This window comes from Massilia litorea (assembly GCF_015101885.1).
GTDB lineage: Bacteria > Pseudomonadota > Gammaproteobacteria > Burkholderiales > Burkholderiaceae_D > Telluria > Telluria litorea.
Map to the genome: position 1 here is coordinate 3583160 of NZ_CP062941.1, position 112884 is coordinate 3696043.

Genomic DNA, 112884 nt, shown 5'->3' on the forward strand with positions numbered 1-112884 from the left:
TACAGCTACAAGGAGGCGACGCTGAACCCGACCAATCCGCGCGACCGCGTGGTGGAGTGGGAGGCCGACGTCGTGCGTAACCTGCGCGATCATCCCGACCTGAAGGAAGTGGTGGGCGAGCGCGCGACGCCGACCGGTCAATCGCTGTTCCTCGCGCGGCCGATCCGGATCAGGGACGCCCAGTGCCTGGCCTGCCATAGCGTGCCATCCGCCGCGCCAACGTCCATGCGCGCCCTGTATGGCGACGCCAATGGATTTGGCTGGAAACTCGGCGAAACAGTCGGGAGCCAGATCGTGTCGGTGCCGCTGGCTGTGCCCATGGCGCAGGCTGACCGCGTGTTCAATGTGATCATGACAGGGATGGTGGCGACCTTCGCCGGACTGCTGCTGGTCGTCAATCTGGTCATCTATCGCTTTATCCTGCGCCCCATGCGCAGGATCACCCGGATCGCCGACGCAGTCAGCGCGGGGAAGGCGGAGGTGGAACCGTTCGACATCCGGGGCAACGACGACATCGCGGTGCTCGGCAACGCCTTCAACCGCATGCGCCGCAGCCTTGAAAAAGCCATGGCGATGCTGGGCTGAGCGGGGACAGGATGGCACACGACGTCTTTCTCAGTCACTCGCACTTCGACAAGGTATTCGCCGACGCGATTTGCCACAGCCTGGAAGCGCACGGCATCCGATGCTGGGTGGCGCCGCGCGATATCCGGCCCAGCGAGGACTGGGCCGAAGCCATCATCGACGCCCTCGATACGGCGCGCGTGCTGGTGCTGGTGTTTTCGTCGAATTCGAACAGCTCTCCGCAGGTGCGCCGGGAAGTCGAGCGGGCCGTGAACAAGGGCCTGCATATACTTCCGCTGCGTATCGAGGACGTGCCCCTGTCCAAGAGCCTGGAATATTTCATCAGCACCCAGCACTGGCTCGACGCGATCGATGGTGAGTTCGGCTTCCATCTGGGTCAGTTGCGCGACTGCCTGTCCGTGCTTCTCGGGCGTCCGCCAACGGGGCCGGACACGTCGGCGGACCTGACGTCCGCTGCGCCAAGGCCACCGCAGCGCCCGCCGGCGCCCGTGCCGGCTACCGCCGCCATCGACAGCGCCGTGCTCGAAAGGATCGAGGGCCACCTGGCCAGGCTGATCGGTCCGATTGCGAAGGTGCTGGTGCGGCGCATGGCGCCCGCGGCGGCCGGGCCGGCGGAACTCATTGCCAGGCTGGCCGATGAAATCGACGATGCGGCTGAGCGCAAGTCCTTCATCGTGCGCTGCCAGGGCAGATATGAGTGAGCGCAGGCGCTGCGTCAGCACATCTGCGGGTCGGGCGCCACGGCAAGCAGGGGGAATGCAGATGCGCGAATTTCATTCGGCCGGAGCGGGCGGCGGTGCGCCTGCGCTGCTCGGCGAACCCGGCGTTGTGCGCGTCCAGAAGCGTGCCATGCGCGTCATGGTCCGTTTCGCCACGCAGCCGGAAACGATCCACACCCGCGAGGGCCCGGTCCGCGCCCGCGCCGGCGACGCCGTCGTGAGCGCGCCGACCGGCGAGCAGTGGCCGATCGAGCGCGCAGCCTTCGAGCAGCGTTACCGGCCGGCGGGCCCGCCTGGCGCCTACTACAGCGTGCCGCGCCCATCGCTGGCAGTCCGGATGACCGATCCGTTCGCGGTCGTGCTTGGCGACGGGGTGTCGCGCCTGTCCGGCCAGCCGGGCGACTGGCTCCTCGACTATGGCGACGGCCACTTCGGTATCGTCGGTGCCGAGATCTTTGCCGCGACCTACACCATGCTCGACTAGGGATTTATGGCATTTCATCAGCGTATCCAGGCACTGCTGCTCCTCGGCGTGCGCTTTCCTGCGGCGGCTGAACTGCCGGCCGTGGCTCCGCCAGCGGCCATCGCCGACCTGGTGAGCGCGATCGCGCCTGCGCAGGAAGCCAGCAACAACCGTGCGATCAGGTCCGGCAACCGCTATCGCAGCGCATTCTGGGGGCTGTATCTGCTGAGCGCCATGGCGGTGCTGTGCGCCGTGATGCCCCTGGCCCTCGGCTGGGACAACGGACGGCATGCCATGCATGCCTGGGCACCGTACTGGGCGGTGCTGGAAGTGGTCCTGATTGCCGTGCTGGGATTGCTGTATCGGCGCGGGCACCGCCAGGACTGGCAAGGACAGTGGCTGGCCAGCCGCACCGAGGCCGAACTGGCACGCTACCTGCCGCTGGTGGCGCCGCTGGCCGTCCCTGCGCATGCAGGCACCTCGCCCAGCTGGTATGCCCGGCTGGGAGCAGGCGCGCTGCATGTTTCCGACAGCCCGGCGATCAACGCATTGTGCGCCCGCCACGAGCCCGCCGTCGCCGCCACGCTGCGCGGCGCATGGTCGAGTCCCGCTTTTGTCGGGCAGTACGTGGACTGGGCCGTCGCCCAGTTCGACGCCCAGCGCGGTTACCACGACCACCTGGCGCTACGCAGCGAGGCCCTGATGCACCGCGTTCACAAGATCAATGCCTGCCTGTTCGTCCTGACGCTGGGGGGCGCGCTTGCCCACCTCGCCGTCCATTCGATGTGGCTGTCCTTCGTCACCATCTTCTTCCCCTCGCTCGGGGCGTCGCTGCATGGCGCGCTGGCGCAGACCGAGTCCTACCGCCTGGCCGCGACGGCGCGCCGGCTCTCCGCCGAGCTGGGGCAGCGCAGGGCGGCCATCATGGCCGCCCATGCCGAAGGCGACGAGGCCAGGGTACGCGCGGGCATCGAGGGCGGCTTGGGCCTGATTCTCGGTGAGCACCGCGACTGGCATATGCTCGTGCGTCCGCACCATCTGCCGCTGGGCTGAAGCCCCGGGTATGCTGCCAGGCGGCCTTACCGGGTATCCTCATCGGTCCGTTCAGCGGACTGGCGCGACATCGATCCAGTCTGCTGGGCCGACGCCAGCCGGACCGGCGCGTGCACCGCGTTCTGGCGCAGGACCGAATGCGGCTGGGTGCCCGGGCGCGCAATCGATGGCCGTCTCGTTCCCGGCGCCAGGTCGCTGGGCCGGTTCAGGCCCGTGGCCACCACCGTCACGCGCATTGCGTCGCCCAGCGTGTCGTCGAAGACCGCGCCGAACTTGATGATGGCGTCCTCGTTGGTCTGGGCGCAGATCGTGTTCATCACGAGCTTGGTTTCACGCAGCATCAAGGTTTCCTCGGAAGCGGCGATGTTGACCAGCACCCCGCGCGCGGCGCGCAGGTTGGCGCCGTCGAGCAGCGGACAGGCGATGGCCTCTTCGGCCGCCCTGGCGGCGCGGTCGTCGCCGGCGTGCTGGGCAGTGCCCATCATTGCCATGCCGGTCTGGCGCATCACCGTGCGGACGTCCTCGAAATCGACGTTGATCATCCCCGGCACGGCGATGATGTCCGCGATGCCGGTCACTGCCTTGCTGAGCACCTCGTCGGCGGCGGCGAAGGCCTGTTTTTGCGTGACGTCCTCACCCAGCACTTCCTCGAGCCGGCTGTTGAGGACGATGATGAGCGAGTCGACGCAGCGTGCCAGCGCCGCGATGCCTTCCTCGGCCACGCGCATGCGCCGCGGGCCTTCGAATTCGAAGGGCTTCGACACGACGGCGACGGTCAGGATGCCCAGCTCGCGCGCCACTTCGGCGACCACGGGAGCGGCGCCGGTGCCGGTGCCGCCGCCCATGCCGGCGGTGATGAAGACCATGTCGGCGCCCTTGAGCGCCTCGGCGATATGGTTGCGTTCGCGGGTGGCGCTTTCGCGTCCGACCATCGGGTCGCTGCCGGCGCCCAGGCCGCTCTCGCCGAGCTGGATGCGTTGTTCGGTGCGGGTATTCGACAGGGCTTGCGCGTCCGTATTCGCGCAAATGAATTCGAAGGTGGACAGTCCGGAGGATGCCATATGGTTGACGGCGTTACCGCCGGCACCGCCGACACCGATGATTTTGATGACCGTCGCCGGGGTGGGAATTATAGATTCGGACAAGGAAGACTCCGTTTGAAGAAATAGCGTTCGGCCGGCCGCGCACCTGCCGCGCACCAGCTGCGGCACGAGGTGACGCATGCCGAGCCCGTTAGACTACTTGCTGAGGCGCGCACGATAAAGCCTGTAAACGATTCAATCGAAACCATTTGTAAGAGCCCGTGCAATCATCGCGAAAGGCTGGCAGGCCAGCGGGGCAACCGCATTGCTTGACAATTCGATCATCCCTGACCACAATCGAACGACCGTTCGGTTTTCCTTCTTAAAGGGTCGCCATGACAAGTTCGACCGCAGTCGCCCACCGCATCTGCCCCTTCTGCGAGGCCAGTTGCGGCCTCGAACTGGACCTGGAGGAGGGCCGCGTCGTCCGCATTCGCGGCGACCGGAATGACGTGTTCTCGAAGGGCTTCCTCTGCCCCAAGGCCATCGGCCTGAAGGACCTGCACGACGACCCCGACCGCTTGCGCCTGCCCCTCATCAAGCGCGACGGCAAGTTCGTCGAAGCCAGCTGGATGGAGGCCTATGCGGAAATCGAGCGGCGCCTGCCGCCCATCATCGCGGCGGGAGGACCGGACGCGGTGGCGACCGTGCTGGGCAACCCGGTCTCGCACAAGATGAGCCTGATGCTCTACTTCCCGCGCCTGGCCAGGGCGCTCGGCACCCGCAACATGTTCTCGGCGTCGAGCGTGGACCAGGTGCCGAAGATGCTGTCCGTCGGTCTGATGTTCGGCAGCTGGCTGTCGGTTCCCGTCCCCGATATCGAACGTTGCGACTTCCTGCTGATCCTCGGCGCCAACCCGATGGTATCGAACGGCAGCCTGTGGACCGTGCCGGACTTCCGCGGCAAGGCCAAAGCACTGCGCGCGCGCGGCGGCAGGATGGTCGTGGTGGACCCGCGCCGCACCGAGACCGCCGAGGTAGCCGATGCACACCATTTCATACGTCCCGGCGCCGATGTCTTCTTCCTGCTCGGCATGGTTCAGGCGCTGTTCGAGGAAGGGCTGGTGCGGCCGGGCCGGCTGGCCGCGCACTGCAACGGGTTCGAGGAACTTGCCGCGGCGGTGCGGGACTACGTGCCCGAACGCGTTGCCGCGCGCTGCGGCATCGATGCCGCCACCATCCGCGGCCTGGCCCGTACGCTCGCCGCCACGCCGCGCGCCGCCATCTACGGCCGCATCGGCACCTGCACCCAGCAGTTCGGCACCCTGTGCTCCTGGCTGATCGATGTGATCAATGTCCTGACCGGCCACCTGGACGAGGAGGGCGGCGCCATGTTTCCCAAGGCCGCGGCATTTGCCGCCAACACGCGCGGCAAGCCGGGCGCCGGTCGCGGGGTCGTCAGCGGCCGCCATCGCTCGCGAGTGTCGGGTGCCGTCGAGGTGGCGGGCGAGCTGCCGATCACCTGCCTGGCCGAGGAAATCGATACACCCGGCCCTGGACAGGTCAAGGCGCTGATTGCGATCGCCGGCAATCCGGTGCTGTCAAGCCCCAACGGCCCGCGCCTGGCCGCCGCACTGGACGGGCTCGAGTTCATGGTCAGCCTCGACATCTACCTCAACGAAACCTCGCGCCACGCCGACGTGATCCTGCCCGGACCGTCACCGCTGGAGGACGCGCACTACGACGTCAGCTTCACCCAGTTCTCGCACCGGAATCACGCGCGCTACAGCCCGCCGGTGCTCCCGCGCCAGCCCGGCCAGCCCGACGAGTGGGAAAGCCTGCTGCGCATCGCCGCGATCGCGCAGGGGCAGGGCGCGAGTACCGACATCGAGGCGCTCGACGCCGCCGCGCTGGAACAGGAGCTCGACAAGTTGTTCGGTCCGGCCGCCGCGCAGGTGATGGCGGCGCTGGCCCCGCAGCGCGGGCCGGAGCGCCTGCTCGACCTGGCCCTGCGCACCGGCCCTTACGGCGACGGGTTCGGCCGTATGCCCGCCGGCCTCACACTGGACAAGATCAGGCAGGCGCCGTCCGGTATCGACCTGGGACCGATGACGCAGCGCATCCCGGAAGCCTTGCGCACGCCGTCCGGCAAGATCGAGCTGGCCCCGCCGATGCTGCTCGATGACCTGGCGCGCGTGGCGGCGGACCTCGCGGCGCCCGCACCGGATCTCGTGATCGTCGGCCGGCGCCAGCTGCGCTCCAACAACAGCTGGATGCACAACCTCCCGGCGCTGGCCAAGGGCGCCTACCGCTGCACGGCGCTGGTTCATCCGGTCGACGCCGCCCGGCTCGGCCTGTTTGACGGCGGCATGGCGCAACTGCGGAACGGCGAGCGCCGCATCGACGTCCAGGTGGAAGTGAGCGACGAGATGATGCCCGGCGTGGTCAGCCTGCCCCATGGCTGGGGCCATGACCTGGCCGGCACCCGGCTCGGCGTGGCGGCCGGGCGGCCCGGTGTCAACCTGAACGCGCTGCTCGACGAAAACCTGCGCGACCCCTTGTCGGGTAACGCAGTCCTGTCGGGCGTGGCAGTAGAGATGGCGCCGCTCTGAGGCGCCATCTGCCGGAACCGAATCAGGCCCGCGCTAGTACCACGGCCGGCTGCCTGCCGAGCACGAGAAAACCGAAGGCCGTCGCCAGCACGTACATGCTGGCGGAGTAGATCGCCGCCGGTACCATCAGCTTGAAGTCGCCCAGCACCGATACCGCGACAAAAATCGCCAGCGTCGAGTTGTGGATGCCGATTTCGTAGCCGATCGCGATCGCATTCGGCTTGTCCAGCCCCATGAGGCGCGGCACGTAGTAACCCAGTCCGAGGCTGATTGCGTTGAAGGCAATGACGGCCAGTCCGATCGAGGCGAACGAAGCGGTCAGCGAGGTCCACTCCTTGGCCATGGCGATCAGTGCCAGCGCGGCCAGGACCACTATCGAAAAAGCCTTCATGGGTTTTTCCGAGCGCGCGGCAAACGCCGGCGCCCGGCTTTTCACGAACATGCCGATCACCACCGGCACCAGCACGATGCCGATCACCTCGATCACTTTACCGGTTTGCATGGGCACGACCTGGCCGGTCCTGGCGAAGGTATTGATCGCAAAGTTGCCGATCAGGGGCAGGCTGACGATCGACAGCACCGTATTAATGGCCGTCAGCGAAATATTCATTGCGACGTTGCCGCCGAAAAGATGGCTGTACAGGTTTGCCGATACGCCGCCCGGTGAGGCCGCGAGCAGCATCAGGCCGACGGCGTACACCGGTGACACGTCCAGCGCCACGATCAGGCCGTAGCAGACTGCAGGCAGCACCAATGCCTGCAGCACGAGTGCCAGCACCACCGGTTTGGGATGGCCGAGCAGGCGGCGAAAGTCGGCAAGGGTGAGCGACAGGCCCAGTCCGAACATGATCAGGGCGAGTGCGCCGATCAGCAGGGTCGGTAACAGCGTGATAAAACTGCTCATTCATGTCTCCTTGTTGTTGGTATGGGAAAGAACAAATCACACGAACCAGTAGAGCGAGCGAGCCGGCCCGTCCCTCGGCCCGCCATCGGGGACGCAGGCGGGGTGAGGGAAGGGCCGTCGCGCGCGCCCGGGTCAGGACGGGTTAGGTCAGGTAGCTGTCGTCGACGCGGTCGAGCTTGCGTAGCAGCGCAGGCCAGGCGAAGGCTCCGCCCATTCCCGAGGTCTGGGCCCTGAGCGCTTCGGCGGCGCTGCCCAGGATCTCGGGTGCGATCATTCCCAGTTCGGCGCCGCCCGATTGTGCGGCCAGCTGGATCTGGCACGTGCTTTCGAAGGTGTACATCGACAGGAAGGCATCGGGGATGCTGGCGCCGACCGTCAGCAAGCCGTGGTTGCGCAACATGAGGAAATTGGCCATGCCCAGGTCGTCCTGCAGGCGCGGCTTTTCGGCATCGTGCAGCGCGACGCCTTCGTAGTCGTGATACGCGAGCGAGGCGAGAACGAACATCGATTGCTGGGATATCGGCAACACGCCATTGCGCTGGGCGCTGACGCCCACCCCGGCGCGGGTATGGGTATGAATCACGCATTGCGCGTCGTCGCGCACGGCGTGGATGGCGCTGTGGATGACGAAACCGGCGCGGTTGACCGGCAAGGGCGACTCGGAAAGCTTGTTGCCGTCCTGGTCGACCTTGATCAGGGACGATGCGGTGATCTCGTCGAACATCATTCCGTAGGGGTTGATCAGGAAGTGGTGCTCGGGCCCGGGCACCCGGGCACTGATATGCGTGAAGATCAGGTCGCTCCAGCCGTACATCGCAACGAGCCGGTAACAGGCGGCCAGATCGCATCGCAGTTGCCACTCGTCGGCGCTGACCTGGTCTTTAAGAGAAGGGATATGCATGCGGGTTTCTCCGGTGATGTGGGTTCAGGCCGATTGTTCGGCAGGCGTATCCGTCTTATAAATACTGCGGCGCGGCTTGGCGAATACGCGGCGCAGCATCGGCTCGAATTCGGAGAGCGGCAGTGTTTCCGCCTGCCTGTCGAATGCCGGCGCGTCGTACAGGTCGCAGAATTCGGCCGTGTAGTCGTAAAACTGGTGGCCCGCGAACTGGTCGCGCATCTCGCGGTTCAAGCCCAGGTGATGGAAAAAATAATAGCCCTGGAATACGCCGTGGTTCTGCACCATCCAGTGATTGGCGTCGGTCACAAAAGGTTTCAGGATGGCCGCCGCGATATCGGGGTGATTGAAGCTGCCCAGTGTGTCCCCGATATCGTGCAGCAGTGCGCAGACCACGTATTCCTCGTCCCGCCCATCCCGCAAGGCCCGGGTCGCGGTTTGCAGCGAGTGCGTATAGCGGTCGACCGGAAAGCCGCCGTAGTCGCCCTCGAGGATCTTCAGGTGGGCCATGATGCGGTCGGGCAGGGCTTTTGTATAGGGCACGAATTCCTGGCCGATCAGCTGCCAGTCTTCCCGGGTACTGTCCTTCATGTTGCTGAAACTTGCGCGCAAGTTCATGGTTGTCGTCTCCTGTTTCTTGTTCTGGAAAGAACCGCTGTGGTTCTCTACCGATGGTATGACAGGTAGCGCTTTGAGGTTGTAATTTTTTTATTCACGGGCGCCACGAATGCTGCGGCGTCTGGCCCGGCACCAGCACCGTACGCTTCCCATCCTCGCCGGGGGCGGACAAGATATCGCCCTCCATGCTCTCCAGTAGCCGGCACGCGTGTCCATAGCCAATGCGCAGGTGCCGCTGAACCAGCGAAATCGACGCACGCTGGCTACGTATCACGAGCGATCGGGCGGCGCCATACAGCGGATCGCGCAACGCTTCCTTTCCTTGCCCCGGCGCCTCCGGATCGGCAGCTTGATCCGGCAGCGCATCGTCGGCGCCGGTGCCTTGCCGCGCAAGTTCGGCTGCGTCGAACTGTCCGAAGGCAAAGATGTCGACTTCGAATGCGCCGTCTTCCAGGGCACTTTCGGATCCGATCGACATCGTGATCGCGGCGCGTGGATGGACCCGGGCACGGACCAGATGGATCGCTTCCTTGATTTCGCTGCCGCCTATCGTTGTCGAGGCAGCGCGGATGCCGACGCAGACGCCATGCGCGGCGCGCAGACCCGGGCCTCGGGAATCGGCCTGCCTGATCGCCTCCAGGGCCGCAAGCGAGGCACGCGTGCCGCCCGTAGCGTGTCCGCATCCGAAACGAACTGCAGCCCCGCGCGAAGTTCCCAGGATGTGGCTGACGTCGTCCCAGTCGCAACCGACCGGCTGGTCCTGTCCGTCGCGTCTCAGTATTGTCCGGAGCAGGCGGCTCACTAGCTGCCGGCGCCGTCCCCGCGTCACGGCCACCACGGCATCGAAGGCGGCCTCGAGTTCGCCCCGGTGCGTTTCGTCCGGCGCGACCGGCCCGTCCTCGATCTCGACGACGGCAAGGCGCAGCGCGCCGCCGGTGTGCCGCCTTGCGATGCGTACCGCCTGCGCGCTTGCCGCAGCGTACGCAAAGGGGCCAGCGGCGATCACCAGGATCGGGGTGCCGCTGCGTGCCGGCGCCTGCACGGGGATCATCTCCGGCGCGGCGGCATGGCCATCGGCGCCGACCTCGTGGAGTTCGACGAAGCTGCCTGCAAACGGTCCGTTCCCCTTCATACGGATGACGGATGCAGGAGCGCTTCGAGTGAGCAGTGCGCGAGGAAACAGTCCGCCATTGCACGCGACACGCGGGCGTGCTCGTCCTCCACCCTGGCGACCGCTTGAGCCAGCAAATTGCGCGCCGCGTCGGTACCGATGTCGAAGGTCTGGTGGACGTGGAGATTCGTTTCTCCGAGATCGTGAATCCGATCCGGCGGTTCCGGATCGGTCTTCAGGATGCTCCTTTCGAGCGTCCGGCCGTCGGCCGACACACGGCCCGGGCAGTAGTCCGAGCGGAATACCTGGTACCACTCGCTTTTCGGATGAAGGTGCGCACGCATTCGCTGCCGCAGCTGCTTGTCCTCGATGACGGTCAGCGTGTTGCGCGACATGTGCCACAACCGGCCCACGATCGATCCCTGCGCTTTGCCGAGGTCCGCAAACGCGTCGTCCACCGCTTCGGCCTGCCCGGCGACCGGGCGCGGTCCTGCCGCGAACCCGGCAGCCTTCCCGAACAGCGGTTCGTCGGCGAACACGGTCCTTGTCCCCCGGAGACGCCAGGCCATGCGGTCCATGTCGACGTACAGCAGGTAGTACGATGGCCAGTGCCATCTTGTCTTGTCGGGACTCGCGAGCAGCGCGAGGATGAACTGGTGGAGGTCCCGTACTTCGCGGAGTATCTCGTCTGGCGCTGTGTGCATCATCGTCCTGGTCGGGAATGAGTCGATCGAATTCAGTCCGGGGATTCGCCACGCAGGCGCGGCCCCCAAAGAAAGCGGGGCAGCGACAGGCGCAATTCGTCGTCGGTCTGGTCAGGGACCCCGCGCAGGTCGAGCACCCATTCGCGTACCACGCTGCCGGAGACGATCTCGAGATGGATTTCGTCGTCGGTGAACGTGTGGGGCGGGTAGCCGGTGCGCCGTATGGGTCCACGGGTACCCCGGAGCATCCCGCTGAACCAGGTTGCCGCCAGCGGCGTATCGGGCCGGCCGAACAGCTGCGCGAGCAGGTCCTCCACCGGCGCCTTGAGTTCGGTGAGATACAGTACGCGGCCGCTGTCCCGTTCCGCCACCTCCCAGGTGGCGCGGTAACCGTTGGAGCATCCTGGCCAGGGGCGAAAGCGGGGGCGGGGCGACAGCGACGCCAGCCAGTCGTTGAGCGGGAAGGACTGGAGCGAATAGACCGTGCCGTCGAGGTGCAGGTGCTCCGCGAAATCGTAGCTCATCGGGCGCCCTCCGGCCCCCAGGCCAGCCCGGCCAGTGTCCGCAGCAGTTCCGCGTCGGCGGGGGTGATGCCTTCGTGCCCTGCGGCCGCCTCGGTCACGCGCCTTGCATCCAGCCTGTCCCCGGCGTCGCGCAGGTCCGCGCCGGCCGGGCGCACTCCCTGCCGGAGCAGGAAGACGAGCATGTCGGCGCGCTCTGCCACCAGGTCGGACTCGTCCGAGTAAAGATCGTGCGGCCGCGAAGCGAGCGCGGTACGGAACGCGAGGCTGCCTGCGGCCTGCAGGTCGGCGCCGGCGGCAAGCAGCATCCGGACGGTGGTGGCATCCAGCGAGGCGACACCGGCAAGCAGTGCCGCGCCACCGTCGGCATGCACGTTCGCGCCATGCCCCAGCAGCCAGGCAACTGCCTCTTGCGCCATGTTCCTGGCGGCGGCCGCGAGGGCGCGGGCGCCGTCGGCGCGGATGTCGGCCCCTTGGGCCAGCAGGAAGTCGAGCATGCCTGTGTTGTCGGCGGCAGCGGCGGCCGGCAGCGCCACCGTGAGCATGTCGGCGCACGCCAGGCCGCCTTCCAGCAACCGAAGCAGGATGTTCTGGTAGTCGTGGTTGGTGCGCCCGGGCGCGAGATGGCCCGATTCAGGCAGGAAACGGCTGTGCACGCCCTGGGCGGGCGTCAGGATCGCTGCGTGGCCATCGGCCCGCGGGTCGGCGCCGTGCGCGAGCGCCAGTGCGACGCCTTCGGGATCGGCGTGGCGGCACGCCATCTCCAGGTACCGGTTCCAGAACGCGGCGCGCCAGTCGTCTGCGCGTGTGCCGTCGTGGCCGAAGGTTTCGCGCAGGCCCGCGAGGCGGCCCGCGATGAAGGCGCCGAGCCAGGCATCGGATGCGGCGACCGGCAGGGCCGGGCCGTTGTCGCTAACCGCGGCGGCGACCGCCTCTGGCCAGGGCGCGTCGAGTTCGTCGATCTGCTCTTTCAGGAGGCCGACGGCGAGCCGGAAGTCGAAATCGAATGCGGAGCCGCATGCCAGCACGGCCGCCAGCTTCAGGCAGGGCGCCAATGCGCTGGTGCCGAGAAAAGACAGCATGGCATCCTCGTAGCGCGGAACGTTGTGGAACGGCGCCATCTGGCTGCGCTCGAGCAGTTCGTGCCAGTTGCCACGAATGTCGTCGAGCGTGCTGCAGTGTTCGAGGGGCAGGTACCAGCGGAGATCGGACATGTTGTCGGGTCCTGGAAAGGGATGGCGCGGCCGCCACAGGCAGCGGCCACTGAAACGGGAACATGATAGGCCGGCGTGGCGACAACGGATGTCGCAGCACGGCCGGCGCGCGGGAACTCATGGTTCGCGGCCTCGATCGATGATGGGGTATTTCATTATTATTGCCTACCTGAAACAAAATGTCATCGTATCAATTCGCCGCGCGCCGCCGTGCCGCAACGGTTGCAGCCCGTGCGGCAGGGCAGGCCGCCAGCCTGGCAGGGATTCTTCCCGGGGCGGCTCAGGCGGATGCGGAGCAGCGTGACAGGAAAGCGCCGAACAGTTCGCGCAGCAAGGGGATGCGGTGGTTCAGGCGATGGTCGCCCTGCACCAGGTGCAGGGTACAGCCGCGCAGGCGTGCGTAGCGGATCGCGTGCTCGCAGGGGATGAGGTCGTCGTCCCAGCCGTGCACGATCTCCGCATGGGTGGCCAGCAGGGCCGGGGCCTGGGTCGGATAATCCGGCATGTACACGGCGGGGGCGAGCAGGAACACGCCGTGCGCGTCGAGCCAGGCCGACGCTTCCGCGGCCACCCAACCGCCCATGCTCGATCCCACCAGCAGCAGCGGCCGGTCGAGGACGCTGCAGGCCTTTCTCAACTGTTCCAGCCGCAGTGCCGGATCGGCGGTGTGCGTGTAATCGAGGCTGGCGACGTCCCAGCCCTGCTGCCATGCCACCGCCGCCAGTGCCGCGATCTTGGCGCCGGCCGGCCCGCTTTCCTTCCCGTGCACGAAGTGGATCAATCCCTTGTTCATCGGCGTGCGCGCGCTCACAGGCAGGCGATCAGCGAGGCCAGGATGTTGCCGTGGCCGACCGTGTGCAGGCGCGCGTCGCGCGTGCTGTCGGTACGCGGGTCGTAGTAGCCGACGATATGCAGGCGCACATCCCTGGCGGTCTGCCTGCCGTCGGCGGCGGTGTCGATGTAGCCGGCGGTGTGGTGCCGTGCATCGGTCAGTGTCTGTCTTGTCATGTCGGGCTCCGTGCCGTTGATCGGGTGGCCAGTGTAGCGACGGGGGGCGACAGGCGACGTCGCAGCGCGCCTGCGACGGTCCTTGTCGCGCCACGCCGGCAGACTGTCGAGCTGGGAGGCAGACTACATTTCTTATTGGAAATATTTTTGCTAAGATGGCAGTTTGAACACACGCACGGCCGCCAACCGGCTGCCTGATCGCACATGCCTGCACTGATCCAACACATCGACGCGATCGCGCGCACGCAAGGGCGGGGCGCCCGCGACGTCGAATCCCTGCGTTTCGCTGCCCCGGCGCTTGCCCATGCGACGGTCGAGGCCGCGCATGTCGAGGCCGCGCATCTCGAGGCGGCTTTGCGGGCGCGCCGGGCGGAGCTGTCCTGATGGCGACCAACCAGCAATCGCTGCTGCGCCAGTGGCACATGCTGCGCATGGTGCCGCGGGCGCCGCTCAAAGTGTCGGCCAGGGACCTGTGCGAGCGCCTGTGCGCGGCCGGCTTCGAGGTCGCCAAGCGCACGGTCGAGCGCGACCTGAAGGAACTGTCCGAGGTGTTTCCGATCGTGGTCGACAGCCGTGACAAACCCTATGGCTGGAGCTGGCTGCGCGAAGCATCGAGCTTCGACCTGCCCGGGCTGAGCCTGCCCGAAGCGCTGACGCTGGCCCTGGTCGAGCAGCACCTGCAACACCACCTGCCGCCGAGCGCGGTCGATGCGCTGCGCCCGCACTTCCAGTCGGCCGCCCGCACGCTGTCGGCGGTGGACGACGCCTCGCCCCCGCGGGCCTGGCTGAACAAGGTGCGCAGCGTGCCACCCCAGCAGCCCTTGCTGCCGCCGCGCATGGACGACGAATGCCAGCGCCTCGTGTACCTCGCCCTGATGCAGGACCGCCAGCTCAGGCTCCACTATCGCAAGCGGGATGCGGACGTGGCGACGGTGTATCCCGCGGTGCACCCGCTGGCCGTGGTGCAGCGCGGCGGCCTGGTCTACCTGGTGTGCATGTTCGGTCACTACGACGATGTCCGTACCCTGGCGCTGCACCGGGTGCAGCAGGCCGAGGTGTCGTACGAAGCGGGGCGCCGCAAGCCCGGTTTCGACATCGACGCCTACATCGCATCCGGGCAGTTCGGGGTGATCGCGGGTGCGCCGATCACGCTGCGCGCGGTGTTCAGCCGGGCTGCCGGCGAACACCTGTTCGAAACGCCGCTCAGCGCCGACCAGGTGCTGACCGCCGACGACGCCGGATGCCTGCACCTGGCGGCCACGGTACCGAATACCCGATCGCTGGTGTGGTGGCTGCTCGGCTTCGGGGACGGGGTGGTGATCCAGGAGCCAACGAGCCTGCGCGAGGAACTGGCCGGCATTGCGCGGCGCATGACGGCGGCCTATGCCTGAACCAGCGGAAAACCGCGCCGACCGTGATCTACGACAGCCGGGTGGCGGGAGCGCTGGCATGGTTCGTCGCCGCCTGGGCCGGCCAACGGCCTGTCCCCGCTGGCTTGCGCTTTCCCTGCATGGCGGCCAAGGAGGATCCGGGGGCGGCGCGGCGCAAGCTGCGCAATCCTCGGCCAGGCCCGGGCGGGTTTCCGCTGCTGGGTGCGCGGCCACGTGCGCACGCAAAATGGAACCTGCGCGCAAGCTGGATCCTCCGGGCGGTCCTGGAAGCGAATCCCGGCACCGTCTTCGGCTCGGGCACGGCCGCGAGCCGCCGCCTCGAGGCCGCACTCTTCATGTGGGGCTACGATCTTACGCCGTCCACGGCAGCCGGCGCCGCGCCCCTGGCGCTGCGGGCAGCCTGTCCGCGCCTGGCCTGAAACCGTCCATCTGGCCGAGCGTTTTGCGGGGGGCGATTTCGTGAAAGCGAACCGGCATTTCATGGCTTGCGTGCTGTCGCCTGGTTTGCTATAGTGCGTCTCCTGCTTTTGCAGCGCAGGAAAACTCAACGACATCAGTTGCTTGAGTTGGCAACTTCCGAGAAATTGGATGCGCTGTAGAAAACGATGAGTTGACGACGAACGCGAAACACTGCATAATCTCGCTTCTCTGCTGCTGACAAACAAAACGATTTGTCGACAAGTAGCAAGCAGTACCGAACAAGTTCTTTAACAATTAACAGTCGATAAGTGTGGGCGTTTGATGAAGGTGCCAAGAGCTTCGGTTCTTGATTACTTAAATTATCAAATGTTCACAAAAAAGAAATACGTTGTCTCAGCAATGAGATGACGGTCAGTATTTTGAGTGAGCGACCCGCTAGCAATAGCGGTGACAGAAATGTCAACAAACAGAGATTGAACTGAAGAGTTTGATCCTGGCTCAGATTGAACGCTGGCGGCATGCTTTACACATGCAAGTCGAACGGCAGCACGGGGGCAACCCTGGTGGCGAGTGGCGAACGGGTGAGTAATATATCGGAACGTACCCAAGAGTGGGGGATAACGTAGCGAAAGTTACGCTAATACCGCATACGATCTAAGGATGAAAGTGGGGGATCGCAAGACCTCATGCTCCTGGAGCGGCCGATATCTGATTAGCTAGTTGGTGAGGTAAAGGCTCACCAAGGCCACGATCAGTAGCTGGTCTGAGAGGACGACCAGCCACACTGGAACTGAGACACGGTCCAGACTCCTACGGGAGGCAGCAGTGGGGAATTTTGGACAATGGGCGCAAGCCTGATCCAGCAATGCCGCGTGAGTGAAGAAGGCCTTCGGGTTGTAAAGCTCTTTTGTCAGGGAAGAAACGGTAGGGGCTAATATCCTTTGCTAATGACGGTACCTGAAGAATAAGCACCGGCTAACTACGTGCCAGCAGCCGCGGTAATACGTAGGGTGCAAGCGTTAATCGGAATTACTGGGCGTAAAGCGTGCGCAGGCGGTTTTGTAAGTCTGTCGTGAAAGCCCCGGGCTCAACCTGGGAATTGCGATGGAGACTGCAAGGCTTGAATCTGGCAGAGGGGGGTAGAATTCCACGTGTAGCAGTGAAATGCGTAGAGATGTGGAGGAACACCGATGGCGAAGGCAGCCCCCTGGGTCAAGATTGACGCTCATGCACGAAAGCGTGGGGAGCAAACAGGATTAGATACCCTGGTAGTCCACGCCCTAAACGATGTCTACTAGTTGTCGGGTTTTAATTAACTTGGTAACGCAGCTAACGCGTGAAGTAGACCGCCTGGGGAGTACGGTCGCAAGATTAAAACTCAAAGGAATTGACGGGGACCCGCACAAGCGGTGGATGATGTGGATTAATTCGATGCAACGCGAAAAACCTTACCTACCCTTGACATGTCAGGAAGCTTGGAGAGATCTGAGCGTGCCCGAAAGGGAACCTGAACACAGGTGCTGCATGGCTGTCGTCAGCTCGTGTCGTGAGATGTTGGGTTAAGTCCCGCAACGAGCGCAACCCTTGTCATTAGTTGCTACATTCAGTTGAGCACTCTAATGAGACTGCCGGTGACAAACCGGAGGAAGGTGGGGATGACGTCAAGTCCTCATGGCCCTTATGGGTAGGGCTTCACACGTCATACAATGGTACATACAGAGGGCCGCCAACCCGCGAGGGGGAGCTAATCCCAGAAAGTGTATCGTAGTCCGGATCGCAGTCTGCAACTCGACTGCGTGAAGTTGGAATCGCTAGTAATCGCGGATCAGCATGTCGCGGTGAATACGTTCCCGGGTCTTGTACACACCGCCCGTCACACCATGGGAGCGGGTTTTACCAGAAGTAGGTAGCTTAACCGCAAGGAGGGCGCTTACCACGGTAGGATTCGTGACTGGGGTGAAGTCGTAACAAGGTAGCCGTATCGGAAGGTGCGGCTGGATCACCTCCTTTCTAGAGTAGCACCGGGTCTTGAACCCAGTCACCAAACGCTCACACTTATCGACTGTTGAACAAAGAACACAGTTTCGGGGCTGTAGCTCAGCTGGTTAGAGCACCGTGTTGATAACGCGGGGGTCGTTGGTTCGAGTCCAACCAGCCCTACCAGGTTATTGGCAAACCCAATAAGGGGGATTAGCTCAGCTGGGAGAGCACCTGCTTTGCAAGCAGGGGGTCGTCGGTTCGATCCCGTCATCCTCCACCAAAAGCTCAAACGTAAGTCGTTAGATTTAGGTTTGATCTTTTCGAGATCACTGTTGTTCTGTTCTTTAACAATCTGGAAGAAGTAAAGTTTTTTTAAGCGTGCACGTAAAAATGCACACTTAGGGTAGTAGTAAGAATCAACAAACATGCAACAAGCTGTACTCCTTGAACTATAGCGCTCCCTGGTGAGTAACCAGGGGCTAACGTTATAGGGACAAGCGAATAAGTGCACATGGTGGATGCCTTGGCGATTACAGGCGATGAAGGACGTAGTAGCTTGCGATAAGCTGCGGGGAGTGAGCAAACACACTTTGATCCGCAGATTTCCGAATGGGGAAACCCGACCTTTTAGGTCATTGCATGCTGAATACATAGGTATGCAAAGCGAACGCGGCGAACTGAAACATCTAAGTAGCTGCAGGAAAAGAAATCAACCGAGATTCCCAAAGTAGTGGCGAGCGAAATGGGAAGAGCCTGTACGTGATAGTCGGACTGATAGTGGAACAACCTGGAAATGTTGGCCATAGCGGGTGATAGCCCCGTACACGAAATCAGACCGGTGGTACTAAGCGTACGACAAGTAGGGCGGGACACGAGAAATCCTGTCTGAACATGGGGGGACCATCCTCCAAGGCTAAATACTCGTAATCGACCGATAGTGAACCAGTACCGTGAGGGAAAGGCGAAAAGAACCCCGGGAGGGGAGTGAAATAGATCCTGAAACCGTGTGCATACAAACAGTCGGAGCGGACTTGTTCCGTGACGGCGTACCTTTTGTATAATGGGTCAGCGACTTACATTCAGTGGCGAGGTTAACCGAATAGGGGAGCCGTAGAGAAATCGAGTCCGAACAGGGCGACAGTCGCTGGGTGTAGACCCGAAACCAAGTGATCTACCCATGGCCAGGATGAAGGTGCGGTAACACGCCCTGGAGGTCCGAACCCACTAATGTTGAAAAATTAGGGGATGAGCTGTGGGTAGGGGTGAAAGGCTAAACAAACTTGGAAATAGCTGGTTCTCTCCGAAAACTATTTAGGTAGTGCCTCAAGTATCACCATCGGGGGTAGAGCACTGTTATGGCTAGGGGGTCATTGCGACTTACCAAACCATTGCAAACTCCGAATACCGATGAGTGCGAGCTTGGGAGACAGACGTCGGGTGCTAACGTCCGGCGTCAAGAGGGAAACAACCCAGACCGCCAGCTAAGGTCCCAAAGATTGGCTAAGTGGAAAACGAAGTGGGAAGGCTAAAACAGTCAGGATGTTGGCTTAGAAGCAGCCACCATTTAAAGAAAGCGTAATAGCTCACTGATCGAGTCGTCCTGCGCGGAAGATGTAACGGGGCTAAGCCAGTCACCGAAGCTGCGGATATGTCTTTGACATATGGTAGGAGAGCGTTCTGTAAGCCTGCGAAGGTGTCTTGTGAAGGATGCTGGAGGTATCAGAAGTGCGAATGCTGACATGAGTAGCGATAATGGGGGTGAAAAGCCTCCACGCCGTAAGCCCAAGGTTTCCTGTTCAACGTTCATCGGAGCAGGGTGAGTCGGCCCCTAAGGCGAGGCAGAGATGCGTAGCTGATGGGAAGCAGGTTAATATTCCTGCACCGTCGTATGATGCGATGGGGGGACGGATCGCGGAAGGTTGTCTGACTGTTGGAATAGTCAGTTTCTGCCTCATAGAAGGCGCTTAGGCAAATCCGGGCGCGGAATTCAAGGGGGTGGGACGAGCGGCCTTGTGCTGCGAAGCAATCGGAAGTGGTTCCAAGAAAAGCCTCTAAGCTTCAGTCATACGAGACCGTACCGCAAACCGACACAGGTGGGCGAGATGAGTATTCTAAGGCGCTTGAGAGAACTCGGGAGAAGGAACTCGGCAAATTGGTACCGTAACTTCGGGAAAAGGTACGCCCCGGTAGCTTGACCACTTTACTGTGGAAGGGTGAAAGGGTTGCAATAAACTGGTGGCTGCGACTGTTTAATAAAAACACAGCACTCTGCAAACACGAAAGTGGACGTATAGGGTGTGACGCCTGCCCGGTGCTGGAAGATTAAATGATGGGGTGCAAGCTCTTGATTGAAGTCCCAGTAAACGGCGGCCGTAACTATAACGGTCCTAAGGTAGCGAAATTCCTTGTCGGGTAAGTTCCGACCTGCACGAATGGCGTAACGATGGCCACACTGTCTCCTCCCGAGACTCAGCGAAGTTGAAATGTTTGTGATGATGCAATCTACCCGCGGCTAGACGGAAAGACCCCATGAACCTTTACTGTAGCTTTGCATTGGACTTTGAACCAATCTGTGTAGGATAGGTGGGAGGCTTTGAAGCGGGGACGCCAGTTCTCGTGGAGCCATCCTTGAAATACCACCCTGGTTTGTTTGAGGTTCTAACCTTGGTCCGTTATCCGGATCGGGGACAGTGCATGGTAGGCAGTTTGACTGGGGCGGTCTCCTCCTAAAGTGTAACGGAGGAGTTCGAAGGTACGCTAGGTACGGTCGGACATCGTGCTAATAGTGCAATGGCATAAGCGTGCTTAACTGCGAGACCGACAAGTCGAGCAGGTACGAAAGTAGGACATAGTGATCCGGTGGTTCTGTATGGAAGGGCCATCGCTCAACGGATAAAAGGTACTCTGGGGATAACAGGCTGATTCCTCCCAAGAGTTCATATCGACGGGGGAGTTTGGCACCTCGATGTCGGCTCATCACATCCTGGGGCTGTAGCCGGTCCCAAGGGTATGGCTGTTCGCCATTTAAAGTGGTACGTGAGCTGGGTTTAAAACGTCGTGAGACAGTTTGGTCCCTATCTGCCGTGGGCGTTGGAAATTTGAAGGGGGCTGCTCCTAGTACGAGAGGACCGGAGTGGACGAACCTCTGGTGTACCGGTTGTCACGCCAGTGGCATTGCCGGGTAGCTAAGTTCGGAAGAGATAACCGCTGAAAGCATCTAAGCGGGAAACTTGCCTTGAGATGAGATTTCCCGGAGCCTTGAGCTCCTTGAAGGGTCGTTCGAGACCAGGACGTTGATAGGCTGGGTGTGGAAGTGCAGTAATGCATTAAGCTAACCAGTACTAATTGCCCGTACGGCTTGTCCCTATAACCTTAGCAGGTATAGTTCAATCGATTACAGTGTGCTGTTTGTTGATCACACTACCCAAACTTTACTTCCTCCAGATTCCGGGCCGCAGTTCACTGAACTGCGCTTCGTACAAGTCATGCCTGATGACCATAGCAAGTCGGTCCCACCCCTTCCCATCCCGAACAGGACCGTGAAACGACTTTGCGCCGATGATAGTGCTGCAACCAGTGTGAAAGTAGGTTATCGTCAGGCTAGTTATAAAGAAAAAACCCGCTCAGTGATCTGAGCGGGTTTTTTTTCGTCTGTCGTATGGAAACCGCCGCAGGCTCGGGTCCAATACAATCCTGATCGCTCCAGCAACCTTCCTTGCTCCCGGCGGTCGAACGATCGCAGGACACCAGGTTTTCGGAGACAAGCCATGCATCGTTTCCACCCGCAGACAATACCGGGCGCGGCCGCAGCCACGGCAGGCGAGCGCCGGCTGTTTTACCGGCACCGGCTGCCGATCCGCATCATGCACTGGATTAACGTCGTCAGCTTTTTCCTGATGCTGATGAGCGGGCTCGGCATCTTCAACGCCCATCCGCGTCTGTACTGGGGCAAGGCTTCCGACTTCGACGCTCCTCTGCTGTCGATCACTGCCCGGCCTGGCCCCGATGGCGAACCGCAGGGCGTCACACGGATCGGTAAGCGCGTCTTCAATACGGACGGCGTACTGGGGGCGTCGCACGTCGCGGGCGAGGCGCAACCGAGCGAGCGCGCGTTCCCCTCCTGGGCCACGATCCCGGGTCCGCAATACCTGGCGACGGCGCGCAACTGGCACCTCTTCTTCGCCTGGATATTCGTGCTCAACGGGATTGCGTACGTGGGATACACGGTCTTCAGCGGCCACCTGCGGCGTGACCTGGTGCCGAGCAAAACCGAGCTGCGCGGGATCGGCGGCTCGCTCAAGGACCACCTGCTGTTTCGCCATCCGGCCGGCGAGGCCGCCAAACGCTACAACGTGCTGCAGAACCTGACTTACCTTGGCGTGATATTCGTGCTGCTGCCGCTGATCGTGCTGGCCGGCCTCGGCATGTCGCCGCGGCTCGACGCCCTGTTCGGCGGCTGGGTCGACCTCCTCGGCGGGCGGCAGTCGGCGCGCACGCTGCATTTCCTGGCGGCGTGCTTGCTGCTCGCCTTTGTCGTCGTGCACGTGTTCGAGGTGATCGTGACCGGGCTGTGGAACAACCTGCGCTCGATGATCACGGGCTATTACCGTTTGCCGGAGGAGGAACACGCAGGCGAGCGCAAGGGGAGGGCGCCATGATCATGCCTGCGCGGCGGCGCTTCCTGCGGCTGGCCGCCGGCGCGGCGCTGCCGGGCGTTCTAGCCGGCTGCGATCGCCTGGCAGGCAATGACGAATTGAACGGCATGCTGCGCAAGGCCCAGTTCCTGAGCCAGCGCGCCCAGGCGCTGCTGACCGGGGTGGACGCCATGGCGCAGGAATTTACCGAAGACGACATCGCCGACGTGTTCCGCAGTAACGGCACCGCGATGCCCGACAGCGGCCTGTACCGGCAACTGCTGGCCGACGGGTTCGCCAGTTGGCGGCTGCGGGTCGGCGGGCTGGTCGCGCACCCGGCGCAATACAGCCTGGCCGACCTGCGGGGGATGCCGTCGCGCACGCAGATCACGCGCCATGACTGCGTCGAGGGCTGGAGCGTGATAGGGAAGTGGACCGGTGTCCCGCTGCGGCAGCTGCTGTTGCGCGCGGGGCCGCTGCCGGCGGCGCGCTACGTCGTGTTTCATTGCGCCGACCCGATGGATGGCTCGGATCTGCAGGCGCCCGGGTCGACCTATTACGAAAGCATCGACCTGGTCGAGGCCGGCCATCCGCAGACGATCCTCGCCTATGGGCTCAACGACGAGCCGCTGCCGGTGAAGAATGGGGCGCCGCTGCGGCTGCGCGTCGAGCGCCAGCTCGGCTACAAGCAGGCCAAGTACCTGATGCGAATCGATGTGGTGGAGCGGCTGGACCAGGTCCGCGGCGGCAAGGGCGGCTATTGGGAAGACCGCGGGTACGAGTGGTACGCGGGAATCTAGCCATCGCTTCCTGGCGCGTTGCTGCGGCCGGGTCAGTTCGAACATTCATGGGCCGGTCGAGGAATGCATGGACTACTTCACCAAGAAATGTAACTAACCAACGAGGAAATTCAAGCCAACAAAAAAACCGGACGCTAACGAAACCGGGAAAAATAGCAATCATGCAACCAGGCCACCAGGAATGAGGAGGGTCGAACCGCGGCAAGTCCGTTCGCTTACAATGGAGTCCAGCAAACTGACGGGTCAACGATGCAAAGAATCGATATCGAAACATTGGTGGGTCTGGCCGAAGCATCGGCTACGGTAACGATGCCCTGCAGCTGCAACAAGGAATCGCTCGCAGCATGGCGTGCATTGCCGCTGACGCTGGAAGCCGTACGCCTGGAGGAGGTGGGCTTCCTGTTCGACGATCCCTACGACGAACCGACGTTTGCGGAGTACCACCCGGCCGGGACACGCTACGAGAGCGCAACTGCCCCGATCGCCATGCGCTTCTATCCGTACAACCGCTGCGCCGTCGTACGCTGCCTGGACTGTCACCGGCACTACCTGCGGTATAACGAGGCTGGCGGCTATTTCACCGAAATCCGGATTCGCGCCTTGCGGCCCGAGCTGATCGTGGATGCACCGGAAAACTGAAGCAGTCCAGGCTGGATGCGCAACCCGAAGCGGCAGACCGGCTTGGATCAGGGCCGCTTCAACTGCCCGATGACGCTCGCCACCTTGGTGGTAATGACATCGACCGCCGGGCCATTCGCGCCGTGCGGCAAAATGACGTCGGCATGGCGCTTGGTCGGCTCGATGAACTGCTTGTGCATCGGGCGTACCGTTTCCAGATACTGGTTGACGATGCTCTCCACCGTGCGCCCGCGCTCGTTGATATCCCTTTGCATGCGGCGGATGAAGCGCACGTCCGGGGCGGTGTCGACAAAGATCTTCAGCGACATCATGTTGCGCAGGTCCGCGTCATACAAGGCGAACAGGCCTTCGATCACGATGACCGGGGCCGGCTTGACCGGGATGGTTTTGTTGGAGCGGTTGTCGATCGTGAAGTCGTACTCCGGCATCTCGATCGCCTCGCCATTGCGCAGGGCCTGGACGTGCTGGACCAACAGGGGCCAGTCGAAGGCCTGGGGATGGTCGTAGTTCTGCCTGCGGCGCACTTCCGGGGTGAGGTCGGATTGGTCGCGGTAGTAATCGTCCTGCATCACCACCGAGACCACATCAGCGCCGAAGGAAGCCAGCACTTGCTGGGACACCGTGGACTTGCCGCTGCCGCTGCCGCCGGCGACACCAATCACAAACGGTTGGAAGGAAATCTCATTCATCCCCGAATGATACCGGAGCGGCGGCCGAACCGACAGGGCCGCCTGGTCCAAATGCAGTGTTCGGCAGCGGCTTGGGCTTTCGGCAACGAAGTTTGCGGGCGGGCTCCGGGCAGCCGACGACCCCTGCCTTGCCCCGGGGCTAACACGGCTGCAGGACGCCCCTTGGCGACGTTATAATTAACCCATCATTCCCTCCCGCATCAACCTGCCAGGAAAGCGAGCGTCCCACCCCATGCACTATGCCCTCGCTCCCCGTACCTTTCTCTTCAGTCACTATTTCTACACCGGCCTGCGCATCGCCACCGGCATCGTCGGCCTGACTTTCATCACCTACGCGATCGCCGACCTCCCGACCGCCATCGCCGTGGCCATGGGCGCCCTGTGCACCAGCCTGATGGACATGCCCAGTCCCCTGCGCCACAAGTTCAACGAAATGATGGCCGGCGTGCTGCTGTGCTCGGTGGTGGCGCTGCTGGTCAGCCTGTCGTCGCAGGTGGAGTGGCTGCTGTTCACCGTCATCGTGCTGGTGTCCTTCCTGTCCAGCATGATGGTGGTCTACGGCAGGAAGGCGATGCCGCTGCAGTTCGCGGCGCTGTTCGTGATGATGCTGTCGAGCGAGGCGCCGTCCACGCCGCTGCAGGCGCTGCGCCATGGCGCGCTGTTTTTCGCCGGCGGTGCCGCCTACATGGCGTACGCGATGGCCGTCGTGTGGATATTGCAGCGCCGCCTCAAGCAGCAGGTGCTGGCCGAGGCACTGTACGAACTGGCGGTGTACACGAATATGAAGGCGGCCTGCTACGACGTCACCAAGAGCCTGCCCCAACAGATGGAAAAGCTGGTCCGCGAGCAAAGCGTGCTGGCCGAGCGGCAACAGGCCTCGCGCGACCTGATCCTGCGCGGCAAGCCGGCGCCCGACGAGGCGATCCTGGTGCAGGTCCATTACGCCATGTTCGACCTGTACGAACTGGTCCTGTCGACGCACACCGATTACGCCATCCTGCGCCAGCATTTCGCGAGCGGCCCCATCTTGCCGTTGCTGGGCGACCTGATCGGCAAGGCGGCGCGCGACATCGAGGCGGTGGCGTATGCGATGACGCGCAACGAGCCCTCGCGCGCCACGACCGATTACCGGGACGAACTGCGCGCGCTCGACGCCGTGCTGCAGGACTTGCCGTCGGGGGAGGGCGAAGATTTCGATGCGCAGGCGGCGCTGCGGGCGACCGTCAACAAGATCCGCGACGTGATCGACATGATCGCGCGGCTGCACGCCGCCAGCCAGGCGCGCGCATCGTCCGAGCGGGCACTGCCCCTGGTGCCCCATACAGACATGACGCCTTTCCTCACCCAGCAGCGCTACAACATCGGCATCCTGCTGGCCAACCTGCGCTGGGGCTCGCCGGTGTTCCGCTTCGCGCTGCGGGTGGCGATGGCGATTTCGGTCGGGCTCGTGTCCTCGCGCTGGCTGCCATGGAGCTCGCATGGCTACTGGACCGCGCTGACGATCGCCGTGATCCTCAAACCCAGCTTCAGCCTGACCAAGCAGCGCCGCGCCGACCGCCTGATCGGCACGCTGATCGGCTGCATGATTACCGCCGTGATCCTGCATTTCGTGCACACGCCGGCGATCTTGATCGGTTTCCTGTTCGTCGCCACCGCCGCGGCGCCGGCCTTCCTCTCCATTAAATACCGCTACACGGCGGTCGCCGCCAGCGTGCAGGCGCTGTTGCTGATCGGCCTGACGGTGCCGCATGGCGGCAGCGGCATCAGCGAGCGCCTGCTGGACACGCTGCTCGGCACCGTGATCGCCACCTTCTTCAGCTACGTGCTGCCGAGCTGGGAGTACCAGAACCTGCCGCGGCTGGTCGACGCGGTGCTCGACGCCAACCGCAAATACCTCGATGCGGCCGCCGACCTGCTCCTGAAGCGCACCGCCGACGATGCCCACTACCGCGTCAGCCGCAAGCGCTTCATGGACAGCCTCGCCACGCTCAGCGCCGCTTTGGGGCGCATGCTGGACGAACCGGCGGACAAGCAGCGCGCCCCGGACGAACTCAACCGTTTTACGGTACAGAACTACCTGCTGGTCGCCCACATGGCCGCGCTGCGCCTGCTGTTGCAGCGCTATGCCGAGAAGCTGCCGTCGGCCGAGGTCGAAGCCGCGCTCGAGCGCATGTTCGCCAAGGTCAGCGCCAGCCTGGGCGCGGCGCCGGTGGCCGCGCCGGCGTCGCCGGAAGGGCGCACCACCTGGATCGCCGAGTGGCCGGGCTGGGCGCCCCTGCAGCGCCGCCTGCGGCTGCTGCAACAGGATGCTGCGCAAGTGGCGCTCAGCAAGGCTGCGATCGGCGACGTCCTGGCGCGGAACTGAGCCCGGGGCCAGGTTTGCCTGGGTCGAATTTGCTTAGGATGAACGGCTGAAACCACGGATAATGCTGGATTCGTCGTTTTCAGCACCCCAGGAATTCTCTATGGAAATCAAAGTCAACTTTCTCGACAAACTGCGCCTCGAAGCCAGGTTTGACGACTTCACGGTGATCGCCGACCAGCCGATCCGCTACAAGGGCGACGGCTCGGCGCCGGGCCCCTTCGATTATTTCCTGGCCTCGTCGGCCTTGTGCGCGGCCTATTTCGTCAAGTTGTACTGCAATACCCGGAATATCCCGACCGAAAACATCCGCCTCTCGCAGAACAATATCGTCGACCCGGAAAACCGCTACGCGCAGATCTTCAAGATCCAGGTCGAGCTGCCGGCGGATATCTCGGACAAGGACCGCCAGGGCATCCTGCGCTCGATCGAGCGCTGCACCGTGAAGAAAGTGGTGCAGGAAGGGCCGCAATTCGTGATCGAGGAAGTGGCCAACCTGGACGCCGATGCGCAGGCCTTGCTGACCTTGTCGCCCGATGCCGAAGCGCGCACCTATATTCCCGGCAAGGACCTGCCGCTGGAGCAGACCATTGCGAACATGTCGGGCAAGCTGGCCAGCTGGGGCATCAAGATCGAGATCGCTTCCTGGCGCAATATCGTCCCGAATGTCTGGTCGCTGCACATCCGCGACGCGCATTCGCCGATGTGTTTTACGAACGGCAAAGGGGCGACCAAGGAAAGCGCGCTGGCTTCGGCCCTGGGCGAATATATCGAGCGCCTGAACTGCAATCACTTCTATGCGGGCGCCTTCTGGGGCGAAGACATCGCCAGGGCGGACTTCGTCCATTATCCGAGCGAGCGCTGGTTCAAGCCCGGCCGCAAGGATGCGGTCCCAGGCGGAATTCTCGATGATTACACCCGCGGCATCTACGATCCGGACGGCGAACTGCGTGGCTCGCACCTGTTCGACACCAATTCCGGCAATGTGGAGCGCGGCATCGTTTCTCTGCCTTATGTGCGTCATTCGGACGGCGAAACGGTGTATTTCCCGGTCAGCCTGATCGAAAACCTGTATGCCAGCAATGGCATGAGTGCCGGGAATACGCTGGCCGAAGCGCAGGTGCAATGCCTGTCCGAGATTTTCGAACGGGCGGTGAAACGCGAAATCCTGGAAGGCGAACTCGCCTTGCCGGACGTGCCCCAGGAAGTGCTGGCGAAATACCCCGGCATCCTGGCCGGCATCGCGGGCCTGGAAGAGCAGGGCTTCCCGGTGCTGGTCAAGGACGCCTCGCTGGGCGGCCAGTATCCGGTCATGTGCGTTACCCTGATGAACCCGCGCACCGGCGGCGTCTTCGCCTCCTTCGGCGCGCACCCGAGCTTCGAAGTGGCGCTGGAACGCAGCCTCACGGAATTGCTGCAGGGGCGCAGTTTCGAAGGCCTGAACGATCTGCCCCAGCCGACCTTTGCCAGCGAAGCCGTCACCGAGCCCTATAACTTCGTCGAGCACTTCATCGATTCCAGCGGCGTGGTGTCGTGGCGCTTCTTCAGCGCGAAATCGGACTACGATTTCGTCGAATGGGATTTCTCGGGCGAGGGCAAGGACTCGAACGTGCAGGAAGCCGCGACCCTGCTCGGCATTCTCGCGGACATGGGCAAGGAGGTCTACACGGCCGTGTATGACGAGCTGGGGGCCGTCGCCTGCCGCATCCTGGTGCCCGGCTACTCGGAAATCTACCCGGTCGAAGACCTCATCTGGGATAACACGAATAAAGCCTTGCTGTTCCGCGAAGACATCCTGAACCTGCATCGCCTGGATGACGACGCCCTCGAGGCGCTGCTCGAGCGCCTGGAAAACAACGAGCTGGACGAATACTCCGACATCGCCAGCCTGATCGGCATCGAGTTCGACGAAAACACGGACTGGGGCCAATTGACCGTGCTCGAACTGCGGCTGCTGATCAACCTCGCCCTGAACGAGTTCGAGGCAGCCCACGACCTGGTCGGCGCCTTCCTGCAGTACAACGACAACAGCCTGGAGCGCAAGCTGTTCTACCAGGCGCTGAACGTGGTGCTGGAAGTGGTGCTCGACGACGAGCTGGAGCTGAGCGATTACGTGGCCAATTTCCGCCGCATGTATGGCGATGCCCGCATGGATGCGGCCCTGGGCTCGGTGGACGGCAGCGTGCGCTTCTTCGGGCTGACGCCGACGAGCATGAAGCTGGAGGGGCTGGACAGGCATCATCGCCTGATCGACAGCTACAAGAAACTCCACAAGGCGCGGGCCGCCGCCGCCGCCGCGTCCTCCGCGGCGGGCGCAGTGTCGATGCGAGCCTAGTCCTCGCTGCGACAGACGGACCGAAGCCCCTGATTTTTCAGGGGCTTTTTTTGTCCGAAGCCACTCGCGGCTTCAAGGCGCACTGTCCCGGGGCGAAGCCAGGCACCATGACGGTGCGTGCGAGCACGGTGAACGCACATCGGGTGGATTGGATGCGCCGTCAGCGCGCACTATCGCATGGCACCGTTATTGCTTGATGGAAATCAACCATTTTATGTCGACTCCATCATGTTCAAGAACCTCAGCATCAAACTGCGTCTCGTCCTGCTCACCGCCATCCTGAGCGCCGTGGCGATGGTCGTGGGGGCGGTCGGTCTCGCCAACCAGAGTGCCGCCAATGCCGCCCTGGGTACGGTCTACAACGATCGTGTCGTGGTCCTTGCCCAACTCGGCAATATCCTCTCCTTGATGCAACAAAACCAGAACGCCCTGGCGCGCGCCGTACTGGCGGGCGAGGCGGATGCCGACGCGACGGTTGCCGAGGTCGAGGGCCGGATCAGGCAGATTTCCGCGATCTGGTCCGACTACAAGGCAACTTACCTGACCGATGAGGAAAAGGTCCTGGCCCAGGTGTTCATCGACAGCCGGACCGTTTTCGTCGAGCAGGGCTTGAAGCCGACCCTGGCGGCCTTGCGCGGGCATGAGGTCGATGGGGCGAAAGAGCTGGTGAAAGGCAGCTTGAACCCGCTGTTCCTGCCGGCCCAGAAAAACATGCAGGCACTGATCCAGTTGCAGCTGGACGTCGCGAAACACGAATATGACCTGGCACTGGAGCGCTATGCGCGTGCGCGAACGCTGTCGATCGTGCTGACCGCGGCCGGCGTGCTCGTCGGTTCGGCCATCGCCTGGCTCCTGATCCGGGGCCTCAGCCGTTCCATCGGTGAAGCGCTGCGGCTGGCGCGCAGCGTCGCCGCCGGCGACCTGACCCAGTCGGTCCGTGTCGAGTCGAATGACGAGATCGGCCAGTTGCTGGGCGCCCTGCAGAAGATGAACGCCAGCCTCTCTAGCATCGTGACCCAGGTGCGCGCCGGAACCGATACGATCGCCACCGCCTCGCAGCAGATCGCGGCCGGGAACCAGGACCTGTCGGCGCGGACCGAGCAGCAGGCAAGTTCGCTCGAGGAAACGGCAGCATCGATGGAAGAGCTGGCCTCGACGGTGAAGAACAACGCCGACAATGCGCGCCAGGCGAACACCCTTGCCGTGGCGGCTTCCAGCGTGGCCGAGCGCGGCGGGCAGGTCATCGGCAAGGTGGTCGGCACGATGGTGGAGATCAATGACGCTTCGCGCAAGATCGCCGACATCACGAGCGTCATCGACGGCATCGCTTTCCAGACCAACATCCTTGCCCTGAACGCGGCCGTGGAAGCGGCGCGCGCCGGGGAACATGGGCGCGGCTTTGCGGTCGTTGCGTCGGAAGTGCGCAACCTGGCGCAGCGCTCCGCTGCCGCGGCGAAGGAAATCAAGGCGCTGATCGAGGACTCGGTGCAGCGCGCCCATGCCGGCGGCGAACTCGTCGAGCAGGCCGGGACGACGATGCGCGACATCGTCACCAGCGTGCAGCGCGTCACCGACATCATGGGCGAGATCAGCTCGGCCAGTACCGAGCAGACCGCCGGTATCGAACAGATCAACGCAGCCGTCATGCAGATGGACCAGGTCACCCAGCAAAACGCCGCCCTGGTCGAAGAAGCCGCAGCAGCGGCCGAAGCGATGCAGGATCAGGCCGTAGGCCTTGCCCAGGCAGTGAGCGTGTTTCGCACCGGCCAGGTGCTGGCGGGTGCGCCGGCCGTGGCGCGCCGGCTGGCGCTGACTCCTGCTGAGGGATGAGCATGCCGCCGTGCTCCTTGTGAGGCCGACAGTGATAAACTCCGGCCCTTACATCGACGTTTCAGAAGCCATGACGAACAAAAAACAGCCTCCAGCGAGCAAACCCGAGCGCGCGCCCGCCGGGCGGCCAGACAATCCCTTCATCGACGCCGGGTTTTACGACCGGGTCCGCGACTACACCGAGCGCGACGCCACCTTCTCGAAGGAACTGAAAGCGATCGCCGACCGCGGCCCGGGCAAACAAAGCACGGACGCGCGCTTCGCGCCATCGCTGGAACTGTTGCGCGGCGTGGTCAAAAAGGGCGTGTCGCTCGATGACATGCTCGGGCGCATCGTGCTCGGCACCGAATCCGGCCTGTGGGAGCCGTGGCTGGCTGCGTTCGGGATCGAATTGAGGGGCGTCAGCTACGACAAGGCCGGCCCGCGCAATGCCCGCCTGGCGCTGGACATCAGCCTGGGCGCCAAGGCAAATCCCCTGTTCGCCAACGCCGGCATGCGCAACTGGCGCAGCCTGGTGGCGGAAGACTGCGCCCAGCTGCAGGTCGAGAAGCCGACCGAGCAGGCGCCGGCGAAGGCGTATGCAATTTTCTTTCTGGACGCGGCGGAGTAGTCTCCGTCGACGCGCCCGGTGTCGCGCCCGGACCAGAATGCTCACCCTGTCGGACATAGGGGGCGGCACCGGCGGCGCCGGCGGGGGCGACCAGGGCATCGCTGCTGATCACTTTCGACACCAATTCGGCGGCCCTGACGGGCCAGGCGCGACGCGCGCTCGACGTGGTCGGCGAAGCGCTGCAGTCGCCCAAGCTGGCCGATTTCCGCTTTTCGATCCAGGGCCACGCCGACCCGCGCGGGAATCCGGAAAAGAACCTGCAGCTGTCCCAGCTGCGGGCCGAATCGGTGCGCCGATACCTGGTGAGCCACAAACACATCCAGGATGGACGGCTCGAGGCCATCGGCAAGGGCGACACCGAGCTGATGAATCGCGCCAATCCGGTCGCGCCGGAAAACCGGCGGGTGACCATCGTCAATCTCGCGCGGCAACAATAGGATGCAGGGCGCAGCATGGCGGGTTCCGAGTGAGGGAGAGTCGGGCCGCGCCCAACCAGGTCTCGGCACCTGTTGGTCCAGGTACGACACTTCGGCTTTGGCGGCGGCCTGCTCGCCTCGCCGCGTGCCTGGCACGCTCCATGCAAGGTGAGTGGTGAGCGCGACGACGAGCTCATTCCCATTCACCACATCGAGGAGCACGATCATGAAAACCTTAGTCATCCAGGACCTGGCAATCACGCGCGCAAGCGCGGGCGAGGGCAGCAGTGCCGCGCGTTCGCTGACGCGCGAGGAAATGCAGCGCGTGCAGGGCGGCCGGGCCATTTCCGTGCTGGTCGATGGCCGGCCCGGCGGGGTCGTCGACGATTTTCAACTCGACATGGCCATCTTCAAGGGCGATATCGGTGTCAGGGTCGTCTGAGCCGGGGTGCCTGCGCGCCGGCGCCGCCCTCGCTGGCGCGCCCGCCCGGCGGACGCGTCAGCTGCCTGGCGCCCGCACCTGGCATGTAATGGAACAAATCCCACGCATCGAAGTCCCATACATGGAAAGCGGCGACATTGTATTTGGCGGTTCCGCCTGCTAAAACAATAAGAATGGTGCCGCAAAGCGGGCGCGGTCTCGTCTCACTGCGCCAAATAAACACGCAGCGCGGGTGCTGTTGCTTCGCTGCGCGGAACGAAACGAGCTCGAGGAGAACCCATGGCTGGCATTGTGCGCATCGACGATGAGGTCATCGACACCGACTACTTCATCCGAACATTGAAACTCACCGGACAGTTCGAAGGGCTGGTCGAGCAACTGGTGCGCGAGAAGCTGACTGTGCTGGCGGCCAGGAAGCAGGTAGCGCCCTTGCCTCCCGAAGAGATCCAGGAACGTGCCGACCAGTTCCGCCGCATCCAGGGCCTGCACCGGGCAGCCGACATGAACCACTATCTCGACGCGCTCGGCATCAGCCTGGACGAGTTCGAAGACTTCGTCACCGACGGCCTTTACCACGAAAGAATGATGGCGCAGGTGTGCAGCGACGCGGCCGTCGAACAGTATTTCAAGCTCAATTCTCCCCGGTTCGACAGCGTCGAGATCAGCCATATCGTGCTCGATTCGGAAGGCAAGGCGAGGGAAATGATGTCCGCCCTGACGGACGATCCCGACAGCTTTGCCGAGATGGTGGCCGAATATTCGGTCGGTGAGGCGCGCGAGAACGGCGGAGTGATCGGCAAGGTCTTGCGCGGTTCGCTCAGGCCTGACCTCGAGGCCCGCGTCTTCAATGCTGCGGCCGGTGAGCTGCTGGGACCGTTTCCGTCGGCGGACCGCACGCTCTGGGAAATCTACGTGGTGAACGCAAAGCATCCCGCCGTCCTCGACCAGGAAACCGCGGTCGAGGTACGCCGCCTGCTGCGCGAGGAATGGCTGGCGGCGCGGGCACAGGAGCACATCATTGAAGCCTGTCCGGCGCGCTGAGGTGCCGGCCACGCTCCCCGCCTGAGACGCAGCTCGCCCGGCGGGTCCGGTAGGGGAGAACATGGAAGCATCAACGCAACAACGCCAGGAATCGAGCGAGTTCCTTGCGTCTGTCGAAATCCTGTCCGCATTCGCGCCAGACGAACTGGAACAGCTCGCAAGCGCGGTCGAGACGCGCTCGTATGCCTTTGGCGACAGCATCTGCAGCGCCGGCGATTCCGCCGACGGCCTGTATGTCATCAAGTCCGGATCGGTGCGCGTGTTCGCCGAGGAGCATGGCAAGGAAATCAGCATGGGGGTACGCAAGGCTGGCGAAGTCTTCGCCGAGGTCGCCATGCTGCGTCCCACCAGGCATGAACTGTCTGCCCGGGCCGCGCTGAAGACCCAGCTGTGGTTCATCCCGCGCGCCGCCTTCGAGCCTTTGCTTGCCCGGAATGCGGCTTCGCTGGAGTTCATCAACAACTATGTGGCGATCAGCTCGGCGGGCGGCCTGGTCGCGCGCCTGTTCGACCTGCGCGGCAAGGTGGACAAGCCTGAGCTCGAAGAATTCGTGCGCAGCGTCGGCGTCAAGCGCGTCGGCGCCGGCAAGGAAATCCTCAAACAGAATGCGCGCGACGACCGTCGCCTCTATGTCGTGCGCCAGGGTCAGGTACGCGTCGTGGTCCACGATGCCGACGACGAATATGTGCTGGCCACGCTGGGGGCGGGCGAGATTTTCGGCGAGAAGGCCTGCCTGATGCGACAGGAACAGCCGGCTTCGGTGCTGGCGGCGAGCGAGGCCGTGCTACTCGTGATCCCGGAAAAGGCGGCCCATTTCATCCTCGAACGCAACGCGAAGTTCCGCGAAGTGATCGAGGAACGGGTGCGCTTTTTTGAACGCGAACTGCAGCGCCAGAAACGGCTGGCCGAACGGCGCAAACGTCCCGTCGTGCTCGACCTCGCTTCACAGGCGAAGGCGGGCGAGAAAATCATCAAGCGCTTCGCCCTGGTAGAGCAGGCCGAAGAGATGGATTGCGGCGCCGCTTGCCTGGCGATGCTCTGCCGCCACTATGGCATCAACATGACGCTCGGCAAACTGCGCGAACTGGCGAACGTCACCACGCAGGGCGCGACGCTCGACAGCCTGGCCCGCGCCGGCGAAGCCCTGGGATTCGGGGCGCGCGGGGTCCAATGCACCTTCGACGCGCTGCTCGGCTTCGAGCTGCCCTTCATCGTGCACTGGGAGGGCTACCACTACGTCATCGTCTACGGCGTTGCGCCCGACCAGGTCTGGGTCGCGGACCCGGCGGTGGGTTTCCGCAAGATGAAGGTCGAGGAGTTCGAACGCGGGTGGAGCGGGACCTGCCTCGTGTTCACGCCGGGCCAGGACCTGGTGAAACTGGAGACGGCGCGCTCGCCCTGGCTACGCTTCGTCAGCTATCTGCAGCCGTATAAAAAAATCCTGGTGCAATTGTTCCTGGCCACCTTCGTGATCCAGATGCTGGGCATCGTGCCGCCGATGATCATCCAGAACATCCTCGACGGCGTGCTCGTGCACCAGAACATCGGCCTGCTGCACTTGCTGATCCTGGGGCTGGTCATTTCCACCGTGTTCAGCCAGGTCATGTCGACGCTGCGCGCCTACCTGTCGAACTACATGGTGCGCAACCTCGATTTTTCGATGATGGCGCAGTTCTTCAAGCACACGATGTCCTTGCCGTATTCCTTCTTCGCCAAGCGCAAGACGGGCGACATCCTCGCGCGCTTCTCGGAAAACCAGACGATCCGCGCCTTTCTCACCGAGTCGACGGTGACGACGCTGCTGAACCTGCTGATGGTGTTTATCTATTTTACGATCCTGTTCCTCTACAACGTGAAGCTGACCCTGCTGCTGATCGGCTTCGTGATTCCCATCATCGCGCTGACCGTACTGGTGACCCCGCGCATCAAGGACTATGCGCGCGAGGTGTTCAACGCCTCGACCGACGCCCAGTCCTTCCTGATGGAAGCGCTGGGCGGCATCGAAACGGTGAAGGGGATGGGCAGCGAACGGCCGGTGCGCCTGAAATGGGAGCGGAAATACGTCAAGGCGCTGGAAATGCAGTACCGCGCCCAGTCCTTCAACATCCTGGTCGGGCTCGCCAGCCAGGTCTTGAACTCGGCCACCACGATCGTCATCCTCTGGGCCGGCGCCAGCCTGGTGCTGGCGCGCGAGCTGACCATCGGCCAATTGATGGCCTTCAATGCCCTGATGGGCAGCGTGCTGGGACCGCTGATGGGCCTGGTCGGCCTGTGGAGCCGGATGGCGGACGCCACCGTCGCCATGGAGCGCCTCGGGGACGTGCTCGACATCGAGCCGGAGCAGAAGCCGGGCGACCTCGCCTCGCGGGTGGTACTGCCCGACCTGCAGGGCGAGCTGAAACTCGAGCGCATGTATTTCCGCTACGGCGGCGAGGACACCCCCTGGGTGCTGGAAGACATCAGCATCGACATCAAGCCCGGCGAGCTGGTGGCGATCGTCGGGCGCAGCGGCTCGGGCAAGACGACGCTGGCGAAACTGCTGGTCGGCTTTTATCCACCAACCGACGGGAAAATCGTCGTCGACGGTTACGAGATGAGCGCGATCGACAAGGATTATTACCGGGCCCAGGTCGGCTATGTCATGCAGAGCAATCTACTGTTTTCCGGGACCATCGCCGAGAACATCGCCAGCGGCGACGACAGCCCGGACCGGCGCCGCATCGAGGAAGTGGCGAAGATGGCGGACGCGCACGCCTTCATCAGCAAGATGCCGCTCGGTTACGAGCAGGTGGTGGGCGAGCGCGGCGTCGGCCTCTCGGGCGGCCAGGTGCAGCGGCTGTGCATTGCGCGCGCGCTGTACCACGATCCACGCCTGCTGGTCTTCGATGAAGCGACCTCGGCGCTCGACACCCAGTCCGAGAGCAATATCATGGCCAACATGGAAGCGATCCTGGCGGGCCGCACGGCCGTCATCATCGCCCACCGGCTCAGCACGATCATGCGGGCGGATAAAATCGTGGTGCTGTACGAAGGCAAGATCGTCGAGCAGGGGCGCCATGAGGAGCTGCTGGCGCGGCGCGGCATGTATTACGAACTGGTACAGAAGCAATTGGGGGCAGCATGAAGCTGTATAACCCCGGTGGCGAGCGCGGCTCGGCGATGTCGTATGCCGGCCTGCTGGAAAAGATCGAGATCATGCGCTCGACCCTGCGCTGGGCCACCCGCATCGAGCGTCCCGATGTCGAGAAACTGCTGCGCCAGGCGAATACCTTGCGCGACGAAGTCATGGGGCTGTCGCACAAGGAGCGCTTCGTGCAGGCACTGGGCGGCGAACGGCGCACCGACGCCGCGGACGGGACCGCGCCCGAACCTTTGCGGCTCGAACCCTCGCATGGTGAGCGGCGCCGGGCGCTGCTGGCGCGCAGCTTCGTGTTCGAGGGTACCTTCGGCGACAACCCGAAGCTGCTCGACGCCCTCGAGATCGCCGAGAAGGCAGCGCCGACGGATTTGCCGGTGCTGGTCGACGGCGAGAGCGGCACCGGCAAGGAGCTGATGGCGAAAGTCATCCACGCCAACGGCTCGCGCGCCGACAAGCCGTATATCTCGGTCAACTGCGGCGCCATCCCGGACAGCCTGCTCGAATCGGAACTCTTCGGGCACAAGAAGGGCGCCTTCACCGGCGCCGCGAACGACCGCAAGGGCAAGTTCGAATCCGCGCACAAGGGCACCATCTTCCTCGATGAGATCGGCGAATTGCCGCTGCCGGGCCAGGTAAAACTGCTGCGCGTGCTGCAGTCGCACGAAATCCAGCGCGTCGGCTCCGACGAAACCATCTCGGTGGACGCGCGCATCGTCGCCGCCACCAACAAGAACCTGCGCAAGCTGATCGAACAGGGGAGCTTTCGCGAAGACCTGTTCTACCGGCTCAGCGTGATCCACGTGACGCTGCCGCCGCTGCGCGAGCGCAAGGACGAGATACCGCTGCTGATCGCGTATTACGGCGACGAATCGGCGGAGGCGCTGGGACGCGCGCCAGTGGCATTAACGCCGCGCCTGCGCGACTTCCTGCTGCGTTACGGATATCCGGGCAATATTCGGGAACTGCGCAACATCATGTACCGTATCTCCTGCCTGGCGGGCGAGACGGGCGACCTGTCGCATCTGCCAGAAGACATCCGACCCGTCAATGCGCTGCCGCAGTCGGCGGCGGCGGTACCGGCCGCTGCACTGTCGATGGCCGAAGCGAAGCGGGTCGCGAGCGACGAGGCGGAGCGCGGCTGCCTGGAGCGCGGCTTGCAGGAAGTCGGCGGCAACGTGGCCGAGCTCGCCCGGCGCTGGGAAATGAACCGCTCGCATCTGCAAATCCTGCTCAAGAAGCATGGCCTGCACTCGAAGGATTTCCGCAAGCAGGGTTAGAGGGCCGGGTTGACGATCGTCTTGTCCCCCGAAAGGTCGTCGGCCCTGGCCACCACCACTGTAACGTTGTCGCGCCCGCCATTGGCGAGTGCCTGGGCGACCAGGTCTTGCGCGGCGCGTTCGCAGTCGCCGGGCGCCAGCGCCGCCGCGATCGCCGCTTCCTCGACCGGGGTGCTGAGGCCGTCACTGCACAGGAGAAAAATGTCGCCATCGCGCGCGGCCAGGGTCGTCACATCGAATGCGACCGTGTCGGCTGCGCCGACCGCGCGCGTGATCATGTTGGGGCTGGCCGCCGCTTGCGCCATCTCGGCGCCACGCGCCCTGAGCGCCTCGAACTGGCTGTGGTCGCGCGTGAGTTGCTGCAGGCGGCCGTGGCGAAACAGGTAGATGCGGCTGTCGCCGGCCCACAGGCATGCGGCCTCGTCCCCGACGGCCAGCAGGGCGGCGACCGTGCTGCCGATCACCGGTACGTGGCGCGCGCGCGCCTCTTGCCGCAAGCTGTCGTTCGCCTCGTTCAGGCGTGCGCGTGCGAACTCGATGAGTTCGGCCAGGGTGGCATGCACGGGCAGCCCGGCGAGTGCGTCGACCACGGCGCGGCTGGCGAAGTCCCCGAAGGCATGGCCACCCATGCCGTCCGCCACGGCCCACAAGCCACGCTGCGGCTGGGCAAGATACGCGTCCTCGTTGCGGCTACGTACCAGCCCAATATCCGTGCGCGCGGCGCATATCCAGCGCAATTCGGTGTCCAGGCCCATCGCATTGTCCAGGTTCGTCCTACAGGAACGCCTTGTTCAGTCCGCTTTCGTCGACGCTCACGTTCAGCGTCGAATTCGCACCGGAATTGTTGACCGACACCGACTGGAACTGGTTGATCATCTGGTCGGCGAAATTATTAATCTGGTAAAAGTTAATGACCGGGAACTGGGTGGGCGATGCGTTGACGAAGGGTCTGATCCAGCCGAACACCCAGGGTGCGCCCGCCCCGCGAATCGCCGCCATCGCCTGGCGGTCGAGGGGAGCGCTGTTCGTCAGGTCGCCGATGGTAATGCTGGCCATGATGCATCTCCGTGTTGAATGGGGGAGAGCGGAAGCTGTCCCCAGTGTAGACCAAATCGGGCCGGTCAGCGCCGCACGATGGTGTTCTGTCCGCGCTGCGTGGCGTCGCTGTCGACGTGCAGGCCCTCGACGAAGGCAGCGCCGTTGGCGGTCGCGGTCAGGACGTCCTGCATTTGCATCAGGTTCTGGGTGGCACTGATCGAGCTGTCTGCACTCGGCCTGTAGTTGAGGTCGCCGAGCGAATAGGCCGGCGCGCCCATTTTCCAGCCGCCGCGCACGGCAGCCATGGTCGGGCGATCGAGTCGTTCGCTGCGGGCCAGGTCGGTGATGGTCAAGGTGTTCATGGCGATTCTCCTGAATTGTCTGGGGGCTGGGTTTGTATGAAGCCGTGTTCAGAACACGGACCTGTTTTCGGCGCGGAGGGCGGCTGCCAGGTTCAGGTCCGGGGCACTGAAGCCGGCCCCGATCACGCCGTTATTGTTGAGGACGTTGATACCGATCTGCTGGAACTGGCCAATCTGCTGGTTGACGGCGACATTGACGTTGACGCCGGGGCCGAAGGCATGGCCGCCGTGGACGAGCGACATGGCCCGCTTGTCCAGCGCGGCGTTGTGCGCCAGGTCGTGGATGAGGATGGATGACATGGTATTGCTCCTGGAAGGGTGGGGACGTTGCGCGGCAAGAGACTCGCCGCGCAGCCGCGCCGTTTAGCCGATGATCTTGTTTTCGCCGTCCTGGTGGACGTCGCTGTGCACGTTCACGCCACCGACAAAGGCCGAGCCGTTGGCCGTCAGCGTGGCCACGCTCTGCTGCTGGAACAGGTTCTGGGTGGCGCTGATCGAGGAGTCGACGCTGGGCGTGTAGTTGAGGTCGCCGTAGCTGTAGCCGGGCGTGCCCATCTTGAAGCCGCCGCGCACATGCGCCATGGCGCTGCGGTCGAGTTGTTCGGTACGGGCCAGGTCGGTGATGATCAGGGTTTTCATGGTAATGCTCCTTGGGATGTGTATGCGGGAATGGTGTAGGTGGTATTCAACGACGCACGATCTTGTTGTTGCCGTCCTGCGAAACATGGCTGTCGACGTTGACGCCGTCCAGGAAGGCCGAGCCGTTGGCGGTGGCGGTCACCACTTCCTGCATCTGCGCCAGGTTCTGGGTCGCCGTGATCGACGAGTCGAAGCTCGGGGCATAGTTCACGTCGCCATACGAATAGCCGGGCATGCCCATCTTGAAGCCGCCGCGGACGTGCGCCATGGCGCTGCGGTCGAGTTGTTCGGTGCGGGCCAGGTCGGTGATGATCAAGCTTTTCATGGTGATTCTCCTGAAGTGGTAAGTGGTTTGGAGTGAGGCATTTGGTTTGCGCTCAATGGACATATAGCGAAAGGCGTGCCAGGCCCGCACCAATCGGTTTGGGTGAAGCTAAGTAATTGAATTTGCAGGGAGTTTTGTAAGAAAGCCTGATGGGTCAGGTGAATTGCCGGCAGCACGGGAGGAGCGACTGACGGTCCGTAACCAACATGTTTCAAGGGGGTGTGTGCCAGGGCCCGACAGGTCAGGAAAACCGCTGGGGTGAAGCATGGGTCCGGATGCCCGACCTGCGTCCGGGCTGGCCTGTGTCCAGAAAAAGAAAATGCCAGTCAGCATAACTGACTGGCATCAGGGGCGGCCGGCGAACGCCGGCGACCGGGCGCGCTTAGCCGACCAGCACCTCGCTCATCTGGATCACCGGCGTCTGGTTCGTGTAGTTGGGAATGTCGGCCATGATTTCCTCGCTGTGCGGCCCGAAGCCGGCCTGGAAGGCGTCGATGGAATCGCAGAACAGGTGCCCCATGGCGATATACGGCGTGTTCGACATGGGGGCACCGGCGGCAGCCGCCCGGTCGACTGTGTAGTACTTGCAATGCTCTCCCATCAGGGTCTTCACCATGGGCATGTGGCGCTCGCAGTAGTAGACTGCGTCGAAATGGGCGTCCGGGCCGTTCGGGTACATCACGCTGACCTTGATCATTGTCCGTCTCCTCTTCGGGTTTGACTCGAGTATACGAAGCCATCGTGCGCCGATGTCAGGCGTTTTGCAAGCGCGATATTGCGTCCAGGGCCGCTGCGGGCCGAGGCGATTGCAGGCGGCGGCGCGCGGCGCCGCCGCCCGGTTCTCATGCACGCTGCGCCGGCGCAGGCGCGCGGACGACGACGGTCCGAACCTCGCGTGCCGCGGTGGCCGAAGCCGATTGCGAGGTCTCGGCTTCCCGCAGGCTGTCGAATGCGAAGGTAGCGGTGCTGACGACGACGAGCGTGACGATGAAAATGGCTTCCATGTGCTTGTGCATGTTCATGATGGTCCCCTTGCGTGGCTGGTTTCGAAAAGGTCGGGAGCTTTCTGCTTGCTCACAAGCTTGTTAGAGCACGCGGCGTGCCAGCACACGGCCAGGGCGCAAAGGAGGGTTTCGGCGCCGATGCAAGGCAAACTGCCGGACCGCGGCCAACAGTGTGCCTGCACGGTGTTGGCTGCGAACCGGCACCGTGGCGTGGCGATACGGACGAAAAAAAAGGCGCTGTTCGCATTAAGTGTGGAATATGCCGATTCCCACCCGCAGCAAAGCCTCCGGCATCTTGACGCGGGCGCCGTCGAGCGCCCAGCGCCAGCCGGGATAGTTGCCGAGGTAACGGCTGGCAACCCCGCGAAACGGCTGCCGCCAGCCGCGCGCTTGATCGTTGGCAGCAACAGGCCGGGCAAACGTTCGTGCCGGCGCCGGGTCAGCCCGGCCAGGTTCTTCAGGAAGTGCTCGAACTTGCGTGCTTGCATGCCAAGCTCCTCACGGGTGAAGTCTCACTCGGACCTCAGCCGTTCAAGAAGATTCCACATTTAACGCAAACAGCGCCAAAAAAAAACGTCCGGCTTGTGGCCGGACGGTTCGGTGTGCAGCGCAGGAGCTCAGCGCACCGGCGGGCTTGCCCCGGTCCGCCTGGCGCCGGGCGCCGGGTCGTACAGGCGGATCTTGCGCACGACTGGCCGTGGGACGCCGCCGCTGGCGCGAAAGCGTGCGCCGCCGGCGATCGCATGCATTGCCTGGCGGTCGAGTTCGGTACTTTCCGGTAAATCCTTGATGACGATGCTGGCCATGGTATCTCCTTGACTTGCATGTTAACGGCCCCCATCCCATTGCTGGGATGGGGGTGCAAAATGCTGCGCGCCCCGGTCAGAGTTCGACCGTGTTCCGGGCCCACAGCGCGGCGGCCACATCGACGTCCGGTCCCTTGAAGCCGGCGCCGATCACGCCGTTATTGTTGAGGACGTTGATACCGATCTGCTGGAACTGGCCGATCTGCTGGTTGACGTTGACGTTCACATTGACATCCTTGCCGAAGGCGCTGCCGCCGTGCACGCGTGCCATTGAACGGCTGTCCAGTTCGCCGGCGTGGGCGAGGTCCCTGACTGCGATGGTAGACATGATATTCCCCTTGCCTTAGCCGATGATCTTGTTTTCGCCGTCCTGGTGGACGTCGCTGTGCACGTTTACGCCACCGACAAAGGCCGAGCCGTTGGCCGTCAGCGTGGCCACGCTCTGCTGCTGGAACAGGTTCTGGGTGGCGCTGATCGAGGAATCGACGCTGGGCGCGTAGTTGAGGTCGCCGTAGCTGTAGCCGGGCGTGCCCATCTTGAAGCCGCCGCGCACATGCGCCATGGCGCTGCGGTCGAGTTGTTCGGTACGGGCCAGGTCGGTGATGGTCAGGGTTTTCATGGTAATGCTCCTTGGGATGTGTATGCGGGAATGGTGTAGGTGGTATTCAACGACGCACGATCTTGTTGTTGCCGTCCTGCGAAACATGGCTGTCGACGTTGACGCCGTCCAGGAAGGCCGAGCCGTTGGCGGTGGCGGTCACCACTTCCTGCATCTGCGCCAGGTTCTGGGTCGCCGTGATCGACGAGTCGAAGCTCGGGGCATAGTTCACGTCGCCATACGAATAGCCGGGCATGCCCATCTTGAAGCCGCCGCGGACTTGCGCCATGGCGCTGCGGTCGAGTTGTTCGGTGCGGGCCAGGTCGGTGATGATCAAGCTTTTCATGGTGATTCTCCTGAAGTGGTAAGTGGTTTGGAGTGAGGCATTTGGTTTGCGCTCAATGGACATATAGCGAAAGGCGTGCCAGGTGCTTCCGGCGCCGGCAGATCTGGCGCAAGCCATTGAATCGAAACGATTTTATTCGGGAGCATCAGGAGGCCGGGCGCGCGCCCGGATGAATTCCGGCAGGCCGCGAGCACGGTCCGACCCAACAGATTTCGGCCCGGTGTCGGGTGCCGCCCTACACGGATCCCGACGCGCTCCGATTCGCTGCCACAAAGGCTTGATCGTCTGCCAATTCATGCTAGTCTCAAAGCTAGCGGCCTCTGATTCAGACAATCACATCATGGACAGTTTCGCTAACGCGATTCATCAGTTGCAGAGTGGTGCTTTGCAGCGGCCCGAGTTTTTCGCACAGCTCGACCGGGTGCTGGCAAGCGCTCCGGAAAGCGGCGCCCGCCTGCTCGAACTCCTGAGCCAGGAACACGCGCGCAAGCCGCTCCCGAGCGAGGTCTATACCCAGGTACAGCAGCGCATCGGCGGGCTGATCGCAGCGCGCCAGCGCCTGGGCGGGGACGATACCTTCGTCCAGACCCAGCCCGGCGCACACGCTGCCGAGCAAGACCCGCCGGCGGCAGCGGGGCCCGCACGGGAAGCCCCGAACGATGCTGAGCCCGAGCGGATGAAGGGCGTCGGCGAAACGCTGAACGGCCGTTTCGTGCTCGAAGAGTGCATCGGGTTCGGCGGCATGGGTACCGTCTACAAGGCGCTCGACCTGCGCAAGCTCGAGGCCTCCGACCGCAAGCCGTATATCGCCATCAAAGTGCTCAACGTCCAGTTCCGCGGCCATCCGAAGTCGCTCATCGCCCTGCAGCGCGAAGCGAGGAAGGCACAGGCGCTGGCCCATCCGAACATCGTGTCTGTCTACGATTTCGACCGCGACGGGCCGATGGTCTATCTCACCATGGAATACCTGCAGGGAAAGCCGCTGAGCCAGGTGCTACGGGCACCGGGATTCAGCGGCATGCCGTATGCGGATGTGCTGCCCATCGTCACCGGCATGGGCAGTGCGCTGGCGTATGCGCATGGGCGTGGCTTCGTCCATTGCGACTTCAAGCCCGGTAACGTGATCCTGACCGACGCCGGCATCGTGAAAGTCATCGATTTCGGGATCGCGCGCGTATTCCAGAAGACCGAAGAAGACGTCGACGTCACCGTGTTCGATCCGGGCAGCCTCGGCGCGCTGACGCCGGCCTACGCCAGCCCCGAGATGCTCGAGCAGCGCGAACCCGATCCACGCGACGACATCTATGCACTGGCCTGCATCACCTATGAACTGCTGACCGGGCATCATCCGTTCAACCGGCTGTCCTCGGCGCAGGCGCGCGGCGCCGGCATGAAGCCCCAGCGCCCTGCGAGCCTGGGCCGGGCACAATGGCAGGCTCTGCGCTGTGGCCTTGCACTCGAGCGCGAGGCGCGCACGCCGACGGTAATGCGCTTCCTTGACGAGTTCAGCGCCGGCAGCGTGAAGTCGCGCTACGGCGTGGCGGCTGCTGCCGGCGCAGGCATGCTTGCACTCGGTGCGCTGGGGGTGGCAGCCTGGCTCACCCTCGGGAGGGAGGCGCGTCCCCCGGCCGCAACCGCGGCCTCGCCGGCAGCGGCGCCGGCCGTCCCCGCAGTGCAGCCGGAGGCGCCCGCACGCCCGCCGCCGACACCGGCGGCCCTGGCCGCTGCGCTGGCTGGCATTCCGTGCTCGGCCCTGGCTGCCGCGACGCGCGGCGATACGGTCGAGGTCCAGGGCTTCGTGTCGAAAGCTACGGGCCCCGCCGGGATCAAGGATGCCCTGGCGGCGCTGCCTGGCGTGGCCGCGGTAAGCCTGTCGGTACGCCAGATCGACCCCGCCAGCTGCCCGGTGATCTCGGCATTGGCCCCGCACTGGACTGCGTCGCGGCAGTCCGGGGGCGCGCTGCGCCTGGCGGGCGCGCAAGCCGGTGCCGCCGCGGTATTGGCCGAAGGCGATTCGCTGATGGTCGATATCACCAGCCCGAACGCCGAATCCTTCGTGACCGTCGATGCCTATCTGGCCGACGGCAAGGTCATCCACCTGCTGCCGAATGCGCTCGCGCTCGACAACAAGGCGCCGCCGAACCATGCCGAGACGATTGGCAAGCCAGGCGACTGGATCGTCGGCAAGTCGGCCGGGACCGAACTGGTCGTGGTGCTGCTGACGACGCCGAAGCCGCTTTTCCCAACGCTGCGGCGCGAGTCGGAGCCACGCGCGGACTACCTCGCGGAGCTTGCGGCCAACCTCGAGCAGGTCCGTGCACATGGCGGCGCCGGCAGGATCGGGGTCGAGTTTTTGCCCATCACCATCAAGTCCCAGGGGCGCTAGCCAGCTTTATCGGAGACTGCGTGCAACCCGAAAACCATTCTGCAGTTGACGCACGCTGGCGTCATACTTGAAACGTGTCGAGACGACCATGTAGGGCGCGCCTTCGCGCCACGATCCGCCGCGGATGACGCGCACCGTGCAATTCGGCTCCTCCCATGTCCTGCCATTCGCCGGCGCGTCCTTGAAGTTGTTGTGCCAGCAGTCGCTCACCCATTCCCAGACACTGCCGCTGGTGTCGTGCAGGCCCCAGGGGTTGGCGGCGAAGCTACCCACGTTCGCCGGCGCATCGCTGCTCCAGGGTGGGCCGCACTCCTTGCAGTTCGCTTTCCCGGTCGCCATCTGCGCGCCCCACCAATAGGGCGTGTCGGTGCCGCCCCTGGCCGCGTATTCCCACTCGGCCTCGGACGGCAGGCGGTAGGGCTTGCCGGTGGCGGCAGCCAGCCATTTGACATACTGCTGCGCGTCGTCCCAGCTGAGGTCGCGCATGGGCGCGGCCGGGCCGGTATTCGCCGGCTGCGCGACCTTCGGGCAGCCACCGCCGCTGACGCAGGCATTCCATTGTTGCACGGTCACTTCGTATTTGCCGATCGCAAACGGCGTAGTGATTGCGACCGGGTGCGCCGGCTTCTCGCTTGGGTCGCTGGCATTGTTTCCCATCGTGTAGGAAGCGGGCGGGAGCGAGACCAGGACCGGGCAGTATGGGCAATCCCTGATTTCCGCGCCGCCTTTCGTGATGACGGGCGCGGCCGTTGGCGGGGGCGCCGCCGGCCTGGCCGGCGCCGCCTGTGCCGGGGGCGGCGCGGCGGCCGCGGCCGGGGCCGGCGCGCGCAGCCGGGATATCCGGGCCTGTGCCAGGGCCGCGAAGCGTCCCTTCGGATACGCCTTCAGATATGCCTCGTAATCGGCAGGGTGGACGCTGTCCTTCACCGAGTTCCAGAATGCGAGTTCGAACTGTTCGGGACTCGCTCGCGGAACGATCCCGGAAGGTCTCGTTTCAGCCGCGCGCTCCTGCGCATGGGCAAAACATGAGAGAGCGGGGCCGGCCAGTACGCAAACCATCAACGGCTTATGCCACATGAGCGGCTCCTCGGTCGGACTGCGTTTGATAGGATTTGACTTGCGGTCTGACTGAGAGTGTGCCAGATTTAGCAGTATAGAAGCGCGCCTCCGTACCAACCCGGCTGGAGTGATACATCATGCGCCACACCCTGGTCCTCGCCGCGCTGTTGGCGGCAGTCCTGCAGTCGTTTGCCGCAGGATCCGGCACTGCCTTGCCTGCGGCGGAGACCACTGCGAAACCGGCCGCCGATCCACGCAGCGCCCAAGTCTATTTCATCTGGCCACATGAGGGCACGGTGATAAGCGGCGGCAAGTTCTGGGTACGGATGGGACTGCGCAACATGGGCGTCGCACCGAAAGGGACGGCGCTGCCGAATACGGGCCATCACCACCTGTTGATCGACACTGAACTGCCGTCGATGACGGAACCGATTCCCAACGACCGCAACCACCTGCATTTCGGCGCCGGCGAGACCGAGGCCAGGATCGAGCTGCCGCCCGGCACCCACACCTTGCAATTGCTGCTCGGGGACATGAACCACGTGCCGCACAAGCCGCCCGTGGTGTCGAAGAAGATCACTGTCACGGTTCGCTAGCCCAAGGGAGCACACCATGCGCACATTGTTCGCGGTACTGGTCCTGACGGCCGGGCTGACAGGCATGGCGGCCCGCGCCACGGACGCACCTGCGAACGCCTACTGCTATATCGGCTGGCCCACGGATGGCCAGGTGATCGCGGCCGGCAAGCCCTTCCGTATCTGGTTCGGCCTGCGCTACATGGGCGTGGCCCCGAAAGGCGTCGCCTTCGCCAATACGGGCCATCATCACCTGCTGATCGACACGGAGCTCCCACCGGCGGGGCAGCCGATCCCGAACGACCGCAACCACCTGCATTATGGCGCCGGCGAGACGGAGACGATGATCGAGCTGACGCCCGGGAAGCACACGCTGCAATTGTTAATGGGCGACGAAAACCACGTTCCCCATACGCCGCCGGTGACGTCCAGGAAAATCACGATCACCGTCAGGTGACTGCGCATGGAACCGAACGCCGCATTCGCCGCCTCCAGCGATCCCGTCAGCGCCTATATCGAATGGCTGGGCGCGCAAACGCCCGGCCCCGCGGTGTTTCCCCTGCATGACGAAGCGGTGCTCGGGCGCGACCGCCAGGACGCGCTGGCCGACGACAAGTACATCTGCATTCCCGAGCCAACCATCAGCCGGCGCCATGCCCGCATCCGGCGCCGCGGTGCGAATTATTTTGTCGAGGACCTCCATTCGCGTAACGGCACCTTCGTCTGCGGCGAGCGGCTCGCGGCCGGCGCCTGGCATGCGCTGCGCGACGGCGACGAACTGGCGCTGGCCTCGGCGCAGCTGGTCTTCCATTCGCTGATGCTGCCGCCAGCGGGCACCACCAGCACCGTGATCACGCGCTCGGTCGACGCCACCCGCTTCGCGCCGGTGGTCGACACCGGCAAGGCCGGGCGCGGCGAGTTGGAGAAGACGGTGCACCAGCTGCACGCGATGGCGCAGGTGAGCATCGCGCTGGGCGCCGTCACCGACCAGGCCACGCTGATCGAAAAGATCATGAACTTCATCTTCGACCTGTTCCCGCAGGCCGAGCGCGCCTTCATCATGCTGTGCGAACGCGAAGGCGACCCGCCGCGGCCGGTCGCCGCGCGGCGCCGCGGCGGGGCGGCCCTTGACCCGGCCCAGGTGCGGATCTCGCATACCATCGTCGACCAGGTGCTGGTTCGCCGGCGCGCCATCCTCTCGGTCGACACCCTGGCCGACCGCCACTATGCGGCGCACGAGTCGATCGTGGCGCAGGCGATCCTCTCCGTCATGTGCGTGCCGCTGATCCTGGGCGACGAAGTGCTCGGCCTGATCCAGGTCGACACCTCCTCGGATCCGCATGCCTTCCTGGAAGCGGACCTCGAAATCCTCAGCGGCGTGTGCGCCGAGACCGCAGTCGCGCTGAAGAACTTCCAGCTGTACTCGAGCATCAAGGGCCTGCTGGACGGCTTCGTCTGCGCCTCGGTGCAGGCGATCGAGGAACGCGACCCGGTCACCGCGGGCCACTCGTTCCGCGTCGCCGGCTATGCCGAGAAGCTGGCCATGGCGCTCGAACACGCGGACGACGCGAGCCTGCGCCGCGCCGCCTTCACGCCGGCCCAGCTGCGCGAGATCCGCTACGCGGCCCTGCTGCACGACTTCGGGAAGGTCGGCGTGCGCGAACACGTGCTGCGCAAGGAGAAGAAGCTGCACCACGCCGACATGCGCCTGCTGGAACAGCGCTTCCGCTATGCCGGCGCCTGCCTCGAACGGCATGCCTGGCGCACCCTGGCGCAGCGCCAGCTGGAGGGCGAACTGGGCACGACGGCGCTACGGCACGAAGTCGAGCGCATCGAAGCCGAACTGGAGGTGGAAGGCGCGCGGCTCGACGCCTTTTTGGAAACCATCGTGCGCGCCAACGAGCCGGCGATCTCGCACACCGAGCCGCTGGCCGAACTGGAAGCGATCCGCGGGCACGCCTGCCACGGCACCGGCGACCCAGCCTTCCGCCTGCTCAGCGACGACGAGTTCGGCGCCCTGAATATCGGCAAGGGCTGCCTGACGCCGGACGAACGGCGCCAGATCGAGGCCCATGTCGCCGATTCCTATTCCTTCCTGATCCTGATTCCGTGGACGCGCGAACTGGCCGGAGTGCCCACCATCGCCCACGGCCACCACGAGAAGCTGGACGGGTCGGGCTACCCGATGGGCCTGCGCGGCGACGAGATCTGCCTGCAGACCCGGATCCTGACGATCAGCGACATCTACGATGCGCTGACCGCGCGCGACCGCCCCTACAAGGAGGCGGTGCCGGCCGAGCGGGCGCTCGACCTGATCGCGGAGGAGTGCCGCGCCGGCCATCTCGACGGACGGCTGTTCAAGGTCTTCGTCGACTCGAAAGGATGGGAGGCGCGCGCCCACGCGTGAGGGGCGGCGAGGTCGATATGAACCTTCAGACAAGCCAGCGAAGACGCCTGGGGCGAGGCGCATTGGCCGCTGCCGTGGCCATGCTGTTGTCCGGCTGCCCGGACGTCAGCCAGAAACCCTATGCCACCCCCGGGATCCCGGCCAAGTCCGCCTGGTCGAGCCAGAAGGGCTTGCCCATGGCCCCGGCCGAGATGATCGCGCCCGACTGGTGGAAGCAGTTCCGCGACCCCTATCTCGACGGGCTGGTCGAACGCGCCGTGGCGGAGAACTTCGATCTGAAAATCCTCGCCGCACGGATCCGCGTGGCCGCCGCCGAAATCGGCGAAGCGCGTGCCGGCGCCTTGCCGACGCTCGATGCGGGCGCGGGCGCGAGCTTCGAGAAAAGCACCGGCCAGAAGTTCACCAGGCAGTTCAACCTCGGCACCCAGGTCAATTGGGACATCGACGTCTGGGGCCGCGTGGCCAAGGGCGTCGAGGCCCAGAGCGCCGAATTCAATGCGACCGAGGCCGACTGGCGCGCCGGCTACCTGACGCTGGTGTCGGACGTGTCGACGACGTATTTCCAGATCATGCAGTTCGACGAGCAGATCCGGCAGCAGCAGCAAACCCTGGACAAGAACCGCAACATCCTGGCCACCTTCGAAGCGATGGAGGGGCAGGGCCTGCTGCCGAAAACGCGGGTGCTGCAGCAGCGCGCCGAAATCAACCAGTTGAGCCGGGATCTGATCGAACTGGGGCGCCTGCGCGCGCTTGCCGGCAACGCCCTCGCGACCCTGCTCGGCACCCCCGCCGGCGAATTCACCGTGCCGCCAGGCTCGCTGCAGGGGCGGGTGCAGCTGCCGGCCGTGCCCGAAGGCCTGCCCTCGCAGCTGCTCAAGCGCCGCCCCGACGTCGTCGCCGCCGAATACCGCGTGCTGGTGGCCTACGACCTGGTGGGGCAGGCGAAACTGGCCCAGCTGCCCTCGATCAGCCTGACGGGACGGGGCGGCACCTCGAGCTTCGCGCTCGGATCGCTCCTGAAATCCTTCACCTTCGGCCTGCTCCCCAGCATCAACTTCCCGATCTTCGACCCGAGCGTCAAGGCGCGCCTGAAAACCAGCGAAGCGCGCACCGGCGTCGCCGAAGGGGAATACCGGCGCGTCGTCATGGCCGCCTTCGAGGAAGTCGAGAACGCGCTGGTCAACCTCGACGCCCACCGGCGCCAGCGGGTCGAACTCCAGCAGCAGGCCGAACGGCTCGGCGTCGTCGCGGCCCAGGTCGAAGCCCAGCTGAAGGAGGGCATGGTCTCGCAGCTGGAAGTGTTCGAGGCCGAACGCACGCTGCTGGCGGCGCAGCTGGCGCTGCTCGCGAACCACCAGCAGATCCTCTCCGATACCGTGACGCTCTACAAGGCGCTGGGCGGAGGCTGGCCGGCGGCCGAGGTGCGCAACGCGGGCACACCCGGTAGCCCGTCGAACGCGCAGTGGAGCCGGCCTTGACTGCGCTCGATGCGATGGCAGCCGCCCCACGCACCGGCCAGGCGGGCCGCCTGATGATCATGCTGGTGCCGGTCTCGCACCCCGACCTCGAACCGATCCGCATCCACGAGAACCTGTTCGCGATCGGCCGCACCGAGGCCCCGTTCGACGCCTATCCGCCCGGGCTCGCGGCCGACCTGTCGCGCCGCCACGCGCGCATCTTCTGCGAACATGGCGCCGTGTATTTCGCCGAATTGGGCAGCAAGAACGGCAGCACCGTCAACGGCGTGCCGGTCCGGCAGGCGATCACCACACTCAAGAGTGGCGACCTGCTCGGACTCGGCAAGACGCTCGTTTACCGCGTCGAATTCGACCATGCCTCGCTGCAGCCGCCGCACACGCGGCTCGCCAGCCTGACCCTGGTCCCGGAAGACACGGCGACAAGCCTGCAGCCGATCGTCGTCACCGAGTTCCCCTTCATGATCAGCAAGGCCGACGCGACCTTCGCCCGCTACAAGGACCTCGAGCCCGCGCAGGTGAACTACCTGTCGCGCCGCCATGCCCACATCTTCCTCAAGGGCGGCGCGCTGCATGTGGAGGACCTGGGCAGCACCAACGGCACTTTTGTGAACGGCACCCGCCTCGATGAACATGCGGTCGCGCTGCACGACGGCGACCTGATCGCTTTCGGCGGGCGCCACTTCGTCTACCGCATCGTGCTCGCATGGGAAGCCGTCGCGCGCGACCCGACGCTGACGCGGATCGGCGCCGCCAGCGCCGTTCCGGTGGCCGACGCCGACCGCACCACCTTCGTCGCCGCCGCCGACTCCTTCCTCGACATCTTCTGCGTCGACGCCGCGCCATCTGTGCCGGCTGCGCCGGACGCGCCGCAGGCGCCCGGGGCGGACCCCTCCGTGCCGCATGAGGATGCGACGGCGCCGCCCCAGGGCAAGGCCGCGGCCATGCTGTCCGGGCTGCACGCGGCCCTGGGCGGCAAGGGGCCGCTGTCGATGCGGCGCCTGCGTTATTGGGCCGCGGCGGCACTGGCAGTCGTCGTCCTGCTGGCCTGGGCGCTGCTCGGCCTGAATCGTCCCGTGCGCGAGGTGGAGGGCTTGCTGGCCGACGGCGCCTATGCACAGGCGGCAGCGGCCGCCGATGCAGCGCTCGCGGGCGATCCGGAGAATGGCCGTTTGCGCGCGCTGGGCACGGAGGCGCTGCTCAAGGCGAACCTGCCGTCCTGGATGGCGTCGGTCAAGGCGGGGCGCTTCGCGCAGGCGCGGCAGCAGCTCGCCGGCATGCGCCGCCATGCGCGCCACAACCCCGAGCTCGCGCCCCTGCTCGACGAGCTGGACTGGATAACCGGGCTGGAAGCCTTCGTCGCCCAGCGCGGCGGCGCAGGGGCGCCGGTGCGCGACCCCGGCGACGGCGCCGGCATCGAACGCATCCTCAAGGGCTGGGAGGAACAGGACGAAGCGCACCAGCGCGCCTTCGAGACCATCGCCGCCCACGTGCCGGCCTTCCGCGACGCCTACGCCGACGCGCTCAGCGACATCCGCCGGCTGGCACTCGCGAGGACGCAGCCATGAAGCGCGACTGGATCAAGCCGCAGTCCCTGACCCCGCTGTCCGAGGCGCTCGAAGAGCATAGCGCGGAAGGGATCTCGATCCTCACCGCCGACCCGTGGCGCTTCACCCAGGCGCTGGTCTACGCGATGGTGGCGCTGGTGGTGGCGGGCCTGGTCTGGTCCTTCTTCGGCCACGCCGACGTGCTGGTGACGGCGACGGGCACGCTCGCGCCCGCGTCCGAAGTGCGGCGCCTGTACGCCCCGATCGACGGCGAGCTCTCCAACATCTATATCGCCGAGGGCCAGCCGGTGAAGGCGGGCGACGTCGTGGCCCGGATCTATGCGCGTGGCGCGATCGAGGCCGCCAGGAACGCCCTCGAAGCGCGCCTGAAGCTCGAGGACGCCGAACGCGAGTGGAAGGAATTCCCCGAAAAGAAAGCCCTGATGGAGCGCAACGCCGCCGCCCTGCGCGAAGCGACCGAAGTCGAAGAGCGCCAGCACCGGCGCCGGCTGCAGGAGGGCACCAGCCGGCTGGCACAAGGCCAGAGTGCGCAGCAGCAGGAAGCGCGCACGAATGTCGAAGACGCCCGCCGCGCACGCGACGCAGCCAGGATCGAGGCAGACAAGTTCGCCCGCCTGTTCGCCTTGCCCGGCGGCGGCGGCGTCTCGCAGCTGCAGGTGGAGAGCAAGAAGAACGCGCTGGCGGCGGCCGAAAACGCGCTGAGCGTGGCGCAGGCGCGATTGAGCGAGCTGGCGGCGCGGCAGAGCATCGAGTCGACCCAGGCCAGGAGCGAACTGGAAACCAGCGGCCAGCAGCTGGAAAAACTGCGCCTGCAATCGGCCTCCGCCGACCGCGAAGTGGCCAACGCCGAAGACAAACTGCGGCTGCAGGTACAGACTGCGCGCCTGGTCGCCGACGCCGCGGCGCGCATCAAGTTCGAGAACATCGACAAGGAAAATTTCCTGCGCATCGTCGCCCCGGTCGACGGCGTGATCACCGAGGTGACCTCGACCCAGCCCGGCGACAAGATCCAGGCCAACGCCCCGCTGGGCGGCATCGCGCCGCGCAACGCCAGGCCGATCCTGAAGATCGACATCGCCGAGCACGACCGGGGCTTCCTGCGCGAAGGCCAGGCGGTGCAGATGAAATTCAACGCCTTTCCCTACCAGCGCTATGGGCTGATCCGGGGCACGCTGCAATTCATTTCGCCGGCGACGAAACCCTCGCCCGTCACCAGGCAGCCGGTGTACGAAGGGCGGGTCTCGCTCGACCAGGTCGAGTACCGGGTGGGGGAGACCCGGTATCCGCTGCGCTACGGGATGACGGCGGTGGCGGAGATCGTGGTGCGGGAGCGGCGGATGATCGACCTGGCGCTGGATCCGTTCCGGGATATCGGGGGGTGAGGGCGGCGGCGGAGCCCGGGCATCCGCCGCCGATACCATTGCATGCGTCAGTAGTTATCGCGCCGGTAGACAACCCGCCGGGTTTTGGCGAACAGATCCCAGATCGAACTTATCCCTGGCAGGCGATCACGATCGACTTCCGCACGCAGTGCCGCTGGAGCCTCGAGCAGCGTCGAATGAGAAGGATGGACCCTGTCGAGGGAGGCGTGAAATCCGGCCGGCCGACGCAGCACAAGTCCATCGCGTGCGGCATCCATCATGGTTTTTGCCCCGAGTGCGTGAACCAGTGCAATGTCGACAAGACGGTCCCGCTTACGTCAGCGTGGCGAGATAGTGCTTGACGTCGGTTTCCAGCCGGATCCGCGAGAACGTATCCATCGCACGTTGGCCGGACAGCATGCCTGCCAGGAAAAAGCGGGTCTCCGGCAGGCCGGCGAGCGTGAACCGGGTACCGGAATCGTCGGCCGGCTGCAGCCCCATATATTCCAGCGCCAGCCGCGAAGCGGTGGCGTTTGCCACGACCACGACCTGCGGCCGGATGCGGCGGATCGTTTCCCCGGTCAGGTCGATCTGGGCCTGGCGGAACAGGCGAGGGGTACCGGGCTCGTTCAAGGACTGCAGGTACTCGTTCATGTTCGTGTGACGGCCATGGAGCAGGTCCAGGTGGCTGTACGAATCGAGGCAGCCGACCGCCTCGGCAAAGCAGCGCTGGGGGCCAAAGAAGACCTGATGGTTGTTAAAGGCATCCTGCTCGGTTTCCAGCAAGCGGGCTGCATGCGGCGCGCCGGTCTCCGGATGCCAGCCGTACACGTCGTCCACCGTAAGGTCGAACCCGAGCGCCATGATGCGCGCCTGGAGTTTCGCCGCGTTATAGGCCGGGTTGATTCCCAACATCAGGAGTCGCATTTTTTCCACGAAATGCCCGTCGGGGTAGTGTGCAGGCATCAAGGTCGGCGCGGTATGGAACGCGCGCCAGATCTCCAGGGCGCGTTCATTAAATTGTCGTGCGATGGGCATTCGGTTTTTTTCGTAAGGAATCATGTGGGACGGTGGACGAGCCAACCGGCGTCTTCATCTAGTTTGTTTCCGTGCGGAACTTTTGTGCGAAAACGCATTCTGCCTCTTCAGGGACAGAAAGTAAATCCAGCCGGCCGTGGCTGCAATAAGACAGTCAGCCTTCGATTCCTTGCCGCTCGCATGCAATGTTTCCGGATTGCTCAAGCGAGAAATCCGATTGCCGGTCCGCTCTTTTCCTTCACCGCGCATTCGTTCTGGAGCGCCAGGACAAAGGCCGCCGGCGAGGCCACCGGCCGGAAGCGGTGCTGCCTTGCCACGGTGGCGAAATCGCCCGGGGCCAGGGTCCGCAGGGCGTGCAGCTGCCACAGGTCGGCCGCACCGGGCGCCGCCAGCCCGAGATGCATGCAAAAACGCTCCAGCAGGGCTGCGGCCTGGTCGGGCAACAGGTAATCGAAGCGGATTTTCAGGTCGAAGCGGCGCAGTGCGGCGGGATCGAGTCCTTCCATCAGGTTGGTCGAGGCGACGAACACGCCCGAAAACGATTCCATCCGCGTCAGCATTTCGTTGACCATGCTGAGCTCCCATGGCTGGCGTGCCTGGGTGCGGTCCTGCAGGAAGCTGTCGACCTCGTCGATCAGCAGCACCGCGTTTTCGCGTTCGGCGCGGCGGAAAGCGGCCGCGATATTCTGTTCGCTTTCGCCGACCCACTTCGACATCAGGTCCGACGCGCTGTACAGCAGCAGCGGCATGCCGAGGCGCTCGGCCAGCCAGCGTCCATAGGCGGTCTTGCCCGTGCCCGGGCGGCCGTACAGGCAAAGGCGGCCGGAGCGGGTCGATGCCAGTCCCTCGGCAAGCAGGGGCAGGTCGGTATCGGCGTTCAGCAGGGCCGCGTCGTAGCCGGCCGGCAGGCGGCTGGCGTCGTGCGTGCGCAAGGGCAGGCCCTGCGCTTCGAGCGACTGGTCGATCAGCCAGGCCAGCGCGCGCGGCGCGGCGCCGGGAGTGAGCCGGTCTTCGATGCGGCGCACGACCGAGGCGACCCGGCTGACGACCGCGGGCGCCAGGGCGTCCGATTCGGCAATCCGGCGGACGGCATCGTCGCCGAGCAGGTCGCCGCATGCATCCCGCAGGATGCGCTCGCGCTGGGCGCGCGGCGGCACCGGGAGTTCGACCACCAGGTCGAAGCGGCGCATGAAGGCGGGATCGATGCCGCCGACCGTATTCGACAGCCAGAAGGTCGGGACCTTGTTTTGTTCGAGCGTGCGGTTGATCCAGGCCTTGCGGCGCTGTGCCGTGCTTTTACGGCCGGACATGCCGTCGCCGTCGGCGAACACGTCTTCCACTTCGTCGAACACGATCAGTGCCCTGCGCTGGCAAAAGAAGCTCTGCGCCGCGCGGTAGGCACGCAGGCGGCGCTCGCCCGTCACGGGGTCGCCGTCGGCGTCCTCGCTGGCGACGTCGAACAGTTCGCAGCCGAGTTCCGCCGCCAGCGCGCGCGCCAGTTCGCTCTTGCCGGTGCCCGGAGCGCCGTGCAGGAAGATGTTCACGCCAACCTGGGCTGTTGCGGTGGCCTGCTCGAGATAGGGCCGCAGGATCGCCAGTGCTTCACCGATGTGGGCATAGTCGGCGAGCACGAGCCGGGCCGGGGCGCTCGGGGAGATGGTTTCGCGCAGGAGCGCCAGGGGATCGGTTTCGCTGGCGAGGATATGGTCGGCGAAGCTGCTGGAAAGCAGGTCGAGCTTGCCCCGCAGGTAGCCGTTATTGCCGCGGTCGACCGACAGCAGGCCCGAACGCGCCAGCACCCCGTGCGGGCCGAGCGAGGCGCGTACGGCCGCAGCTTCCAGGCCCAGCAATTGCGCCAGCAGGTCGGCCAGTTTGCCCGAGTTCAGGTTGCCGAGCGTGTCGGCGCAGTCGTCGAGCACGCGGTCCTGGTGCAGCATGGCGGCGAATTCGACGACCCGGCAGTCGGTCTCGGACAGGCCGGCGAGTCCTGCCAGGCGCGCCATGTTCGCGCGCAGGGCAGGGGGCGGCGCGAGGTCGGCGCTGCAGGCCTCGGCCGCGCGGTGCAGGTCGCGCAATTCGGTGCGAATGAGGGCGGCATCGAAGTCGCGCAGCTCGTCGTCCAGCCAGGCGCCGAGGCCGAGCGCGCGCGCCACGGCGTCGTCGGCGAAACCGCCGCGGGCGAGGAAGAGTTTGTGCCCGCCGAGCGGAACGAGAATGCGCAGCATCCAGAGTTGGGCAATATTGTCGGGGCGGCTGGCCGGGTTGGCGCGGCTGGCGGGGCTTTTACGCTGGCGTACGGTCATCGGTTTCTCCTGGTGATGGACGCCATTTTCCAGTTCCGTGCGACAAGTTGCGTCGCACAGGTGCCGGGGTGCGATTGTGTGCGCTTGCCGCTTCGGTGTACGCTGCCTTCACTTCAAGGATAAGGAACAAGATGTCCATTTACCGAGCGATACCCCGTGCCACTTTCGAAGCCGGCAAGGAACTGCGGCGCAACCCGGGACGCCGCCTGCCGAGCGTCATCCCCTACCTGGTCGACAACCTGTGGGAATATGCGCGCCCGGACGGTCAGCCATCGCGGCGCCATGCGGTCTACGCCAGCCCGACGCCGCAGCTCGCACTCCAGAACGCCGCCGCCGGCGCACTGCGACAGGACGACTACCTGGCCTGCCGCCTCACGTTTCATTACCAGCCCGCGATGATCCAGTTGAGCACGAGCGACGCGCGCCATCACCCGGACGTGCGGCAGCTTCAGCATCTCGTCAACAGCCGGCTCAGGGAATGGGCGGCCGGGGGGCTCGGTGACAAGCTGGCGCTGGCCCCGCTGTTCATGCCGGGTGTCACGCGCGGTGAACTGGCCGCCGCAATGGCCGCCGAGCCCGCGCTCGCAAAGGTGGTGGAGGAGGCCGCCGCCGCCGTTACCTTGTGGTCGCCCGCACCGGGCGCCGTGTCCCCTGATGGGGAATTGTTCTTTGAAATCGCCGACGACAATTTCTATGTGCTGCATCCTGTGTAGGAGGGCGCAAGCTGGCTGACCGGTTTCGGCGCGGCGGCCTGCGCGTGAACCCGTCGCCCGGGAGCGATCGCCCCGCATCCCGGGCGACGCTACCTGTCGCAGCGGCTGCTATCCTGGGTTTCCATGAGATCTGCCCGGTGCTGCCAGGCGCTGTGGAATGGTTTGCAACCCATCGAGAAAGCGAGTGCCGATTTTGGAACATATTGTATTGCTGGGCGATTCGATCTTCGATAACGCTCCCTACGTGCCCGTCGGGACCGAGGTGCTGGCGCAATTGCAGGCGCGCCTGGGTGCGGGCGGGAAGGCGACCCTGCTGGCACGCGACGGCGACGTGCTGGCCGATATGCCGGCCCAACTGGCGCGCCTGGCGAAACTGCCGGCGCCCCCGACCTGGCTGATGGTCAGCTGCGGCGGCAACGACGTACTGGGCCTGGTCGGCGCCATGCATGGTCCGGTTCGCACGGTGCTCGAGGCAGCCGAGCTGCTTGCGGCCTGGCAGGCCGCGTTCGCACGCGACTACCGGCGCATGCTCGACCTGGTGCTGGCGCGCGCCACGCCGACCGCCGTGGCGACGATCTACGATGGCGTGCCCGGGCTGGCGCCTGGCCTGCGCACGGCGCTGGCGCCGTTCAACGACGTCATCCTGCGCGAGGCGGTGCGGCGCGGCCTGCCGGTGCTCGACCTGCGTCTTGTCTGCGACGACCCGGGCGACTACGCCGGCTCGTCGCCGATCGAGCCTTCCGCACGCGGTGCGGCAAAGATCGCCGCCGCGCTCGCCGGATTGGCCAGCCGGCACGACCCCGCCGCGACGCACACCGTCGTGTACGGTGCCGCCAGGGCCGGCTAAAGCAGGAAGGCGCCTGTGCCGCCTTGCGCCAGGGTGGCGGCTTCGTCCGTCTCGTCCTTGAGGCCGACGCCGCTCAACCGGCGCGCGCGGGCCTGCGCCAGCAGGTAGTGCAGTTTGTCCGCCGCCTCCTCGACGCCCAGTCCAGCCGGCCTGACGTTCGAGATGCAGTTACGGCGTTCGTCGGTCAGGCCCACGCGCGGCGCCCAGGTCAGATACAGGCCCATGCTGTCGGGCGAACTCAGGCCGGGCCGCTCGCCGATCAGGACGACGACGAGTTGCGCGCCGAGCAGCTCCCCGACCTCGTCGCCGACCGCCACGCGGCCTTGCTCGACGATGGACAGCGGCGCCGGCGTCCAGGCCTCGGCCGCCAGCCGGGCATGCAGCGCCTGCAGGAAGGGCGGGGCGTTGCGGGCGACGGCGAGCGCGGACAGCCCGTCGGCGACGACGATCGCCAGGTCATGTCGACCTTCGCCGCCGTGCGGGGCCGCGAGCAGGGCGCGCGAGGGCGCATCCAGCCTGCGCCCGAGATCGGGCCGCTGCAGGTAGACGTTGCGGTTCTCCGCCGCGCTGTGCAGCAGCAGGGGTGGAGATCCCGGCCAGGCCGCCGCCAGCGAGGGCGCCAGGCTTGCCGCGTCGAGGGCCTGGTGCACGGCGTCGCGCGCCCTGGCATGGGCCAGCTGGAAGTCGAGCTGGGCGCTCGTCGGCTGGCTGATGCCGGTATGCCCGAGCGCGATGCGGGCGGCGGTGAACCGGCGCAGGGCCTGCCAGGGATCGGACGGGGTGATCGAATCGGCCATCTGTTCCCCTCCCTCAGGGAAGCTGCAGCGCGCGCTGGAATGGCAAGGGCACCGCGCCGCCCAGCGCCACCTCGCCGTCGCCTTTGAATATGCCCAGGCCGCGCAGCCAGGCCTCGAATTCCGGCGCCGGGCGCAGGCCGAGCACGCGCCGCGCATACAGCGCGTCGTGGAACGAGGTGGTCTGGTAGTTCAGCATGATGTCGTCCGCGCCCGGCACCCCCATCACGAAGCTGCAGCCGGCCGCCCCCAGCATCGTCAGCAGCACGTCCATGTCGTCCTGGTCGGCTTCCGCATGGTTGGTGTAGCAGACGTCCACCCCCATCGGCAGCCCGAGCAGCTTGGCGCAGAAATGGTCTTCCAGGCCGGCGCGGGTGATCTGCTTGCCGTCGTACAGGTATTCCGGCCCCATGAAACCGACCACGGAATTGACCAGCAGCGGCTCGAAGGCGCGCGCCACGGCATAGGCGCGCGCCTCGCAGGTTTGCTGGTCGAGCCCATGGTGGGCATTGCTCGAGAGCGCGCTGCCCTGGCCGGTCTCGAAATACATCAGGTTCTCGCCCAGCGTGCCGCGCCCCAGCGAGAGGGCGGCCGCGCGCGCTTCCTTCAGCAGCGCCAGGTCGATGCCGAAGCTGGCATTCGCCGCCTGGGTCCCGGCGACCGACTGGAACACGAGGTCGACCGGCGCGCCGCGTTCGATCGCGGCGAGGGTGTTGGTCACGTGGGTCAGCACGCAGGATTGGGTGGGAATGGCGTAGCGGTCGATGATCTCGCCGAGCATGGCCACGAGCCTGATCACCTGCGCCACGTTGTCGGTGGCCGGATTGATGCCGATGACGGCGTCGCCGCTGCCGTACATCAGGCCGTCGAACAGGCTTGCCGCGATGCCGGAGGCGTCATCGAGCGGGTGGTTCGGCTGCAGCCGGGTCGAGAGGGTGCCTGCCAGGCCGATCGTATTGCGAAAGCGCGTGACGACGCGGCACTTGCGGGCGACCAGCACCAGGTCCTGGATGCGCATGATCTTCGAGACGGCGGCCGCCATCTCCGGCGTGATGCCCGGCGCGGTGCGCGCCAGCAGCGCCTCATTCGCCTCGTCGCCGAGCAGCCAGTCCCGCAAATCCCCGACAGTCAGGTGGCGGATCGGCGCGAAAGCGGCGGCATCGTGGGTGTCCATGATCAGGCGCGTGACTTCATCCAGCTCGTAGGGCACCAAGGCCTCGTTCAGGAAGGTGGTCAGCGGCAGGTCGGCCAGGGCCATTTGCGCCGCCACGCGTTCCTCGGCGCTGCCGGCGGCCAGGCCGGCCAGGTAGTCGCCCGAGCGCGCCGGGGTCGCCTTCGCCAGCAGCTCGCGCAGGCCGGAGAAGGTGTAGGTACGGCTGCCGACAGGATGGGTGATCTGGCTCATGGCTGGCTCCCTGCGCAGGGTCGGAGACTACCGGTGCAGACTACCTCATTACTATATGAGGTGCAATTTTCGTCGTTCTGCGTCCATAATGCTCCTCTCTCTCGCATGGAGGAACCGGATGCGCGACGCAATCATCATCGGTGGTGGCCACAACGGCCTGGTCTGCGCCTTCTACCTGGCCCGCGCCGGCCTGAAGGTGACGGTGCTGGAACAGCGCGACGTCGTCGGCGGCGCGGCCGTCACCGAGGAATTCCACCCGGGTTTTCGCAACTCGGTGGCCGCCTATACCGTCTCCCTCCTCAACCCGAAGGTGATCGGCGACATGAACCTGGCCGCGCACGGCCTGCGCATCGTCGAGCGGCCGCTCTCGAATTTCCTGCCGCTGGACGACAGCCGTTACCTGAAGATCGGTGCCGGCCGGACCGCGGCCGAAGTGGCGAAATTTTCGCAGCGCGACGCCGAGCGGCTCGACGCCTACGCCAGCCACCTCGATGCCGCGGCCGACCTGCTGCGCGACCTGGTCCTGCAGACGCCGCCGAACCGGGTGCAGGGCAGCTGGCTGGCGGCGCTGCCGGAACTGATCAAGGCGGGCCGGCTCGGCAACCGGATGCGGTCCCTGTCCCTGTCCGCGCAGCGCGAACTGCTCGACCTGTTCACCAAGTCGGCCGGCGACTACCTGGACGGCTGGTTCGAAAGCGCGCCGATCAAGGCCGTGTACGGTTTCGACAGCGTGGTCGGCAACTACGCCAGCCCGTACACGCCCGGGTCGGCCTATGTGCTGCTGCATCATGTGTTCGGCGAGGTCAACGGAAAGAAGGGCGCCTGGGGCCACGCGATCGGCGGCATGGGCGCGATCACGCAGGCCATGGCGAAGGCGGCGCAGTCGCTGGGCGTGGAGATCCGCACCGGCTGCGGCGTCGACGAAGTGCTGCTGGACAAGGGAAGGGCGACCGGCGTCGTCACCGCGAAAGGCGAGCGCCTGGACGCGCGCGTGGTCGTCTCGAACCTGAATCCGCGCCTGCTCTACACGCGGCTGGTCGACCCTGGCGCGCTCCCGGACGATTTCCTGCGCCGCATGCGGGCCTGGCGCTGCGGTTCCGGTACCTTCCGCATGAACGTGGCGCTGTCGGAACTCCCCAGTTTTACCTGCCTGCCCGGTCGCCAGGTGGCAGAGCACCACGGCAGCGGCATCATCATCGCCCCGAGCCTGGACTACATGGAGCGCGCCTACCATGACGCACGCAGCGCCGGCTGGTCCCGCGAGCCGATCGTGGAGATGCTGATCCCGTCCACCCTCGACCCGACCCTGGCGCCGCCGAACCAGCACGTGGCCAGCCTGTTCTGCCAGCACGTTGCTCCCCAGCTGCCGGACGGATCGAGCTGGGACGCGCATCGCGAACAGGTGGCCGACCTGATGATCGATACCGTCGACCGCTGGGCGCCGAACTTCAAGCGCTCGGTGCTGGGGCGCCAGATCATGAGCCCACTCGACCTGGAGCGCACCTTCGGCCTTGTCGGGGGCGACATCTTCCACGGGGCGCTGGGGCTCGACCAGCTGTTCGCGGCCCGCCCGATGCTCGGCCATGCGGATTACCGCGGCCCGGTCGCTGGCCTGTACACCTGCGGCGCGGGCACGCATCCGGGCGGCGGCGTCACCGGCGCGCCGGGGCATAACGCGGCGCGCGAGGTGCTGCGGGACTTCGCAAGGTAATGAGCAGATCCACCGTGTTCGCTATCCTGGTCATGGCTGGCGCCGCGGCACAAGCGGCCGTGCCGGCAGACCTGGTGTACCGCAACGGCTTCGTCTACACGGTCGACGCCGGGGACAGCGTGCACCAGGCGCTGGCCGTGCGCGCCGGACGCATCGTGTATGTCGGGGCCGACGCCGGCGCCAGGGCGCTGACCGGCAAGGCCACCCGCGTGATCGACCTGCATGGCCGTATGCTGATGCCCGGCCTGGTCGACGCCCACATGCATCCGCAGTCGGGCGGCAGCCGCCTGCTCAATTGCAGCCTCGACTACCGGCGCCTGAGCGTGCCGCAGTTCCAGGCGCGCATCCAGGCCTGCCTGGACCACGACAGGGACAAGGGGCCGGACCGCTGGCTGGTCGTGGTCAACTGGTTCCAGCAAGGGATGCAGCCGGAAGGCGTGACGACGAGTGCGGCCACGCTGGACGCCCTGACGACGACGCGTCCCATCATCGTCCGTTCCTCCTTCGGGCACTCGGTCCAGCTCAATTCGCGGGCGATCGCGCTGGCAGGCATCAGGTCCGACACGCCCGGTCCGGCCGGCGGAAGAATCGTGCGCGATACCAAAGGCGCAGCGACCGGGCTGCTGGAAGACGCCGCCCAGGACCTGGCGATGCGCCTTCTGCCGCCCTTGAGCGCCGCGGAAAACCTGGCAGCCTCCGGCAAGGCGCTGGCGGCGATGCGCGCGCAAGGCATCACCAGCTTCCTCGACGCCTGGACCGATCCGGAGACGATGACGGCCTTCAGGACCCTGCAACGCCGCGGCCGGCTCACCGCGCGTGCCCACTTCGCGGTGCTGGTCGACCTGGACAAGGGGGTGACGCCGAAGGCGGCCGTCGCCGACCTGCTGCGCCAGCAAAGGCGATTCGACCAGGGCCCGACCAAGCCGGCGCCCTCGATGCAGGTACGCCATGCCAAACTGTTCATGGATGGGGTGATCGCCGCGCCCGCCTTTACCGGCGCCATGCTCGAGCCCTACCTGGTCAACAAGGGGACCCTGAATGAGCCCGACTGGCAGCCGGGTCCGAGCCGCGGGCCGGACAGCTATTTCACGCCGCCGGCCTTACGCACGACACTGGTTGAACTCGCGAAGGTCCACGTCGATCCGCACATCCACGCCGACGGCGACCGCGCGGTGCGCGAATCGCTGGACGCCATCGAAGCGCTGCGCGCCACCCCGGAGGGTCGCGCAGCGCGGCCCGCGCTGGCGCATGCCGAGATCGTGGCGCCCGCCGACACTCCGCGCTTCGCGAAGCTGGATGTGACGCCGGTGCTCTCCCTCCAGTGGGGCAAGCCGGCACCCGATACCGTCGGCGCGCTGAAAGACTACCTGGGCCCGGCGCGCTATGCGGCCGTCGAACCGCAGGCGGTGCTGCTGGACGCCGGCGCCCGGGTCGCCTACGGCAGCGACTGGCCGGTCGATCCGCTCGACGCCTGGTTTGCGCTGAAGGTAGGCGTCACCCGCACTGCCGCTCCGGACGCGGGCCCGGAATTCGCCGGCCGCCTGACGGCGCAGCCCGGCATGCCGCGCGCCGCCGTGCTGCGCGCCGCCACCATGAACGCGGCCTACACACTGCGCCAGGAGGCGGCGATCGGATCGCTGGAAGTGGGCAAGCTGGCCGACCTGATCGTCCTCGACCGGAATGTCATGCGCATCCCGGACGAGGAGATCGCCAGGGTGAAGGTGGTGCAGACGGTCGTGGGCGGCCGCATCGTGTACCGGGCCAAAGGCCTGCGCTGAGGCGGCATCGTCGGCAATCGGCATCGTGGTGGCTTTCCAACGCTGCCGGGCGGGAAACGCAGGCATGCCGCGACGGCATGGCTCGACGTGCCCGGCAAGGGGGTGCGAGTTTGCTTATATCTGGTTATTGCCCCGTGGAATTGAAAAATGCCGAAATGGGGAAACTTCGTGCTCGTGAGTTATGTGCTTAGTGAATGGCCTTCATTCGAACTTGAAATTTGATTTCTATCTCAAAGAGCCGATACTTAGGGGTAACAGCAAACAACATACGAAAAGAGGAATCCCATTATGTCTACCATCTACTCGCTCCCACGTGCATCGACCCTGCCATCGGCCGCCAGCCTGACCCTGTTCCAGCGCGCCACGCAGTTCATCGCCCGCCTGTTCTCGGCCAACGCCGTCGACACCAGCGACGTCTGGAAGCTGTACCGTGCCGCCGGCACGGCCGACTCGGTCAGCCCACAGGCCCTCAAGGCCCTGGCCGCAGCTGCCCGCACCTGGTAAATCGGTTCAGGGGAGACGCCCCGGCGCTCCGACCGCGGCCGCCAGGCCGCGCAGGAAGTACGATGAAAACGGCCCCGCGTGGGCCGTTTTGTCATTCCAGTTCGGAATTCCTGAACTTCCAAATGGCTTCTGTACACGCATATTGGAAGTTTTATACTCGTTTCATAGCGCCACCGTTCACTTCTGATAACGGCGCACCGAGACAAGGAATTCCATGCCCATCTACGCACTCTCCGGTGTCGCGCCCGCGATCGACCCGGCCGCCTACATAGCCGCCGAGGCCACCGTCATCGGCCAAGTCACCCTCGCCAAGGACTGCTCCGTGTGGTCCGGCGCCGTCATCCGCGGCGACAACGAAGCCATCGCGCTCGCCGCCGGCGTCAACGTCCAGGAAGGCGCGGTGCTCCACACCGATCCCGGTTATCCGATGCGGATCGAAGCGAACGTCACCATCGGGCACCAGGCCATGCTGCACGGCTGCACCATCGGCGAAGGGACCCTGGTCGGCATCCAGGCGGTGATTCTGAACGGCGCGAAGATCGGTCGGAACTGCCTGGTCGGCGCCGGCGCCCTGGTCACCGAGCGCAAGGAATTCCCCGACAATTCGCTGATCGTCGGCACGCCGGCCAAGGTGCTGCGCACCCTGAGCGAGGACGAGATCGCCGGCATGCGCAGGAACGCCGCCGAATACATCGAGCGCGCGCGCCGCTTCCGCACCGAACTCGAACGAATCGGCTGAGGAGCGCGCCATGAACACGCTCCCACCGCGCGCCGTCGTGCGCGAAGTCGGCCTGCGGGATGGCCTGCAAAGCATCGCCACCATCGTCCCCACCGAACGGAAGATCGAATGGATCCGCGCCGCCCATGAAGCGGGCCAGCGCGAGATCGAGGTCGGCTCCTTCGTGCCGGCGCGCCTGCTGCCGCAACTGGCCGACACTGCCGAATTGCTCGCATTCGCCAACACGCTGCCCGGCCTGCGCGCCTCGGTGCTGGTGCCGAACCTGAAAGGCGCCGAGCGCGCCATCGACGGCGGGGCCCACCTGATGATCCTGCCTCTCTCGGCCAGCCACGCCCACAGCCTGGCCAACCTGCGCAAGACGCCCGACGAAGTCGTCGCCGAACTGTCCCGCATCCGCGCCGCCCGCGACGCGGCCGGCTCGACCACCCTGATCGAAGGCGGCGTCGGCACGGCCTTCGGCTGCACCCTGCAGGGACAGGTCGAACAATCCGAAGTGCTGCGCCTGATGCAGGCCCTGCTCGACGCCGGCGCCGACCGCGTCAGCCTGGCCGACACCGTTGGCTATGCCGACCCGCGCATGGTGCGCGAACTGTGCGAAAAGGCGATCGCGATTGCCGGCGACCGCTTTTGCTGCGGGCACTTCCACGATACGCGCGGCATGGCGCTGGCCAACGTGTACGCGGCCCTGGAAAGCGGCGTGGAGCGCTTCGACGCCTCGCTGGCCGGCATCGGCGGCTGCCCGCACGCGCCCGGCGCCAGCGGCAATGCGGCCACCGAAGACCTCGCCTACATGCTCGCCAGTATGGGTGTCGACACCGGCATCGATCTCGAGCGCCTGCTCGCCTTGCGCGGCAAGGTCGCCGGCTGGCTGGCGGGCGAAACCCTGCATGGCGCGCTGCACCTGGCCGGCGTTCCGAAAACATTCAACACGGCTGCTATCGCCTGAACCTGGAATCCATCATGTCAGACACCCAAAAACTCCCGCTGGCCGGAATCCGCGTCATCGAATTTTCCCACATGGTCATGGGCCCGACCTGCGGCATGATCCTGGCCGACCTCGGCGCCGAAGTGATCAAGGTCGAGCCGCCGAGCGGCGACAAGACGCGCACCATGTCCGGCGTCGGCCTCGGCTTCTTCCGCACCTTCAACCGCAACAAGAAGAGCATCGTGCTCGACATCCAGACCCCGCAGGGCCTGGCGAGCGCGAAAGAGCTGATCTGCGACTGCGACGTCATGATCGAGAACTTCCGGCCGGGCCTGATGGCCAGGCTCGGCCTCGACTACGCGACGCTGTCGCAAGCATGCCCGGGCCTGATTTACGTCTCGCACAAGGGTTTCCTCCCCGGGCCGTATGAAAACCGCCTCGCGCTCGACGAAGTCGTGCAGATGATGGGCGGCCTGGCCTACATGACGGGGCCGCCGGGCCGGCCGCTGCGTGCCGGCGCCTCGGTGAACGACATCATGGGCGGCATGTTCGGCGCGATCGCGGTACTGGCTGCGCTGTGGGAACGGCGCGCGACGGGCAAGGGCCAGGAAATCCAGAGCGCGCTGTTCGAAAACTGCGCTTTCCTGGTCGCCTCGCACATGCAGCAGGCCGCGATGTCGGGCGAAGCGCCGCCGCCGATGCCGGCACGTTCCTCGCCCTGGTCGGTGTACGACGTGTTCACCCTGGCCGAAGGCAGGCAGCTGTTCATCGGCGCCGTGAGCGACAAGCAGTGGAACCAGCTGTGCGCCGTGCTCGAACGCCAGGATTTGCTGGACGACCCAAGCCTGCGTACCAACGACCAGCGCGTGGCGATCCGCCCGCAGGTGCTGGAGCGCCTCGGTGCCATCCTGCGCGAACACGACATCGTCGAGCTCTCCGCCAAGCTTGAAAAGGCGGGCCTGCCGTACGCACCGATCGCCAGCCCGGACCAGCTGCTGGAAGACCGCCACCTGCGCGAGAGCGGCGGCATGGTGCCGATGCAGACCGCCGAGGGCGGTACCACCGACGTGGTGCTGATGCCGGTGCTGATGGATGGCCGCAGGCTGGGAGTGCAGCGCCCGCTGCCGAAGATCGGCGAGCACACCGACGAAGTCCTGGCCGCGCTTGCGGCAAGAAGGGACGAGCGCCAGGTCTCGTAAGTTACCCAGCCTATCTATCCACCGACCGACAAGCCCGAACCAATACGGGCAGACTGCAACAGGAGACACATATGAAACGCGACGCGCTCGGCGCAGCGGCGGCCTCAAGCATCACCGCGCGCATGGACCGCCTGCCGGCCACACGCCAGCTCTGGCTCACCGTCCTGCTCATCTCGCTGGGCGGCTTCTTCGAAGTCTACGACCTGGTATTCACCGGCTACATCGCGCCGGGCATGGCCAAAAGCGGCCTGTTCACCGCGACCACGGCCACGCTGTTCGGCATGAACGGCATCGGCGCCTTCATCGCCGCCACCTTCGCCGGACTATTCGTCGGCACCTTCTTCTTCGGCTTCCTGTCGGATCGCTACGGGCGGCGCAAGGTATTTACCATTTCGCTGCTCTGGTATTCGGTCGGCTCGGCGATCATGGCGGCGCAAGCCACCACCGAGGGCGTCCTGTTCTGGCGCTTCGTGACCGGCATCGGCGTCGGCATCGAGATCGTCACCATCGACGTCTTCATTACCGAGATGGTGCCGCAGCACATGCGCGGCCGGGCCATGGCCTTCAACCAGGCCGTGATGTTCTGCGCCGCGCCGGTCGCCGCGCTGCTGTCCTATTTCCTCGTGCCGACCTCGATGCTCGGCATCGACGGCTGGCGCTGGGTGGTGCTGTTCGGCGCCGCCGGCGCGATCGTCGTCTGGTTCATCCGCCTGGCAGTGCCGGAGAGCCCGCGCTGGCTGGCGCAGCAGGGACGCCACGCGGAAGCCGAACGTATCGTGGCGAAGATCGAGCACACCGTGGAGGCCGAGTACCGGCAGCCCTTGCCGAAGCCGCTGCCGGCCGTGATCCAGCCGGCCGTGCAAACCGCCTCCTTCGGCGAGCTGTGGAAGAAGCCCTACCGTTCGCGCGTCCTGATGCTCCTGGTGTTTAACTTCTTCCAGGCGATCGCCTATTACGGCTTCCAGAACTGGGTGCCGACGCTGCTGATCGGGCAGGGCATCACCGTCACCAGGAGCCTGCTGTACGCCTTTGTCATCGCCACCGCGGCACCGGTCGGTCCGCTGCTGGCCATGACGATCGCCGACAAGGTCGAGCGCAAGTGGATGATCGTGTATTCGGCGCTGGCCGTGATCGTGTTCGGCACGCTGTTCTCGCAGCTGCGCGAAGTCGGCCCCCTGATCGTGCTCGGCCTGATGATCAGCCTGTCCGGATCGGCGCTCTCGGTGGCCTACCACTCCTACCAGACCGAGTTGTTCCCGACCCGGATCCGCTGCCGCGCCGCCGGCCTGGTGTACTCGTTCAGCCGCGTCGGCGCCAGCATGTCGGGCTTCATCATCGCCTTCCTGCTGCGCGACTTCGGGGTGATCGGCGTCTTCATCGGCATCTCGGCCGCGATGCTGGCCTGTATGGTCGCGATCGGCGCCTTCGGGCCGAAGACGCGCGGCATGCGCCTCGAAGAGATTTCGCATTAATGAATAAAAAGGCGCCGGCGAGCGCCACCCACTCACGACCAATGGAGACACCATGAACTACGCATCCCGCGCAACCTGTATCGCCGCTGTTGTCCTGTCCTGCACCGTCGCGTTGCCCGCACTCGCCCAGGGCGACAAGCCGGTGCGCCTGATCGTCCCGAATGCGCCCGGTTCCAGCGTCGACGCGCTCTCGCGCATCATCGGCGTCCCGCTCGGGAAAAGCCTGGGGCGCCCGATCGTGGTCGAGAACCTGCCGGGCGCCGGCGGCGTCCCCGCGACCGGCCAGCTGGTACGGTCGGCCGCCGATGGCTCGACCCTGGCCATGGTCTCGAACAACCACGTGGTCAACCCGAGCCTGTACAAGTCGATGCCTTTCGATTCGATCAAGGACGTCACCACCATCGCCCTGGTCGCCGGCTCGCCCTTCGTGCTGGTTGCCCATCCCTCGCTGGGCGTGTCGAACCTGAAGGAGCTGGTCGCGCTGGCGAAAACGAAACCGGACCAGATCACCATCGGCTCCTCGGGCAACGGCACCATCCTGCACCTGGCGGCCGAGGAATTGCAGCACGAAGCAGGCGTCAGCTTCCGCCATATCCCTTATAAAGGCACCGGCCAGATGACGACCGACCTGCTGGGCGGCCAGATCCAGCTCGCCTTTGTCGGCGTCACCGGCGCCGCGCAGCACATCAAGGCGGGCAAGCTGCGTGCCATCGGCGTCTCGACCACGACGCCGTCGAACATCCTGCCGGGCGTGCTGCCGCTGGCGCAGCAGGGTCTCCCGAACTACAACATGCAGGGCTGGATCGCGCTGATCGGACCGAAGGACATGGCGCGCCCGCTGGTGACAAAGCTCTCCACCGACCTCGCCCACATCCTCGAAACGAAGGAGATGCAGGATGCGCTGGCGGCGCAGGGCTTCACGCCGATCGGCGGCACGCCGGCCGACGCCGCCAACGTGTTCAGGAGCGACATGGCGAAGTACGCCAAGCTGGTCAAGCAGTCCGGCATGAGCATCGACTAAGGAGCGTGCGGCTTGTCGCCTGATGGGACACAGCCGGCGCGCCTGACCGACGCCGAGATCCGCGCGGTGTTCGTGGGGCTGCTGCTGGCGATGCTGCTGGCCGCGCTCGACCAGAACATCGTCGCGGTCGCGCTGCCGCGCATCGGCGCCGAGCTGCAGGGCATGGGTATGCTGGCCTGGGTGGTGTCGAGCTACCTGATCGGCTCCACCGTGTCGACGCCGCTGTTCGGTAAACTCGGCGACCTGGCCGGGCGCCGCACGGCGCTCTCGGGCGCCATCCTGTTCTTCGTCCTCGGTGCGCTGGGCTGCGCACTGGCGCCCTCGATGCCCTGGCTGATCGCGGCGCGCGCGCTGCAGGGCATCGGCGGCGGGGCCGTGATCGCGGTCGCCCAGGCCGCGATCGCCGAGGTGGTGGCGCCGCGCGAACGCGGACGCTACCAGATCTATTTCAGCGGTGTGCACGTGGTGGCCAGCGTGGCCGGCCCCGTGGTCGGCGGCCTGCTGACCGAGCACCTGTCCTGGCACTGGATCTTCTGGCTCAACCTGCCGCTCGGGATGCTGGCCCTGGCCGTTTCGCGCAAGGCCCTGGCGCGGGTGCCCGTGCCGCGCGAACGGGCGCCGGTCGATGTCGCCGGCGCGCTGCTGCTCACCGGCGGCCTGGTCGCGCTGCTGGTCGGGATCACCCGCATCGGCATGGGCGTCGGCCCGGGCACGCCATCGCAGTTGGCCGCCTTCGGCGGCGCCGGCCTGCTGCTGTGCGCCTTCGTGCGCCAGGAGGGGAGGGCGCCCGAACCCCTGGTGCCCTTGTCCCTGTTCGCGATCCCTACCGTACGCCTGTCCTGTTGCATCCTCTTTGTCGGCTACATGCAGCTGATCGCGCTCTCCGTACTGGTGCCGATGCGCAGCCAGATGCTGTTCAAGGCGGCGACCGGCGCCTCGGCGCTGGGCCTGGTGCCGCTGACCTTCGGCGGGCCGCTCGGGGCCTACCTGGCCGGGCGCATCATGCTGCGCTCGGGTGCCACGCGGCTGCTGCAGGTGGCCGGGGCCGGGACGGTCGCCGCCGGCGTGCTCGCCCTCGGCCTGACGCGCACCCTCCCGGGCGCCGAGCCGCTGCTGCTCGGCCTGACCGGCATCGGCATCGGCCTTCAGTTTCCGAGCTCCCTGGTGGCGATCCAGAACGCGGTGCCGGGCCGCCACGTCGGCGTCGCCACCGCCACCGCTGTCTTCGCCCGTTCGCTCGGCGCGGCCGTCGGGATCGCGCTCCTGAGCACGACCTTGCTGGTCTGCCTGGGCGGATCGGGCGGATCGGGGGCGGCCATGATGCGCGAGCTGGTCGCCAGCGGCGCCGCCGACTCGGCCACGCTCGCCACGGCCGGCGCCGCCTTCGATACCACTTTCCTCGTCAGCGCGGCGATCGCGGCCAGTTCGTTCGTGGTGTCGCTGTTCCTGCCGCACAGCGCCTTGCGCTCGCATTGACATTCCACTTCGGAAGTTCAGGCCTTCCAAATTGCCTGCTCCGCACCGTTACGGAAGTTTTATACTGTTCCTCATGCCCCAACAACGAGGAGACACACATGGCTGACCTGTTCGACAACCCGATGGGCCTGATGGGCTTTGAATTCGTCGAGTTCGCATCCCCGACGCCGGGCGTGCTGGAACCCGTCTTCGAGGCGCTCGGCTTCCAGCGCGTCGCCGTCCACCGCTCGAAGGACGTGAGCCTGTACCGCCAGGGCGAGATCAACTTCATCATCAACAACGAGCCGAAGAGCTACGCCGCCTATTTCGCCGCCGAGCACGGCCCGTCGGCCTGCGGCATGGCCTTCCGCGTCAAGGATTCCCATCAAGCCTACAGGCGCGCCCTGGAACTCGGCGCCCAGGCGGTCGAGATCCCGACCGGTCCGATGGAGCTGCGCCTGCCGGCCATCAAGGGCATCGGCGGGGCACCGCTCTACCTGATCGACCGTTTCGAAGACGGCAAGTCGATCTATGACATCGATTTCGAGTTCCTGCCCGGTGTCGAGCGCCGCCCGCCCGGCCACGGCCTCAAGATCATCGACCACCTGACCCACAACGTCTACCGCGGCCGCATGGCCTTCTGGGCCGGCTTCTACGAGAAACTGTTCAATTTCCGCGAAATCCGCTACTTCGACATCAAGGGCGAGTACACCGGCCTGACCTCGAAGGCGATGACCGCGCCCGACGGCAAGATCCGGATTCCGCTGAACGAAGAAGGCAAAGCAGGCGGCGGCCAGATCGAGGAATTCCTGATGCAGTTCAACGGCGAGGGCATCCAGCACATCGCCCTGCTGACCGACGATCTGATGTCCACGGTGGACTCGCTTCGCGCTGCGGGCGTGCCCTTGATGAAAGCGCCGCCCGCCACCTATTACCAGATGCTGGAAGCCCGCATCCCGGGGCATGGCGAGAACGCCGCGCAGCTGCAGTCACGCGGGCTGCTGCTCGACGGCGCGGTCACGGACGGCAAGCCGCGCCTGCTGCTGCAGATCTTCTCGGAGACGCAGCTCGGTCCCGTGTTCTTCGAATTCATCCAGCGCAAGGGCGACGACGGCTTCGGCGAGGGAAATTTCAAGGCCCTGTTCGAGTCGATCGAGCGCGACCAGGTCGAGCGCGGCGTCATCGGGCAGGCCGCCGAAGCAGCGTAATTCTCCCGGATGGGGCGGCGCGGCGCCGCCCCGTTCGAATCGTTTTCAATCCCCCGGGACCGCCTCCTCATTCGCCCGCGACGTCCGCGCGCGCGCCGCCAGAAAATCCACCAGCAATCGGGCCGCCGGCGACAGTAACGCCAGGTCGCGGTAGCAGACCGCGAACCGGCGCCGCGCCCACGGATCGCGCAGGGGCACCACGCGCAGGTCCAGGTTTGCCGCATACGGCGCGGCGATTTCCTTCGGCACGATGCTGATCCCGAGCCGGGCGCGCACGACGCGCATGGCGGCGTCGAAATTCGAGACGATCGCGCGGTAGGTCATGGCCTTGCCCGAGACGGCGGCGGCGCGCCCCAGCATGGTCTGCACCGCCGCACCCGGCGGCAGGCCGACATAGTCGTACTCGAGCGTCTCTTCGAACCAGGCGCGCTTGCGGCCGGCCAGCGGGTGGCCCGGATACACGACGACTGCCAGGTGGTCGGCATGGTAGGGAAGGGAAGCCAGGCCCTCGAGGTTGGCGGCGTCCCAGCAGATGCCGACCGAGGCGCTGCCTTCCTTCAGCGCGCGCACCACGTCGCGGCTCAGGTGTTCTTCGATGTCGACCCGGATGTCGCGGTTCGCCGGCTGGTGCAGGAAGGCGGCCACGTCATCCGGCAGCGATTCGGCGATCGAGGAGACGCTGGCCAGGACCCGCACTTGCCCCTTGATGCCGGCGCTGTAGCCGGCCATGTCGCGGCTGATGCGGTCGGCGCTGGCGAGCATGCCGCGCGCGTGTTCGAGCAGCGTCTCGCCGGCGACGGTGGGCACGACGCCGTGCCGGCGCCGTTCGAGCAGCTTGGCGCCGACCGTGTCCTCGAGCTGCGCCAGGCGCTTGCTGATGGCCGAAGCCACGATGTTTTCCTGCTCGCCGGCGCGCGCCATGTTCCCGGTGGTGCAGACGGCGACGAACAGGCGCAGCGTCGTCAGGTCGAGGTCTCTCATGCGAACTTTCAGGGGAAGTGTTCCGTTCTGGTGAGTGACATTCTAAACCGGAATTTCAGCTGTCGCGACGCCGGGGTTGAAGGTGTTTTCGGAAGATCACGGGCGGCCGGATGCTGCTGCTTCTGCCGTGTGCGGCACATTTCGGCCCTATGGATTCACGATCTGGAAAGTCTCCCATTCCGCATTACCACGACGCGGCAGGCCCCTCATCCCTACTATCGAAGGGCTAGCAAAAGCCAGCCGCCCGGCACCAGCGTGCGTCCGGGCGGACTCGAAAACGAACAGGAGACGACATGAAAAAAACAGCGATCGCGCTTGCCATCCTCGGCACCATCGGCGCCGCCCAGGCCCAGACCAGCGTCAGCATGTACGGCATCGTCGATGTCTCGATGCGCCACGAGACCGACGCGCAGGCCGGACGCGCCCGCACCGCCGAAGTCAGCGGCATGATGAACACCAGCCGCTGGGGCTTTCGCGGCAGCGAGGACCTGGGCGGCGACCTGAAGGCGCACTTCCAGCTCGAAGGCGGCTTCAATCCCGACACCGGCGCCCAGTCCGAAGGCCTGTCGCTGTTCGACCGCCGCGCCATCGTCGGCCTGTCCGGCAAATGGGGCCGCATCGACATCGGCCGCACGCCGACCTTCGGCTGGGACTACACGCCCGTCTACGACCCGCTCGGCGGCGCCCTGGCGACGCCGACGCCGACCTCGCGCGCCAGCGGCCGCGCCTCGCTGCTGGTAAACGGCTTCATGTTCGTCACCAACAACCCCTACAACAGCTCGAAGCTGCGCGACAACAGCATCAAGTACGTGTATACGGCCTCCAACGGCCTGCTCGGCGCGGTTGCCTACAACGTGGGCGAGGTCGCCGGCGACAGCAGCAAGCGCTCGGGCCGCCAGGCCGCCATCGGCTACATGAAAGGCGACATCAACGCCATCGCCGCTTACGACCTGCTGCACGACGCGAACAACCTGGAGCAGAAGGTCGTCACCGTCGGCGGCAACTATCGCTTCGCCAGGGCCTGGAAGGCGACGCTGGGCTATGCCGCCCTGACGGCCGACGCCGGGTTTGCGCCATCCTCGACCGTGGTGACCGGCGCGATCGCGAACTATACGTCGACCTTCGGCGTCGCTGCGGGCGGCGAGATCAAGGTCGCCACCGGTGCTGCCGGCCTCGAATACGCGCTGACGCCGGCCCTGTCGCTGACCGGGGCGCTGTACCGTACCCGCGTGACCGGCACCGGCATTCCGGACAACGACTACGATACCTATGCGCTGTTCGCCAGATACGCGTTCTCGAAGCGCACCTCGCTGTATGGGGCGCTGGATCACGAGCGCACCAGCGGCAACGGCAGCACCGCGACCGTCAGCGGCAAGCGCGCCAATTCCGCGCTTACAATGGGCATCCAGACGCGCTTCTGATCGGCGGCGCGTCCAACCATTGCGGGAGGAAGCGTGAAAGCATGTATCGTCGGCGCCGGCGCCATCGGCGGCTTCATTGGAACCGGACTTGCCGCCAGCGGCCTGGCCGAGGTCAGCGCCTTCGCGCGCGGGGCGACGCTGCAGGCCCTGAAGGAGCATGGCTGGCGCCTGCGGCGCGGCGAGATGCTGGTGCAGGCGCCGCTTGCGGCGGCCAGCGCCTCCGCCCATGAGTTGGGCGTGCAGGGCCTGGTCGTGGTCGCCGTCAAGGGACCGGCGCTGGCGGCGGTTGCGGCGAGCATCGGGCCCCTGATCGGGCCTGAGACGATCGTACTGCCTGCCATGAACGGCGTGCCTTGGTGGTTCAGCCACGGGATCGCGGCCTTGGGCGATGCGCCGCTGGACAGCGTGGACCCGGACGGGCGCATCGCGGCCGCCATCCCGCTGCGGCACGTGGTGGGTTGCGTGGTCCACGCCAGCACGGCGGTCGTCGAGCCGGGGCTGGTGCAGCACAAGATGGGGCAGGGTCTGATCATCGGCGAGCCGGCTGCCGGCCCGTCGGCCCGGGTGCGCGACCTGGGCGGCCTGCTCGAGGCGGCGGGCTTCGAGGTGACGCTGTCGGACGACATCCGCTACGACGCCTGGTACAAGCTGTGGGGGAACATGACCATGAACCCGGTGTCCGCGCTGACCGGCGCCACCGCCGACAGGCTGCTCGACGATCCGCTGGTGCTCGCCTTCTGCAGCGCCGCGATGCGCGAAGCCTCCGCCATCGGCGAACGCATCGGCTGCCGGGTCGAGCAGACGGCCGAAGACCGCCAGGCCGTCACGCGCAAACTCGGCGCTTTTAAAACCTCGATGCTGCAGGACGTCGAAGCGGGCCGGCCGATCGAACTCGACAGCATCGTCGGCGCCGTGCACGAGATCGGGCGGCGCGTCGGCGTGCCCACGCCGAACATCGATGCGATCCTCGGCCTGACGCGCCTGTTCGGGCGCGTGCACGGCCTGTATCCGCAGGCAAGCTAAGGGCCAGTAGCGTGGGCGGATCCTCCGCCCACGCTACAGCTCAGGTGCCCGGTCTTCAGGTAGAAGGTGACGCCCTCGGGGCCCGCCTTCCAGTCCGGCTGGTCGCCGGCGGGCAAACGCAACCACGTGCCGCGTTCATGGAATCCATTCTCGACGACGATCGCGCCCGCGAGCACGAACAGCTCGGCGCCGCCTGCCGCCGGCAGGCCGAGCGCCTGGCCGGCATCGACACGCTGCAGGGACACCTGTTCGGCCTCGCTCGAAAACAGCTGGCACACCGAACGCTCGCCTGCACGCGTCCAGGCCGACGGATCGCCCGTGTCGATCTGCACCCGGCGGCTGTCATCCGGCGCCATCTGCCACAACTTCACGAAAATGAGCGCGCCCTCGCGGCTGGCCGGCCGATGGCTGGAGCCGGGCGGGTTGCGCAGGTACCAGCCTTGGGTGAAATCGCCGCTCTCGTCGGAAAAGACGCCGTCCAGCACCAGGATCTCCTCGCCGCCCGGGTGCGCATGGGGCGGGAAGGTAGAATCCGAGGCGTAACGCACGATGCTGGTGGCGCGCGCCTTTTCGGCACCGACGCGGTCGAGCATCACGCGCTCGACGCCGGGCTGGGGCGAGGCGACCCATTCATAGTGCTGCGGGGTGACGATGGCGCGCTGCGAAAAATCGGCGTTGACGAGCATGGCATCCTCCGTTGGCGATGCCGGTATTGTAAAGCGGCGCTCTCCGGCCCGGCATGGTCAGGCGTGGCATAATCGAAGCCCGGGTTGCGCACGCCGCGCACCCGCCGTCCAGACGAAAGGAAAAACGATGGTGCTCGAGAGTGCGGAACTGCTGATCAAGGCCGGCATGGAAGAAGAATTCGAGGCGGCGCTGCGCGAAGCGACGCCGCTGTTCAGGCGCGCGCGTGGCTGCGAGGGCATGCAGGTACAGCGCGGTATCGAGAATCCGCTGGCCTACCGTTTGCTGGTGAAATGGCAGACGCTCGAGGACCATACCGTCCACTTCCGCGGCAGCGAGGATTTCCAGGCCTGGCGCCGCCTGGTGGGCCACTGCTTCGACGGCGCACCCGAGGTCACCCATCTGCGCACTGTGCACGAGGGTTTCTGATCCAGCCATGTGCGTCAACTACCGTCCGCCCACGCCGGAACAATTCGGCACCCTGGGCGCCTTCAGCGACCTGCCGGCCGACTGGCGCTGGCCGGAAGAGACCTGGAAGGATTACCTGGCGCCGATCCTGCGCCTGGACGCCGACGGCCGCCCATCCGCCTGCCTCGCAAGCTACGGCATGGTTCCGAGGCGCCAGATTCCGCCCGAGATCAAACCCTTCGACACCATGAACGCGCGCGCCGAATCGCTGGGCGAACGGCGCTCCTTCGCGCCCGCCTGGCGCCGCCTGCAGCTGTGCGCGGTGCCGATGGCCTGGTTCTACGAACCCTGCTACGAGAGCGGGCGCGCGGTGCGCCACGCGATCGGCATGCAGGATGAGTCGCTGTTCTATGTGGCAGGACTGTGGCGCGACTGGCCCGAGGCCGACGGCACGGTCACGTCCTCCTTCACCCAGATCACCATCAACGCCGACGAGCACGCGCTGATGCGGCGCATGCACAAGCCGGACGACGAGAAGCGTTCGCTCGTGATCCTTCCGCATGACGAGGTGAACGACTGGCTCGCCTGCACCGACCTCGAACTGGCGCGCAGCTTCCTGCGCCACTATCCGGCGGAGAATATGCGCGACTGGCCGGCGCCGCCCGTGTCGCGCAAGGCGGTCGAGACTTCGCCGAATTTCGAATTGTTTTGAGGGCCGCATAACGTAGGGTGGGCACTTGTGCCCACGCGGGACACAGCGTGACGGTTCGCGGCGGATGGTCTTGCGGAATGTGGCCGGTCATCCGCCGCGTATTCCTTTTGTGTAACCGATCTGCATCCGTTCGACCGCGTGGGCACAAGTGCCCACCCTACGTGCGCGCCGCCAGCCAGCGCTCGAGCGCCGTGATCACCTGGGCATCGTTCGGATGGTCCGCCACCTGGCGCAGCTGCGCCAGCGGCACCAGGTGCACGGCCTGCGACTCCCAGCCCATGTGGGCCGGGCTGCCGCCGATGCGGCGCGCGACGTAGTAGCGCGTGTAGGTGAGCGTGCGTTTCGCGTCCAGCAGGTAGCCGACGATCTCGATCTGCAGTCCGGACTCCTCGAAGGCTTCGCGCACGCAGGCGCAGGGCAGGCTGGTGCCGGGATCGAGCCGGCCCTTCGGGAAGGTCGCCGCATAGCCGCCGAAGCCGTTCGAGGGCGCCACCAGCCACACGCGGCCATCCTTTTCCAGGATGACGGCGCCCGCGGCGGCGGCCAGGCCGGGCGGCAGCGCGAAGGGCGGTTCGGCGAGCTCCGGATAGGCGGCGCAGCTGCTCCATCCGTGCGCGCCGGCGGGGGCATCGTCCCAGGGCGTGAATGCGATCCCGTTCAGCGCGGCCGGCAAGGCGCCGCCGGGGACGACCGTCGCAACTTGCGTGGCATCTTCCCAGTGCGACAAGGGCGTGGGTGTCGAGGGATTGCGGATGTGGACGGCGCCGCCGTCGTCGTTCGGGTGGGGGTGGAAAGTCGTCATGGCCCGTTTACACTAGCTCGGCCCGGCCGAAATAGCCGTACTGCAGGCTGGTGGCGATGCGCCGCGCCGCCAGCAGGAATTCGTCGGCGACTTCCGGCTGGAACAGGCGCCGCACATGCCCCTCGAACAAGGCCAGCCAGCGCCTGAAATGTTCGAGCTCGATCCCCTGCAGCGCCATGTGCTTGCCGAACACGTTGCCCTTGAATTCGCCGCTGGAGAGCATGACCGAACACCAGAAATCGACCATGCGCTCGAGATGCGGCGCCCAGTTGGCGCCGATGGCGCCGTCGAACACCGGCTGCAGCACGCTGTCGCGCCGGATGTCGGTATAAAAATCGTTGACGAGGGTGGCGATCGCGTCGCGGTTCAGTTCGGTGTACATGGTGCTGGCGGGTCGATGAAAAAAAATGGCGCCGGACACGCCGGCGCCATCATTGTGGCAGATTCACCCGTTGACCGCCCGAAGTCGCTGTCAGCCCGCCGCGCGCTGGATCGCGATCGCGATCGTCGGCGAGTTGAACTGCCGGACAAGCTCGGCCTGCTCCTTCTGCACCGCCGCCAGGTTGGCCAGCTTGACGTGGCCATAGCCGCGGATCTTCTCGGGCAGCCCGGCCAGCTTCAGTGCCGCATCGCGGTTGTGCTGGGTGAGGCCGCTTGCCAGCGACTGCACGAGTGCGATGTACTCGTCGCGCAGGGCGCGCTCGGTCTTGCGCTCGGCCGTATAGCCGAACAGGTCGAAGGGCGTCGCCCGCAGGAATTTCAGGTGGCGCAGCACCTCGAAGCCGCGCATCATCCACGGGCCGAAAGTGCGCTTGGCGGGAATCCCGGTGCCGGGGCGCTTTTTCGACACCAGCGGCGCGGCCAGGTGGAACTGCAGCGTGTAGTCGCCTTCGAACTGGTCGGCGATTAGCTTGCGGAAGGCCGGGTCGGCGTGCAGGCGCGCGACTTCGTACTCGTCCTTGTAGGCCATGAGCTTGTACAGGTTGCGCGCCACGGCCCGGGTGATCGGCAGCTTCGAGGCGCTGCCGGCAATCTCGCGCTCCTTGCCTTCGATGGCGCCGACCAGCTGCACATAACGCCCGGCATAGGCCGCGTCCTGGTAGGCGGCGAGCTGCTCGCGGCGGAAGGCCACCATCTCTTCCAGCGACTTCGGCGCGGCGAACTGGATGACCTGCGCCTCCGGGCGCCGCAGGCGGACCAGCGCGTCCTTGTCGGCTGCCAGCACGCGGCCGACGGTGAAGGCGCGCTTGTTCATGTCGATCGCTACGTTGTTCAATTCGATGGCGCGCATCATCGCGGGCAAACCCACCGGGATCAGTCCGTGCTGCCAAGCGTAACCCATCAGGAGGATGTTGGCGACGATCGGGTCGCCCAGCACGTCGAAGGCGACATCCTGTGCGTTCAGCACGAAGGTCTCCGCTTCGCTGGCGGAGGCATGGATCTTTGCCAGCAAATCTTCCTTCGGCACAATGGCGTCCGGGTTGCCGGTGAATTCGGCGGTCGGGATTTCGCGTTCGTTGGCGACGACTTTCGTCACGTCGCGCCGCATCACGGCGAGCGCGTCCGGCATGGCGGCCACCACCAGGTCGCAGGCGAGGATGGCGTCGGCCTGCTGCAGGTCGATCCGCACCTGGTTCAGGCGCGCCGGCGATGCGGCCAGGCGCACGTGCGACATCACGGCGCCGCCTTTCTGGGCGAAACCCATGAAGTCCAGGGTCGAGGCGCCTTTGCCTTCCAGGTGGGCCGCCATCGTGATCAGGGCGCCGACCGTGACCACGCCGGTGCCGCCGACACCGGCCACCAGCAGTTCGAAGGGGCGGGCGAAATCGTGCGGCAGCGGCGCCGGATGGCGCGCCAGGACCGCTTCCAGGTCGGCCAGGGTGACGTTTGCTGCGGCCGGCTTTTTCAGCTTGCCGCCCATGACCGACACAAAACTCGGGCAAAACCCTTCGACGCAGGAGTAATCCTTGTTGCACGAGGATTGCTCGATCTGGCGCTTGCGGCCCAGTTCCGTCGCCAAAGGCAGGATCGACAGGCAGTTCGACTGCACGCCGCAATCGCCGCAGCCTTCGCAGACGGCCGGGTTGATGACCATGCGCTTCGGCGGGTCCGGGAACTCGACGTGGGTACCCTTGTTCTTCTTGCGGCGCCGGCGTTTCTCCGCCGCGCAGGTCTGGTCGTAGACGAGGACGGTGACGCCCTCCATTTCGCGCATGCGGCGCTGCAGGGCATCGAGTTCGCTGCGGTGGTGCACGGTGACGCCGGGCGGCAGGGCGACGCCCGCGTATTTTTCCGGTTCGTCGGTGACCACCACCGCATAGGCCGCGCCTTCGCTGACGACCTGCTGCAGGATCTGCGGCACCGTGAGTTTACCGTCCACCGGCTGGCCGCCGGTCATCGCGACCGCGTCGTTGTACAGGATTTTATAGGTGATGTTGGTGCGCGCGGCGATGGCCTGGCGGATCGCCAGGTAACCCGAGTGGTAGTAGGTCCCGTCGCCCAGGTTCTGGAACACGTGCTTCTCGTTGGTGAAGCGCGAGGCGGCGACCCAGGGCACGCCTTCGCCGCCCATCTGGGTCAGGTTCACGGTCGAACGGTCCATCCAGGTCGCCATGAAGTGGCAGCCGATGCCGGCCATGGCGCGGCTGCCTTCGGGTACCTTGGTCGAGGTATTGTGCGGGCAGCCCGAGCAAAAATAGGGCGTGCGCTTGACGGCGTCGCCCTTGTTCGACAACACGTCGGCCTTGCAGAAGGCCGGCAGGTGCTGCTCCAGCCTCAGGGCCGGAAAGCGCGGGCCGAGCCAACCGATCAGGGCGGGGGCGATGCGCGAGGGGCGCAGCTCGCCGATGGCGGACAGCAGCGGCGCGCCGTCGAGGCGGGTCTTGCCCAGGATGGCAGGGCGCGTGTCAGGCGGCAGGTTGTAGAAGGCGCTTTTCAGCTGCTCTTCCATGACCGCGCCTTTTTCTTCGACCACCAGCAGTTCTTCCAGGCCCTGGGCAAAGGCGAGCAGGCGCGTGCGCTCGAGCGGATAGGTGAGGCCGGGCTTGTAGATGCGCACGCCCAGCTCGTCCAGGCGCGCTGTCGTCAGGTCCATGCGCTCGAGCGCCTCCATCAGGTCCAGGTAGGCCTTGCCGGCGCTGAGGATGCCGACCCGTGCGGCGGGCGCGGCGACGATCGTGCGGTCGACCGAGTTGACGGCGGCAAAGGCGGCGATTGCGCGCAGCTTTTCCTCGGTGCGGGCTTCGAGGGCAAGGCTGGGCAGGTCGGGCCAGCGCATGTGCAGGCCATCGGGTGGATACACATAGTCCGGTTTGGCCGCGAAGGGCGCCGGCGGACGCACCTCGATCACGGCGCCGCCTTCGACGGTCTCGGAGATCGCCTTGAAGCCGACCCAGGCACCGCTGTAACGCGACATCGCCCAGCCGTAGAGGCCGAATTCCGTGTATTCCTCGATGTTTGCCGGGTTCAGTACCGGCATCGACCAGGCCATCAGCGCCTGTTCGCTCTGGTGCGGCATCGACGAGGAGACGCAGCCGTGGTCGTCGCCGAGCACGACCAGCACGCCGCCCAGGGGCGAGCTGCCATAGGTATGGCCGTGCTTGAGCGCGTCCGCGGCACGGTCCACGCCCGGGCCCTTGCCGTACCACATCGCGAACACGCCATCGACCTTGCGCTGCGGATCGGCGCCGACCTGCTGGGTGCCCATGACGGCGGTTGCGCCCAGCTCTTCGTTAATTGCAGGCAGGAATTCAATGGCGTGCTCTTGCAGGATCTTGCTCGCGCGCCAGGCTTCCTGGTCGACGGCGCCGAGCGGGGAACCGCGGTAGCCGCTGATGAAGCCGGCGGTATTCAGGCCGGCGCCGGCGTCGAGCCGCTTCTGCATGATCGCCATGCGCAGCAGGGCCTGGGTGCCCGTGATGAAGACGCGGCCGGTCTCGCTGACGAGGTTGTCGTCGAGGCGGTAGTCGGGGTAAACCAGGTCCGCATCGAGCTGCGGGCTGAGTTGCTGGGCGTGCTTGGGGATGTCTCCCATCGATGTCTCCATTGTTTTCTTGTCTGCGGCGCATACGCCTGCGGGCTTGCGACAATCTTAATGACTCGTCCGGAACAATTTTTCCTGTTTTTGCGCTTTTGGCGCTAGAATCGGCAAATCATTCCTGAAGTGGCGGTCAAAATGGCAAATTCTTCCCTCGACAAGGGAGCGCTGAAAATACTGCGCGAATTACAGGCAAACAGCCGGATTCCTTCGGCCGAGCTGGCCGAGCGGGTGGGCATGTCGACCTCGCCCTGCTGGCGCCGCCAGAAGGAACTCGAGGAGACCGGCGTCATCGAGCGCTACGTCGCCCTGGTGAACCGCCGCAAAGTCGGGTTGCCGGTATGCTGTTTCCTGCACATCTCGCTGACCGGGCACACGGAGGGCACGGTCAAGACCTTCGAAGACGCCATGAACGTGCGTCCCGAGGTGCTCGAGTGCTACGAGGTGACCGGCACCTTCGACTACACGGTGAAAATGGTGTTCGGCTCGATGGACGATTACCACGACTTCCTGCACAACGTGCTCGTCAAATTGCCCGGCATCTCGCAGATCAATACCAGCGTCGCGCTGCGCGAAGTGAAGTACGAGACGGCCTTGCCTTTGTAGGGTGGGCCATGCCCACGCGGTACGGCGTCTGCACCTTGCTATGCATGCGTACGACCGCGTGGGCGGAGCACGATGAAACCGGAGAAAAGCCCGTCGGGCACAAGGAAAGCTCATGGAGAACAACACGATGACCACCCCCGCCGCGACCGTGGAGCAGGGCATACGCCTGGCAGGCGTCGGCCGCTTCCAGTACCGCCTGTTCCTGATCTTCGGGCTGGTGTGGATGGCGGACGCCATGCAGGTGCTGTCGATCGGCTTCAGCGCCCCCTCGATTGCGAAGACCTTCGGCATCGCGGTGCCGCACGCACTCGAGACGGGCACCCTGTTCTTCGTCGGCATGCTGGTCGGCGCCTTCGTCTTCGGCCGCCTGGCCGACCGCATCGGACGGCGTCCGGTATTGATGATGGCGGTGCTGATCGACGCCTGCTTCGGCGTGGCATCTGCCTTCGCCCCCGATTTCACCTGGCTGCTGGTGCTGCGCTTCCTGACCGGCATCGGCGTCGGCGGCACGCTGCCGGTCGACTACACGATGATGGCGGAGTTCCTGCCCAGCGAGCGGCGCGGGCGCTGGCTGGTGCTGCTCGAATCGTTCTGGGCGGTCGGCACCATCCTGCTGGCGGTGCTGGCCCTGTTCGCGCTGTCTTGGGGCGACGACGCCTGGCGCGTGATCTTTTTCGTGACCGGCATCCCGGCCCTGGTCGGCATCATGCTGCGGCTCTCGATTCCCGAGTCGCCGATGTACCTCAATCGCAGCGGGAATGCCGAAGGCGCGCGCGCGGTGCTCGAGCGGATCGCCCGGGTCAACCGGCGCAGCGTGACGATCCCGGCACTGCATCCGGAACTCGCCGTGAAACGCTCGCTCGGCGACCTGTTTGCGGGCAGCCTGCGCCGCCGCAGCATCGCCCTGTTCGTCGCCTGGGCGCTGATCTCGATCGCCTATTACGGCGTGTTCGTCTACCTGCCGGTGAAACTCGGCGCGGCGGGATTCGGCTTCATGCGCGGCCAGGAATTCCTGATCGTGCTGGCGCTGGTGCAGCTGCCCGGGTTCGCGCTGTCGGCCTATGGCGTCGAACGCTGGGGACGCAAGCCCACCCTGGTCGGCTTCCTGCTGCTGAGCGCCGCGGGCTGCCTGTGCTACAGCCTGGGCAGCACCACCGCCGTGGTGGTGGGATCGACCCTCCTGATGAGTTTTGCGCTGCTGGGCACCTGGGGCGCGCTCTACGCTTTTACGCCCGAGGTCTATCCGACCGAGCTGCGCGCGAGCGGCATGGGCATGGCGGGCGCGGTGGCGCGCTTCGGCGGCCTGTTCGCGCCGATGATCGTGGCGCCGGTGATGGCGACCCATTTCACGCTGTCGCTGGGCATGCTGGCCGCCTTCCTCGCATTCGGGGCGGTCGCGATCCTGTGCGTCGACGTCGAGTCGCGCAACCGCGCGCTGGAGTGAGCCTTCAGCGCAGGTCGGCCGTCTCGTAGTAGACGGTCCCGGCCACCGGCGCCTGGCGCGCCAGATCGGCCAGGTTTTCCTCGACGCCGTGCTTCGCCACCGCGACCGGCGCGCCTGCTGCACGTTCGAGCAGCACGATATGGTCGAAGTCGGGCCGGCTGTCGACCAGCTTGACGAGGAAGGGGCCGACCGGCACGTAGCGCGCCAGCGCCTGCACCGCCGGCCGCGGCGACAGGGGGCGGTACAGCACGACCCGTTCGACGACCAGCTCGGCGCCCTGCACGCGCGGCGTCCCGTCGCGTTCAAAATGGCCCTCGACGACCGTGGCCTTGAATCCACGCAGGGGCGTATCCGTATCCGGCGCCAGGCGCCGCAGGGCGAAGCTTTCCGGTTCAAGCGTCCACAGCGCGGTCTTGCCGTCGAGGCGGGCGCGCATGGCGCGGTCCAGTTGCGGATCCTTGAAGCGCAGCTGGAGCACGACCTGGGCGTCGTGCGGCGCGTGGAACAGCGGCAGGTGCGAGGCGTACAGTCCGCCCTGGCCGCCGAACAGCACCATGCCGTGCACGCCATGGCTGGCTTCGGCCGCAAGCAGGTGCAGCGGCAGCAGGAAGGCGAACAGGGCGAAGCAGCGACGAAGCGAAGGCAGGCGGGCGAACATCATGGTTCCAGGAGGAGGGGGAAGCCGTGCATGGTAGGCGTCCTGCGCGCGGGCGTAAAGCAAAAAATGGCGCCGGAGGGAGCGGCGTTCATGCGTTTCCCCCTAGCGGCGGTGTTGCTTATATAATCAGAGTTTCGGTCCCTCAGCACGCCCGGTACAAGCCGATGACTTCGCGACCTCACCGCCCCAAGCCCGATGCAGCGCCGTCCGCCAGCCCCGGCCTGGGCGCGGACGCCGAGGCCGGCGTGTTCTCCTTCCTGCAGCACCGCATCCGCGACGTCATCTTCGTCCTCGAGGTCCAGGCGCCCGAGCGCTACCGCTTCATCCACGTGAACGCGGCCTTCGAAGCCACGACCGGCATACCGGCGGCGGCCGTGGTCGGCAAATGGGTCGACGAGGTGATTCCGCCGGAGTCGATCGCGCTGGTCCGTTCCAGGTACCGGCATGCCATCGAGACCGGAGACAGCGTGCATTGGGACGAGGTTTCGAACTATCCGACCGGGACCAAGGTAGGCGAGGTGACGGTGACCCCCGTCACTGGCCCCGACGGCAGCGTGACAATGCTGATCGGCACCGTGCACGACATCACCGAACGCGCCCAGGCCCAGGAGCGGCTGGCCGAGCTGGAGGAGCGCTCACGGCTGGCGCTGGAGGCGTCCGGTTCGGGCTCCTTCGACTGGCATGCGGACACGAACCGCGTCTTCCTGTCCGACCACTGCCGCCAGATCCTCGGCTTCATGGCCGACTCCTTCGAACTCGATACCGGCCGCCTGCCGCGCCTGGTGCATCCGGACGACCTGGCGCTGGCGCGCGAGACGATCGTCGGGGCCACCTCCGGCGCGGCCACCAGCTTCTCGGTCGAACTGCGGGTGCGCCACCTGTACGGGCACTGGGTCTGGCTGCGCTGCCAGGGCCGTGCCGTGGTGGCGGGCGGCGCCGCGAGCCGGGTGTTCGGCGCCTGTTCCGACATCACGCGCGCCAGGGAAGCCGAGGAAGCGATGGAACGCGCCTCGCTGGTGTTCGCGCACAGCAGCGACGCGATCGCCATCTCGGACGCCGCCGGCCGCATCATCATGGTCAACCCCGGCTTCACGCGCATGCGCGGCTACGGCAGCGACGAGATCATCGGCCTCACCGCCGACGTCTACAACGCCGGCATCGAGCGCGAGGGCGGCCACGAGGCATTGCGCTCGGAGGCGCGCGCCACCGGCCATTCGAAGGGGGAGGTCTGGAGCCGGCACAAGGACGGCCACCTGATCGCGGAGCAGCGCTCGGTCACCGCGGTCAAGGTCGCCGACGGCGCGGTGCGCCACTACATCGAGATCGCCAGCGACATCACGCGCGCCAAGAAGGACGAAGAGCTGCTCTGGCGCCAGGCGAATTACGACAGCCTGACCGGGCTGCCGAACCGCCACCTGTTCCTCGACCGCCTGCGCCAGGCGATCCGGAACACCCACCGCGGCGAGCACCCGGCCTTCTCGCTGCTGTACATCGACCTCGACCAGTTCAAGGAAGTCAACGACACGCTCGGCCATTCGGTCGGCGACCAGCTGCTCAAGGAAGCGGCCCAGCGCCTGCTGTGCTGTACCCGCGATACCGACACTGTGTCCCGGCTTGGCGGCGACGAATTCACCGTCCTTCTGGTCGATATGCACGACCAGGGCAACGAGGCGCCGCAGGTGATCGAGCGCGTCGCCCGCGAGATCATCGACGCGATGTCGCAGCCCTTCCACCTCGAGGGCGAAACCCTGCACCTGTCGGCCAGCATCGGGGTGACGCACTTCCCGGGCGACGCCGGCGACGCCGACAGCCTGCTGAAACACGCCGACCAGGCCATGTACGCGGCCAAGCAGCTGGGGCGCAACCGCTTCGCCTACTTCTCGCCGGCGATGCAGGCGCGGGCCCAGGAGCGGCGCCGCACCAGCGAAGAATTGCGCCAGGCGATAGCGCGCGGCGAACTGCATGTGCATTACCAGCCGATCGTGGAGATGGAAACGGGTAAGATCGTCAAGGCCGAGGCGCTCGTACGCTGGCGGCATCCCGAGCGCGGCTGGATCAGTCCCGTCGAATTCATTCCGCTGGCCGAGGAGACCCGCCTGATCTTCGAGATCGGCGAGTGGGTGTTCCGCACGGTGGTGACCGACAGCGCGCGCTGGATCCTCGAGCAGGGGCGCGAGATCCAGGTCGGCGTCAACGTTTCGCCGCTCCAGATCAGCAAGGGCGGAGCCAGCTTTGCGCGCTGCATGGACTTCCTCGAGACACATGCCTTGCCGCGCCATTCGATCATCGTCGAGATCACCGAAGGCTCTCTGCTGCAGCACGACCGCACGGTGGAAGACCGGCTGCGCGAGCTGGGCGAGCGCGGCCTGGCGCTGGCGCTCGACGACTTCGGTACCGGCTATTCCTCGCTGTCCTACCTGCAGCAATACCGCTTCGAGTTCCTCAAGATCGACCGCGCTTTCGTGGGCAACATGAAAACGGGCAGCCGCCAGCTCGCCCTGTGCAAGACCATCATCGCCATGGCCCACACGCTGGACATGCGCGTCATCTCCGAGGGGATCGGCGACGCGGATGCGGCCGAGCTGCTGCGCCATGCGGGCTGCGACTTTGGCCAGGGTTTCTTCTTCCACCAGCCGATGCCGGCCGAGGCTTTCGAGGCGCTGCTGCGGGCACGCGCCGCGCCGCCGGCGCTGCGCTAGGCTACCCGGCCGCGGGGCGCGACTGGAACAATGCGCGCCGATGCGCTATGCTCGCGGACTTCGAACGATGCGGACCGGGTGCAATGGTGGATAAAAACGACGCGGGCCCGGGGGGCCGGGAGCTGGGCCCGGCAAGCGCGCTGGAGCGCCTGCCGCCCTTGCTGGCGACATCGCTGGCGAACGGCGACGCGCAGGCAAAAATCCAGGCGCGCGCCCGCCGCGATGCGCAGATGCGCGGCGTGGACTCGATCGAGGCGCTGCGCGAGGCGGTCAAGGAGGCCGCCCGTGCGCTGCCGGTGCTCGCCGCGATCCCGCGCCTGGGCAAGCTCGATGCGGCCGGCTTCCGGCGCCAGGCGGCGCTGGGCTTGCCCTTCCTGGTCCCGGGCCTGGCGGCGCGCTGGCCGCTGGCCGCGCTCACCCCGCAGACCCTGCGCGAGCGCTTCGGCGCGCTGCCGGTGCGCGCCCGCGTGGGCGATTATGTCGGCACCGCCTTCGCGCCCGATCGCGCGATGCGCGACATGTCGATGCTCGACTACCTCGAGCTGGCCGCGGCCGGCACCGAGGGCCTGCCGCCCTATCTCGGCAACCTCGAACTGCGCGAACTGAATCGCTTCTGCCACTGGCCCGCGTTTTTCGACAAACCCGGCCCGCCGCGCTTCTGGCTCGGCCCCGCGGGCACGGTGACGCCGCTGCACGCCGACTACGACGACAATATCTTCGTCCAGGTCTGGGGCGCCAAGCGCATCTTCCTGGCGCCGCCGCACCACGACGCCTTCCTGTATCCGCGCGAGGCGAACCCGCTGCTGTTCGGCTCTCCGTTCGACCCGGAAGCGCCGGATTTCGCGCGTTTCCCGCTGGCGCGCCAAGCGGCGCTGCTCGACTGCGTGGTCGAGGCGGGCGACCTGCTGTACGTACCGGCCGGATGGTTCCACCAGGTGCGCTCGCTGAGCTTTTCGCTGTCGTCGAACCGCTGGTCGCGCACCCGGCCGGTGGTGCTCGACCGCGCCTGATCAGCGGTTGTCGTCGCGCTCGTCCGCTTCGCGCTGGCCGCCGGCTTGCTCGGGCACCCGCGCGCGCGGCAGGTGCCAGTCGTAGCGCACCGCCGCCATGCGCAGGCCGAAGCACAGCGCCGCTCCTGCCACGGCGGTGGCCGTCGTCGGCAGCTGCAGGGCGTCGCCGATCACCACCACCGCGGCGCCGGCAAGCGCGGCGACCGCATAGATGTCCGACCTGAACACGGCCGGCACGTTCGACAGCAGCACGTCGCGCGCGATGCCGCCACCGATCCCGGTCAGCATGCCGAGCAGCGCCGCCATCACCGGCTCGAGGCCATACACCAGCGCCTTCTGCGCGCCGGCCACGCAAAACAGCGCCAGCCCGACGGCATCGAAGAACAGCACGGGACTGCGCAGGCGGTTGATGAGCGGGTACCAGAAGAAGATGACGACGCCGGCCAGCATCGAGACGGCGAGGTAGCGCCAGTCGCTGATCGCGGCCGGCGGGGTGGCGCCGATCAGGAGGTCGCGCACGATGCCGCCGGAGTTCGCCGCCACGAACGACAGCACCAGCACGCCGAAGATGTCGAGCCGGCGGCGCGCGCCGGCGGTGGCGCCGCTGAGGGCGAAGACGAAGGTGCCGACCAGGTCGAGCGTCAGCACGAGGGTCTTCATGGCGGCCCCCATATCGAGGGAAAGAACATCAAACACGGTGACTTGCCTTTGTAATTCGGTTGCCGCCTGGAGCAGGGCGGCGAAACCCGACATGATAGCCTGCCGCGGGCGTTTGCATTCCCGGATGTGAAGAAGCCCCTGCAGGCAGGGGCTTCCACGATCGATGCGCCGGCTTGTTTCTGCGCGACGAAGGCCTTCAGCCGCTCCTATTCGACCCAGCTGAACCCATCGCGCGCCAGCAGCGCGAACGACTCCGGCGGTCCCCAGGAACCGGCCGCATAGGCATGCGGCTTTTCGCCGAGCGTCGCCCAGCCGTCGATGATCGGGTCGGCCCATTCCCAGGCCGCTTCCAGTTCGTCGCGGCGCATGAAGTGGGTCAGGCGGCCGCGCACGACGTCGATCAGGAGGCGCTCGTAGGCTTCGGCGCGGCGCTGCTGGAAGGCCGATTGCAGGTCGAGGTTCAACGCCACCTGCTGCATCTGCATCCCGGTGCCGGGTTCCTTGGCCATGATCTGCAGCTTGATGGCTTCCTCGGGCTGCAGCTCGATCACGAGCCGGTTCGCCACGCCGCCGGGCGCGCCGGGGAACAGCGGGAACGGGGGATTGGCGAATTCGACGACGATCTTCGAGGAGCGGCGCGCCATGCGCTTGCCGGTGCGCAGGTAGAAGGGCACCTTCGACCAGCGCCAGGTATCGATGTGGGCGCGCAGGGCGACAAAGGTTTCGGTGCTGGTATCGGGCGGCACGTTCTTCTCTTCCAGGTAGCCGGCCACTTCCTGGTTGCCGCTCACGCCATGGCCGTACTGGCCGCGCACCGTGTCGCGGGCGATGTCGGCCAGCTTGAAGCGGCGCAGCGAGCGCAGGACCTTGAGCTTCTCGTCGCGCACCGCGTCCGGCGACAGCGAAGTCGGCGGCTCCATCGCGACGATGCACAGCAATTGAAGCAGGTGGTTCTGGACCATGTCGCGCATCGCGCCGGTGCCGTCGTAGAAGCCGGCGCGGCTGCCGACGCCGACTTCCTCGGCCACGGTGATCTGCACGCTCGAAATGTTCGGCGCGCGCCAGATCGGTTCCAGGATCGAATTCCCGAAGCGCAGCACCATCAGGTTCTGCACGGTTTCCTTGCCGAGGTAATGGTCGATGCGGTAGATCTGCGACTCGGCAAAGTGCTTGCCGACCGCCTCGTTGATCTCGATCGCCGAGGCGAGATCGGTGCCGAGCGGCTTTTCCAGCACCACGCGCGCATTCGCGTCGACGAGGCCGGATGCCGCCAGCTTGTCGCAGATCGTGGTGAACAGGGAGGGCGCGGTCGACAGGTAGAACACGCGCTCGGCACCCGGGCGCGAGGCCGCGGCCAGGGCCGAGAAATCGGGCGCGCCCTGGACGTCGAGCTCCACGTACTCGAGCAGCTGCAGGAAGCCGTCCCAGGTCTTCTCGACGAAGTTTTCCCTGGCGATGAAACCGCGCGAATGCGCTTCCACATGCGCCAGATAGGCTTTGCGGTCGATGTGCTGGCGGCCGGTGGACAGGATGCGGGTCGAGGGCGGCAGGTTGCCGTGCAGGTAAGCCATGTACAGCGCCGGGAGGAGCTTGCGCATGGCGAGGTCGCCCATGCCGCCGAAGATGATCATGTCGAGGGGGAGGGCGCTGTCGGGCGCGGGTGCAGATGCGTTGGTCATAGTCTGGGCCTAAAAAGTGCGGTCGCCGTCCTGCGGACAGGGGCGTGAACATGTTCGGGGTCAATAACTATAGCCTAGATCGGGGTAGACGGCCGGACGGCGGGCATCAACGGAGCAAAGCCACGCAAAGTAGTCGAGTTGCGTTATCGTAAATGTTCAAATCAGCACCGAAGGTAGAGTGCTCCGGTCGATGCAGCCAGGGCTCTATGTTTCGATCGGACGATCATGACATCTCTAACCTACCAGCCGTCTGGCCGCATTCCGCGCATAGGGCTGTGCGCGCTGTTGGCAACAGCCTTGGCTACCACGTTCCTGGCTCAAGGCTATGCTTGGCTGATGATCAGTGCAATACCGCATTCGAAGTCGGAGGTCACCCTGCTTTTTCGGCTAGTCGCGCTTCTAGGGATGGGCACGGCGCTAGCTGTGCTCGCGCGCCGGGTTGCCGCCTGGGGCAAAATTCGTCATCCAGCCTGGATGGGATGGGCCGGGGCTGCGATTGGCTTGCTTGCCTGGTACGTGCAGTGGGCAGCATGCGTCGTGCTTGGCGGAATGCGAGACGGCGACATCGGCCTCGATTTCTCGGCGATGGAATTCGTCGCAGGTCTGTGTTTTCGGCCCGAGGCCTTGTTCGTCTGGGGATTTGAAATCCCGCTGATCAATGCGTCAGTGACCATGCGGGCGGCGCTGATAGCATGCTGGCTCATTGAGTTCTGCGCTTTTCTTTTTCCTCCCATGCTGGCGGGGCGCAAACGTGCTGCCATGCCCTTTTGCGAGAAAAGCGATAAATGGGCTACCGAAATCGACGTAACGACCGACTTCGAGTGGCTCGATGATCCGCAAGCTGCGCGACATCTGCTCGAGGCCGACCCAACTCGATTTGCATCGCTCCTTGTCCCCTGCGTTAACGAACCGGTCGGCAATCATGCGCGCGTGACGGTCTACCGTTGTCCGGGCCCCGACTCGTTCATCACTATCCGAAACTGCCGCGAGATGCCGGAAGAAGCGGCGCCGCTTCCGCACGAAGTGAAAAGTCTGATCGGTGCCAGCGCTGGCAAGGTCGAGTGCTTCTGGGAAGAGCCGGTTGTGGAACTTCTGCGTGTGCCGATACCCGATCCGGACGCACTGTTACGCCACTGGTCCGACGCCGCGAACGACCGGGGTGGCTGCGCCCGGCCTGGAGCGAGAGTCGAACCTCCACGGGGCTCAATCCTGTCGAAATCCTGAAGTCCAGCCTGCGCCTCGTCGCAATGCTTGGTTTGCAACGACGCATGCGTTATCCTTTGAGACGGCCGACTGACCTCATCAAGGGACACCATGCAATCCACTATCCTGAACCGCCGCGACATCGACTTCCTGCTCTACGAATGGCTCGATGTCGAGTCGCTGACCAGCCGCGAACGCTACCAGGACCACAGCCGCGAAACCTTCAGCGCCGTCCTGGACACGGCCGAGCAGATCGCGACCGACCTGTTTGCCACGCATAACAAGCTAAGCGATGCCAACGAGCCGCACTTCGATGGCGAGCGCGTCGCCATCGTCCCGGAAGTGAAGACCGCGCTCGACGCATTCTGCGCGGCCGGCTTCATGGCGGCCGGCCATGACTACGAATACGAGGGCATGCAGCTCCCCTACCTGGTCACGAAGGCGGCCGGCGCCTGGTTCACGGCAGCCAACGTGGCGACCTCCGCCTACACCTTCCTCACCATGGGCAACGCGAACACCCTGCTGAAGACGGCGACGCCGCGCCAGGTCGAGCGTTTTGTGCGGCCCCAGCTGGCCGGGCGCTTCTTCGGCACCATGTGCCTGTCCGAGCCGCAGGCCGGCTCCAGCCTGTCCGACATCACGACCCGCGCCGAGCCCGATCCCGTCGAGGGCCCGGAGGGCGAGCGCCAGTACCGCCTGCGCGGCAACAAGATGTGGATCTCCGCCGGCGAGCATGAGCTCAGCGAGAACATCGTGCACCTGGTGCTGGCCAAGATTCCCGGACCGGACGGCAAGCTGATCCCGGGCGTCAAAGGCATTTCGCTGTTCATCGTGCCGAAGTACCTGGTGGGCGAGGACGGCGCGATCGGCGAGCGCAACGACATCGCGCTGGCGGGCCTGAACCACAAGATGGGCAACCGCGGCACGACCAACTGCCTGCTCAATTTCGGCGAAGGCAAGTTCACCCCAAGCGGGAAAGCCGGCGCGATCGGCTACCTGGTCGGCGAGCCGCACAAGGGCCTGGCCAACATGTTCCACATGATGAACGAGGCGCGCATCGGCGTCGGCCTCGGCGCGACCGTGCTCGGCGTGACCGGTTACCTGCACGCGCTCGACTACGCGCGCAACCGTCCGCAGGGACGCCATCCCGCCGAGAAGGATCCGGCAAAGCCGCAGGTGCCGATCATCGAGCACACCGACGTGCGCCGCATGCTGCTGGCCCAGAAGGCCTATACGGAAGGCGCGCTGGCGCTGATCATGTACTGCGCGCGCCTGGTCGACGAGCAGCGCACCGGCGCGTCGCCCGAGGCCCAGGCGCGGGCAGGCATGCTGCTCGACTTCCTGACCCCGATCGCCAAGTCCTGGCCATCGCAGTGGTGCACGGAGGCCAACAGTCTCGCCATCCAGGTCCACGGCGGCTACGGCTACACGCGCGAATACAATGTCGAGCAGTTCTACCGCGACAACCGCCTCAACCCGATCCACGAAGGCACGCACGGCATCCACGGCCTCGACCTCCTCGGACGCAAGGTATCGATCCAGCAGGGCGCCCTGTTCAAGGCGGTCAGCGAGGAGGTGGCGGCGACGGTGGCGAAAGCACGTGCGGCCGACGCTTCGGACTTGACCGCCCATGCCGGCCAGCTCGAGGCCCTGTGGGCGCGCATCGGCCAGGTGACGGCGACGCTGTACGCCGCCGGCGACATGAACAAGACCCTGGCCAACGCCAGCCTGTATCTGGAAGCGGTCGGGCATGTGGTGATCGCCTGGATGTGGCTGGAACAGGCCCTGGTGGCGGCGCGCCACCAGGACGACGACTTCTACCGCGGCAAGCTGCAGGCCTGCCGCTATTTCTTCAACTGGGAGTTGCCGAAGTCCGCCCAGCAGCTCGACCTGCTGGAGACCATCGACACCACGACGCTCGACATGCGGGATGCCTGGTTCTGATGGAGCCGCTTGTCATGGACAGATTCACGCTCAACGACATCGAGATCGGCGCGCGCCTGGTCGAGGCGCTGGTGCACCACCTGAAGAAGAACGGCGCCGCGCCGATCGCGTATGCCGAGCTGCTCGAGCTGGGACGCTTCCTCGATCCGAAAGATGCGGCCATGGACCGCGCCGAGGTGCTCGGCATCGGGATGAAGCTGCGCTTCGTGGCCGAGTTTTGCAGGCAGAACGGCTATCCGGACCTGGCCTGCCTGGCGGTGCATCCGGCCACCATGCGTCCCCTTGCCTGTGAGGGCGATTGGGACACGGCGCGCCAGGCTGTCGCCGCTTTCGACTGGACGCCGGCCCTGGCCCGCCTGCCCGAGTACGCGCAAGCCGCGCGCGCCGCGGTGCCGGTGCGCTTCAAGCCACGCAAGGAGCGTCCGGCCGAAGTGTCCTGGTATGCCTGGTTTTGCGCGCACAGGGAGGCATGCAAGAACATCGGCTCGGGCGACAAGAGGGAGGTCGTCAACCTGGTGATGGCGGGACTCGACCCCGAAACGGCGCTGCGCCGCTTCCTGGCCGCGAAGGCGGCCTTCGAGGCGGCCTCACCGGCGGCCTGAGCCGCCTTCCGGCCCGGCGGATCAGTTCAGGACGCCGACGACGACACTGGCCTCGTCGATGGACGCCATTGCCGGGCGTCCGGCTTTGAATGCGCCTCCGGCAGCGGCAAACCCGACCAGCTGGACGCCGCTTGCCAGGCGCAGCGTGACTTCGCCGCCGCTCGCGGACCGGCCCGCACGCACGATCTCCCCAGTCATTACGTTGTCCGCAGCCGACGCTTCGATGCAGTCGGCGACCCGCACGGCCGTCGCCTTGCACAGCGCCAACACCTCGCGCCCCGGCTCCAGCCCCAGCAACTCGACGCTTTCCCGGGTAATGCGCGCATGCAGGGCGCTGCCGTCGACCAGCAGCAGCTGCACGCGGACCTGGCCCTTGTACGCCTTGATCGTCCCGACCCTGCAGGGAAACTGGTTGCGCATGCTGGTGCGCAGTGCCAGGGCCGCGCGGCCGCTGGCGTCGCCGTGCTCGAAGCTGTCGAGGATGCGCCGGCGGGCGCGCGCCATCTCGTCGGCCGCCTCCAGCACCCGACGGCCGGCCGGGGTGATGGTCGCGCCGCCGCCGCCGCTGCCGCCCACCGCTTTTTCCACCAGCGGCGTGCCGGCCAGGTTGGCGAGCGTTTCGAGGGCCTGCCAGGCAGCCTTGTAGCTGACGCCCGCTTCCCGCGCGGCTTCGGAAATGGAGCCGGCCTGGCCCACCCGGCGCAGGATGTCGATGCGCTTGTCGCCGGCCTGGAAGCCGAGCACTTCATTCAGCGGGAGAGTGTGCTTGCTCATCCTTCCATGGTAGCAGGGCGAAGCGGCACACGCTATTCCCCATTTGAATAGCGCTCGCGGTTCTGTGCTAGAGTTTCGCTATTCGAATACGGAATAGCGGGACGGACCATGAAGGGATGGATGGGGATACTGTTTGCGCTCCTGGCGATCCCGGCAGCCGCCCGGGCGGGCGAGGTGCGCGTGGCCGTCGCCGCCAATTTCATGGCGCCGATGGAAAAGATCGTGCCCCTGTTCGAGGCCGAGACCGGCCACAAGGCCTTGCTTTCCTTCGGCTCGACCGGCAAGTTCTACGCCCAGATCAGGAATGGCGCGCCCTTCGAGGTGCTGCTCGCCGCCGACGACGCGACCCCGGAGAAACTGGAACGCGAGGGACGGGGCGCCGGCCGATTTACCTACGCCGTCGGCAGGCTCGCGTTGTGGAGCCGGCAGGCCGGCCTGGTCGATGCCCAGGGCGCGGTCTTGAGAAGCGGCCGCTTCGCACGGCTGGCCGTCGCCGACCCGAAGCTCGCGCCGTATGGGGCCGCCGCCTATGAAACCCTCGGCAACCTCGGCCTGCTCGAGACGCTGCGGCCGAAGCTGGTCCAGGGCGAGAACATCGCCCAGGCGTATCAGTTCGTCGCCACCGGCAATGCCCAACTCGGCTTCGTCGCGCTGTCGCAGGTCCAGGCCGACGGCAAGTTAAAAGATGGCTCGGCATGGATCGTCCCGGCCTCGCTGCATGCGCCGATTCGCCAGGACGCACTCCTGCTCGGCAAAGGCAAGGACAACCCGGCCGCCGCCGCGCTGATGCGCTACCTGCGCGGCGACAAGGCCAGGGCGCTCATTCGCTCCTACGGCTACGACATCTGACCATGCCCATCGAGATGGAAGCCCTGCAGGCCATCTGGCTGACGGTCAAACTGGCCGCCTCGACCACCGCGCTCCTGCTGCTGCTTGCCACGCCCCTGGCCTGGTGGCTGGCGTGGACCGGCTCGCGCTGGCGGGTTCCCGTCTCGGCCCTGGTGACGATGCCGCTGGTGCTGCCGCCATCCGTCCTGGGCTTTTATCTGCTCGTCGCCCTCGGCCCGGACGGTCCGGTCGGCCGGCTCACCGAAGCGCTGGGGCTGGGCGTGCTCTCCTTTACCTTCAGCGGCCTGTTGATCGGTTCCATCGTCTACTCGCTGCCGTTCGCCGTCCAGCCGCTGCAGCATGCCTTCGAGGCGATGGGCAGGCGGCCGCTGGAGGTGGCGGCCTCGCTGGGCGCTTCGCCGGTCGACGCCTTCTTCAGCGTCGCGCTGCCGCAGGCGCGCGGCGGCCTGCTGACCGCCGCCATCCTCAGCTTCGCCCATACGGTCGGTGAATTCGGCGTCGTGCTCATGATCGGCGGGAATATCCCGGGCCAGACGCGCGTCGTCTCGACGCAGATCTACGGCTATGTCGAGGCGATGGAATACGCGTCCGCGCACTGGCTGGCCGGCGGCATGCTGCTGTTCAGCTTTGCGGTGCTGCTCGCGCTCGCCGGGCTGCGCCGTCACGATGCGCGGGTGCTGCCGTGACGGGCGAACTCCAGGTCCGCCTGTCGCTGCCGCGTGCGGATTTCACGCTGGACGTCGACCTGCGCCTGCCCGCCAGCGGCATCAGCGTGCTGTTCGGGCCATCGGGCTCGGGCAAGACCAGCGTGCTGCGCTGCGTCGCCGGGCTGGAGAAGGGACGCGGCGCCCGCATCGTCGTGGGCGAGGAAGTCTGGCAGGACGACGCGGCCGGCGTCTTCCTGCCGACCCACCGGCGTGCGCTCGGCTACGTGTTCCAGGAGGCGAGCCTGTTCGCGCACCTGGACGTGCAGGGCAATCTCGACTACGGCCGGAAACGCAGCCGTTCCCCCGGAGCGGCGCGCACGCTGCAGGACGTGGTGGAACTGCTTGGCATCGGCCACCTGCTCGGGCGCCGCGTCGCCGGCTTGTCCGGCGGCGAGCGCCAGCGGGTGGCCATTGCGCGCGCCCTGGCGGCCATGCCGCGCCTGTTGCTGCTCGACGAGCCGCTGGCCGCGCTGGACGCGGCGCGGCGCCAGGAGATCCTGCCCTGGCTGGAAAAGCTGCGCGCCGAACTGAAGCTGCCCATGCTCTACGTGACGCATGCCGTCGACGAACTGGCGCGGCTGGCCGATCACGTGGTCGTGCTCGAGCAGGGGCGAGTGAAAGCGGCCGGTCCCGTCGACGAAGTGCTGTCCGCCATCGATGCGCCCGGCGTCGCGGGCGACGAGGCCGGCGCGCTGGTTCACGGCGTGGTCGCCGAGCGCAGCGACCAGTGGCAGCTGGCGCGCGTGGACTTCGACCATGGCTCCTTCTGGCTGCGCGACAGCGGGATCGCCGTCGGGCGCCAGGTGCGCTTGCGGATACTGGCGCGCGACGTCAGCCTGGCCACGTGCGAGCCGCTCGGTACCAGCATCCAGAACCATTTCCCCTGCATCGTCGAGTCGATCGCGCCGGACACGCATCCGTCGCAGGTGCTGGTGCGGGTACTGTGCGGGCATACCGCGCTGGTGGCCCGGATCACGCGGCGCGCGCTGGCCGGGCTGGACCTGAAGGCGGGCGGGCCGGCATGGGCGCAGGTGAAATCGGTGGCCCTGCTGTCCTAGGCCCGCTCAATGCCCCAGCAGCCGCAGGCTGCGCTCCCACTCCTCGCGCCACGCATCCAGGAAGTCGTGGGCGGAAAACGCACGCGACAGGCCGCGCAGCGGGACCCGGTAGACATCGTGCAGGCCGAGCGCCAGCACGACGGGGTTCCAGACGATTTTCGACTTCGCCTTTTTCGTGCTCGCCTTGACGCGCGCGCCGTCGTCGCCGAAGATGCCGCCTCCCTCTGCCAGCAAGGTGTCGAGGTTCAGTTTAACCAGCGGGCCGAAGGCGGCGATTGCCTGCTCCTTGAAGATGCCGGCCGTCGATTCGGCCGCGGCCTTCGGTTCCGGCTGCGGCTGGGCCGCGCGTTTCAGGGCCTTGACCAGCTTTTCGAGGTCCTTCTTCTGGAAGCGCAAGGCCTGCAGTTCGCGCCGGAAGCCGGGCGCGGGCAGGGCGGCCACGATCTTGTACGCGTCCTTCGTTCTCGTGATCAGCACGTCCTCGCTGCCCGCGGCCAGGCGCGCGGTGTCGCCCGCGTAGAAGATCGGCGCGGCATAGCCGCCGTTGGCATCGCCGAACAGCTCCGGATAAGCGGCGTCGTAGTCGAGCCAGACATAGGGCGTGACTTCGTGTTCGATCAGGCGCGCCAGGGTCCAGGGCGTGCCCGTCTGCTGTTCCAGCCAGTCGCAGCTTTGTTCGAGCGTGGCGCGGTAGGGCAGGATGGTGATGGTCATGTGTTGGCTTTCAGCCGGCGCAGCTGCGCGGCTTGATAGGCGCCGAAGGCGTCGTTGAAGAGGCAGCGGATCAAGGGGTCGTCGACCAGCTCGGCGGTCTCGAGCTCAAGCTCGGTGGCCGCGTCGAAGCGGCCGTCGTTGATCCGCATGTACATCGAGGTGAGGGACTCGCCGAGTTCCAGTGCCGCGTACAGTTTGGCGGCCGGGATCTCGGTGGTCCAGGACAGGGGCGCGGCGTCGGCGGCGACCGGGTCGATGCTGTCCCCCTCGACGCGGTAGTGACGATGCGTGGCCACTCCCTCGTGATCGAAGACGGACAGGCGCCAGATGCGCGGCTGCTCGAAATAGCTTTCCTCGGGCAGTTGCATGTCGCGGTATTTGTCGAGCAGGCCGGTGCCGCACCAGGCCTTGACCCGTTCGGCCTGCTCTCCGGTCAAGGCGGGAAAGCGGCGCGCGATCTCGCCCGTCGATGGCGGCACTGCCTGCGGGTCGCAGGCGTAGTCGACGTCCTGGTCGCCGACGGGCACGACCCAGTCGAGGGCGGGCGCGGGTAGCAGCGCATTCCCGTCGAGCCGCATCGACACCCCGGGATTCATGCGCACCACGCGCGCAGCCGGCAGCGCGGCTTCGACCTCTTGCTGGAACTGGCGATAGCTGATCGGGAAGAAGGCCTGGTTGTACCAGGACCAGGGCTCCTGCAGGAACTGGCAGGAACTCGGCACGACGAAACGGGGATGCAGTACCTGCAGCTGCTCGATCCAATGCGGGGGCAGCGCCGGCGGCGCCGGACTGGCCCGCGAAGGCGACAGCACCTCGATCTCGCGCATGGTCTGAAAGGGCCACAGCACCATGTCCCAGGGACCGTGGCCGGCCAGCGCCGGCAGCGTGTCCGGGTCGATCCAGGAATCCACGACGTTCAGCACCTTCAGTCCGGCCGCTTCGACCTGGAACATCGAATCGACGTCCGGATCCATGGCGATGCGCGGCGTGACCGTGAACGGACCGACGCTCACCGGCACATCGATGCGCAGGGGACGCACGTCGGCGAAACCGAGTGCGCGCACCATGTCGAACAGTTCGTCGAACAGGCAGTAGATGTGGATCGGCGTCGTGCGCTCCAGCAGGTCGAGGCTGTCGAGCGAGCAGTGGTCGTCGTGGAAGTGGGAGATGAAGACGGCGTCGAACCGCTGCCGCCGGATCTGCTCGTGGTCGAAACGCACGGGCGGAAACGCATGGCAGTTGCGGCTGAAGGGATTCTCGAAGATCGGATCGAAGGCGATGCGCGTGCCTTCGCAGTCGAAGAGATAGCCGGCGTGCAGGATGCGGGAGATATGAAGCGGCATGGAGAGCGTGATAGTTGGGCCGGGGAGGGCGCTCCCCGGCCAGGGCGCATGTTAACACGCCGGCCCCGCCGCCAGCTCAGCTGAACAGGCCGTCGTCCGATCCGCCGTCATAATTGTCGCCGGCGAAGTCGTCCGATCCGCTGCCGACATCGTCGAGCAGGGAGTTGCCGGTGCCGCTGTCGACGCTGCTGTCGCCGAGCAGGCTGCTCGCGCTGTCCTGCCCGGCGCCGCTGTTGTGGAAATCCTCGATCGGCGAGGTCAGCGACGAGAAGGCGTCGTTATTGCCCAGGAAGCCGTTGCCGTCGTGGTTGTGGTGGCCGAGCAGATTGCCCAGTCCCTGGAACAGGAAGGCGCCCGCCGCCACCCCGGCCGCGGTCGAGGCGATATTGCCGAGCGCGCCACCCATGCCGCCGCCCGTGCCGCCGCCCCGGAAGAAACTGCTGGCGCGGTTCATCATCGACGGCTGCTGGTAAGGCTGTTGATACTGCTGTTGCGGATACTGTTGCTGCGGCGCCTGGCCGCCATAGGCCGGGGTCTGCTGACGGGCGCCGGCGCTGTTGCCCCAGGCATTCGGATCGAGGAATTCGCCGCGCTGCGTTCCACCTTGCAATTGCCGCTGCAGGTCGGCGATCTCGGCCTTGGCGTTGTCCAGCGCCCGTTGCTGCAAGAGGGCGCGCTGCACCAGCAGGTAGGCGGCATCTGGCTGCATGGCCACGGCCTGTCGGATCATGGCCTCGGCCTCGGGATCTTTCGGCAGGTCGCGCGCCTGCACGAGCTGGTTCAGGAAATCCTGCAATAGCTGGGAATCTTGCGGACTCATGGTTTCACCCTCCACGTTGGTCGATATGGTCAATATTGCACCAGTTCGGCCAGTTTCAAGCGCGCGGGAGACGGGCAGGTGCAGGACCGGGCGCCGGCAACGGCAGGCTTGTGGCATGCTGCTTCCGGTTCGGCAACTTCATCGGCAAGGAGACACGCATGGCAAAGCGCCCCGGGATTTTCCCCACATTTTTCCTGTCCGGCTTCGAATGCTCCAGCTTTAACTGGAAAGAAGGCGTGCGCCGCAACCTGGTCGCGGAAACCGGGCACGACCGCCATGCCGCCGAGGATTACCAGCACCTGGCCAGCCTCGGTATCGCCGTGGCACGCGAAGGCATCCCGTGGCCGATGGTGGACAAGAGCGGCTGCTGCGACTTCTCGACCCTCGATCCCTATATCGAGGCGATGAAGGCGACGAAAATCACGCCGATCTGGGACCTGTTCCACTACGGCTATCCGGACGACCTGGATCCGTTTTCGGACGATTTCGTCACCCGCTTCGCGCAATATTGCCGCGCCGCCGCCGAATACGTGACGCCGAAGTTGCGCGGACCCCATTTCTTCACCCCAATCAACGAAATCACCTTTTTCTCCTTCTGCGCCGGCGAATGGGGCTGGGCCGCGCCCTTCCGCTGCAGCCGCGACGACCGCATGCGCCTGCGGCTGGCGCTGTGCCGGGCCGCGATCGCCGGCGTGAAGGCGATCCGCGAAGTCGATCCGGAAGCGCGCATGGTGCACATCGATCCGCTGGTGCGCGTAGTCGCCCCGCGCGACCGCCCGGACCAGGTCGAGGCGGCGCGCCATGAGACGGAAGAAGATACCTTTCTTGCCTGGGACATCATCAGCGGCCGCGCCCACCCCGAATTCGGCGGCTCTCCCGAGATCCTCGATATCGTCGGCGCCAACAACTACGCCTTCGGGCAGATGGAGTACCGCGAGCACGGACCGCATGCGGCGCTGCCGCCGGGCGACGACCGCATCGCCCCGCTGTGCGAAATGCTCGACACGGTATGGCAACGCTACCGCCGGCCGATGATCATCGGCGAAACCAGCGGTTTCGGCCACGGCCGCGCCGACTGGCTGAGGGATGTGATGGGGGAATCGCTGGCGGCGGTGCGCCGCGGGATGGACTTGCAGGGGATCTGCCTGTTCCCGGCGGTCGACATGCCGGACTGGCATACCGGCGAATGGCTGCACAACGGCATCTGCGACCTGGTCGAGGCCGACGGCGACCTGCGGCGCATTCCCGACGGGGCCTACATCGACGAACTGCGCCGCTGGCAGAAGGAGCTGAACCGGGTCACCGCGCTGGACGAGGATCCGTACAGCGACCCGGTCGAACTACAGGACGTGATCGATGCGGCCTACCGGCTCAATGTGCAGCCCGATAAAAATTGGAACTGAGGGACCGGAACCGCGGGCTGGGCTGAACGATCACGCGGCCCGGGCGCCCTCCAGGCGCGACACGGCAAAACGGCCCCGTCCTTCGCGCTTGGCCATGTACAAGGCCTTGTCCGCATCCGCGCCAAGCTGGTCGCTGTCCACCGGGAAGCTGTCCGCATAGGTCACGCCGATGCTGGTCGAGACATAACGTGCGCCGCCCTCGAGCTCGAACGCCGGCTCGAAGGCCTTCAGGATCTTGGCCGCGACCAGGGCGGCTTCCTGCGGCGACCTCAGGCCTTCGAGGATGACGGTGAATTCGTCGCCCGCCAGCCGGCACACGGTATCGGTCACGCGCACGGCACCCCGCACGCGCTGGGCGAACTCGTACAGCACCGTATCGCCGGCGGCGTGGCCCAGTGTGTCGTTCACCTGCTTGAAATGGTCGACGTCGAGGAACATCAGGCCGATGCCATGGCCGGCGCGCTGCGCACGCTGCAGTGCGCCGGTCAGGTGCTCCTGGTAGGCGCGCCGGTTCGGCAGGCCGGTCAGGGTATCGATGCGCGCCAGCTGCGCCAATGCCTCTTCGTGCAGCCTGGCCGCCGATATGTCGGCGCCGAGCACATAGAAGCCCTTGTACTGGCCTTCGTGGATGTCTGGAATGCGCGTGATCTCGACCGTGCGCAGGCCGTCGCCGAGCGGCAGGGCCACCTCGAAACGGACCGTCTCGCCGGCCAGGCTGCGCGCCAGCAGGGGTTCGTGTTCGCGGTACAGCGCCTCGCCCATCACCGCGCGCATGGTTTGCCCGACGATGCTCCGGGCCGGCACGCCGAACCAGGTTTCATAGGTCGCGTTCGCAAACTGGTAGCGCCCGTCGCGGTCGACGTGGCCGATCAGCACCGGCAGGTTGTCGGTAATGGTGCGCAGGCTGCGTTCGCTTTCTTCCAGGCGCCGCGCCGATTCCTTCAGCGCGGTCACGTCCTTCAAGGCGATGACGGCGCCGATGCCCGATCCGTCCCGTGCGTGCAGTGCGCGTCCGCTGGCGAACAGGAAGCGCGGCGCCGCAGCGCGCGGCTTGACGATGATCTCGGCGTTTTCGACGGTCTCGCCGCGCAGCGCGCGCAGCAGCGGCGTCTGTTCCGCGGTCATGGGCGTCTGGCCGTCGGCCGCGAACAGGCGGTAATGGGCGGCCCGTTCTTCAGGCGCCAGCAGCGAGGCCGGCAGGGTGAGGATCTCCCTCGCCGCGCGGTTGAACATGGTGACCTCGCCTGCGCTGGAGCAGACCATTACGCCGACGTCGATCGAATCGAGCACGGCGTCGAGCAGCTCGCGCTCGCGCGCCAGCTCGTCCTCGATCTCCTTGCGCACCGAAATATCCTGGATATAGGCGCCGAAGAACGAGGTCTCTCCGGCGTTGACCAGGCCGATGGTCATCTCGACCGGGAATTCATCCCCGTCGCGGCGCAGCGCGGATAGCTGGATGCGCTTGCCGACGACGCTGCCGCTGCCGGTGCTTGCAAAGCGCCGCATGCCGGCCTCGTGGGCCTCGCGGAAACGCGGCGGAACGATGGTTTCCGTAATCGTCCGGCCCAGCGCTTCCTCGCGGGTCCAGCCGAAGATGTCCTGCGCACGGGGATTCCAGTCGGTGATCCGTCCCTGTGCATCGGCGCCGACAAAGGCGTCGAGCGCGGTGTCGATGATCGCCTTGACCCGCTGTTCGCCCTTGCGCGTTTCCTCGACGGCGCGATGCAGTTCCGTGGTGCGTTCGGTCACCCGGGTCTCGAGCGTCGCGTTCAGTTCGCGCAGGCCCTGTTCGTTTGCCAGCAGCTTCGAGAGCAGGGCGTTGAGGGTGCTGCGCAGGATCTGCACTTCGGTCAGGCGGCTGCGCAGCGGCGGAATTTCGCGGGCATGGCCGGCGCGCAGCGCATCGGCGTGGCGGGTGATGGTGTCCAGCGGCCGGGTGATGTTCCTGGCGAACACCCAGACCAGCAGCGACACCAGGGCCGCGGCAAGCAGGCCGGCCCACAGGATCTTGTTGCGTAGTGCATCGACCGGCTTGAACGCCTCCGCGAGCGGCTGGCGCACGAGCACGACCCAGCCCATTCCCGGATACGATTCGTGGCCTGCGCTCTGGCTGTAGCCAACGAGGTAGCGCTGGCCGTCGGGCCAGGTTTCGATCACGGAACCGTTCTTGTCGCGCGCGGCGCGGCGCAGGCTTTCCTGGTCCAGCACCTTGTTCGCGTATTCCTTCGGGCCGAGCAGGACCGCGCCCTTGCGGCTCAGGATGACGGTATCGACCGCCTTGCGCTTTGCCAGCGTGCGCAGGACCGAGCGCTCGACGGCGGCCGCCCACTGCCAGCTCAGGTGGGTGCCGAAGACGCCGTTGATGACGCCGTCCGGGCCGCGGTAAGGGAAGGCAATGTCGAGGAAGCGTTTCGGTTCGCCGGTCGGGTTGGGCAGCAGCTTGGCGAGCAGGACGGCTTCGTGCACGTCATGCAGGTGCTCGCCTTCGTAGGCGGCGGCGAACCAGGGCCGGGCCGAGACGTCCTTGCCTTCCAACAGACCGCTCGACGCGACCTTTACCGTGCCGCGGTTGTCGGTCATCCCGATCCAGGCGAAATAGGGAAAGGTCCGCTGCATGCTGTCGATGGCGGCGCGCTTGGTCTCCGCCGGCACCGTCGGATCGGTGATGGCGAGCCGCTCGGACATCAGCTTGACTTCGCGGTAGCGCTCGAACATGCCGCGGTCGAGTTTGTCGGTGGTCTGGTAAGCCAGCTCGGCGAGATTCTGGCCGATGTCGGCCTCGGCCTGTTTCGCCAGCGTATGGCCGACCAGCTGCACGGTCACCAGGGTCAGGAGCAGCATCACGGCGGCCGTCACGGCGGCCAGCGTCGGCGCGAGCGACAGGCGGCCGGAACGGAGAGTAGAAAGCATGAATATTTATGTCTAGCAATAAAGTTGCAGCAGGGCAGCTTATCATGCGAAACCGGGCCGGCTGCACGCAGGCCCGATTGCCGAGGGGAAATGATGTCAACGATGCACGAATGTGTCGCGCGGGTGGGACAGTAAGCGGCGTTTGCTTACCAGGTGTTTCTGGACTGGCCTGGTTCAGGCCGCGCCGGCGGCTTCCCATTCTCGCGCATGGACCCGGTTGCGGCCGTTGCGTTTGGCCGCGTAGAGCAGTTCGTCTGCGTGGGCGATCAGGGCCTGGCTGGCAATGCCCGGCAGCTCGGGCGAAAGGCGCGCGCTGACGACGCCGAAGCTCGCCGTCGCGCTGATCTGTACCAGGCCGTGCTGGCTATTGGCTGCGGCAAGGCGTGTGCGCATGCGCTCGGCGAGGGCCCGGCCATCGGCCAGGGTGGTGTCGGGCAGGATCAGCAGGAATTCTTCGCCGCCGTAGCGCACAACCGTATCGATGCCGTCACGGGTCATCGACAGCAACAGGCGGGCGACATCCTGCAGCAGCGCGTCACCGGCCTGGTGGCCATGGGTATCGTTGATGGATTTGAAACTGTCCACGTCGCACATGATGATCGTCAACGAAGCATTCCGGCGGCGGGCGCTCTCGATCTCGCCATCGAGCAGCCCTGCGTTCAGGTGGCGCCGGTTGAAGGCCCCGGTCAGGGGATCGCGGACCGATTGGTTAATCAGGATCTGCTGGGTCCAGTATTGCCGGCGCGCCAGACGGGCATTGCGCCGCGCGGCAACGGCGCCGAACACGTTTGCGAGCAGCAGGAGCATGGTCATGGTCGACAGCTGGCGTGCGCTGACCGTGCCGAAGGAATACACGAGTGCGAGGAAGCTGGCGCTCGCGCAGAGTGCAACGATGGTCGCGTTGCGCAGGCGGTTCGGAATGAACAGGTAGACGATGATCAGCATGATGGCCATCGACATTCCGTGGAGCAGCAGTTCGCCCCGCGCATACACGACCAGCAGGAAGGTGAGCATCGCCAGGCTGGTGAATACGGTGGCTGCGCGATAGGCGGTTTTAGCTGGATTGGCGCTGCGGCGGGTCAGAACGATGCCCGTCAAGGCGACCATGGCGATCGCCAGGCGCGCCAGGAACAATACCAGTGTCTGGCTGCTCTGGCCCAGGTGGGCCACATCGGCAAGCGCGAATGCCAGGTAAGAGATGCCGCAAATCGAGAGCGAACGCGTCAACTCATGCCGAATGACGCCGCCCTGGTCGCGCAGGAACGCCGATTCGGTACTGGCGGATGTGAATTCACCGCGCCAGCGCGCAATGGCGCTGGGAGACTGCAGCTCGGACATTGTGGAAGCGGTGGGACGAGGACGAGCCCGACTGTAGCGACTTATTGAGTTGCTGTAAAGAACTTAGATAAAGATAGATACAATCCTTGCCGCAATGCCGCGTTGCACGGTCGGGCGGCGAGGGAGGGGGCGTTCGCCTTCATTGACCCATGCCGTCGTCAGTGCGGCGGGTCCGGGCGGACGCGGATGCCACCCCGCCTCCGCCCGTGCCACCGCCGCCGATCAGAAGGCGGCGATGCCGGTCTGCGCCCGGCCCAGGATCAGCGCGTGGATGTCGTGCGTACCCTCATAGGTATTCACGACTTCCAGGTTGACCATGTGGCGGATGATGCCGAACTCGTCCGAAATGCCGTTACCGCCCAGCATGTCGCGTGCCGTACGGGCGATGTCCAGCGATTTACCGCAGGAGTTACGCTTCATCATCGAGGTGATCTCGACCGCGGCCGTGCCCTCGTCCTTCATGCGGCCCAGGCGCAGGCAGCCCTGCAGGCCGAGGGTGATCTCGGTCTGCATGTCGGCCAGTTTCTTTTGCACCAGCTGGTTCGCCGCCAGCGGCTTGCCGAACTGGTGACGATCGAGGGTGTACTGGCGCGCCGTGTGCCAGCAGGCCTCGGCGGCGCCGAGCGCACCCCAGGCGATGCCGTAACGCGCCGAGTTCAGGCAGGTAAACGGACCCTTCAGGCCGCGCACGTCCGGGAAGGCGTTTTCTTCCGGGCAGAACACGTTGTCCATGACGATCTCGCCGGTGACCGAGGCGCGCAGGCCGAACTTGCCGTGGATCGCTGGGGCGGATAACCCTTTCCAGTCCTTTTCGAGCACGAAGCCCCGGATTGCGCCTTCGTCATCCTTGGCCCAGACGACGAATACGTCGGCGACCGGCGAGTTGGTGATCCACATTTTGCTGCCGGTGAGCGAATAGCCGCCCTCGACCTTGCGGGCACGGGTCACCATCGAACCCGGGTCGGAGCCGTGGTTCGGCTCGGTCAGACCGAAGCAGCCGATCCATTCGCCGGTGGCCAGTTTCGGCAGGTATTTCTGTTTGGTTGCCTCGTTGCCGAATTCATGGATCGGCACCATCACCAGGGACGATTGTACGCTCATCATCGAGCGATAACCCGAGTCGACGCGCTCGACTTCGCGTGCGATCAGGCCGTAGGCGACGTAGTTCAGGCCGGGGCCGCCGTACTGCTCGGGAATGGTCGGGCCGAGCAGCCCCAATTCTCCCATCTCGCGGAAGATGGAATTGTCCATGCGCTCGTGGCGGAAGGCCTCGAGGATGCGCGGTTGCAGCTTGTCCTGGCAATAGGAGGCGGCGGCGTCGCGGATCATGCGCTCGTCGTCGGTGAGCTGGCTGTTCAGGAGGAGGGGATCGTCCCAGTGGAAAGCGGCTTTGGTCATGATGGTCTCTTCAGTAGTTGATTAACGTGCAAAATACAGGTCGTGCAGGTGATCCAGGCTGACCTCGGAAGCCGCCTGCGACAGCACGACTTTGCCGCTTTGCATCAGATAAACGTGATCGGCGACGCCGACCGCGCGTTGGGTGTTCTGTTCCACCAGCACGATGGTACGCCCGTCGCCCTTCAGGCGCCCGAGGATCTCGAACAGTTCATTGACCATCACCGGCGCCAGGCCGAGCGAGGGTTCGTCGATGATCAGGAGTTTGGGGTCGCTCATCAGGCCGCGCGCCATCGCCAGCATCTGGGCTTCGCCGCCCGAAAGCGAGCCGGCCAATTGCTTGCGGCGTTCGCGCAGGCGCGGGAACATCACATAGGATTTCTCCAGGTTCGCCGCCGCGCCGGCGCGGTGCTGGGGCGCGAAGGCCCCCATCATCAGGTTTTCCTCGACCGTCATGTCGCGAAACACCATGCGGCCTTCGGGAATCATGGCCATCGACACCAGGTTCATGTCCCAGGTCGGCGTGCCGTTCAGTGGCTTGCCGTCGAGGGTGATCGAACCCTGCATCACCGGTATCAAGCCCATGATCGCGCGCAGCAGCGTCGTCTTGCCGGCGCCATTCGGGCCGATGATGGTGGTCAGCTTGCCCGGCTGGACGGTCAGCGACAGATCCCACAGCACGTTGATGGCGCCATAGCCGGCGCGCAGGTTGGAAATCTCAAGCATGGTCCGCTCCCGTATAGCTCTTCACCACCTCCGGATTGCTGAACACCTCCGAAGGCGTGCCTTCGGCGATCAGCTGGCCGAAGTTCAGCACCGCCACCCGTGCGCACAGGTTGCTGATGGTCTCGATGTCGTGCTCGATGATGCAGATCCCGACCTGGAATTTCTGGTGCAGGCCCTTGAGCATGTTCATGAAAGCGCGCTTGCCGTTGGTTTCCAGGCCGGCCAGCACCTCGTCCAGCAGCAGCAGTTTCGGATCGGTCGACAAGGCCTTGGCCACTTCCAGCGCCTTCAGTTCGGTCAGCGCGAGGCCGGTGGAGGCATCGCGTTCGGCCTTTGCGGTGAGGCCGGTGAATGCGAGGATCTCGTCGATGCGGCGCTCGTCCAGGCGTCCCGTGCCGAAGCGCTGCGACACCTGCAGGTTCTGGCGCACGGTCAGTTCGTGCATCGGCTGCGGGATCTGGAAGGTGCGGCCGATGCCCATGCGGGCGCGCTGGTACATCGGCGCCTTGAGCACGTCGACGCCGTCGAAGACGATGCGGCCGGCGGTCGGGCGCACCAGGCCCGAGATCGCATTGAACAGCGTGGTCTTGCCGGCGCCGTTCGCGCCCACCAGGCCGACGACGTCGCCGGTGCCGATGTTCAGGGACACGTCGTTCACGGCGGTCAGGCCGCCGAAGCGCACGGTCACGTTTTCAAGCTGTAGCATCTTTTTTCCTCATGAACTTGCGCGCCAGGCCGAACAGGCCGTCGGGACTGGAGATGATCATGGCGACCAGCACCACGCCCAGCACCAGCTGGTGGCCGGTCGGCATCAGGTTCTTCACGAACAGCTGGTCGACGAGATACACCACGACTGCGCCGACCAGCGGGCCGGTGATCGTGCGGTAGCCGCCGAAGATGGCCGCGACAATCGGGATCGTCACCCAGCCGGCGGAGAATGCGTAATCCGGCTCCAGGAAATTGATGTAGTGGGCGTTGAAGGCGCCGACCACGCCGCACATGAAGGCCGAGACCAGCAGCATCAGGCCTTTCAGCAGGGTGTTGTTGACGCCGACGACGCGCGTCGCATCCTCGCTGTCGTGCATGGCGCGCAGCGCCAGGCCGTGCGGGCTGCGCCGGATCATGTCGTAGACCAGGGCGAACACCAGCACGATGGTGAGGATCACCAGGTAGTTGCCGGTCTTGCTGGCGAAGTCATAGCCGAACAGGGTCGGCAGGCGCGGGATGCTGGCGATGCCGCCCGAGCCGCCCGTGACCGACTGCCACTCGGTGGCGAGGATGCGGAAGATGTGGGCATAGGCCAGGATGGCGAGCGCAAAATAGGGTCCGCGCAGGCGCAGCACCGGCAGCATCACCAGGGCCGCCACCACCGCGCCGACGCCCCCCAGCAGGATGCCGGCGAAGACCGGCACCCCGTGCTGCATCGACAGCACGGCCGAGGTATAGGCGCCGACGCCGAAGAAGGCCGCGTGGCCGAAGCTCACCATGCCGCCCAGGTTGCCGAGCAGGGCCCAGGACAGGGCGATGCCGCCGATGACGAGCGAGGCGATCACCAGGCTCATGACGTAGGCGTTCGCGCCCAGCAGCAAGGGCACGCCGACATACACGAGGGCGAGGACCGCGATCAAAAGCTTGTTTGACTTCATATTCAGTTTCATCCGCGCCTCTTGGTAGCACCGAACAGGCCGTTCGGCATGACGAACAGCACCAGCAGGAACAGTCCCATGCCGGCCAGTTCCTGCAGGGCCGAGCTGGCCAGGGTCACGGTCAGCGATTCGGCGATGCCGAGCAGGACCGCGCCGATCAGGACGCCCGGAATCGAGCCGATACCGGCCAGCACCGTGATGATGAAGGCCTTCACGGTGAGCACACTGCCGGTGGCCGGGGTGATCGTGCCGTAGCTGAACAGGGCGACGCCGGCGAAGGCCGCCAGGATGCCCGCGACCAGGAAGGAGACCAGTTCGGTGCGGCCCGGGTTGATGCCCATGAGTTTGGCAGCGTCGCGGTTGCTGGAGACGGCGCGCACCGCGCGGCCATACCAGCTGCGCGACAGCCACCACCAGAGGGCGACGATCAGCACGATCGAGACGAAGAAGAACAGCACTTCGCTGCGCATGCTGTAGAGCTCACCGACCTGGAAGGCTTCCTGCATCCACGAGGAGCCGGTGGCGCGCACGTCCGCGCTCCAGATCATCAGGACGATATTCGTGAGGATCACGCCCACGCCATAGGTGAGGGTGAGGGAATTGATTTCGCGGTTGGTCTTGATTTTGCCGACCACGAAGTAGAGGAGGGCGGAGGTGAGGCAGACGATCACCACTGCAATCGGAATCGCCATCGCCGGATTCCAGCCCATTTTCGTTTCGACCGTGTAGGCGATGTAGGCGGCCAGCAGCACCAGCTCGCCGTGCGCCAGGTTGATGACCTTCATCGCGCCGAACACCAGCGCCAGGCCCAGGGCGATCAGCGCATACGAGCCGCCCTGCAGCAGGCCGGAGTACACGGCCTGCAATATTAATTCCGTCATGTCTGCATTCCAATCAGTTCATGGCAATTTCGGTTTGGTGTGACAGGACCTCGAGAAACCGTAGCGAGCGGCAGGCCTGGTGGCCGAGACGCGCAGCTGTACGAGTAGTACAGCGAGCATCGCAGGCCGCCAGGACAACGCGCAGTAGGTTTATCGAGGTTCCTACCACGGCACGCCCGGGAAGACCGGCTTGCCATTGGCCGACTCTTTCGGCCACACGAGGACGACCTGCTTGCCCTGGTGCTGGCCCATGCGCTGGACGAAGTTCGGGTTGTCGCCCTTGGCGTTGAACTGGACGCGGCCGATCAGGGTCTGCTTGTCGGTCTTGCGCAGTTCCTCGATCACGCCGCCCTTTTTCAGCGTGCCCTTGTCGGCGGCGCGCGCGATCGCGTCGAACAGCAGCATGGACTGCACGTAGCCGAACTGGCCCAGGTAATCCGGCTCCTTGTTGTGCAGCTTCTTGTAGGTCTCGCCGAAGGTCTTGCCTTCGGGCGTGGTGAAGTTCACCGGGAAGGGCAGGACCGCGGTGCCGTACACGTTCGGCATCAGGTCGGGGAAGTCGGCCGCCATCTTCGGCGTGGCCAGCGACCAGACGCCGGCGATCGCCTTGGCCTGCGGTTTCAGAACGCGCGCCGCGCGCAGGATGCCGACATAGTCGTTCTCGTAGCCGACCATGGCGATGAATTCCGAGCGGTCCTGCAGCTTGACCTTGTTGATGATCGGCTTGAAGTCGGTGATCGCCGGATCGAAGGCGTGCATCGCGACCTTGATGCCTTTCGCGGCCAAGGTTTTCTGGACGTCGGTCGCCAGGCCTTCGGTGGCGTCCTTGGTCGAATAGATGATCGAGACCGATTTCACACCCAGGTCCGAGATCAGTCCGACCAGCGCCTTCTGGTAGCCGGCCGTGTTATTGATGCGGAAGAAGTTCTTGCGGCCGGCTTCGACCAGGCCGTCGTCGACGCCGCCCGAGGTCATGTAGGCCAGGCCCAGTTTGTTCGCCGCGTCCGAGGCCGGCGAGATGTTGTTCGAGCCGTAGCCGCCGGTGATCGCCACCACGCCTTCGCTGGCCAGCTTCTCGACCGCGGCGACCGCCTTGGCCGGGGCCGACTCGTCGTCCACCGTCACCAGCTTGATCGTGTGCTTGCCGTTGGTCTTGTTGAACACCTCGGCGGCGACGCGGATGCCTTCCTGGGTACCCATGCCGACCCGGGCCAGCGGGCCGGTCAGCGGAATCTGGACGCCGACCAGCA

103 protein-coding genes, 2 tRNA genes and 3 rRNA genes (2 of these 108 only partly in view) are annotated in these 112884 nt (G+C 65.8%); 59 read left to right on the forward strand and 49 right to left on the reverse strand.

Annotation, left to right across the window (positions count from 1 at the left end; genetic code table 11):
• The 4 genes from LPB04_RS16135 to LPB04_RS16150 form a co-directional block, all read left to right on the forward strand.
• Nucleotides 1–585: the 3' portion of a Tll0287-like domain-containing protein gene (locus LPB04_RS16135; protein ID WP_193685532.1), read on the forward strand. Its footprint begins 285 nt before the window's first position; 585 of the gene's 870 nt are visible here — the last part of the coding sequence; its start codon lies beyond the left edge, outside the window; the stop codon is at nt 583–585.
• An 11-nt stretch (nt 586–596) separates the two neighbouring features.
• Nucleotides 597–1286, forward strand: coding sequence for a toll/interleukin-1 receptor domain-containing protein (locus LPB04_RS16140; protein WP_193685533.1), 690 nt, complete (start codon nt 597–599; stop codon nt 1284–1286).
• 61 nt (nt 1287–1347) lie between these two features.
• Complete coding sequence (locus tag LPB04_RS16145; protein WP_193685534.1) at nt 1348–1788, forward strand: PGDYG domain-containing protein; 441 nt, start codon at nt 1348–1350, stop codon at nt 1786–1788.
• A gap of 6 nt (nt 1789–1794) precedes the next feature.
• Entirely contained in the window at nt 1795–2820 is a 1026-nt protein-coding gene (locus LPB04_RS16150) for a hypothetical protein (protein WP_193685535.1), read from the forward strand.
• 26 nt (nt 2821–2846) lie between these two features.
• On the opposite strand, the gene ftsZ is transcribed toward LPB04_RS16150, so the two are convergent.
• The gene (ftsZ, locus tag LPB04_RS16155) at nt 2847–3965 is read right to left on the reverse strand and encodes a cell division protein FtsZ (protein ID WP_307727200.1); all 1119 of its coding nucleotides are present in this window, start codon (nt 3963–3965) and stop codon (nt 2847–2849) included.
• 272 nt (nt 3966–4237) lie between these two features.
• On the opposite strand from ftsZ, the gene LPB04_RS16160 reads away from it, so the two are divergent.
• Nucleotides 4238–6454, forward strand: coding sequence for a molybdopterin-dependent oxidoreductase (locus LPB04_RS16160; RefSeq protein ID WP_193685537.1), 2217 nt, complete (start codon nt 4238–4240; stop codon nt 6452–6454).
• Nucleotides 6455–6476: 22 nt separating this feature from the next.
• Here LPB04_RS16160 and LPB04_RS16165 read toward each other — a convergent pair whose 3' ends face one another.
• The 9 genes from LPB04_RS16165 to LPB04_RS16205 form a co-directional block, all read right to left on the reverse strand.
• Entirely contained in the window at nt 6477–7358 is an 882-nt protein-coding gene (locus LPB04_RS16165) for a bile acid:sodium symporter family protein (RefSeq protein WP_193685538.1), read from the reverse strand.
• A 142-nt stretch (nt 7359–7500) separates the two neighbouring features.
• Nucleotides 7501–8259: a class II aldolase/adducin family protein gene (locus LPB04_RS16170; protein WP_193685539.1), complete on the reverse strand. Its 759-nt coding sequence runs from the start codon at nt 8257–8259 to the stop codon at nt 7501–7503.
• 24 nt (nt 8260–8283) lie between these two features.
• Complete coding sequence (locus LPB04_RS16175) at nt 8284–8874, reverse strand: HD domain-containing protein (protein ID WP_193685540.1); 591 nt, start codon at nt 8872–8874, stop codon at nt 8284–8286.
• Between the two features lie 94 nt (nt 8875–8968).
• Entirely contained in the window at nt 8969–10006 is a 1038-nt protein-coding gene (locus tag LPB04_RS24080; protein ID WP_227496442.1) for a DNA translocase FtsK, read from the reverse strand.
• A complete protein-coding gene (locus LPB04_RS16185; RefSeq protein WP_193685541.1) occupies nt 10003–10692 on the reverse strand; it encodes a hypothetical protein in 690 nt (229 codons plus the stop codon). The genes LPB04_RS24080 and LPB04_RS16185 overlap by 4 nt, the downstream gene beginning before the upstream one ends.
• A gap of 29 nt (nt 10693–10721) precedes the next feature.
• Nucleotides 10722–11213: a hypothetical protein gene (locus LPB04_RS16190; protein ID WP_193685542.1), complete on the reverse strand. Its 492-nt coding sequence runs from the start codon at nt 11211–11213 to the stop codon at nt 10722–10724.
• On the reverse strand, nt 11210–12424 hold the full coding sequence (locus LPB04_RS16195; protein ID WP_193685543.1) for an ankyrin repeat domain-containing protein: 1215 nt from the start codon (nt 12422–12424) through the stop codon (nt 11210–11212). Before LPB04_RS16195 ends, LPB04_RS16190 begins: the two co-directional genes overlap by 4 nt.
• 280 nt (nt 12425–12704) lie before the next feature.
• Nucleotides 12705–13217: a YqiA/YcfP family alpha/beta fold hydrolase gene (locus LPB04_RS16200; RefSeq protein WP_193685544.1), complete on the reverse strand. Its 513-nt coding sequence runs from the start codon at nt 13215–13217 to the stop codon at nt 12705–12707.
• A 14-nt stretch (nt 13218–13231) separates the two neighbouring features.
• Complete coding sequence (locus LPB04_RS16205) at nt 13232–13432, reverse strand: hypothetical protein (protein ID WP_193685545.1); 201 nt, start codon at nt 13430–13432, stop codon at nt 13232–13234.
• A 204-nt stretch (nt 13433–13636) separates the two neighbouring features.
• On the opposite strand from LPB04_RS16205, the gene LPB04_RS16210 reads away from it, so the two are divergent.
• From LPB04_RS16210 to LPB04_RS16260, 11 genes are all read left to right on the forward strand, one after another.
• Nucleotides 13637–13816, forward strand: coding sequence for a hypothetical protein (locus tag LPB04_RS16210; protein WP_193685546.1), 180 nt, complete (start codon nt 13637–13639; stop codon nt 13814–13816).
• Nucleotides 13816–14823, forward strand: coding sequence for a helix-turn-helix transcriptional regulator (locus tag LPB04_RS16215; protein ID WP_193685547.1), 1008 nt, complete (start codon nt 13816–13818; stop codon nt 14821–14823). Before LPB04_RS16210 ends, LPB04_RS16215 begins: the two co-directional genes overlap by 1 nt.
• A gap of 104 nt (nt 14824–14927) precedes the next feature.
• On the forward strand, nt 14928–15242 hold the full coding sequence (locus LPB04_RS16220; protein ID WP_193685548.1) for a hypothetical protein: 315 nt from the start codon (nt 14928–14930) through the stop codon (nt 15240–15242).
• A gap of 476 nt (nt 15243–15718) precedes the next feature.
• A 16S ribosomal RNA gene (locus tag LPB04_RS16225) occupies nt 15719–17253 on the forward strand.
• Nucleotides 17254–17329: 76 nt separating this feature from the next.
• Nucleotides 17330–17406 (forward strand) — tRNA-Ile (locus LPB04_RS16230).
• 21 nt (nt 17407–17427) lie between these two features.
• Nucleotides 17428–17503, forward strand: a tRNA-Ala gene (locus LPB04_RS16235).
• Between the two features lie 211 nt (nt 17504–17714).
• Nucleotides 17715–20589 (forward strand): 23S ribosomal RNA (locus tag LPB04_RS16240).
• Nucleotides 20590–20711: 122 nt separating this feature from the next.
• Nucleotides 20712–20824 (forward strand): 5S ribosomal RNA (rrf, locus tag LPB04_RS16245).
• The 16S, 23S and 5S rRNA genes sit together here with 2 tRNA genes alongside, the layout of an rRNA operon.
• Before the next feature lie 166 nt (nt 20825–20990).
• Entirely contained in the window at nt 20991–21881 is an 891-nt protein-coding gene (locus LPB04_RS16250; RefSeq protein WP_193685549.1) for a cytochrome b/b6 domain-containing protein, read from the forward strand.
• Nucleotides 21878–22657, forward strand: a complete 780-nt coding sequence (locus LPB04_RS16255) for a molybdopterin-binding protein (protein WP_227496443.1) — start codon at nt 21878–21880, stop codon at nt 22655–22657. The genes LPB04_RS16250 and LPB04_RS16255 overlap by 4 nt, the downstream gene beginning before the upstream one ends.
• A gap of 249 nt (nt 22658–22906) precedes the next feature.
• Nucleotides 22907–23296, forward strand: coding sequence for a hypothetical protein (locus LPB04_RS16260; protein WP_193685550.1), 390 nt, complete (start codon nt 22907–22909; stop codon nt 23294–23296).
• Nucleotides 23297–23343: 47 nt separating this feature from the next.
• Here LPB04_RS16260 and udk read toward each other — a convergent pair whose 3' ends face one another.
• On the reverse strand, nt 23344–23985 hold the full coding sequence (gene udk / locus LPB04_RS16265) for a uridine kinase (protein ID WP_193685551.1): 642 nt from the start codon (nt 23983–23985) through the stop codon (nt 23344–23346).
• Nucleotides 23986–24217: 232 nt separating this feature from the next.
• Here udk and LPB04_RS16270 point away from each other — a divergent pair, with 232 nt between their 5' ends.
• The 9 genes from LPB04_RS16270 to LPB04_RS16310 all read left to right on the forward strand — a co-directional run bounded on the left by LPB04_RS16270 (nt 24218) and on the right by LPB04_RS16310 (nt 37437).
• Entirely contained in the window at nt 24218–26350 is a 2133-nt protein-coding gene (locus LPB04_RS16270) for an FUSC family protein (RefSeq protein ID WP_193685552.1), read from the forward strand.
• A gap of 100 nt (nt 26351–26450) precedes the next feature.
• Nucleotides 26451–28682, forward strand: coding sequence for an OsmC domain/YcaO domain-containing protein (locus LPB04_RS16275; RefSeq protein WP_193685553.1), 2232 nt, complete (start codon nt 26451–26453; stop codon nt 28680–28682).
• A 228-nt stretch (nt 28683–28910) separates the two neighbouring features.
• Nucleotides 28911–30512 carry a methyl-accepting chemotaxis protein gene (locus LPB04_RS24305; RefSeq protein WP_193685554.1) on the forward strand — a complete coding sequence of 534 codons (1602 nt, stop codon included), beginning with the start codon at nt 28911–28913 and terminating at the stop codon, nt 30510–30512.
• 70 nt (nt 30513–30582) lie between these two features.
• Nucleotides 30583–31122, forward strand: a complete 540-nt coding sequence (locus tag LPB04_RS16285) for a hypothetical protein (RefSeq protein WP_193685555.1) — start codon at nt 30583–30585, stop codon at nt 31120–31122.
• A 107-nt stretch (nt 31123–31229) separates the two neighbouring features.
• The gene (locus LPB04_RS16290; protein ID WP_227496760.1) at nt 31230–31559 is read left to right on the forward strand and encodes an OmpA family protein; all 330 of its coding nucleotides are present in this window, start codon (nt 31230–31232) and stop codon (nt 31557–31559) included.
• Nucleotides 31560–31764: 205 nt separating this feature from the next.
• Nucleotides 31765–31980: a hypothetical protein gene (locus LPB04_RS16295; RefSeq protein ID WP_193685556.1), complete on the forward strand. Its 216-nt coding sequence runs from the start codon at nt 31765–31767 to the stop codon at nt 31978–31980.
• A gap of 279 nt (nt 31981–32259) precedes the next feature.
• Nucleotides 32260–33021: a peptidylprolyl isomerase gene (locus LPB04_RS16300; protein ID WP_193685557.1), complete on the forward strand. Its 762-nt coding sequence runs from the start codon at nt 32260–32262 to the stop codon at nt 33019–33021.
• 61 nt (nt 33022–33082) lie between these two features.
• Nucleotides 33083–36145, forward strand: a complete 3063-nt coding sequence (locus tag LPB04_RS16305) for a peptidase domain-containing ABC transporter (protein WP_193685558.1) — start codon at nt 33083–33085, stop codon at nt 36143–36145.
• The gene (locus LPB04_RS16310; protein ID WP_193685559.1) at nt 36142–37437 is read left to right on the forward strand and encodes a sigma-54 interaction domain-containing protein; all 1296 of its coding nucleotides are present in this window, start codon (nt 36142–36144) and stop codon (nt 37435–37437) included. Before LPB04_RS16305 ends, LPB04_RS16310 begins: the two co-directional genes overlap by 4 nt.
• Here LPB04_RS16310 and LPB04_RS16315 read toward each other — a convergent pair.
• From LPB04_RS16315 to LPB04_RS16370, 12 genes are all read right to left on the reverse strand, one after another.
• On the reverse strand, nt 37434–38192 hold the full coding sequence (locus LPB04_RS16315) for a PP2C family protein-serine/threonine phosphatase (RefSeq protein WP_193685560.1): 759 nt from the start codon (nt 38190–38192) through the stop codon (nt 37434–37436). The genes LPB04_RS16310 and LPB04_RS16315 overlap by 4 nt on opposite strands.
• A gap of 19 nt (nt 38193–38211) precedes the next feature.
• Nucleotides 38212–38493 carry a hypothetical protein gene (locus tag LPB04_RS16320; RefSeq protein WP_193685561.1) on the reverse strand — a complete coding sequence of 94 codons (282 nt, stop codon included), beginning with the start codon at nt 38491–38493 and terminating at the stop codon, nt 38212–38214.
• A gap of 65 nt (nt 38494–38558) precedes the next feature.
• Entirely contained in the window at nt 38559–38837 is a 279-nt protein-coding gene (locus LPB04_RS16325) for a hypothetical protein (protein WP_193685562.1), read from the reverse strand.
• A 48-nt stretch (nt 38838–38885) separates the two neighbouring features.
• Entirely contained in the window at nt 38886–39137 is a 252-nt protein-coding gene (locus LPB04_RS16330; RefSeq protein ID WP_193685563.1) for a hypothetical protein, read from the reverse strand.
• Nucleotides 39138–39200: 63 nt separating this feature from the next.
• Complete coding sequence (locus LPB04_RS16335; RefSeq protein ID WP_193685564.1) at nt 39201–39476, reverse strand: hypothetical protein; 276 nt, start codon at nt 39474–39476, stop codon at nt 39201–39203.
• A gap of 46 nt (nt 39477–39522) precedes the next feature.
• The gene (locus LPB04_RS16340; protein ID WP_193685565.1) at nt 39523–39801 is read right to left on the reverse strand and encodes a hypothetical protein; all 279 of its coding nucleotides are present in this window, start codon (nt 39799–39801) and stop codon (nt 39523–39525) included.
• A gap of 382 nt (nt 39802–40183) precedes the next feature.
• Nucleotides 40184–40498: an EthD family reductase gene (locus LPB04_RS16345; RefSeq protein WP_193685566.1), complete on the reverse strand. Its 315-nt coding sequence runs from the start codon at nt 40496–40498 to the stop codon at nt 40184–40186.
• A 145-nt stretch (nt 40499–40643) separates the two neighbouring features.
• Nucleotides 40644–40823 carry a hypothetical protein gene (locus tag LPB04_RS16350; RefSeq protein WP_193685567.1) on the reverse strand — a complete coding sequence of 60 codons (180 nt, stop codon included), beginning with the start codon at nt 40821–40823 and terminating at the stop codon, nt 40644–40646.
• 599 nt (nt 40824–41422) lie between these two features.
• Nucleotides 41423–41611: a hypothetical protein gene (locus LPB04_RS16355; RefSeq protein WP_193685568.1), complete on the reverse strand. Its 189-nt coding sequence runs from the start codon at nt 41609–41611 to the stop codon at nt 41423–41425.
• Between the two features lie 76 nt (nt 41612–41687).
• Entirely contained in the window at nt 41688–41939 is a 252-nt protein-coding gene (locus LPB04_RS16360) for a hypothetical protein (RefSeq protein WP_193685569.1), read from the reverse strand.
• A 15-nt stretch (nt 41940–41954) separates the two neighbouring features.
• Nucleotides 41955–42230, reverse strand: coding sequence for a hypothetical protein (locus LPB04_RS16365; RefSeq protein WP_193685570.1), 276 nt, complete (start codon nt 42228–42230; stop codon nt 41955–41957).
• A gap of 46 nt (nt 42231–42276) precedes the next feature.
• The gene (locus LPB04_RS16370; RefSeq protein WP_193685571.1) at nt 42277–42555 is read right to left on the reverse strand and encodes a hypothetical protein; all 279 of its coding nucleotides are present in this window, start codon (nt 42553–42555) and stop codon (nt 42277–42279) included.
• Between the two features lie 340 nt (nt 42556–42895).
• Between LPB04_RS16370 and LPB04_RS16375 the strand changes: the two genes are divergently transcribed.
• On the forward strand, nt 42896–44941 hold the full coding sequence (locus LPB04_RS16375; protein ID WP_193685572.1) for a serine/threonine protein kinase: 2046 nt from the start codon (nt 42896–42898) through the stop codon (nt 44939–44941).
• A gap of 6 nt (nt 44942–44947) precedes the next feature.
• Here LPB04_RS16375 and LPB04_RS16380 read toward each other — a convergent pair whose 3' ends face one another.
• Nucleotides 44948–45868, reverse strand: a complete 921-nt coding sequence (locus tag LPB04_RS16380) for a formylglycine-generating enzyme family protein (RefSeq protein ID WP_307727202.1) — start codon at nt 45866–45868, stop codon at nt 44948–44950.
• A 269-nt stretch (nt 45869–46137) separates the two neighbouring features.
• On the opposite strand from LPB04_RS16380, the gene LPB04_RS16385 reads away from it, so the two are divergent.
• The 6 genes from LPB04_RS16385 to LPB04_RS16410 are packed head-to-tail and all read left to right on the forward strand — an operon-like array spanning nt 46138 to nt 53407.
• A complete protein-coding gene (locus tag LPB04_RS16385; RefSeq protein WP_193685574.1) occupies nt 46138–46596 on the forward strand; it encodes a DUF4399 domain-containing protein in 459 nt (152 codons plus the stop codon).
• A 16-nt stretch (nt 46597–46612) separates the two neighbouring features.
• Nucleotides 46613–47032 (forward strand): DUF4399 domain-containing protein, encoded by a 420-nt coding sequence (locus LPB04_RS16390; protein ID WP_193685575.1) that lies wholly within the window; start codon nt 46613–46615, stop codon nt 47030–47032.
• A gap of 6 nt (nt 47033–47038) precedes the next feature.
• Nucleotides 47039–48982 carry an HD domain-containing phosphohydrolase gene (locus tag LPB04_RS16395; RefSeq protein WP_227496444.1) on the forward strand — a complete coding sequence of 648 codons (1944 nt, stop codon included), beginning with the start codon at nt 47039–47041 and terminating at the stop codon, nt 48980–48982.
• A 17-nt stretch (nt 48983–48999) separates the two neighbouring features.
• Nucleotides 49000–50460, forward strand: coding sequence for an efflux transporter outer membrane subunit (locus tag LPB04_RS16400; RefSeq protein ID WP_193685576.1), 1461 nt, complete (start codon nt 49000–49002; stop codon nt 50458–50460).
• The gene (locus LPB04_RS16405; protein WP_193685577.1) at nt 50457–52025 is read left to right on the forward strand and encodes an FHA domain-containing protein; all 1569 of its coding nucleotides are present in this window, start codon (nt 50457–50459) and stop codon (nt 52023–52025) included. The genes LPB04_RS16400 and LPB04_RS16405 overlap by 4 nt, the downstream gene beginning before the upstream one ends.
• A complete protein-coding gene (locus LPB04_RS16410; protein WP_193685578.1) occupies nt 52022–53407 on the forward strand; it encodes an HlyD family efflux transporter periplasmic adaptor subunit in 1386 nt (461 codons plus the stop codon). The genes LPB04_RS16405 and LPB04_RS16410 overlap by 4 nt, the downstream gene beginning before the upstream one ends.
• Nucleotides 53408–53454: 47 nt before the next feature.
• Here the strand turns inward: LPB04_RS16410 and LPB04_RS16415 are convergent, their stop codons facing one another.
• From LPB04_RS16415 to LPB04_RS16425, 3 genes are all read right to left on the reverse strand, one after another.
• Nucleotides 53455–53667 (reverse strand): hypothetical protein, encoded by a 213-nt coding sequence (locus tag LPB04_RS16415; RefSeq protein ID WP_193685579.1) that lies wholly within the window; start codon nt 53665–53667, stop codon nt 53455–53457.
• A 52-nt stretch (nt 53668–53719) separates the two neighbouring features.
• Nucleotides 53720–54448 carry a hypothetical protein gene (locus tag LPB04_RS16420; RefSeq protein WP_193685580.1) on the reverse strand — a complete coding sequence of 243 codons (729 nt, stop codon included), beginning with the start codon at nt 54446–54448 and terminating at the stop codon, nt 53720–53722.
• A 176-nt stretch (nt 54449–54624) separates the two neighbouring features.
• Nucleotides 54625–56727, reverse strand: coding sequence for an AAA family ATPase (locus LPB04_RS16425; protein ID WP_193685581.1), 2103 nt, complete (start codon nt 56725–56727; stop codon nt 54625–54627).
• Between the two features lie 131 nt (nt 56728–56858).
• Between LPB04_RS16425 and LPB04_RS16430 the strand changes: the two genes are divergently transcribed.
• Nucleotides 56859–57440 carry a hypothetical protein gene (locus tag LPB04_RS16430; protein ID WP_193685582.1) on the forward strand — a complete coding sequence of 194 codons (582 nt, stop codon included), beginning with the start codon at nt 56859–56861 and terminating at the stop codon, nt 57438–57440.
• A gap of 193 nt (nt 57441–57633) precedes the next feature.
• Entirely contained in the window at nt 57634–58287 is a 654-nt protein-coding gene (locus LPB04_RS16435) for an SGNH/GDSL hydrolase family protein (protein ID WP_193685583.1), read from the forward strand.
• On the opposite strand, the gene eutC is transcribed toward LPB04_RS16435, so the two are convergent.
• Nucleotides 58284–59084 (reverse strand): ethanolamine ammonia-lyase subunit EutC, encoded by an 801-nt coding sequence (eutC, locus tag LPB04_RS16440; protein ID WP_193685584.1) that lies wholly within the window; start codon nt 59082–59084, stop codon nt 58284–58286. The two genes, LPB04_RS16435 and eutC, sit on opposite strands and share 4 nt — an antisense overlap.
• Before the next feature lie 13 nt (nt 59085–59097).
• Nucleotides 59098–60486, reverse strand: a complete 1389-nt coding sequence (locus LPB04_RS16445; RefSeq protein ID WP_193685585.1) for an ethanolamine ammonia-lyase subunit EutB — start codon at nt 60484–60486, stop codon at nt 59098–59100.
• 118 nt (nt 60487–60604) lie between these two features.
• Here LPB04_RS16445 and LPB04_RS16450 point away from each other — a divergent pair, with 118 nt between their 5' ends.
• From LPB04_RS16450 to hppD, 10 genes are all read left to right on the forward strand, one after another.
• Nucleotides 60605–62197: a phytoene desaturase family protein gene (locus tag LPB04_RS16450; protein ID WP_193685586.1), complete on the forward strand. Its 1593-nt coding sequence runs from the start codon at nt 60605–60607 to the stop codon at nt 62195–62197.
• On the forward strand, nt 62197–63975 hold the full coding sequence (locus LPB04_RS16455; RefSeq protein ID WP_193685587.1) for an amidohydrolase: 1779 nt from the start codon (nt 62197–62199) through the stop codon (nt 63973–63975). The genes LPB04_RS16450 and LPB04_RS16455 overlap by 1 nt, the downstream gene beginning before the upstream one ends.
• A gap of 288 nt (nt 63976–64263) precedes the next feature.
• Nucleotides 64264–64479, forward strand: a complete 216-nt coding sequence (locus LPB04_RS16460; RefSeq protein ID WP_193685588.1) for a hypothetical protein — start codon at nt 64264–64266, stop codon at nt 64477–64479.
• A 214-nt stretch (nt 64480–64693) separates the two neighbouring features.
• Nucleotides 64694–65218 carry a gamma carbonic anhydrase family protein gene (locus LPB04_RS16465; RefSeq protein ID WP_193685589.1) on the forward strand — a complete coding sequence of 175 codons (525 nt, stop codon included), beginning with the start codon at nt 64694–64696 and terminating at the stop codon, nt 65216–65218.
• A gap of 10 nt (nt 65219–65228) precedes the next feature.
• Nucleotides 65229–66164 carry a hydroxymethylglutaryl-CoA lyase gene (locus tag LPB04_RS16470; RefSeq protein WP_193685590.1) on the forward strand — a complete coding sequence of 312 codons (936 nt, stop codon included), beginning with the start codon at nt 65229–65231 and terminating at the stop codon, nt 66162–66164.
• A gap of 14 nt (nt 66165–66178) precedes the next feature.
• On the forward strand, nt 66179–67342 hold the full coding sequence (locus tag LPB04_RS16475) for a CaiB/BaiF CoA transferase family protein (RefSeq protein WP_193685591.1): 1164 nt from the start codon (nt 66179–66181) through the stop codon (nt 67340–67342).
• A 71-nt stretch (nt 67343–67413) separates the two neighbouring features.
• Nucleotides 67414–68814, forward strand: a complete 1401-nt coding sequence (locus LPB04_RS16480) for an MFS transporter (RefSeq protein WP_193685592.1) — start codon at nt 67414–67416, stop codon at nt 68812–68814.
• Between the two features lie 52 nt (nt 68815–68866).
• Complete coding sequence (locus tag LPB04_RS16485) at nt 68867–69835, forward strand: Bug family tripartite tricarboxylate transporter substrate binding protein (RefSeq protein WP_193685593.1); 969 nt, start codon at nt 68867–68869, stop codon at nt 69833–69835.
• A 12-nt stretch (nt 69836–69847) separates the two neighbouring features.
• Nucleotides 69848–71311 carry an MFS transporter gene (locus LPB04_RS16490; protein ID WP_193685594.1) on the forward strand — a complete coding sequence of 488 codons (1464 nt, stop codon included), beginning with the start codon at nt 69848–69850 and terminating at the stop codon, nt 71309–71311.
• A 98-nt stretch (nt 71312–71409) separates the two neighbouring features.
• Entirely contained in the window at nt 71410–72498 is a 1089-nt protein-coding gene (gene hppD / locus LPB04_RS16495; protein WP_193685595.1) for a 4-hydroxyphenylpyruvate dioxygenase, read from the forward strand.
• A gap of 45 nt (nt 72499–72543) precedes the next feature.
• Here the strand turns inward: hppD and LPB04_RS16500 are convergent, their stop codons facing one another.
• On the reverse strand, nt 72544–73479 hold the full coding sequence (locus tag LPB04_RS16500) for a LysR family transcriptional regulator (protein ID WP_193685596.1): 936 nt from the start codon (nt 73477–73479) through the stop codon (nt 72544–72546).
• Between the two features lie 293 nt (nt 73480–73772).
• Between LPB04_RS16500 and LPB04_RS16505 the strand changes: the two genes are divergently transcribed.
• Together LPB04_RS16505 and LPB04_RS16510 are read left to right on the forward strand one after the other, a co-directional pair.
• Nucleotides 73773–74900, forward strand: a complete 1128-nt coding sequence (locus LPB04_RS16505) for a porin (protein ID WP_193685597.1) — start codon at nt 73773–73775, stop codon at nt 74898–74900.
• A gap of 33 nt (nt 74901–74933) precedes the next feature.
• Nucleotides 74934–75923 carry a 2-dehydropantoate 2-reductase gene (locus LPB04_RS16510; protein ID WP_193685598.1) on the forward strand — a complete coding sequence of 330 codons (990 nt, stop codon included), beginning with the start codon at nt 74934–74936 and terminating at the stop codon, nt 75921–75923.
• On the opposite strand, the gene LPB04_RS16515 is transcribed toward LPB04_RS16510, so the two are convergent.
• Entirely contained in the window at nt 75920–76609 is a 690-nt protein-coding gene (locus LPB04_RS16515; protein ID WP_193685599.1) for a cupin domain-containing protein, read from the reverse strand. The two genes, LPB04_RS16510 and LPB04_RS16515, sit on opposite strands and share 4 nt — an antisense overlap.
• 127 nt (nt 76610–76736) lie before the next feature.
• Between LPB04_RS16515 and LPB04_RS16520 the strand changes: the two genes are divergently transcribed.
• Nucleotides 76737–77036, forward strand: coding sequence for an antibiotic biosynthesis monooxygenase family protein (locus tag LPB04_RS16520; RefSeq protein ID WP_193685600.1), 300 nt, complete (start codon nt 76737–76739; stop codon nt 77034–77036).
• A gap of 7 nt (nt 77037–77043) precedes the next feature.
• On the forward strand, nt 77044–77727 hold the full coding sequence (locus LPB04_RS16525) for an SOS response-associated peptidase (protein WP_193685601.1): 684 nt from the start codon (nt 77044–77046) through the stop codon (nt 77725–77727).
• A 157-nt stretch (nt 77728–77884) separates the two neighbouring features.
• Here LPB04_RS16525 and LPB04_RS16530 read toward each other — a convergent pair whose 3' ends face one another.
• The 3 genes from LPB04_RS16530 to LPB04_RS16540 all read right to left on the reverse strand — a co-directional run bounded on the left by LPB04_RS16530 (nt 77885) and on the right by LPB04_RS16540 (nt 82562).
• Entirely contained in the window at nt 77885–78529 is a 645-nt protein-coding gene (locus tag LPB04_RS16530) for an NUDIX hydrolase (protein ID WP_193685602.1), read from the reverse strand.
• A 7-nt stretch (nt 78530–78536) separates the two neighbouring features.
• A complete protein-coding gene (locus LPB04_RS16535; RefSeq protein ID WP_193685603.1) occupies nt 78537–78911 on the reverse strand; it encodes a group III truncated hemoglobin in 375 nt (124 codons plus the stop codon).
• Nucleotides 78912–79001: 90 nt separating this feature from the next.
• A complete protein-coding gene (locus LPB04_RS16540) occupies nt 79002–82562 on the reverse strand; it encodes an indolepyruvate ferredoxin oxidoreductase family protein (RefSeq protein ID WP_193685604.1) in 3561 nt (1186 codons plus the stop codon).
• 141 nt (nt 82563–82703) lie between these two features.
• Here LPB04_RS16540 and LPB04_RS16545 point away from each other — a divergent pair, with 141 nt between their 5' ends.
• Together LPB04_RS16545 and LPB04_RS16550 are read left to right on the forward strand one after the other, a co-directional pair.
• Nucleotides 82704–83171 (forward strand): Lrp/AsnC family transcriptional regulator, encoded by a 468-nt coding sequence (locus LPB04_RS16545; protein WP_193685605.1) that lies wholly within the window; start codon nt 82704–82706, stop codon nt 83169–83171.
• A gap of 127 nt (nt 83172–83298) precedes the next feature.
• On the forward strand, nt 83299–84615 hold the full coding sequence (locus LPB04_RS16550) for an MFS transporter (RefSeq protein ID WP_193689046.1): 1317 nt from the start codon (nt 83299–83301) through the stop codon (nt 84613–84615).
• A gap of 4 nt (nt 84616–84619) precedes the next feature.
• Here the strand turns inward: LPB04_RS16550 and LPB04_RS16555 are convergent, their stop codons facing one another.
• On the reverse strand, nt 84620–85276 hold the full coding sequence (locus tag LPB04_RS16555) for a hypothetical protein (RefSeq protein ID WP_193685606.1): 657 nt from the start codon (nt 85274–85276) through the stop codon (nt 84620–84622).
• 161 nt (nt 85277–85437) lie between these two features.
• Between LPB04_RS16555 and LPB04_RS16560 the strand changes: the two genes are divergently transcribed.
• Nucleotides 85438–87972 (forward strand): EAL domain-containing protein, encoded by a 2535-nt coding sequence (locus LPB04_RS16560; RefSeq protein ID WP_193685607.1) that lies wholly within the window; start codon nt 85438–85440, stop codon nt 87970–87972.
• An 83-nt stretch (nt 87973–88055) separates the two neighbouring features.
• Nucleotides 88056–88982: a cupin-like domain-containing protein gene (locus tag LPB04_RS16565; RefSeq protein WP_193685608.1), complete on the forward strand. Its 927-nt coding sequence runs from the start codon at nt 88056–88058 to the stop codon at nt 88980–88982.
• Here LPB04_RS16565 and LPB04_RS16570 read toward each other — a convergent pair whose 3' ends face one another.
• Nucleotides 88983–89642, reverse strand: coding sequence for a trimeric intracellular cation channel family protein (locus LPB04_RS16570; RefSeq protein ID WP_193685609.1), 660 nt, complete (start codon nt 89640–89642; stop codon nt 88983–88985).
• A 206-nt stretch (nt 89643–89848) separates the two neighbouring features.
• Nucleotides 89849–91321, reverse strand: coding sequence for a glucose-6-phosphate dehydrogenase (zwf, locus tag LPB04_RS16575; RefSeq protein ID WP_193685610.1), 1473 nt, complete (start codon nt 91319–91321; stop codon nt 89849–89851).
• 225 nt (nt 91322–91546) lie between these two features.
• Here zwf and LPB04_RS16580 point away from each other — a divergent pair, with 225 nt between their 5' ends.
• The 3 genes from LPB04_RS16580 to LPB04_RS16590 all read left to right on the forward strand — a co-directional run bounded on the left by LPB04_RS16580 (nt 91547) and on the right by LPB04_RS16590 (nt 95070).
• Nucleotides 91547–92545 (forward strand): hypothetical protein, encoded by a 999-nt coding sequence (locus LPB04_RS16580; protein ID WP_193685611.1) that lies wholly within the window; start codon nt 91547–91549, stop codon nt 92543–92545.
• A 90-nt stretch (nt 92546–92635) separates the two neighbouring features.
• Nucleotides 92636–94468, forward strand: a complete 1833-nt coding sequence (locus LPB04_RS16585) for an acyl-CoA dehydrogenase (protein ID WP_193685612.1) — start codon at nt 92636–92638, stop codon at nt 94466–94468.
• A gap of 14 nt (nt 94469–94482) precedes the next feature.
• Nucleotides 94483–95070, forward strand: a complete 588-nt coding sequence (locus tag LPB04_RS16590; protein ID WP_227496445.1) for a hypothetical protein — start codon at nt 94483–94485, stop codon at nt 95068–95070.
• Nucleotides 95071–95091: 21 nt separating this feature from the next.
• On the opposite strand, the gene LPB04_RS16595 is transcribed toward LPB04_RS16590, so the two are convergent.
• On the reverse strand, nt 95092–95844 hold the full coding sequence (locus LPB04_RS16595; RefSeq protein WP_193685614.1) for a TOBE domain-containing protein: 753 nt from the start codon (nt 95842–95844) through the stop codon (nt 95092–95094).
• Nucleotides 95845–95964: 120 nt separating this feature from the next.
• Between LPB04_RS16595 and modA the strand changes: the two genes are divergently transcribed.
• From modA to modC, 3 genes are read left to right on the forward strand one after another with little or no spacing between them, the layout of a single operon-like run.
• On the forward strand, nt 95965–96693 hold the full coding sequence (gene modA, locus LPB04_RS16600) for a molybdate ABC transporter substrate-binding protein (RefSeq protein WP_407943864.1): 729 nt from the start codon (nt 95965–95967) through the stop codon (nt 96691–96693).
• Nucleotides 96694–96695: 2 nt separating this feature from the next.
• Nucleotides 96696–97379: a molybdate ABC transporter permease subunit gene (gene modB / locus LPB04_RS16605; protein ID WP_193685616.1), complete on the forward strand. Its 684-nt coding sequence runs from the start codon at nt 96696–96698 to the stop codon at nt 97377–97379.
• Nucleotides 97376–98458 (forward strand): molybdenum ABC transporter ATP-binding protein, encoded by a 1083-nt coding sequence (modC, locus tag LPB04_RS16610; RefSeq protein WP_193685617.1) that lies wholly within the window; start codon nt 97376–97378, stop codon nt 98456–98458. Before modB ends, modC begins: the two co-directional genes overlap by 4 nt.
• Nucleotides 98459–98464: 6 nt before the next feature.
• Here the strand turns inward: modC and LPB04_RS16615 are convergent, their stop codons facing one another.
• The 3 genes from LPB04_RS16615 to LPB04_RS16625 form a co-directional block, all read right to left on the reverse strand.
• Nucleotides 98465–99172 carry a hypothetical protein gene (locus LPB04_RS16615; protein ID WP_193685618.1) on the reverse strand — a complete coding sequence of 236 codons (708 nt, stop codon included), beginning with the start codon at nt 99170–99172 and terminating at the stop codon, nt 98465–98467.
• Nucleotides 99169–100515, reverse strand: a complete 1347-nt coding sequence (locus tag LPB04_RS16620; protein ID WP_193685619.1) for an MBL fold metallo-hydrolase — start codon at nt 100513–100515, stop codon at nt 99169–99171. Before LPB04_RS16620 ends, LPB04_RS16615 begins: the two co-directional genes overlap by 4 nt.
• Before the next feature lie 76 nt (nt 100516–100591).
• Complete coding sequence (locus tag LPB04_RS16625) at nt 100592–101335, reverse strand: DUF2076 domain-containing protein (protein ID WP_193685620.1); 744 nt, start codon at nt 101333–101335, stop codon at nt 100592–100594.
• A 158-nt stretch (nt 101336–101493) separates the two neighbouring features.
• Between LPB04_RS16625 and LPB04_RS16630 the strand changes: the two genes are divergently transcribed.
• Nucleotides 101494–102738 carry a glycoside hydrolase family 1 protein gene (locus LPB04_RS16630; RefSeq protein ID WP_193685621.1) on the forward strand — a complete coding sequence of 415 codons (1245 nt, stop codon included), beginning with the start codon at nt 101494–101496 and terminating at the stop codon, nt 102736–102738.
• A gap of 30 nt (nt 102739–102768) precedes the next feature.
• Here LPB04_RS16630 and LPB04_RS16635 read toward each other — a convergent pair whose 3' ends face one another.
• The 8 genes from LPB04_RS16635 to LPB04_RS16670 form a co-directional block, all read right to left on the reverse strand.
• On the reverse strand, nt 102769–105648 hold the full coding sequence (locus LPB04_RS16635) for a sensor domain-containing diguanylate cyclase (protein WP_193685622.1): 2880 nt from the start codon (nt 105646–105648) through the stop codon (nt 102769–102771).
• Between the two features lie 174 nt (nt 105649–105822).
• A complete protein-coding gene (locus tag LPB04_RS16640; RefSeq protein ID WP_193685623.1) occupies nt 105823–106986 on the reverse strand; it encodes a GGDEF domain-containing protein in 1164 nt (387 codons plus the stop codon).
• 222 nt (nt 106987–107208) lie between these two features.
• Nucleotides 107209–108384 carry an acyl-CoA dehydrogenase gene (locus LPB04_RS16645; protein WP_193685624.1) on the reverse strand — a complete coding sequence of 392 codons (1176 nt, stop codon included), beginning with the start codon at nt 108382–108384 and terminating at the stop codon, nt 107209–107211.
• A gap of 21 nt (nt 108385–108405) precedes the next feature.
• On the reverse strand, nt 108406–109107 hold the full coding sequence (locus tag LPB04_RS16650) for an ABC transporter ATP-binding protein (RefSeq protein WP_193685625.1): 702 nt from the start codon (nt 109105–109107) through the stop codon (nt 108406–108408).
• Nucleotides 109100–109813, reverse strand: a complete 714-nt coding sequence (locus LPB04_RS16655) for an ABC transporter ATP-binding protein (RefSeq protein ID WP_193685626.1) — start codon at nt 109811–109813, stop codon at nt 109100–109102. The genes LPB04_RS16650 and LPB04_RS16655 overlap by 8 nt, the downstream gene beginning before the upstream one ends.
• Nucleotides 109800–110753, reverse strand: a complete 954-nt coding sequence (locus LPB04_RS16660) for a branched-chain amino acid ABC transporter permease (protein WP_193685627.1) — start codon at nt 110751–110753, stop codon at nt 109800–109802. Before LPB04_RS16660 ends, LPB04_RS16655 begins: the two co-directional genes overlap by 14 nt.
• Before the next feature lie 8 nt (nt 110754–110761).
• Complete coding sequence (locus LPB04_RS16665) at nt 110762–111634, reverse strand: branched-chain amino acid ABC transporter permease (protein WP_193685628.1); 873 nt, start codon at nt 111632–111634, stop codon at nt 110762–110764.
• Between the two features lie 162 nt (nt 111635–111796).
• A protein-coding gene (locus tag LPB04_RS16670) for an ABC transporter substrate-binding protein (protein ID WP_193685629.1) crosses the window boundary here: on the reverse strand, nt 111797–112884 show its 3' portion. It continues 67 nt past the right edge of the window; 1088 of the gene's 1155 nt are visible here — the last part of the coding sequence; its start codon lies beyond the right edge, outside the window; the stop codon is at nt 111797–111799.

Bases quoted from the DNA above. Each gene is read 5' to 3' on its own strand.
- LPB04_RS16475 (WP_193685591.1), top strand. From the start codon at position 66,179: ATGTCAGACACCCAAAAACTCCCGCTGGCCGGAATCCGCGTCATCGAA.
- LPB04_RS16390 (WP_193685575.1), top strand. From the start codon at position 46,613: ATGCGCACATTGTTCGCGGTACTGGTCCTGACGGCCGGGCTGACAGGC.
- LPB04_RS16205 (WP_193685545.1), bottom strand. From the start codon at position 13,432: ATGACAAGACAGACACTGACCGATGCACGGCACCACACCGCCGGCTAC.
- LPB04_RS16300 (WP_193685557.1), top strand. From the start codon at position 32,260: ATGGCTGGCATTGTGCGCATCGACGATGAGGTCATCGACACCGACTAC.
- LPB04_RS16305 (WP_193685558.1), top strand. From the start codon at position 33,083: ATGGAAGCATCAACGCAACAACGCCAGGAATCGAGCGAGTTCCTTGCG.
- LPB04_RS16420 (WP_193685580.1), bottom strand. From the start codon at position 54,448: ATGATTCCTTACGAAAAAAACCGAATGCCCATCGCACGACAATTTAAT.
- LPB04_RS16485 (WP_193685593.1), top strand. From the start codon at position 68,867: ATGAACTACGCATCCCGCGCAACCTGTATCGCCGCTGTTGTCCTGTCC.
- LPB04_RS16410 (WP_193685578.1), top strand. From the start codon at position 52,022: ATGAAGCGCGACTGGATCAAGCCGCAGTCCCTGACCCCGCTGTCCGAG.
- LPB04_RS16355 (WP_193685568.1), bottom strand. From the start codon at position 41,611: ATGGCCAGCATCGTCATCAAGGATTTACCGGAAAGTACCGAACTCGAC.
- LPB04_RS16185 (WP_193685541.1), bottom strand. From the start codon at position 10,692: ATGATGCACACAGCGCCAGACGAGATACTCCGCGAAGTACGGGACCTC.
- LPB04_RS16550 (WP_193689046.1), top strand. From the start codon at position 83,299: ATGACCACCCCCGCCGCGACCGTGGAGCAGGGCATACGCCTGGCAGGC.
- LPB04_RS16195 (WP_193685543.1), bottom strand. From the start codon at position 12,424: ATGTCCGATCTCCGCTGGTACCTGCCCCTCGAACACTGCAGCACGCTC.
- LPB04_RS16570 (WP_193685609.1), bottom strand. From the start codon at position 89,642: ATGAAGACCCTCGTGCTGACGCTCGACCTGGTCGGCACCTTCGTCTTC.
- LPB04_RS16170 (WP_193685539.1), bottom strand. From the start codon at position 8,259: ATGCATATCCCTTCTCTTAAAGACCAGGTCAGCGCCGACGAGTGGCAA.
- LPB04_RS16275 (WP_193685553.1), top strand. From the start codon at position 26,451: ATGGAAATCAAAGTCAACTTTCTCGACAAACTGCGCCTCGAAGCCAGG.
- LPB04_RS16515 (WP_193685599.1), bottom strand. From the start codon at position 76,609: ATGCTCGTCAACGCCGATTTTTCGCAGCGCGCCATCGTCACCCCGCAG.
- LPB04_RS16645 (WP_193685624.1), bottom strand. From the start codon at position 108,384: ATGACCAAAGCCGCTTTCCACTGGGACGATCCCCTCCTCCTGAACAGC.
- LPB04_RS16530 (WP_193685602.1), bottom strand. From the start codon at position 78,529: ATGACGACTTTCCACCCCCACCCGAACGACGACGGCGGCGCCGTCCAC.
- LPB04_RS16545 (WP_193685605.1), top strand. From the start codon at position 82,704: ATGGCAAATTCTTCCCTCGACAAGGGAGCGCTGAAAATACTGCGCGAA.
- LPB04_RS16260 (WP_193685550.1), top strand. From the start codon at position 22,907: ATGCAAAGAATCGATATCGAAACATTGGTGGGTCTGGCCGAAGCATCG.
- modA (WP_407943864.1), top strand. From the start codon at position 95,965: ATGGGGATACTGTTTGCGCTCCTGGCGATCCCGGCAGCCGCCCGGGCG.
- LPB04_RS16660 (WP_193685627.1), bottom strand. From the start codon at position 110,753: ATGAAGTCAAACAAGCTTTTGATCGCGGTCCTCGCCCTCGTGTATGTC.
- LPB04_RS16590 (WP_227496445.1), top strand. From the start codon at position 94,483: ATGGACAGATTCACGCTCAACGACATCGAGATCGGCGCGCGCCTGGTC.
- LPB04_RS16565 (WP_193685608.1), top strand. From the start codon at position 88,056: ATGGTGGATAAAAACGACGCGGGCCCGGGGGGCCGGGAGCTGGGCCCG.
- LPB04_RS16640 (WP_193685623.1), bottom strand. From the start codon at position 106,986: ATGTCCGAGCTGCAGTCTCCCAGCGCCATTGCGCGCTGGCGCGGTGAA.
- LPB04_RS16635 (WP_193685622.1), bottom strand. From the start codon at position 105,648: ATGCTTTCTACTCTCCGTTCCGGCCGCCTGTCGCTCGCGCCGACGCTG.
- LPB04_RS16455 (WP_193685587.1), top strand. From the start codon at position 62,197: ATGAGCAGATCCACCGTGTTCGCTATCCTGGTCATGGCTGGCGCCGCG.
- LPB04_RS16190 (WP_193685542.1), bottom strand. From the start codon at position 11,213: ATGAGCTACGATTTCGCGGAGCACCTGCACCTCGACGGCACGGTCTAT.
- LPB04_RS16395 (WP_227496444.1), top strand. From the start codon at position 47,039: ATGGAACCGAACGCCGCATTCGCCGCCTCCAGCGATCCCGTCAGCGCC.
- zwf (WP_193685610.1), bottom strand. From the start codon at position 91,321: ATGACCAACGCATCTGCACCCGCGCCCGACAGCGCCCTCCCCCTCGAC.
- LPB04_RS16465 (WP_193685589.1), top strand. From the start codon at position 64,694: ATGCCCATCTACGCACTCTCCGGTGTCGCGCCCGCGATCGACCCGGCC.
- LPB04_RS16540 (WP_193685604.1), bottom strand. From the start codon at position 82,562: ATGGGAGACATCCCCAAGCACGCCCAGCAACTCAGCCCGCAGCTCGAT.
- LPB04_RS16580 (WP_193685611.1), top strand. From the start codon at position 91,547: ATGACATCTCTAACCTACCAGCCGTCTGGCCGCATTCCGCGCATAGGG.
- LPB04_RS16350 (WP_193685567.1), bottom strand. From the start codon at position 40,823: ATGAACATGCACAAGCACATGGAAGCCATTTTCATCGTCACGCTCGTC.
- LPB04_RS16255 (WP_227496443.1), top strand. From the start codon at position 21,878: ATGATCATGCCTGCGCGGCGGCGCTTCCTGCGGCTGGCCGCCGGCGCG.
- LPB04_RS16250 (WP_193685549.1), top strand. From the start codon at position 20,991: ATGCATCGTTTCCACCCGCAGACAATACCGGGCGCGGCCGCAGCCACG.
- LPB04_RS16310 (WP_193685559.1), top strand. From the start codon at position 36,142: ATGAAGCTGTATAACCCCGGTGGCGAGCGCGGCTCGGCGATGTCGTAT.
- LPB04_RS24080 (WP_227496442.1), bottom strand. From the start codon at position 10,006: ATGAAGGGGAACGGACCGTTTGCAGGCAGCTTCGTCGAACTCCACGAG.
- LPB04_RS16340 (WP_193685565.1), bottom strand. From the start codon at position 39,801: ATGAAAAGCTTGATCATCACCGACCTGGCCCGCACCGAACAACTCGAC.
- LPB04_RS16200 (WP_193685544.1), bottom strand. From the start codon at position 13,217: ATGAACAAGGGATTGATCCACTTCGTGCACGGGAAGGAAAGCGGGCCG.
- LPB04_RS16630 (WP_193685621.1), top strand. From the start codon at position 101,494: ATGGCAAAGCGCCCCGGGATTTTCCCCACATTTTTCCTGTCCGGCTTC.
- LPB04_RS16210 (WP_193685546.1), top strand. From the start codon at position 13,637: ATGCCTGCACTGATCCAACACATCGACGCGATCGCGCGCACGCAAGGG.
- LPB04_RS16450 (WP_193685586.1), top strand. From the start codon at position 60,605: ATGCGCGACGCAATCATCATCGGTGGTGGCCACAACGGCCTGGTCTGC.
- LPB04_RS16470 (WP_193685590.1), top strand. From the start codon at position 65,229: ATGAACACGCTCCCACCGCGCGCCGTCGTGCGCGAAGTCGGCCTGCGG.
- LPB04_RS16215 (WP_193685547.1), top strand. From the start codon at position 13,816: ATGGCGACCAACCAGCAATCGCTGCTGCGCCAGTGGCACATGCTGCGC.
- LPB04_RS16315 (WP_193685560.1), bottom strand. From the start codon at position 38,192: ATGGGCCTGGACACCGAATTGCGCTGGATATGCGCCGCGCGCACGGAT.
- udk (WP_193685551.1), bottom strand. From the start codon at position 23,985: ATGAATGAGATTTCCTTCCAACCGTTTGTGATTGGTGTCGCCGGCGGC.
- LPB04_RS16400 (WP_193685576.1), top strand. From the start codon at position 49,000: ATGAACCTTCAGACAAGCCAGCGAAGACGCCTGGGGCGAGGCGCATTG.
- LPB04_RS16335 (WP_193685564.1), bottom strand. From the start codon at position 39,476: ATGAAAACCCTGATCATCACCGACCTGGCCCGTACCGAACAACTCGAC.
- LPB04_RS16325 (WP_193685562.1), bottom strand. From the start codon at position 38,837: ATGAACACCTTGACCATCACCGACCTGGCCCGCAGCGAACGACTCGAT.
- LPB04_RS16345 (WP_193685566.1), bottom strand. From the start codon at position 40,498: ATGATCAAGGTCAGCGTGATGTACCCGAACGGCCCGGACGCCCATTTC.
- LPB04_RS16525 (WP_193685601.1), top strand. From the start codon at position 77,044: ATGTGCGTCAACTACCGTCCGCCCACGCCGGAACAATTCGGCACCCTG.
- LPB04_RS16365 (WP_193685570.1), bottom strand. From the start codon at position 42,230: ATGAAAACCCTGACCATCACCGACCTGGCCCGTACCGAACAACTCGAC.
- LPB04_RS16165 (WP_193685538.1), bottom strand. From the start codon at position 7,358: ATGAGCAGTTTTATCACGCTGTTACCGACCCTGCTGATCGGCGCACTC.
- LPB04_RS16385 (WP_193685574.1), top strand. From the start codon at position 46,138: ATGCGCCACACCCTGGTCCTCGCCGCGCTGTTGGCGGCAGTCCTGCAG.
- modB (WP_193685616.1), top strand. From the start codon at position 96,696: ATGCCCATCGAGATGGAAGCCCTGCAGGCCATCTGGCTGACGGTCAAA.
- LPB04_RS16655 (WP_193685626.1), bottom strand. From the start codon at position 109,813: ATGCTACAGCTTGAAAACGTGACCGTGCGCTTCGGCGGCCTGACCGCC.
- LPB04_RS16520 (WP_193685600.1), top strand. From the start codon at position 76,737: ATGGTGCTCGAGAGTGCGGAACTGCTGATCAAGGCCGGCATGGAAGAA.
- LPB04_RS24305 (WP_193685554.1), top strand. From the start codon at position 28,911: ATGTTCAAGAACCTCAGCATCAAACTGCGTCTCGTCCTGCTCACCGCC.
- LPB04_RS16430 (WP_193685582.1), top strand. From the start codon at position 56,859: ATGTCCATTTACCGAGCGATACCCCGTGCCACTTTCGAAGCCGGCAAG.
- LPB04_RS16500 (WP_193685596.1), bottom strand. From the start codon at position 73,479: ATGAGAGACCTCGACCTGACGACGCTGCGCCTGTTCGTCGCCGTCTGC.
- LPB04_RS16615 (WP_193685618.1), bottom strand. From the start codon at position 99,172: ATGACCATCACCATCCTGCCCTACCGCGCCACGCTCGAACAAAGCTGC.
- LPB04_RS16665 (WP_193685628.1), bottom strand. From the start codon at position 111,634: ATGACGGAATTAATATTGCAGGCCGTGTACTCCGGCCTGCTGCAGGGC.
- LPB04_RS16620 (WP_193685619.1), bottom strand. From the start codon at position 100,515: ATGCCGCTTCATATCTCCCGCATCCTGCACGCCGGCTATCTCTTCGAC.
- LPB04_RS16505 (WP_193685597.1), top strand. From the start codon at position 73,773: ATGAAAAAAACAGCGATCGCGCTTGCCATCCTCGGCACCATCGGCGCC.
- LPB04_RS16175 (WP_193685540.1), bottom strand. From the start codon at position 8,874: ATGAACTTGCGCGCAAGTTTCAGCAACATGAAGGACAGTACCCGGGAA.
- LPB04_RS16145 (WP_193685534.1), top strand. From the start codon at position 1,348: ATGCGCGAATTTCATTCGGCCGGAGCGGGCGGCGGTGCGCCTGCGCTG.
- LPB04_RS16415 (WP_193685579.1), bottom strand. From the start codon at position 53,667: ATGATGGATGCCGCACGCGATGGACTTGTGCTGCGTCGGCCGGCCGGA.
- LPB04_RS16535 (WP_193685603.1), bottom strand. From the start codon at position 78,911: ATGTACACCGAACTGAACCGCGACGCGATCGCCACCCTCGTCAACGAT.
- LPB04_RS16560 (WP_193685607.1), top strand. From the start codon at position 85,438: ATGACTTCGCGACCTCACCGCCCCAAGCCCGATGCAGCGCCGTCCGCC.
- LPB04_RS16320 (WP_193685561.1), bottom strand. From the start codon at position 38,493: ATGGCCAGCATTACCATCGGCGACCTGACGAACAGCGCTCCCCTCGAC.
- LPB04_RS16360 (WP_193685569.1), bottom strand. From the start codon at position 41,939: ATGTCTACCATCGCAGTCAGGGACCTCGCCCACGCCGGCGAACTGGAC.
- LPB04_RS16160 (WP_193685537.1), top strand. From the start codon at position 4,238: ATGACAAGTTCGACCGCAGTCGCCCACCGCATCTGCCCCTTCTGCGAG.
- LPB04_RS16285 (WP_193685555.1), top strand. From the start codon at position 30,583: ATGACGAACAAAAAACAGCCTCCAGCGAGCAAACCCGAGCGCGCGCCC.
- LPB04_RS16585 (WP_193685612.1), top strand. From the start codon at position 92,636: ATGCAATCCACTATCCTGAACCGCCGCGACATCGACTTCCTGCTCTAC.
- LPB04_RS16595 (WP_193685614.1), bottom strand. From the start codon at position 95,844: ATGAGCAAGCACACTCTCCCGCTGAATGAAGTGCTCGGCTTCCAGGCC.
- LPB04_RS16375 (WP_193685572.1), top strand. From the start codon at position 42,896: ATGGACAGTTTCGCTAACGCGATTCATCAGTTGCAGAGTGGTGCTTTG.
- LPB04_RS16330 (WP_193685563.1), bottom strand. From the start codon at position 39,137: ATGTCATCCATCCTCATCCACGACCTGGCGCACAACGCCGCGCTGGAC.
- LPB04_RS16270 (WP_193685552.1), top strand. From the start codon at position 24,218: ATGCACTATGCCCTCGCTCCCCGTACCTTTCTCTTCAGTCACTATTTC.
- LPB04_RS16425 (WP_193685581.1), bottom strand. From the start codon at position 56,727: ATGACCGTACGCCAGCGTAAAAGCCCCGCCAGCCGCGCCAACCCGGCC.
- LPB04_RS16555 (WP_193685606.1), bottom strand. From the start codon at position 85,276: ATGATGTTCGCCCGCCTGCCTTCGCTTCGTCGCTGCTTCGCCCTGTTC.
- LPB04_RS16140 (WP_193685533.1), top strand. From the start codon at position 597: ATGGCACACGACGTCTTTCTCAGTCACTCGCACTTCGACAAGGTATTC.
- LPB04_RS16625 (WP_193685620.1), bottom strand. From the start codon at position 101,335: ATGAGTCCGCAAGATTCCCAGCTATTGCAGGATTTCCTGAACCAGCTC.
- LPB04_RS16460 (WP_193685588.1), top strand. From the start codon at position 64,264: ATGTCTACCATCTACTCGCTCCCACGTGCATCGACCCTGCCATCGGCC.
- eutC (WP_193685584.1), bottom strand. From the start codon at position 59,084: ATGGCCGATTCGATCACCCCGTCCGATCCCTGGCAGGCCCTGCGCCGG.
- hppD (WP_193685595.1), top strand. From the start codon at position 71,410: ATGGCTGACCTGTTCGACAACCCGATGGGCCTGATGGGCTTTGAATTC.
- LPB04_RS16150 (WP_193685535.1), top strand. From the start codon at position 1,795: ATGGCATTTCATCAGCGTATCCAGGCACTGCTGCTCCTCGGCGTGCGC.
- LPB04_RS16650 (WP_193685625.1), bottom strand. From the start codon at position 109,107: ATGCTTGAGATTTCCAACCTGCGCGCCGGCTATGGCGCCATCAACGTG.
- LPB04_RS16370 (WP_193685571.1), bottom strand. From the start codon at position 42,555: ATGAAAAGCTTGATCATCACCGACCTGGCCCGCACCGAACAACTCGAC.
- LPB04_RS16480 (WP_193685592.1), top strand. From the start codon at position 67,414: ATGAAACGCGACGCGCTCGGCGCAGCGGCGGCCTCAAGCATCACCGCG.
- LPB04_RS16445 (WP_193685585.1), bottom strand. From the start codon at position 60,486: ATGAGCCAGATCACCCATCCTGTCGGCAGCCGTACCTACACCTTCTCC.
- LPB04_RS16295 (WP_193685556.1), top strand. From the start codon at position 31,765: ATGAAAACCTTAGTCATCCAGGACCTGGCAATCACGCGCGCAAGCGCG.